The 115343-nt window shown below is 46.8% G+C and carries 87 protein-coding genes and 2 pseudogenes; 42 read left to right on the top strand and 47 right to left on the bottom strand.

Translation table 11 applies throughout. The annotated features are described in order from the left end of the window. The first annotated feature begins 166 nt into the window (after window positions 1-166). On the top strand, window positions 167-2035 hold the full coding sequence (locus QUA62_RS00440; RefSeq protein ID WP_333401908.1) for an AAA-like domain-containing protein: 1869 nt from the start codon (window positions 167-169) through the stop codon (window positions 2033-2035). A 289-nt stretch (window positions 2036-2324) separates the two neighbouring features. Here the strand turns inward: QUA62_RS00440 and QUA62_RS00435 are convergent, their stop codons facing one another. Next, entirely contained in the window at window positions 2325-2834 is a 510-nt protein-coding gene (locus QUA62_RS00435) for an O-acetyl-ADP-ribose deacetylase (RefSeq protein WP_333401907.1), read from the bottom strand. A gap of 50 nt (window positions 2835-2884) precedes the next feature. Then, window positions 2885-3631, bottom strand: a complete 747-nt coding sequence (locus QUA62_RS00430) for a 5-formyltetrahydrofolate cyclo-ligase (RefSeq protein WP_333401906.1) — start codon at window positions 3629-3631, stop codon at window positions 2885-2887. A 246-nt stretch (window positions 3632-3877) separates the two neighbouring features. Here QUA62_RS00430 and QUA62_RS00425 point away from each other — a divergent pair, with 246 nt between their 5' ends. Then, entirely contained in the window at window positions 3878-6685 is a 2808-nt protein-coding gene (locus tag QUA62_RS00425; RefSeq protein ID WP_333401905.1) for an AAA-like domain-containing protein, read from the top strand. 284 nt (window positions 6686-6969) lie between these two features. Here QUA62_RS00425 and QUA62_RS00420 read toward each other — a convergent pair whose 3' ends face one another. Continuing rightward, a complete protein-coding gene (locus tag QUA62_RS00420; protein WP_333218685.1) occupies window positions 6970-7434 on the bottom strand; it encodes a COP23 domain-containing protein in 465 nt (154 codons plus the stop codon). Between the two features lie 334 nt (window positions 7435-7768). Between QUA62_RS00420 and QUA62_RS00415 the strand changes: the two genes are divergently transcribed. The 7 genes from QUA62_RS00415 (at window position 7769) to QUA62_RS00385 (ending at window position 21301) form a co-directional block, all read left to right on the top strand. Continuing rightward, window positions 7769-8266 carry an HNH endonuclease gene (locus QUA62_RS00415; RefSeq protein ID WP_190659271.1) on the top strand — a complete coding sequence of 166 codons (498 nt, stop codon included), beginning with the start codon at window positions 7769-7771 and terminating at the stop codon, window positions 8264-8266. Window positions 8267-8501: 235 nt separating this feature from the next. Next, window positions 8502-9779 (top strand): bifunctional oligoribonuclease/PAP phosphatase NrnA, encoded by a 1278-nt coding sequence (locus tag QUA62_RS00410; protein ID WP_333401904.1) that lies wholly within the window; start codon window positions 8502-8504, stop codon window positions 9777-9779. Window positions 9780-10644: 865 nt separating this feature from the next. Next, a complete protein-coding gene (locus QUA62_RS00405) occupies window positions 10645-14286 on the top strand; it encodes a diguanylate cyclase domain-containing protein (protein WP_333401903.1) in 3642 nt (1213 codons plus the stop codon). A gap of 93 nt (window positions 14287-14379) precedes the next feature. Beyond that, window positions 14380-14874 carry a phosphohistidine phosphatase SixA gene (sixA, locus tag QUA62_RS00400; RefSeq protein WP_333286973.1) on the top strand — a complete coding sequence of 165 codons (495 nt, stop codon included), beginning with the start codon at window positions 14380-14382 and terminating at the stop codon, window positions 14872-14874. A 233-nt stretch (window positions 14875-15107) separates the two neighbouring features. Continuing rightward, a complete protein-coding gene (locus QUA62_RS00395; protein WP_333401902.1) occupies window positions 15108-16253 on the top strand; it encodes a citrate synthase in 1146 nt (381 codons plus the stop codon). Window positions 16254-16629: 376 nt separating this feature from the next. Further along, window positions 16630-20139 (top strand): sacsin N-terminal ATP-binding-like domain-containing protein, encoded by a 3510-nt coding sequence (locus QUA62_RS00390; RefSeq protein WP_333401901.1) that lies wholly within the window; start codon window positions 16630-16632, stop codon window positions 20137-20139. Beyond that, window positions 20129-21301, top strand: a complete 1173-nt coding sequence (locus tag QUA62_RS00385; protein WP_333401900.1) for a hypothetical protein — start codon at window positions 20129-20131, stop codon at window positions 21299-21301. Before QUA62_RS00390 ends, QUA62_RS00385 begins: the two co-directional genes overlap by 11 nt. A 121-nt stretch (window positions 21302-21422) precedes the next feature. Here QUA62_RS00385 and argZ read toward each other — a convergent pair whose 3' ends face one another. The 3 genes from argZ to QUA62_RS00370 form a co-directional block, all read right to left on the bottom strand. Beyond that, entirely contained in the window at window positions 21423-23537 is a 2115-nt protein-coding gene (gene argZ, locus QUA62_RS00380; RefSeq protein ID WP_333401899.1) for a bifunctional arginine dihydrolase/ornithine cyclodeaminase, read from the bottom strand. Window positions 23538-23914: 377 nt separating this feature from the next. After that, on the bottom strand, window positions 23915-27067 hold the full coding sequence (locus QUA62_RS00375) for a PAS domain-containing protein (RefSeq protein WP_333401898.1): 3153 nt from the start codon (window positions 27065-27067) through the stop codon (window positions 23915-23917). A gap of 571 nt (window positions 27068-27638) precedes the next feature. Continuing rightward, window positions 27639-28577 (bottom strand): glycosyltransferase, encoded by a 939-nt coding sequence (locus QUA62_RS00370; RefSeq protein ID WP_333401897.1) that lies wholly within the window; start codon window positions 28575-28577, stop codon window positions 27639-27641. A gap of 308 nt (window positions 28578-28885) precedes the next feature. Here QUA62_RS00370 and QUA62_RS00365 point away from each other — a divergent pair, with 308 nt between their 5' ends. After that, window positions 28886-30094: an argininosuccinate synthase gene (locus QUA62_RS00365; protein ID WP_190659290.1), complete on the top strand. Its 1209-nt coding sequence runs from the start codon at window positions 28886-28888 to the stop codon at window positions 30092-30094. Window positions 30095-30715: 621 nt separating this feature from the next. Here QUA62_RS00365 and QUA62_RS00360 read toward each other — a convergent pair. The 4 genes from QUA62_RS00360 to QUA62_RS00345 form a co-directional block, all read right to left on the bottom strand. Further along, a complete protein-coding gene (locus QUA62_RS00360; RefSeq protein ID WP_333401896.1) occupies window positions 30716-33358 on the bottom strand; it encodes a polynucleotide kinase-phosphatase in 2643 nt (880 codons plus the stop codon). A 228-nt stretch (window positions 33359-33586) separates the two neighbouring features. Next, window positions 33587-33844: an AbrB/MazE/SpoVT family DNA-binding domain-containing protein gene (locus tag QUA62_RS00355; protein ID WP_333401895.1), complete on the bottom strand. Its 258-nt coding sequence runs from the start codon at window positions 33842-33844 to the stop codon at window positions 33587-33589. Window positions 33845-33910: 66 nt separating this feature from the next. Then, the gene (locus tag QUA62_RS00350; RefSeq protein WP_333401894.1) at window positions 33911-35305 is read right to left on the bottom strand and encodes a 3' terminal RNA ribose 2'-O-methyltransferase Hen1; all 1395 of its coding nucleotides are present in this window, start codon (window positions 35303-35305) and stop codon (window positions 33911-33913) included. A gap of 104 nt (window positions 35306-35409) precedes the next feature. After that, the gene (locus QUA62_RS00345; protein WP_333286959.1) at window positions 35410-36858 is read right to left on the bottom strand and encodes a GTP-binding protein; all 1449 of its coding nucleotides are present in this window, start codon (window positions 36856-36858) and stop codon (window positions 35410-35412) included. 179 nt (window positions 36859-37037) lie between these two features. Here QUA62_RS00345 and QUA62_RS00340 point away from each other — a divergent pair, with 179 nt between their 5' ends. Together QUA62_RS00340 and QUA62_RS00335 are read left to right on the top strand one after the other, a co-directional pair. Next, window positions 37038-37868 (top strand): CPBP family intramembrane glutamic endopeptidase, encoded by an 831-nt coding sequence (locus tag QUA62_RS00340; RefSeq protein ID WP_333401893.1) that lies wholly within the window; start codon window positions 37038-37040, stop codon window positions 37866-37868. A gap of 84 nt (window positions 37869-37952) precedes the next feature. Continuing rightward, window positions 37953-38327 carry an S-layer protein gene (locus QUA62_RS00335; protein ID WP_333401892.1) on the top strand — a complete coding sequence of 125 codons (375 nt, stop codon included), beginning with the start codon at window positions 37953-37955 and terminating at the stop codon, window positions 38325-38327. 81 nt (window positions 38328-38408) lie between these two features. Here QUA62_RS00335 and QUA62_RS00330 read toward each other — a convergent pair whose 3' ends face one another. The 4 genes from QUA62_RS00330 to psbH form a co-directional block, all read right to left on the bottom strand. Next, entirely contained in the window at window positions 38409-38675 is a 267-nt protein-coding gene (locus QUA62_RS00330) for a DUF3146 family protein (protein WP_006633689.1), read from the bottom strand. Then, complete coding sequence (gene pth, locus QUA62_RS00325; protein WP_190659303.1) at window positions 38672-39334, bottom strand: aminoacyl-tRNA hydrolase; 663 nt, start codon at window positions 39332-39334, stop codon at window positions 38672-38674. The genes QUA62_RS00330 and pth overlap by 4 nt, the downstream gene beginning before the upstream one ends. Further along, the gene (locus QUA62_RS00320; protein ID WP_333401891.1) at window positions 39335-39595 is read right to left on the bottom strand and encodes a TatA/E family twin arginine-targeting protein translocase; all 261 of its coding nucleotides are present in this window, start codon (window positions 39593-39595) and stop codon (window positions 39335-39337) included. It lies immediately after the preceding gene. Between the two features lie 151 nt (window positions 39596-39746). After that, window positions 39747-39950 carry a photosystem II reaction center phosphoprotein PsbH gene (psbH, locus tag QUA62_RS00315; RefSeq protein ID WP_015176007.1) on the bottom strand — a complete coding sequence of 68 codons (204 nt, stop codon included), beginning with the start codon at window positions 39948-39950 and terminating at the stop codon, window positions 39747-39749. Window positions 39951-40162: 212 nt separating this feature from the next. Between psbH and psbN the strand changes: the two genes are divergently transcribed. The 7 genes from psbN (at window position 40163) to QUA62_RS00280 (ending at window position 47021) form a co-directional block, all read left to right on the top strand. Then, the gene (gene psbN / locus QUA62_RS00310) at window positions 40163-40294 is read left to right on the top strand and encodes a photosystem II reaction center protein PsbN (protein ID WP_006633693.1); all 132 of its coding nucleotides are present in this window, start codon (window positions 40163-40165) and stop codon (window positions 40292-40294) included. Window positions 40295-40538: 244 nt separating this feature from the next. Next, window positions 40539-41639 carry a chorismate synthase gene (aroC, locus tag QUA62_RS00305; protein WP_190659307.1) on the top strand — a complete coding sequence of 367 codons (1101 nt, stop codon included), beginning with the start codon at window positions 40539-40541 and terminating at the stop codon, window positions 41637-41639. A 1-nt stretch (window position 41640) separates the two neighbouring features. Further along, window positions 41641-42552 carry an MBL fold metallo-hydrolase gene (locus tag QUA62_RS00300; RefSeq protein ID WP_006633695.1) on the top strand — a complete coding sequence of 304 codons (912 nt, stop codon included), beginning with the start codon at window positions 41641-41643 and terminating at the stop codon, window positions 42550-42552. 634 nt (window positions 42553-43186) lie between these two features. Continuing rightward, window positions 43187-44110 carry a hypothetical protein gene (locus tag QUA62_RS00295; RefSeq protein WP_333119890.1) on the top strand — a complete coding sequence of 308 codons (924 nt, stop codon included), beginning with the start codon at window positions 43187-43189 and terminating at the stop codon, window positions 44108-44110. A gap of 851 nt (window positions 44111-44961) precedes the next feature. Further along, entirely contained in the window at window positions 44962-45561 is a 600-nt protein-coding gene (locus tag QUA62_RS00290) for a class II aldolase/adducin family protein (RefSeq protein WP_333402031.1), read from the top strand. Window positions 45562-45823: 262 nt separating this feature from the next. Beyond that, the gene (locus QUA62_RS00285; protein WP_190742499.1) at window positions 45824-46378 is read left to right on the top strand and encodes an Npun_F5560 family protein; all 555 of its coding nucleotides are present in this window, start codon (window positions 45824-45826) and stop codon (window positions 46376-46378) included. Next, window positions 46371-47021 (top strand): hypothetical protein, encoded by a 651-nt coding sequence (locus QUA62_RS00280; RefSeq protein WP_333401890.1) that lies wholly within the window; start codon window positions 46371-46373, stop codon window positions 47019-47021. The genes QUA62_RS00285 and QUA62_RS00280 overlap by 8 nt, the downstream gene beginning before the upstream one ends. A 51-nt stretch (window positions 47022-47072) precedes the next feature. Here QUA62_RS00280 and QUA62_RS00275 read toward each other — a convergent pair whose 3' ends face one another. Next, window positions 47073-47417, bottom strand: a complete 345-nt coding sequence (locus QUA62_RS00275) for an STAS domain-containing protein (RefSeq protein WP_190659317.1) — start codon at window positions 47415-47417, stop codon at window positions 47073-47075. 33 nt (window positions 47418-47450) lie between these two features. Here QUA62_RS00275 and QUA62_RS00270 point away from each other — a divergent pair, with 33 nt between their 5' ends. Both QUA62_RS00270 and QUA62_RS00265 read left to right on the top strand, forming a co-directional pair. Next, complete coding sequence (locus QUA62_RS00270; RefSeq protein ID WP_190659319.1) at window positions 47451-47621, top strand: hypothetical protein; 171 nt, start codon at window positions 47451-47453, stop codon at window positions 47619-47621. Window positions 47622-47766: 145 nt separating this feature from the next. Further along, complete coding sequence (locus tag QUA62_RS00265; RefSeq protein WP_333218170.1) at window positions 47767-48390, top strand: DedA family protein; 624 nt, start codon at window positions 47767-47769, stop codon at window positions 48388-48390. 1283 nt (window positions 48391-49673) lie between these two features. On the opposite strand, the gene purM is transcribed toward QUA62_RS00265, so the two are convergent. After that, window positions 49674-50702, bottom strand: a complete 1029-nt coding sequence (gene purM, locus QUA62_RS00260; RefSeq protein WP_333401889.1) for a phosphoribosylformylglycinamidine cyclo-ligase — start codon at window positions 50700-50702, stop codon at window positions 49674-49676. 492 nt (window positions 50703-51194) lie between these two features. Between purM and QUA62_RS00255 the strand changes: the two genes are divergently transcribed. The 3 genes from QUA62_RS00255 (at window position 51195) to QUA62_RS00245 (ending at window position 55492) form a co-directional block, all read left to right on the top strand. Beyond that, complete coding sequence (locus QUA62_RS00255) at window positions 51195-52271, top strand: septal ring lytic transglycosylase RlpA family protein (RefSeq protein WP_333401888.1); 1077 nt, start codon at window positions 51195-51197, stop codon at window positions 52269-52271. Window positions 52272-52468: 197 nt separating this feature from the next. After that, window positions 52469-54058, top strand: coding sequence for a bifunctional pantoate--beta-alanine ligase/(d)CMP kinase (locus QUA62_RS00250; RefSeq protein ID WP_333402030.1), 1590 nt, complete (start codon window positions 52469-52471; stop codon window positions 54056-54058). Window positions 54059-54556: 498 nt separating this feature from the next. Continuing rightward, window positions 54557-55492 (top strand): polysaccharide deacetylase family protein, encoded by a 936-nt coding sequence (locus QUA62_RS00245; RefSeq protein WP_333401887.1) that lies wholly within the window; start codon window positions 54557-54559, stop codon window positions 55490-55492. A 328-nt stretch (window positions 55493-55820) separates the two neighbouring features. Here QUA62_RS00245 and QUA62_RS00240 read toward each other — a convergent pair whose 3' ends face one another. Both QUA62_RS00240 and QUA62_RS00235 read right to left on the bottom strand, forming a co-directional pair. Further along, window positions 55821-56402 carry a Uma2 family endonuclease gene (locus tag QUA62_RS00240; RefSeq protein WP_445301624.1) on the bottom strand — a complete coding sequence of 194 codons (582 nt, stop codon included), beginning with the start codon at window positions 56400-56402 and terminating at the stop codon, window positions 55821-55823. 24 nt (window positions 56403-56426) lie between these two features. Next, complete coding sequence (locus QUA62_RS00235) at window positions 56427-57494, bottom strand: FAD-dependent oxidoreductase (RefSeq protein WP_333401886.1); 1068 nt, start codon at window positions 57492-57494, stop codon at window positions 56427-56429. A 272-nt stretch (window positions 57495-57766) separates the two neighbouring features. On the opposite strand from QUA62_RS00235, the gene QUA62_RS00230 reads away from it, so the two are divergent. Both QUA62_RS00230 and QUA62_RS00225 read left to right on the top strand, forming a co-directional pair. Beyond that, entirely contained in the window at window positions 57767-58612 is an 846-nt protein-coding gene (locus tag QUA62_RS00230) for a YaaW family protein (protein ID WP_190659331.1), read from the top strand. 43 nt (window positions 58613-58655) lie between these two features. Next, window positions 58656-60134, top strand: coding sequence for an O-antigen ligase family protein (locus tag QUA62_RS00225; protein WP_333401885.1), 1479 nt, complete (start codon window positions 58656-58658; stop codon window positions 60132-60134). Between the two features lie 285 nt (window positions 60135-60419). On the opposite strand, the gene glmS is transcribed toward QUA62_RS00225, so the two are convergent. The 4 genes from glmS to QUA62_RS00205 form a co-directional block, all read right to left on the bottom strand. Further along, window positions 60420-62342 carry a glutamine--fructose-6-phosphate transaminase (isomerizing) gene (gene glmS / locus QUA62_RS00220; RefSeq protein WP_333401884.1) on the bottom strand — a complete coding sequence of 641 codons (1923 nt, stop codon included), beginning with the start codon at window positions 62340-62342 and terminating at the stop codon, window positions 60420-60422. A 160-nt stretch (window positions 62343-62502) separates the two neighbouring features. Beyond that, window positions 62503-62748 (bottom strand): photosystem I iron-sulfur center protein PsaC, encoded by a 246-nt coding sequence (gene psaC / locus QUA62_RS00215; protein ID WP_015175986.1) that lies wholly within the window; start codon window positions 62746-62748, stop codon window positions 62503-62505. A gap of 901 nt (window positions 62749-63649) precedes the next feature. Next, on the bottom strand, window positions 63650-64861 hold the full coding sequence (locus tag QUA62_RS00210; RefSeq protein ID WP_333401883.1) for a chloride channel protein: 1212 nt from the start codon (window positions 64859-64861) through the stop codon (window positions 63650-63652). 618 nt (window positions 64862-65479) lie between these two features. Continuing rightward, window positions 65480-66385, bottom strand: coding sequence for a CoB--CoM heterodisulfide reductase iron-sulfur subunit B family protein (locus QUA62_RS00205; protein WP_333401882.1), 906 nt, complete (start codon window positions 66383-66385; stop codon window positions 65480-65482). A gap of 386 nt (window positions 66386-66771) precedes the next feature. On the opposite strand from QUA62_RS00205, the gene acpP reads away from it, so the two are divergent. The 3 genes from acpP to QUA62_RS00190 all read left to right on the top strand — a co-directional run bounded on the left by acpP (window position 66772) and on the right by QUA62_RS00190 (window position 68959). Further along, window positions 66772-67026, top strand: a complete 255-nt coding sequence (gene acpP / locus QUA62_RS00200) for an acyl carrier protein (RefSeq protein ID WP_006633716.1) — start codon at window positions 66772-66774, stop codon at window positions 67024-67026. A 97-nt stretch (window positions 67027-67123) separates the two neighbouring features. Continuing rightward, window positions 67124-68377: a beta-ketoacyl-ACP synthase II gene (gene fabF, locus QUA62_RS00195; protein ID WP_333286919.1), complete on the top strand. Its 1254-nt coding sequence runs from the start codon at window positions 67124-67126 to the stop codon at window positions 68375-68377. A gap of 303 nt (window positions 68378-68680) precedes the next feature. Further along, window positions 68681-68959: a hypothetical protein gene (locus QUA62_RS00190; RefSeq protein WP_333401881.1), complete on the top strand. Its 279-nt coding sequence runs from the start codon at window positions 68681-68683 to the stop codon at window positions 68957-68959. A 1-nt stretch (window position 68960) separates the two neighbouring features. On the opposite strand, the gene QUA62_RS00185 is transcribed toward QUA62_RS00190, so the two are convergent. The 6 genes from QUA62_RS00185 to QUA62_RS00160 all read right to left on the bottom strand — a co-directional run bounded on the left by QUA62_RS00185 (window position 68961) and on the right by QUA62_RS00160 (window position 74102). Next, window positions 68961-69740: a DUF6816 family protein gene (locus tag QUA62_RS00185; protein WP_333401880.1), complete on the bottom strand. Its 780-nt coding sequence runs from the start codon at window positions 69738-69740 to the stop codon at window positions 68961-68963. Between the two features lie 255 nt (window positions 69741-69995). Beyond that, a complete protein-coding gene (locus QUA62_RS00180) occupies window positions 69996-70403 on the bottom strand; it encodes a ChuX/HutX family heme-like substrate-binding protein (RefSeq protein ID WP_333401879.1) in 408 nt (135 codons plus the stop codon). A 180-nt stretch (window positions 70404-70583) separates the two neighbouring features. Next, the gene (locus QUA62_RS00175; RefSeq protein WP_006633722.1) at window positions 70584-71537 is read right to left on the bottom strand and encodes a PhoH family protein; all 954 of its coding nucleotides are present in this window, start codon (window positions 71535-71537) and stop codon (window positions 70584-70586) included. Between the two features lie 374 nt (window positions 71538-71911). Next, window positions 71912-72430 (bottom strand): KH domain-containing protein, encoded by a 519-nt coding sequence (locus QUA62_RS00170; protein WP_333206392.1) that lies wholly within the window; start codon window positions 72428-72430, stop codon window positions 71912-71914. Beyond that, a complete protein-coding gene (rpsP, locus tag QUA62_RS00165; RefSeq protein WP_006633724.1) occupies window positions 72402-72686 on the bottom strand; it encodes a 30S ribosomal protein S16 in 285 nt (94 codons plus the stop codon). Before rpsP ends, QUA62_RS00170 begins: the two co-directional genes overlap by 29 nt. An 81-nt stretch (window positions 72687-72767) precedes the next feature. After that, window positions 72768-74102 (bottom strand): D-alanyl-D-alanine carboxypeptidase, encoded by a 1335-nt coding sequence (locus QUA62_RS00160; protein ID WP_333401878.1) that lies wholly within the window; start codon window positions 74100-74102, stop codon window positions 72768-72770. A 214-nt stretch (window positions 74103-74316) separates the two neighbouring features. On the opposite strand from QUA62_RS00160, the gene plsX reads away from it, so the two are divergent. The 7 genes from plsX to QUA62_RS00125 all read left to right on the top strand — a co-directional run bounded on the left by plsX (window position 74317) and on the right by QUA62_RS00125 (window position 81295). Beyond that, on the top strand, window positions 74317-75366 hold the full coding sequence (plsX, locus tag QUA62_RS00155) for a phosphate acyltransferase PlsX (protein WP_190663641.1): 1050 nt from the start codon (window positions 74317-74319) through the stop codon (window positions 75364-75366). Window positions 75367-75524: 158 nt separating this feature from the next. Further along, entirely contained in the window at window positions 75525-76526 is a 1002-nt protein-coding gene (locus tag QUA62_RS00150; RefSeq protein ID WP_190663635.1) for a beta-ketoacyl-ACP synthase III, read from the top strand. Between the two features lie 405 nt (window positions 76527-76931). Beyond that, window positions 76932-77813: an ACP S-malonyltransferase gene (gene fabD, locus QUA62_RS00145; RefSeq protein WP_190663634.1), complete on the top strand. Its 882-nt coding sequence runs from the start codon at window positions 76932-76934 to the stop codon at window positions 77811-77813. A 244-nt stretch (window positions 77814-78057) separates the two neighbouring features. Then, window positions 78058-78771, top strand: a complete 714-nt coding sequence (locus QUA62_RS00140) for a PspA/IM30 family protein (protein WP_333218137.1) — start codon at window positions 78058-78060, stop codon at window positions 78769-78771. 10 nt (window positions 78772-78781) lie between these two features. Then, window positions 78782-79726 carry a phosphate ABC transporter substrate-binding protein gene (locus QUA62_RS00135; protein ID WP_333401876.1) on the top strand — a complete coding sequence of 315 codons (945 nt, stop codon included), beginning with the start codon at window positions 78782-78784 and terminating at the stop codon, window positions 79724-79726. A 242-nt stretch (window positions 79727-79968) separates the two neighbouring features. Beyond that, entirely contained in the window at window positions 79969-80607 is a 639-nt protein-coding gene (locus tag QUA62_RS00130) for a 1-acylglycerol-3-phosphate O-acyltransferase (protein ID WP_190663631.1), read from the top strand. Window positions 80608-80761: 154 nt separating this feature from the next. After that, window positions 80762-81295, top strand: coding sequence for a hypothetical protein (locus QUA62_RS00125; protein WP_333401874.1), 534 nt, complete (start codon window positions 80762-80764; stop codon window positions 81293-81295). Between the two features lie 272 nt (window positions 81296-81567). On the opposite strand, the gene QUA62_RS00120 is transcribed toward QUA62_RS00125, so the two are convergent. The 9 genes from QUA62_RS00120 to QUA62_RS00080 all read right to left on the bottom strand — a co-directional run bounded on the left by QUA62_RS00120 (window position 81568) and on the right by QUA62_RS00080 (window position 92760). Beyond that, window positions 81568-82113: a GAF domain-containing protein gene (locus QUA62_RS00120; protein ID WP_333401873.1), complete on the bottom strand. Its 546-nt coding sequence runs from the start codon at window positions 82111-82113 to the stop codon at window positions 81568-81570. Window positions 82114-82278: 165 nt separating this feature from the next. Then, on the bottom strand, window positions 82279-82869 hold the full coding sequence (locus QUA62_RS00115; protein ID WP_333401871.1) for a YdcF family protein: 591 nt from the start codon (window positions 82867-82869) through the stop codon (window positions 82279-82281). 704 nt (window positions 82870-83573) lie between these two features. Beyond that, complete coding sequence (locus QUA62_RS00110; RefSeq protein ID WP_333401869.1) at window positions 83574-84404, bottom strand: GUN4 domain-containing protein; 831 nt, start codon at window positions 84402-84404, stop codon at window positions 83574-83576. Between the two features lie 153 nt (window positions 84405-84557). Next, the gene (locus QUA62_RS00105) at window positions 84558-85700 is read right to left on the bottom strand and encodes a hybrid sensor histidine kinase/response regulator (protein ID WP_333401867.1); all 1143 of its coding nucleotides are present in this window, start codon (window positions 85698-85700) and stop codon (window positions 84558-84560) included. A 151-nt stretch (window positions 85701-85851) separates the two neighbouring features. Beyond that, the gene (locus QUA62_RS00100; protein ID WP_333401865.1) at window positions 85852-88500 is read right to left on the bottom strand and encodes a GAF domain-containing protein; all 2649 of its coding nucleotides are present in this window, start codon (window positions 88498-88500) and stop codon (window positions 85852-85854) included. 582 nt (window positions 88501-89082) lie between these two features. After that, a complete protein-coding gene (locus tag QUA62_RS00095) occupies window positions 89083-90216 on the bottom strand; it encodes a glycosyltransferase (protein WP_333218123.1) in 1134 nt (377 codons plus the stop codon). 13 nt (window positions 90217-90229) lie between these two features. Beyond that, entirely contained in the window at window positions 90230-90427 is a 198-nt protein-coding gene (locus QUA62_RS00090; RefSeq protein ID WP_333218121.1) for a hypothetical protein, read from the bottom strand. Between the two features lie 483 nt (window positions 90428-90910). Beyond that, window positions 90911-92059, bottom strand: coding sequence for an NAD-dependent epimerase/dehydratase family protein (locus QUA62_RS00085; RefSeq protein WP_015175194.1), 1149 nt, complete (start codon window positions 92057-92059; stop codon window positions 90911-90913). Between the two features lie 110 nt (window positions 92060-92169). Then, window positions 92170-92760, bottom strand: a complete 591-nt coding sequence (locus QUA62_RS00080) for a chromophore lyase CpcT/CpeT (protein ID WP_190663621.1) — start codon at window positions 92758-92760, stop codon at window positions 92170-92172. A gap of 233 nt (window positions 92761-92993) precedes the next feature. Here QUA62_RS00080 and QUA62_RS29280 point away from each other — a divergent pair, with 233 nt between their 5' ends. Next, complete coding sequence (locus tag QUA62_RS29280) at window positions 92994-93143, top strand: KTSC domain-containing protein (RefSeq protein ID WP_445301625.1); 150 nt, start codon at window positions 92994-92996, stop codon at window positions 93141-93143. Window positions 93144-93486: 343 nt separating this feature from the next. Here QUA62_RS29280 and petL read toward each other — a convergent pair whose 3' ends face one another. After that, window positions 93487-93588, bottom strand: a complete 102-nt coding sequence (petL, locus tag QUA62_RS00075; protein ID WP_006633742.1) for a cytochrome b6-f complex subunit PetL — start codon at window positions 93586-93588, stop codon at window positions 93487-93489. 77 nt (window positions 93589-93665) lie between these two features. On the opposite strand from petL, the gene aroB reads away from it, so the two are divergent. Continuing rightward, the gene (gene aroB, locus QUA62_RS00070; RefSeq protein WP_333401863.1) at window positions 93666-94760 is read left to right on the top strand and encodes a 3-dehydroquinate synthase; all 1095 of its coding nucleotides are present in this window, start codon (window positions 93666-93668) and stop codon (window positions 94758-94760) included. 96 nt (window positions 94761-94856) lie between these two features. Here the strand turns inward: aroB and QUA62_RS00065 are convergent, their stop codons facing one another. Continuing rightward, complete coding sequence (locus tag QUA62_RS00065) at window positions 94857-95612, bottom strand: tetratricopeptide repeat protein (protein WP_333401861.1); 756 nt, start codon at window positions 95610-95612, stop codon at window positions 94857-94859. A 192-nt stretch (window positions 95613-95804) separates the two neighbouring features. Between QUA62_RS00065 and QUA62_RS00060 the strand changes: the two genes are divergently transcribed. Next, window positions 95805-96647, top strand: coding sequence for a stomatin-like protein (locus QUA62_RS00060; RefSeq protein ID WP_333218116.1), 843 nt, complete (start codon window positions 95805-95807; stop codon window positions 96645-96647). On the opposite strand, the gene folP is transcribed toward QUA62_RS00060, so the two are convergent. The 5 genes from folP to QUA62_RS00035 form a co-directional block, all read right to left on the bottom strand. After that, a complete protein-coding gene (gene folP, locus QUA62_RS00055; RefSeq protein ID WP_333401859.1) occupies window positions 96638-97507 on the bottom strand; it encodes a dihydropteroate synthase in 870 nt (289 codons plus the stop codon). The genes QUA62_RS00060 and folP overlap by 10 nt on opposite strands. A 108-nt stretch (window positions 97508-97615) precedes the next feature. Next, on the bottom strand, window positions 97616-98554 hold the full coding sequence (locus QUA62_RS00050) for a formylglycine-generating enzyme family protein (protein WP_333401857.1): 939 nt from the start codon (window positions 98552-98554) through the stop codon (window positions 97616-97618). 190 nt (window positions 98555-98744) lie between these two features. Further along, window positions 98745-99470 (bottom strand): triose-phosphate isomerase, encoded by a 726-nt coding sequence (gene tpiA, locus QUA62_RS00045; protein ID WP_333217570.1) that lies wholly within the window; start codon window positions 99468-99470, stop codon window positions 98745-98747. Between the two features lie 75 nt (window positions 99471-99545). Beyond that, window positions 99546-99731 carry a PCP reductase family protein gene (locus QUA62_RS00040; RefSeq protein ID WP_006633749.1) on the bottom strand — a complete coding sequence of 62 codons (186 nt, stop codon included), beginning with the start codon at window positions 99729-99731 and terminating at the stop codon, window positions 99546-99548. 100 nt (window positions 99732-99831) lie between these two features. Beyond that, entirely contained in the window at window positions 99832-100785 is a 954-nt protein-coding gene (locus tag QUA62_RS00035) for a hypothetical protein (RefSeq protein ID WP_333401855.1), read from the bottom strand. 157 nt (window positions 100786-100942) lie between these two features. Between QUA62_RS00035 and QUA62_RS00030 the strand changes: the two are divergent. The 3 genes and pseudogenes from QUA62_RS00030 to QUA62_RS00020 all read left to right on the top strand — a co-directional run. Further along, window positions 100943-101121 (top strand): annotated as a pseudogene (locus QUA62_RS00030) (IS701 family transposase); the annotation flags it as partial. A gap of 537 nt (window positions 101122-101658) precedes the next feature. Beyond that, window positions 101659-102672 carry a PleD family two-component system response regulator gene (locus QUA62_RS00025; protein ID WP_333401853.1) on the top strand — a complete coding sequence of 338 codons (1014 nt, stop codon included), beginning with the start codon at window positions 101659-101661 and terminating at the stop codon, window positions 102670-102672. A gap of 225 nt (window positions 102673-102897) precedes the next feature. After that, window positions 102898-108936 (top strand): PAS domain S-box protein, encoded by a 6039-nt coding sequence (locus tag QUA62_RS00020; RefSeq protein WP_333401851.1) that lies wholly within the window; start codon window positions 102898-102900, stop codon window positions 108934-108936. Window positions 108937-109254: 318 nt separating this feature from the next. On the opposite strand, the gene QUA62_RS00015 is transcribed toward QUA62_RS00020, so the two are convergent. The 3 genes and pseudogenes from QUA62_RS00015 to QUA62_RS00005 all read right to left on the bottom strand — a co-directional run. Beyond that, window positions 109255-113112: a GAF domain-containing protein gene (locus QUA62_RS00015; protein WP_333401849.1), complete on the bottom strand. Its 3858-nt coding sequence runs from the start codon at window positions 113110-113112 to the stop codon at window positions 109255-109257. Window positions 113113-113665: 553 nt separating this feature from the next. Then, on the bottom strand, window positions 113666-115045 hold the full coding sequence (psbC, locus tag QUA62_RS00010; protein WP_333401847.1) for a photosystem II reaction center protein CP43: 1380 nt from the start codon (window positions 115043-115045) through the stop codon (window positions 113666-113668). A 157-nt stretch (window positions 115046-115202) separates the two neighbouring features. Beyond that, window positions 115203-115343: pseudogene (locus QUA62_RS00005) on the bottom strand (photosystem II D2 protein (photosystem q(a) protein)); the annotation flags it as partial.

Here is a 115343-nt window from a genome sequence, read left to right as displayed (position 1 = left end):
TTGAAGCCGTTATCAGGACAGAGTTTCAGGAGTCGATCGCCCAAAAAACCTCTGACCGTAAAATTTCTTAAATTCCGCCTCGCGGACTATCTCCCTTAAAATCCCCCAAAATAGGAACTTAAGGCGTTAAAATTTCTAGATTCGTTCCCCTTTCACTGCAAGCGAAGTGCTCAAGTCAAAACGCGATCGCGGTCGCATTCTCACTGCCTCTGGCTTAAAGAAACTTAACGAGGCGCTCCAAGAATGGTCTGACCGAAATAACATTAGAGGTACTCTGACTGAAATCGAGGCTGAGTCTGGTGTCGGTGCCGATACAGTCAGCAAAATTAAGCAGGGTAGAGAAGGTGCGGATTTGAGTAAAATTCGACAGTTGTTCGCGGCTTTTGAAATGACTCTGGCTGCTAGCGACCACCGATCGGCTAAACTTGAGGAACCGGAAAATTTAGACGAGCTGGACAATTTGTCACCAGCGGGGGAAACAGGCACCAGCAGCAGAATTGTTAAAGTATTTGTCAGTTATCGCAGCGCCGAACCCGATCGCGAGTTAGGAAAACAGTTAGAAATAGCCTTAAGCGCGATCGGTCATACAGTTTTCACAGCAGAAAATAACATTAGATTGGGAGATAATTGGTTCGATCGCATTAATTTATTCCTCCAAGAATGCGATTATTTGCTGATACTTTTGCCACCAACGGGAAACCAAAGCGAACTACTAACATATCAAGTTCAGCAAGCAAAAGAACTGCAAGACTCCCGCCCTGACAGAAAACCAATAATTCTCCCGATCCGCGTCGGTTTTCCCCTGAACGCGCCTCTAAATCACGACTTGCGGGGCTATCTGTACCGCATCAAACAGAGGGAATGGAAAACCACCGCCGACACTCCAATTATTATCGAAGAAGTGCTGAATTTGCTAGCAGAAAAACCCGCACCAGTCACAGAAAAAACGGAAGATTTAACGCAAAAACAGCTATTAGAAATTAGCAGCGACGAAATACCTCTACCCGCCGCCGAACCGGAATTACCGGGAGGACAAGTCGATGTCGCTTCTCAATTTTATGTAGAACGCCCGCCCATCGAAGAAAACTGCTATCAAACTATTGTGCAGCCCAGCGCGTTAATTAGAATCAAAGCACCGAGACAAATGGGCAAAACTTCCTTGATGGCAAGAATTTTGCATCACGGCGCCCGTCAAGGTTATTGCACCGTGCCGCTAACTTTTCAGTTAGTAGATAAAGGCGTATTTGCCAACTTAGATAAATTTTTAAAATGGTTTTGCGCTTACGTCGGCCGCGAGTTGCACTTACCCAATCAATTAGACGATTATTGGGACGAGATTTTTGGCAGCAAAGTCAACTGCAAAGATTACTTTGAAAAATACATTTTACCGCAAATCGACAGTCCTTTAATTTTAGGATTAGACGAGATAGATCGCGTTTTCCAATATCCCGACATTGCGGAAGACTTTTTAGGACTGCTGCGGGCGTGGCACGAAGAATCGAAGCGGCGCGATATATGGAAAAAACTGCGATTAATTGTAGTTCACTCCACCGAAGTTTACATCCCAATGAACATCAATCAATCGCCTTTCAACGTCGGGCTGCCAGTAGATTTGCCAGAATTCAACCATCAGCAAATACAAGATTTAGCAGCGCGCCACCAGTTGAATTGGTCGGAGGGGAAAGTTGAGGAATTGATGGCCCTTGTCGGCGGACATCCGTATTTAGTGCGAGTTGCATTATATCACATTTCGCGATCGGGTTTGACACTCGATGAATTAAAAGAAACTGCGATCGCAGATGCGGGAATTTACAGCGACCATTTGCGCCGGCAACTATGGAATTTAGAAGAATACCCAGAATTGGCCCAGGGGATGAGAGAGATTGCACAGGCAGAAAATCCCGTGCAATTAAAGCCAATGCAGGCGTTTAAGTTGGAAAGTTTGGGGTTGGTGAAATTGCAGGGGAACGAGTGCGTGCCGAGGTGCGAACTGTATCGACAATATTTTCGATCGCACTTGAGCGCGATCGTGTAAAATTTTGTGCGTAAGTGCGGTAAGTAATAATCAGGTGAATGATACCCATGAACGATATTTTTTTGATAACATCCGATAATTGGCTAGACTGGATAACCGTGTTTGGTTATCTAGCCTTTACAGCTTTCATTGCATGGCGCGTGTTCACCACAAAGTAGATATATTATGAAATTACCTTCTGCCTCTTCTTCTTTTTTCTTACTTCGCGTCCTTCGCGCCTTCGCGGTTCGTTAAATAAATAGTAAAAAATGTAGATATTAAGACTAGGGTAAAACCCTAACTAAATTCACTACCTCAGACTGTAGTTAGATAGAATCCTCTCATAAATTTCATAATTCTCTCGATCGAAGCAGCAAAAAATTACTCTTTGAGAACCACCATTCTTTTGTATTTTTTCTGAGCATATCTTCACTGCAATCTCACCTGCTAGAGCCTTAGGATATCTGTAAATCCCGGTACTAATGCAAGGAAATGCCAAACTCTCTAACTCTTGATCTGCGGCGATTTGCATACACTTGCGGTAACACTCGGCCAGGAGTTCAGGTTCTCCATGATTACCTCCCCGCCATACTGGCCCTACTGTATGGATGATGAAGCGCGCCGGCAAGTTATATCCTTTAGTTAGCTTAGCATCCCCAATCTTACATCCTCCAAGCAATCGGCACTCATGAACAAGTTCTGAACCTGCTGCTTTGTGTATTGCTCCATCTACTCCGCCACCCCCAAGTAAACTGGTATTTGCAGCATTCACGATTGCATCAACTTCCAGTTTTGTGATGTCGCCCAAAATAACTTTCATATTTTTTGTAATAGTAAACTCTAGGCAAGTTTAGCAAAGAAACTCGTTATCTAGTCTTGCGCTCTCAACTTTCGCAAAATCGGAATTTGTTCCAACTGTTCGGGCCGTATACAATCCCAGTTTAACCCTGTCGGACGCGGATAACTTGTATTAGTCTCAATTACATCCTCAGCAGTAATAATCCAATTCAGCGCCCAATCGTGAGCCTGCATTGGTAAACGCGAATCTGCGACTATTTGCAAAGGATGCACTGTTGTCACAATTGGCGTATCCATTTGTACTAACCCGAATTCCTTCAACATAGCCAATTCCAAATCGGCAAATCCTGCACCTTTCCCGGTTCTTCCACCGTTGGGGCCTGCAGCTACACAGCCGACTATTACTAAATCAATCGGCTCCATTTCTGCAAAACTTACCAATTTTCCGCAAGCGAGTGCTTTGCGGGCGATCGCACTTTCGGCAATTGATAGATTTTGCCGCTGCAAATTTTCAGCAGTTAACTCTACAAAACAGCGCTCGTCCGTCAATCGCGGTACTGCCATATACAGGCGTTTTCCATCTTGCAAAGCTCGCATCCGCACCGGAATTTGTGGCGAATCTGGATTGCACTTAATCGTTTTTGCTTGTTGCCATATTCGTAAAGTTGCCAATCTTTCGGCAGCCAACTCAGCACCGACAAAGTTGGGGATATGACCAAACGGATCGCCAATAGATGCGGCTTGCTGCTTCAGCAAAGACCAAATTTCAGCTCTTAACTTGTCTTTGTCGTCGTTATATCCAGTCCAATCAGTTTTCATGCTGTAAGAAGAAGGAAGAAGGAAGAAGGAAGAAGGAAGAAGGAAGAAGGAAGAAGGAAGAAGGAAAAATGCTCATCTAGCAACTTTTTTAGCCATTTGTATCTGAGATTTAATTAAGTATATTCATTTATTGTGGTACAATTAATCATACAAAATTATAATAAGCCCTCGATTATTTAGTCTCTTAGAGAGGGACTTCGTTTGACTCTTGAGGGGTTTAAACCGCCGAATGTTCTTTTTTATTTTATGAATTTTACCACAAAGCCCAGTTACTATCAAGTCGGTGGGAGTTTGACAAATAACGCTCCGAATTATGTCAAGAGGCAAGCCGACGACGACCTTTATAACGGATTGAAAGCCGGGGAATTTTGCTATGTTTTGAATTCCCGGCAAATGGGAAAATCTAGCTTGCAGGTGCGGACAATTCAGCGGCTGAGAAATGAAGGAATTGCTTGTGCTGCGATCGACATTTCGGAAATTGGCAACCGCGGCGTCACTCCCGAACAGTGGTATGCTGGTTTGCTACGCATTCTCGAAAATAACTTTAACCTGTCCGATATTGTCAACGTGCGGACTTGGTGGCGCGATCGCAATTTTTTAACTCCGGTTCAAAGATTGAGCGAATTCATCGAAGCCGTACTGTTACCCAACATTTCCAGCAATATTGTCATTTTTATTGACGAAATCGACAGCATTCTCGCCCTAGATTTTCCCGCCGACGATTTTTTAGCCTTAATTCGCTCGTGCTACAACAAGCGCGCCAACAATTCAGAGTTCGATCGCCTAACTTGGGCCCTCTTAGGCGTAGCATCGCCAACGGATTTGTGCCGCGAGAAAAATGCCAGCAGCAATACCCCTTTTAATATAGGCAAGGCGATCGAATTAACTGGTTTTGACGAAACAGAAGCTCAACCGCTAGCAGCGGGGTTGGCAGAGTTTACAAACTGCCCTAATCAAGTTTTGAGAGAGGTTTTGTATTGGACGGGCGGGCAGCCGTTCCTGACTCAAAAGCTGTGCAAACTATTGTTGGAAAATGCCGAATTAATCCCGAATTTACCCCCCCCAGCCCCCCCTTGGCAAGGGGGGGAGGAAGATGCAGCCCCCCCTTGGCAAGGGGGGGAGGATGATCCAGCCCCCCCTCGCCAAGGTGGGGAGAAAGATAAAATTCACTCTTCTCAAGAGTGGGTTGAAAAGGTAGTGCGCTTGAAAATAGTGGAGAATTGGGAATCTCAGGATGTCCCAGAACATTTGTCCACAATTCGCGATCGGCTTTTCAAAGAAAACCAGCGCATTGTTAGGAGACTGGGATTGTATCAGCAAATTTTAGAACAAACTGAAATTGTCCCCGATGGTAGTGCCGAACAAATGGAGTTGCGATTAAGCGGATTAATTGTTAAGCGCGGGGAAAAATTAACAATTTCTAATCCTATTTATGAAGCTGTATTTAACAAACGATTAATTGAAGAAAAATTAGAAAAACTCTCGCCTTACTCGGAAGCCATCAAAGTCTGGCTAAATTCTAGCTGTGAAGATGATTCCCAACTGTTGCGAGGGAATGATTTGCAGGCAGCATTAGTTTGGGCGGCAGGAAAAAGTTTGAGAAACGAAGATTTTCAGTTTTTGACTGCCAGCCAGAAAGTTATTTTGAGCGACCAAAATCAACTGCTGCATTCAGCTACACTAGAAACCAAAAAAGCTGTCTGGGATGCCGAAAAAGCTTGGAGTGAAGCTGACTCTGCCAAACAAAAAGCCAAACAGTGGATCGGCATAGGTTCTGCGGTACTGGCAGCATCGTTACTGGCGGCGATCGGCTTTTCAACTCTCGCTTACCAGCGGTTTAAACTAGCACAAGCAAGTATTGAAATCGAACAAAATGGCAGCGATGCTTTATTGTTGGCTGTTTCTCAAAAGACAGAAAACAGCGAAGCTTTATCAGAAGCTTTACTGAGGGCGATCGCCTCCGGAAAAAAATTAAAAACCTTGGTTGAAAACAAACATAAGCTAGAACAATACCCGGCAACTAGACCGCTGTTAGCCTTACAAATTATTCTCGATAAAATTAGTGAAACACAGCAGATCAAAGCCTCATTAAGTCCGCCAAGAAAGATAAAGTGGCAAGCTCATAAAGGTGCAGTTACCAGCGTCGCTTTTAGCCCAAAGAGGCACATTTTAGCAACCGCAGGAATAGACGGTCGAGTTAGAATGTGGAACTTTTCCGGGCAAAAAATTGCTGAATGGAAAGCTTTACAGCAGTCAGTTAATATGGTAACTTTTAGCCCGAACGGTAATTTTTTAGCGACCGCCGGAAGGGACAGCAGTGTTAAAATATGGAATTTATCAGGTAAAAATATTTCTACTTTGAAAGGAATTCAAGGCTCTGTTACCAGCATCAGTTTTAGTCCCGACGGAAAGTTATTAGCGGCGGCAGGGATAGACAGCTATGCTGCAATTTGGGATTTGTCTAAACTGCCACAATTAGTATCGTCTAGCCTGAAACTCCCAGGTCACAACGGCTTAGTGAGAAGCGTAAATTTTAGCCCAAGCGGCGATTTCATAACGACTTTAGATGGCAAATCTACAGTGCGACTTTGGAATTTGTCGGGCAAGCTGAAAAAAACACTGCCTATTCAGGCAATTGGGCTCAGTTTCACTCCGGCTCAACACCAGTATCGCTTTGCTACAGTAACATTGAATGGCAAAGTTGGGCTGTGGAATCTGTCAGAAAAAGAATTAGTTAAGGAATTTCAAACCTTGCATTTTGATGCGAAATCAATTAGTTTTAGTCCCGACGGAGAACGGCTTGCTACAGTGGGAATTGACAAGACTGTACGGCTGTGGAATTTAGCGGGGCGGCAGGTTGCTCAATTTGAGTTCGAGGAGAATGTTGTTAGTGTCAGTTGGAGTCGAGACGGAAAGCAAATTGCTGTAGCTGGAAGCAACGGCACTGTCTGGCTGAGGCAGGTTGAAGGGTTAGAAGAATTGCTGAAGCAAAGCTGCAATTTTTTCACCACTCAACCGAAGTATTTTACAAGAGTTTCAACTCTCTGCAAGTAGGGTCATACATGACTTTAGCACGTAGGACACAGCATTGCCCATAGGTGTCAACTTCACGTTAAACCGATAGTCCGACAGGGGTTGAAACCCCTGCCTCAAAGCTAAAGTCCTCTCAAGAGGACTAATGAGTTCTTCAGTCCTCTTTGAGAGGACTTTAGCTATTAGACAGGGAATTCATTCCCTGGCGGACTGCCGGGTGAGCGGGAGGACTGGCAGACGAAAAGCTTAAGTTGACACCAATGGACATTGCCGTGTCTCTACCTGTAGCTAATAACTTATGACTATCAATTTACTTTAACAGGCGAAACACTTACATTAGGATTTGTAACTCTTTTTAAGAGTTCTTGTCGGGCTTGTTCGGGATTTTGACCTTTGGGTACTTGATATAATAATCTACAGGAACCGTCTTGAGGATTAGCTGCACAAATAATTAGTTGACCGGTGGTGGATGCACCTGCTGTGACAATATTGTCCCAGCTTCCTTGCGGTTGCGAGTTGTTGAGAATTCCTGAGACTCTGGTACACCGAGTAATCGCATCTTCTCCTGATTCATTGAAATAGTTATCAGCTAGCCACAAAATGACGGGAATATTTTTGCCTTGTTGGACAGCAATTGTAGCTGGGCGGCCGCCAGCAGCGCCGCAAAAGAATGAAGGCGCTTGGGCAAAGGCTGGACTGTTTGCTAAAATCGGAGCAGCAAGGGCAATAATTGACGCGCTCAAAGCAGACTTTAAGAGCCGAAATTTCATGAGCAGTAATAAGCTTTTTCATTTAAGGTTACTAATAGTCTAAAAAGTTAAACTGTTTGTTGCCGGGAAGATTAGGCATTTAGAGAAAAAAATAAAATTTATTTTGCAAATTTTTGCCGATCGCACACACTGGCCTCATCTAAGCCAAAACTCCGCGAAAAAAGCTCGCTGAGAAACACCAAAGGCAGAAAATAGATGCAGCCACAGGGGGCGCAGGCGCGAAGGAATAGGGTAAAGGTGCGGTTTTTGCTGAGCCTCGCTCTTCCTGAAGCCGTCCCACCTAAAGTGGAACCTGTGTTAATATCGAAAAAAATATTCTCTTTAATAATCAACAATGGGCAATGTTCTGGTGCTGAACGCCTCCTACGAACCCCTTAACATCACCAATTGGCGAAGGGCGGTAGTTTTGTTGCTGAAAGGAAAAGCAGAACAGGTAGAACACAACGGGAAATTTATTGCGCCAAACTTCCCGCTACCAACTGTGATCCGACTGCGGCATTATGTCCGAGTTCCCTATAAAGATATTCCGCTGACCCGCCGGAACATCTTGCATCGGGATGCACACTCTTGTCAATACTGCAGTTATACGGGGGACGATTTAACCCTCGATCATGTAATTCCCCGATCCCGCGGAGGAGGCGACAGTTGGGAAAACCTCGTCACCGCCTGCGTCCGCTGCAATGTCAATAAAGGCAGCCGCACGCCGAAAGAAGCGGGAATGCCGCTGCGCTATCCGCCTAGGAAACCTCACAGCGGTCTTTATTTTGAAGTCACTAAACACGTTAAGAGCGGTATGCACAAAGAATGGCAAAAATATGTAATAGGCCTTTAAAACCCCTGTCAGCGCAAGCGCGGGGGTTTTTTGCAGGAGTTGTTAGTTATGAGATTGCTTCGTTCCTCGCAACAGACACTCTCTGCATGAATTAAAAAATTAAAGAGAGAATTTACGCTCTTAAATCCGGTTTCTCGTCAGAAGTATTGGCTTTGACAACGAGGCATCTACAAAGAAACCGGGTTTAAGATAGAATGTCGCGCACATCCTGAAATAGTTAAATTGTTAATTTTTAATGATGAAAGACCACGCCCTTACCAATTCCGATGGAACATCGGGCAACCGCGAAGGTGAACTTGATACCAGCAGCGAGGTTGTACCCGCAGTGAGTGCGCCTGCGAAACGGCGCAGCAAAGCCGAAGTTGCTTCCGAAGAGAATCGCGGCCGTCTCCGCGAGGAATTGCACGATCGCAAAGTCGAGCAATTGCGCCAAATGTTCGATCGGCACAAAGGCAATCGCCAATTAATATTACTGCAAGATTTTCCCGACCCCGACGCACTTTCAAGCGCTTGGACTTACAAATTAATTGCCGAACAGTACGATATCCAATGCGAAATTATCTACGCCGGCGCCCTCAGCCACCAAGAAAATATTGCCTTAGTTAAATTGACAGGGTTGCCGTTGCAGCGGTGGACGGTGGAAACATTAAAAACTAAGGATTTGTCGGTGTTTCAGGGTTGCGCTTTCATCGACAATCAAGGGACGACTTGTAATTTAACCGAGTATATTTTAGCGGCTGGAGTTCCGATCGCTGCCGTCATCGACCACCACAATTTGCAGGGGGAAATGAACGCAGAATTTATCGATTTGCGCCCTCAAATCCGCGCTACAGCCACGATTTTTGCCGAGTATTTACAGTCTGGACTTTTAGCTCTCGACGGCAGCGTCAGCCTGCACATCAAGTGCGCTACAGCTTTGATGCACGGTTTGCGATCGGATACGATCGCCCTCAGACAAGCTCAGGAGGAGGACTTTTTAGCTGCAGCTTATTTGAGCCGGTTTTACGACCCGCAGTTGCTGAATGCGGTGTTGCAGTCGTCTCGTTCTAAGTGGGTGATGGACGCGATCGAGCGATCGCTCAAACACCGCACTGTCCAGAATAATTTTTCGATCGCCGGCATCGGCTACCTCCGCTATGACGATCGGGATTCTATTCCCCAAGCGGCGGACTTTTTAGTAACAGAAGAGAACGTACATACAGCCGTTGTTTACGCAATTGTTCACGACAAAGATGAGGAGATTGAAGTAGTAATTGGGTCGCTGCGGACTAATAAACTCACTCTCGACCCCGACGAATTCATTAAAGAAGCCTTCGGACAAGATGCTCAAGGACGCTTTTTTGGCGGTGGCAGAAGTCAAGCAGGAGGTTTTGAAATTCCGGTGGGATTTCTTTCGGGCGGGAATGAAAATAGCGATTATGCAAGGCACAAATGGGAAGTATTCGATGCTCAGATCAAGCAAAAGTTGCTTAAATTAATTAGTCCTAAAGACAATCCTGTGTACGATCATTAACTCGGCAGCTTTTAGGTGCGGTCTTGATTCCAACACCAGTCTGGAAATGCGATGCTGGGTTCGACCTCCGGTTGCTACCAGGTTTTGTCGCGTTTTTTTCTCGTTTCGGGCAAAATCTCAATTTGACAATCAGTCCTGCCGGCACTTCAACTCTCATCAACCTCGTTTTTTAACTCTTATTGAGGGTTGGATCTCACGCCCAGCGCACCTCTGTCATGAACAGGCTTTCCGGCCGGTTCCAAAAAAATTAAATTTTCTTGTGGGTAGTAGGGGTCGGGCATGAGAACCCGGGCATAAAAAGTTTATTTAAAATGGTGCAAAATGTCAGTTTGAACGAAGTAACGGGGTTGAAAAATCCGGTTAAGTTCTCAGGGCTAACACTAATAAATTTTATCCCCATCTTCCAAAAATACACACCAAAAAAATCGGGTATTTTAACTATTGTCAAGGGAGGCAACGAAGAATTTTAGTAAACAACCCGGTGTGGGAAAAAATTGAGTGGACTCTAGTTTACTAAAATTCACAACATAATTATTCAATTATAAAACTTCTACAGGGTTATTTTTTTGATATTTAATTATAAATTAGCTAACTCAATCATAATTTGTTATAGTTGGTGCAGGAGATTTCCGATCGCAATTATAAAATAAACGCCGTAGAAAAGGCAAAACACATACAGGAGAGTTTAGATTATTGCCTAACTTCCCAAAAACAACGAGTTGTAGTATTACCAATTTTTTTAAGACAAGTCAAGTATTTTTTTTGATAAACCCAAAAACCGATTCTTATGATTGAAAAAAATATTATATTTATTTGTTGCGGGGTAGAATAGTAACAAATAGCTTAAAAAAAAAGGAACACGGAGATGTCTACAAAACAGACTTTCTCTTGGTCGTTAGAGAAAATCATAGAAAAAAAATCTGAAATTGCACTTCAAATCAACGATTTCGTGGAGCTGGAGACAATTTTGCAATGTGCGCTAGAAGAAACCAGGGTGCAGCTGGAAACCGATCGCCTGATTATTTATCGCTTCCTACCAAAAGGAAATGGCGTAGTATGGGCTGAATCGGTTGATGCCCAGTGGCCGCAAATCCTAGGAAAACAGATTTATGCTCCTTGCTTGGAAGCTACCTGGGTAGAGCGTTACAGCCAGGGACAAACGAGCAGCATTTCTGATATTCCCAGCGCTCATCATCAAGCTTGTTATGTAGAATTGCTCGATCGCCTCCAAGTTCAGGCAAATTTAGTTGCGCCAGTCTTGCTAGATGACAAACAGCAGCAATCTCCGAAGCTTTGGGGACTGTTGATTGCTCATCACTGCCGAAGTCCGCGTCAGTGGGGACCTCTCGACGTTCAGATCCTGCAACAGGTTGCAATGCACATCGGGTTGAGGATGCGGCACTTGGAATCTCACCGCCCGGTGCTGGGGCCAAATCAACCGCCGGAACTCGAAACAGAACCGAATCAAACTGATCCCAATACAGAAAGCGCGCCAAGAGTCCATCATCAAAATTGTCTACAACCAGAGTTTGCCTGTTCCCTGAGCGGGGATATTGTCCACCTCAAAGCCTTTGACTTGTTGCAAAACCCGATCTGGATATTTGATATTGAGGATTGGCAAATGCGGTGGGCAAACCAAGCATCCTTGTATCTGTGGGATGCTTCCACGCGGCAGCAACTCGCGAGCCGCAACTTTAGGGATATGTTGTCAGAGTCTACTCGGATTCGCTTGCAGGCCTATGTGCGACAGTTTGAGCAAGGCCAAACCTTGTCCGACCAGTGGACGTTTTATCCGGGCGGTGAGCCTGTTTCTGTCGGCTGTCGGTGTTCTGGCATCAGGATTGATAATGGGCGTTTGGCAATCTTGGTCGAGGGTACGGTCGAAACCGCTCATCAAATCGAACCAGAAACCCTGCGATCGATCGAGGCACTCCGACACACCACGCTCATGGTTTCGCTTTACACTCTCGAAGGTGTGCCGCTGCTGCAAAACCCGGCGGCCTTGCGCTGTTACGGGGAGGCGCTGCACCCTGGCTCTGCGACAGACAATGCTTTTCTGAGCCGCTTTGTTGACCCTCAGGTAGGAGAGCGAGCAATGGCAGTTCTTAAGTCCGGTGAGGTCTTTAGCACGGAAGCTCAAGTGATGACTCTGGCGGGAATTCGCTGGCACGGGATGGACGTGCGGTGTACCGACGACCCGGTAACAGGCAACCCGATGTTGCTCGTCAACGAAAAGGATATTACCGACCGCCAGCAGACAGAAACAGCCCTGCAAAAGAGTGAAACCCGGTTGTCAGAAGCCCAGCGGGTTGCCCGCATGGGTAGCTGGGAATGGGACGTGATTACGGGTAAAATTACCTGGTCTCCCGAACTATTCGAGATTGTGGGACGATCCCGGGCCCTGGGCGAACCTACTTATGAAGAAAACCTGCTGCTTTACCATCCCGAAAGTGCCGAACAGCTACACCTGGTAGTTCAACGAGCGCTCACTCGCGGAGTGCCTTATCTATTGCAGCTCAAAATCCTGCTCCCGAATGGTTCTATCCGCCATATCGAAGCCAGAGGACAGGCCGAACTCAATGCAGAGGGACAAGTCATTCGGTTGTTTGGTACATCCCAAGACATTACAGATCTTGTTCAGGCGGAAACAGAACTCAGAGAATTGAGTACAGCTCTTGCTAATGCCGTCGAAGGCATCTCGCGGCTGGATATTTTCGGACAGTACATCACCGTTAATCAAGCCTACGCGAATATAGCAGGTTATCAACCTGAAGAAATGGTTGGTATGAATTGGCAGAAAACAGTTCATCCCGACGATTGCCACAGGATGATGGCGGCTTATCAAAAAATGCTAGCCGAGGGCCGAGTGGAGGTTGAGGCCCGGGGTATCAGGAAAGATGGCTCGATCTTTTACAAGCAGGTGGTGCTGTTGGCAGCCTACGACTCGCAGGAGCGATCGATCGGGCATCACTGCTTTATGAAGGATATCAGCGATCGCAAGCAAGCAGAAGCAGCCTTACAACAAGAGTTCCAGCGTCTGGCTGTGGTGATTGCCACCCAACAGGAAATCGCCATCCGCAATCCTAACCTGGATGCAGTGATGGCGGTGATTACCGATCGAACTCAAAAATTGATCGGCGCCGATGGGGCCGTGATTGAAATGCTTGAAGGGGATGAGTTGGTGTATCGGGCAGCGAGCGGTATCGCCAGCGCCTATGTGGGATTACGGATCAAAGTAGCGACAAGTTTATCGGGAAAATGTATTGCGACCGGCCAAATCATGCTTTGCGAGGATTCAGAAACCGATGCACGGGTGGATCGGGCTGCCTGTGAGCGCATTGGTATCCGGTCACTGGTGGTTGTTCCCTTGTTCTATCAGGACGATCGGGTTGGCGTCTTAAAAGTTGTTTCAGCTACACCCTGTGCCTTTACAGAGCCACATATTCATACCTTACAACTGATGGCCGGGTTTCTGGCAAGCAGCCTGCATCTGGCTTCAGAGTTTGATGCCAAAAACATTCTCCTGAGTCAATTACAGGAAAGTGAGGAACGCTACCGTTCTGTGATTACTAGCATGACAGAAGGTGTCGTACTCCAGCTAGCAAACGGACAAATTACTGCGTGTAATGCTAGTGCCGAAAGAATTCTGGGGCTGACCCCCGAGCAAATGATGGGGCGCACATCCGTAGATTTAGACTGGCGAATCGTCCGGGAAGATGGCCAACCGTTCCCGGGCCAACAGCATCCGGCAATCCTCACCCTACGCACGGGACAAGGGCGATCGAATGTGGTGATGGGCATTCACAAATCGGATAAAACGCTGACTTGGATTTCGATTAATTCGCAACCGCTGTTCCATCTCAATCAGTCTCAACCCTATGCAGTAGTGACGACTTTTGCTGATATTACAGAACGCAAGCGGGCAGATGAGATGCTAAGACACCGGGCGGAACGAGAAAGATTAATTGCTACGACAGATGGGTTAACACAAGTAGCAAACCGCCGCTGTTTTGATGAGCGATTGCAGTCGGAATGGCATAGGCTGATGCAGACCAAACAACAGCTTTCGTTGATTATGTTGGATGTAGATTATTTCAAGCGATATAACGATTGCTACGGACATCAAGCTGGGGATACTTGTTTGGTGAAAGTCGCGAAAGCCGGAGCAGCGGCGGTTAAGCGTTCCACCGATTTGTTTGTGCGGTATGGGGGCGAAGAATTTGCTGCTATCCTGCCGAGTACGGATGCTGCAGGGGCGATCGCGGTTGCTGAGTCGATGCGTCAGGCAATCCGAGATTTGGGAATCCCTCACGAGCAATCTGATGTGAGCTCGATCGTGACTGTGAGCATGGGAATTGCGACTGTGATTCCCTGCTGCGAAAAATCGCCGGATGAACTGATAGCCGCATCCGATCGAGCATTGTACGATGCGAAACGACAAGGGCGCGATCGCTACAGAAGCGCCAACCAGATGACGGCGCCAGATTTCAATCCAGTTGTAGAATAGGCAAAATATGTCGATCGCGCCAAACTTCACCCATAAGTTCGTAGGCGTAAGCCGGGGCGTAGCCATCGCACAGCTATCAAAAGGACAGCGACAGTGGATTTATATCTGATCCGTCACGGTATCGCAGCCGAGCCCGAAGAATATGATACAGACTCAGAACGCCCGCTGACTAAAGAGGGCAATCGTAAAACCAGGAAAATTGCCCAACGGCTGTATGAGCTCGAAATTCAGTTTGACTTGATTCTCACCAGCCCCCTACTGCGGGCGCAGCAAACCGCCCAAATCCTGCAAACAGCCGATTTGAGTTCCAAAATAGAAGAATCCGGGGCCCTCGCACCTTCAGGAGAAATCGGAAACTGGCTGGAGTGGTACAAACAGTGGCAGGAAATAGGTAGCCGCAGCTTGGCCCTGGTGGGCCACCAACCAGACTTAGGCCACTGGGCAGAAACTTTGCTGTGGGCTCGATCGCAAGATGCCCTGATTCTCAAAAAAGCAGGTATCATCGGCTTAATCCTCCCGGAGACCGGCTCCCCAGTGGGCCGCAGCCAAATGTTTTGGCTAACTCCGCCCAAGTTTTTGCTGCACTAGAAACAGCGAACCGCCCCGACATTAACAGGACGCGCCAGCCCTCTTAAAACCGCATTCTCGGACGGCGAAACCGGGTTTGAGGGGCGACAATACGCAGCGGTGCGATCGGGCTGTCTGTTGAAAAACCCGGTTTCTGAACCCCAATTAAATGATTATTTGTCAACACTGTGACACTATCTTCGTTTCTGGTAATGTACTTTTAGTAGATTGAACTCACACAAAACGGTATCGCAATGGTCGTCGGCGAATTCAAACCAGGTTTAGAAGGTGTTCCCGCCACCTTGTCCAGCATTAGCTACGTCGATGGACAAAAAGGGTTGCTGGAATATCGCGGGATTAGCATCGAGGAACTGGCACTGAAAAGCTCCTTTCTCGAAACTTCATATTTATTAATCTGGGGGGTACTTCCGACAAAGGAAGAACTCGAAGCTTTCGAGCATGAAATTCGCTATCACCGCCGGATCAAATATCGCATCCGGGACATGATGAAATGCTTTCCAGAAAGAGGACATCCCATGGACGCCCTGCAAGCTTCAGCGGCCGCCTTGGGCTTGTTCTACTCCCGCAGAGCTCTGGCTAACCCAGCATACATTCGAGAAGCTGTAGTGCGGCTGCTAGCTAAGATTCCCACAATGGTAGCAGCGTTCCAGCAAATGCGGCGGGGAAATGACCCGGTGCGACCGAGGGATGACTTGGACTACTCGGCTAACTTTCTTTATATGCTCAACGAGCAAGAACCCGATCCGCTGTTAGCTAGCATTTTTGACACTTGTCTGACTCTCCACGCTGAACATACAATTAATGCCTCTACATTTTCGGCAATGGTAACAGCTTCGACGCTGACAGACCCTTACGGAGTGATTGCTTCAGCAGTTGGCACTTTGGCGGGGCCGCTGCACGGGGGAGCTAATGAAGAAGTGATTGATATGTTGGAGCAAATTGGTTCGGTAGAAAACGTGCGGGCTTTTGTCGAGAAGAGTGTTGCAAATAAGGACAAAATCATGGGCTTCGGTCACCGAGTTTACAAGGTGAAAGATCCGAGAGCAACTATTCTTCAGAGGTTAGCGGAACAGTTGTTTGAGAACTTCGGCCATGACGATTATTACGACATTGCTGTCAAGTTGGAAGAAGTGGTTGAAGAGAAATTGGGTCACAAAGGAATTTATGCAAATGTAGATTTCTATTCTGGTCTGGTTTACCGAAAAATGGGAATTCCGCTGGACTTGTTTACGCCGGTTTTTGCGATCGCCCGTGTTGCTGGCTGGTTGGCCCACTGGAAGGAACAGCTAGAGGCAAACCGCATTTACCGCCCGACTCAAATATATACGGGGACTCACGGTGCTCCTTATATTGCGATGGAAGAAAGGTTGCCGTCCTAAAGCAAAATTATCAACCCAGAGATGAAAAGGGCCAGAAGAATTGTTTTGCTTTTGTGAAGTGGTGAATTAAAAATTGCTTTCGCGTTGCGAGTCAGGAAGCAATCTCTGTCTGTCACGATCTGCCCTGCTGGGTTGTACCCCTCTTGTATGTTGTGGTGTTTGTTGGCGACAATAGTAAGAAGTGACGATTTTCAGGAACTCCGGTCCTCAGGCTTGCGGGTCTGAGGCTTTTTATTGCAATATTACGAATAGCTTTCGGTAGGTTGCTGCGCGCGCACCCTACTTGTATTTACGCTTCGCTTGTATAGTATTAGGTACAAAGTGAAGATGCGCGATCGCATTTAAATTCCTCCCGCTTTTAGTCGTCAGAACATCTATGGCTTACAGCAACAGCGAAATTGAGGGCAAGTCTTTCTACCAATCCGAACCCTTGATCGCCCGCTTGAGAGGGATTATCCGAGATTATCCCGAAGGCGTTGGCATTATCAAAGAGTTGATCCAAAATGCTGACGACGCTAAAGCAACGCGGGTAGAAATTACTCTTGATTGGCGGCACCATCCGGTCAAACAATTGCCTGACGATCGTATGGTACTGCTAATGGGGCCGGCGATGTTAGTCTACAACGATCGCGTGTTTGCAGATAAAGATTTTGAGAGCATTCGCAGTCTGGGACAAAGCGAAAAAGCGCGAGATTTGCAGAAAACGGGTAGATTTGGCGTCGGGTTTAATGCAATATATCACGTTACAGATTATCCGAGTTTCGTATCGCGCGATCGGATCATCTTTTTTGACCCTCACGGTGCAGCTATTCCCGGCACTTCCCGACAAGAACCCGGACGCGAGTGGAATTTAGCAGACGCTAAATGGTACGAACAATATCCCGATTTTATGCAAGTCTACGCAGCGGGAGGATTGCCATTAGGAGATACAAATTTTAAAGGCACTTTGTTTCGCTTGCCCTTGAGAACCGCAGAACACGCTAAAAATAGCGAAATTCGCAAACAAGCTTTTACCGAATCCAACGTCAAGGAACTACTAGACGCACTGATTAATTCAGGTGAAGAACTGCTGCTATTCCTGAAATCTGTTCAGGAAATTAGAGTTTACGAAATACCCGCCAACAGTCAACAAACTCGGCAAGAGATTCTGGCGATTGTTACCCAGAACCAGCAAGAAGTACGAGAAGCGCGGCAACAACTCCTCGATGCAATTCCCAAGACACCAGACAAATTGCTGGAATTGTGCCACAATAATCCAGCCGGTTTAATATCAGTTTCTTACCGCCACGAGATAGAAACGATTAGCGGGAATCGGAATACCAAATCAACTTGGAGAACAGTAAGTTTAATTCGCACAGATGAAGGCGGCGAGTTGGCAAAAGTCATAAAAGCAATGTACGAAAGCCAAGAAAAAGTCTTGCCTTGGGCGGGGGCTGCTGCTAGGATTAATGCTGTTAGTACCGAGGAAAACCCTCAACCTGTGGGCGGGAAAGTTTACTGTTTTTTGCCACTTCCCCTGGAAACGGGGCTACCCGTTCACCTCAACGGTTTTTTTAATTTAAATAGTTCGCGGGACAACCTCAGCAGCGACAGCGGACAAACTGGAAAAGACCGACCGAGATCTATTTGGAACCAACTACTCGCGCAGCACGTTTTGTCCCACGCTTATGCTAACTTAATTGTTGATTTAGTGCAAGATATTGGCAGGTATCAGCCAGAGGAATTTTACAAACTTTGGCCTATTAGCAAAATTACTGTTAGCAAAGCTCTCGAAGAACTGCACCGTTTTGTCATACAGTTATTGTATCAGAGAGCAGTTGTGCGATCGGCTGTAGAACACGCTGTAACTCAACATCAATTCAGCGGGACAGTGGTGTCACAAACAAGATGGGTGACGCCTCCGACAGTCAGAAATCTACCTTCTAAAAAGTTGTGGGACGAATTATTAGCAGCAATGCGCGCCGACAATATCGACATTCCCGAACCGCCATTACCAGAGTCAATTTTGGCAGCTTTTAAAGATGCAGGTTTGCCGTTGCAAACATTCACTGCAGCTAACTTGCGACAGCACTTAACCGAAAACAAACAGCTAGGCGTCCCATTGCAAGATGCACCGAAACCCAGCTTGCAAAATAGACAGTGGATTGCGAATATGCTGCGCTATTGCATCAGCGACAATCACCGGGATTTGCGCGGTTTGCCGCTAGCTTTTCTCGCTAATAATACTCTGCAAGTATTTGGTTACAACCCGATAGGCACTATTTACTTTTCCGAAGAGACATCAAGGCAGATATTTGCCGATCATCTAGAATGGTTTTTGCATCAAGATTTAAGCCAGGTAGTGCCTCCACATAACATGATTGGCGTGTCAGAAATGAAGGCTACAGAAGTAGCGAGAAAATTGGTTTATGTCATTAGTTCAACGCAGTCACAATGCGATTGGCAATCTGATGCACTAAATCCACCAAATGCAGAGTGGTTGACTCTCGTATACAATTATTTTTTTAAGATCTCCCCCAGATATCTGTCGCCAGAAACAGTCGAGGAATTAAAGAAAGTTCCACTGGTTCCGGGAAATGATGGTAAGCTTCACAAAGGAGGAACTGTGGAAACTCCTTTGTTGTGCGCTGATAATATTGCAGCGGAAACGATCGAGGCTGTACAGTATTTTGGGGTGACGCTTGTCAAAGCACCGGCTAAACTTGAAAGTGCGATCGCCCAATTCGCTCAAAGACACAAAAATCTGTTAGTCTATTTTCTGACAGGCCCAGATGTCCTAGACACAGTATCTTCGCGGTGCGATCGAGGTTTGCCGCCCTACCACCAACAGCATTCTACATCTCTTCTCAATTTCCTGGCAGCTTCAGAACCAACAAATTACAACCAAGATAGCCTCAACAAGCTGCGTCAACTACCAATTTACCCCACAACTTCCAACGAAATAGTTTCCCTTAACGATGAAAATGTCTACCTTCCAGGCGGCGGATACGAACCGCCAGAAATTGCGGGTACGTTGAGGCTTTTACGCATAGAAAAAAACAGGCAATGGCTGCGGCTGTTCCAATTTTTGCAAGTTCCGGTACTGAATCGCGCTAGACTAATTCGCGAGTGTTTGTTACCTGAGTATGCCTCATTTGCTCCTGAAGAACAATTAATCGCGCTGGCGTGGATTCGAGAGCATCTGAATGATGCTTGCAAAGAACTAGAAAAAGCAGGAGAGAATGCTTTTTCATTCCAGGAAGAGCTGAAAAAGGCGCGTTTGGTACGCTGTAGCGATCGCAGATTACGCTCTGTCGAACTAATTTACAATCCCGAAAGTCAAGTAATCCGCAACATTCTCGGAAATTTAGCAGCTATTCCAGACATGGAATTTTACTCGCAGGATTATGCACTCTGGCTCGATTTTTTCGATAATTTGGGGATGCGAAAAACCTTGAGTGCAGATGACATTGCAGCTTGTGTTGACAATCTAATTCAAACCGCCAATCGTTCGGGTACAGGCGCAGTAACCGATGCTTGTATTGCGGTTTTTAACTACATAGTTGATAATTGGGAGGCACTAAAATATACCCAAATTGGGAATACCAACAAAACACTGGCTGAAACACTCGCAGATAAACCTTGGCTTCCTGTCGAGCAAAATCCTGAGAAGTTAAGCCAATATCCCGCCGCTGCGATACCTGAACCCAGGCTGTATCGCGCTAAAGATGTCTGTTTCATTCAAGATGTTCGCTTAGTTGCTAGCCAAAAATTTTTATTTGCACGCCCTGAGCGCGACTTGCTGAAGCCCGAAATCAGAACTGCACTTGGTTTTCAGCCTGTAGATACCACTACAGTTATCGACCACTTTGATACACTAATCAAAACTTGGGAAAATGACAGTTGAAATCACGACATCCGACGATCTAAACGCACATTTACAATCAGTAAAGGCAATTTACAAGTATCTCGATGATACTTTCATCAAAGGCAGTATTTCCAGCGAACAACGCCAGCAAATTCAAAAGCGCTTTGCTCACCGTCAATGTCTGTGGGATGAGTCTAGGGGTAAGTTTTGGCGGCCAAAATACGCTTTTTTGGATGACGTGCCTTTTTTCGGCAACCGCCGCACAACTATAGCGGTTTCTAATCCATTTTCCGAAGTCTATCAGCTTTTAGGACAAGGGATATCGCCTGTTGTGCAAGATTACCTAGATTTTCTCGAAGAATTAGCAGCAGAGTACAGCAACACACCTTTAAACGCAGCAGATAAAAACTCTGCGATCGAGGTCATCGGCCGTCTAGAATCTCAACAGTCATTAGAAGGATGCACAGTTAAAAACCCACCGATACTTACTGCTAACATCACACTTGCTCCCGCCTGTGAAGTTCTCATCCCGGACGCACCTTGGCGCAAAGATTACATTGATCCCAACCAGATACTGCACCAGCAAATCTCCCCAAAATTTGCCAAAGCTGCGGGAAGTCTTTCTTTATTAAAAGATGTGATTGAACGTCCGACGACGGTCAAAAATGCCCTAAATGCTAAAAGTAATGATTGGTGTCTAGAATGGCAAAATACGCTAAATTCTCCAGAATTTCTATCGGGTTTAAAGCGGCTGATTTTCCACGAGCGCGACTCTGAACTAATCCTCGATCTCATCTGGATTGCAAAGGCTAAAGTTTCGCCAGCTAGTCAAATTCATGTAGATTTATTCTGGAAGGGTGAAACCAAAATCGCGGCATCTATACCGGGGACTCAATACTTTGATGAGTTGAATAAAATATTTCATATTATCAGTAGCAGTAGCAGATACATGATGCTCTGCTATTTAGCAGAGAGTATTAATGCTCGACTCGGCGAATATGCAGTGCAAAATCTGCTGCCGCTGGCAAGCATTCTGGATGCTGAGCCGAACAATATTAATGCTTTGCTAAATGAGTTGCGAATTAGGTCTTTACCGGGCGATTTGTCTGCCGTCACCGCCCCTAATTTAGAAATTACATCCTCTGCAGGAGAAAAGGGCGATCGAAAGGGAGATAGCTCAATTTATTGGGGCGCATTTTGAGCGAGGATAATGAGCATTATTATCGGCTCTGTAAGGTACGCAATGCGTACCCTACCAGCCTCTATTCTTCAGTCCGCGCAGGCGGACTTCGTTTGTATAGACGCGGTTTCAACCGCCGAATCTAAACAGATTGAGTTACATGATGGCGGCTAGTCAATTTATCCAATTGATTCACCAACAAACTCAGGAACAATCCCACATCGGTAACAACTCCAGTAGATTCGATCGAACCGCGATCGCTCAATTTAGTCACCACCGCCGGATTAATGTCCACACACACCATCTTCACACCAGCCGGGGTCATATTTCCCACACCAATTGAGTGCAGCATAGACGACAGCATTAACACCATATCCGCACCGCGTAACAGCTCAGTATATTCTTCTTGAGCCTTCACTAAATCCATTTGGGTGTCGGGAAGCGGGCCGTCATCGCGGATCGAACCTGCTAGGGAAAACGGTATATTGTTCTTGACGCACTCATACATCACACCGTTAGTAACCAGCCCGGCTTCAACAGCTTTTGCAATACTCCCGTAACGCCGCACAGTGTTAATTATTTTCAAGTGATGTCGGTGTCCGCCGCGCACAGCAACACCGCGTTTCATGTCAACCCCTAAAGAGGTTCCCATATTCGATTGTTCCATGTCGTGAACTGCGATCGCATTTCCACCTAACAACGCTTGTACGTAACCTTCCCGAATCAAATGCGCTAAATGTTCGCCACCGCCGGTATGGATGACAACAGGCCCCGCCGTAACTACAACTTTGCCACCCCGATCGCGAATTTGGCGCAATTCCCACGCTACTTGTTCCACTACCAATTCTACGCGGCGCTCGCTAGAAACGCTGCCGGACATAAAGCTGAATTCTTGAGAATTGCGCTGTTCCCGCGATTCTGTTTTGCGGATGGTGCGGATACCCACTACATCTACAACGACTTTTTCACCTACTTTTAAATCGCGCAATAATTTGCATTTAGCCACTGGGCCCTCAGCAGTTTCCGTAATAGCTACTGCTCCATCCATCCGCTGATTTTGTACCTTCACCCACTGGTTATTTACCCGCACTTCTGTGGGATAAATCGTACTCACATAAAAGTCGTCCGGGGCGACGCCATCTTGCACTACCGGCTCTAAAATAGCGTCGCAAATCTCTTGCGGCGGAGGAACTGCACCCAAGTCAATCAGCATTCCCATGATTTCTTCCATCACATCGTGGGAAGGAGCCGAAACTTTAACGTCTGCAGATGACGTGCTTTGCCGCTGCTCTCCTAAATTGAAATTGAGCACTTGGAAACTGCCGCCGTTTTCGATAATTAAGTCTAAAGCGCGGCTGATTAAACCAGCATCGAGCAAGTGACCTTCCATGCGAATTGTGCGGCTTTCTACCATCACGTTTGGCGATCCATCTTCTTGAATCGGTTCCGTTACCCGCAGCGTCAAACACTTACAGGCGCCGCCCGCTTTCAGGAATTCGGTCATCGGCGTTTCAATTACTTGAAAACCTGCCTGAGTAATGCGCGTTTTCAAGGCTTCGCTAACCTTGTTCATTACCACTACTTTGTCAATATTGACGGCATTGCAGGCAAAATTGGCGGCATCTGCTTCTTCAATGGCAATGCGTTTTTCCGGCGCAACTCGCATTTCAATTAAGCGGTTGGAGTAGGAGTCAAATGCTGCTGGATAGTAGAGCAAATAGCCACCTGTCAGGGGACAAAAACAGGTGTCTAGGTGATAGAAACGTTCGTCAACTAAACGCAGCGAAAGCACTTCTATGTTGAGCCATTTTGCTAGTAACGGGTGCGAGTCGAGTTCGGAACGGAAGCCGTAGCCGGCCCACAACCAGCGTCCTTCGCGATCGAGCAAAGCATCGCCCGCGCCTTCAAACGGCAAGTCTTTCGGGAGTTCGTGCACGGTGAAACCTTTGCTTTCAAACCATGCTTTGAAATAGGGCTCTTCGCCTTGGCGTTCTTTGTGATAGAAACGGCTGAGGACGAATGTATTGCCTAAAAGTAAGCCTGCGTTTGCGGTGAAAACCATATCCGGCCAGCCTTTTGCGGGCGGTACGAGGTCTACCACAGCGTTGTCTTTGAGGACGTGGTAGAGTTTTTCCCACTGTTCGACGGCGCGATCGCGCGATGATTTGTGTACGTTGCCCTCCATCCACGGATTAATCACGTAATCCACATCGTAGTGGTCAGGAGCACACATGAGGAAGCGAATTGAGTCAGTCATAATTCAGTAAAAATGTGGTAGACGCTACAGCAGACGTATGTTGACAGAATTTGTATAAGAGCAACTGTAATATTCACTACTAATTTTAGCAGCGTAACGTCTGGAGGCTTTTAAGGCTAACTTTTTATTATATCAGGCTTAGGATTAAATTATACTAAATCACAGACTGTTAGCAAGAAATACTGGAGAAAATGCCAGGTTATGACGCAACCTAAAATAGGTTCTGATAGACGATTAATATGGTTTCCGTTCAATTGCCCCCAATTGGACGATCGGGACGGGTTTACGGTCGTCTCAGGCTGATATTAGAGATTGTTGGTGGACTCGCCCCTACAATAATTATGGTTAATTGGCCGGACAGGATATAACAGCTTATCCTAGCTGTTAATTTTCAACTTTTGCGAAATCGGAAGTTCGATCGCAAATTCTGTTCCCCGGCCAACTTCTGAATGACACTCCAACTTACCGCCGTGCCTGTGTTTAACAATTTGGTAACTAATCGACAACCCCAAACCAGTGCCGCTGCCGATCGGTTTGGTAGTAAAAAACGGGTCAAATATCCTTGACTGAACTTCGGGACGGATACCGGGCCCGGTGTCAGAAATCCGCACACACACTTGCTTTTCTCGGCTGACTTCAGTAACAATGCGAATCTGCTTAACTTTGCAAGTACAGTTTGCTGAGGACTCTTCCACAGCGTCGATCGCATTCAACAACAAATTCATAAATACCTGATTTAATTGAGCCGGATAACACTCGACTTTTGGCAGTGTGCCGTAATTTTTAATAAGTTGAATTTCCCGACGTTTTGGCTGTGACTGCAATCGGTGCTGCAAAATCACCAAAGTGCTCTCTATCCCTTCATGAATGTCTATTACTTTGCGCTCTGTTTCGTCAAGTCTCGAAAAGTTTCGCAAAGACAGCACTATTTGCTTAATTCGATTAGCACCTTCTTGCATAGAAGCCATGATTTTCGGAAAATCGTCAGCGATAAAATCTACCTCGATTTCTGCCAATTCTTGAGCTATTTCTGGAACTGGTTCGGGATAGTGTTGCTGATAAAGGCTGAGCAATTTTACTAAATCGCCAGCGTACTGTTTGGCCGGAAGAATATTGCCGTAGATGAAGTTGACAGGGTTATTAATTTCGTGGGCAACTCCCGCTACCATTTGCCCGATACTTGACATTTTTTCGGATTGAATGAGCTGGGATTGAGCATTTTTTAAGTATTCCAGAGTTTGTTCTAACTGTTGCGCTTTTTCCCGTTCTCGCAGTTCGCTAAGCAGCAAATCTGCTTCGGCTTGTTTGCGATCGCTAATATCGATATGCGTGCCCGTCATCCGCACAGGATTTCCCGAAGCGTCGCGTTCCATCACCTTCGCTTGACTCAAAATCCACTTCCACTCGCCGGATTTTGTCAGCATCCGAAATTCCTTTTCGTAAGTCGGCTCTTTGCCTTCTAGGTGAGCATCTAGCGCTGCTTTAACCGGACGCCAATCCTCTGGATGTACCAGTTGCTCCCACGATGCGATTTTATTTTCTATTTCCTCTACTTCATATCCTAGCATCGTTTTCCACCGCGAATTAAAATAGACTTCTGCCGTGACAAGATTCCAATCCCACAATCCCATCGCACTGCCTTCAAATGCCAGCTCAAAACGTTCTTCACTAAGAAGCAAAGCAACTTCGGCTTGTTTGCGATCGCTAATATCCATTACTGTTCCCAACAGTTTGATTACTTCCCCGGTTTCGTTAAAAACCGCTTCTCCCCTTCCTTCCACGTATATGATTTGACCGCTAGTATGAAAAAATCGGAACTCTCTTTTGTAGGAAATGCCTTGTGAGATAGTGAGGGTGACAGTTTTTTGAAACAAGTGTCTGTCGCCGGGATGACACATCTTTAAAAGTTGGGCAGATGTCGGTTCAGTTGCAGTTGAGTCAAGACCAAAAATGCGGAATACTTCTTCTGACCAAGTAATTTTATGGGTGACTAAATCAAATTCCCAACTGCCGATATGGGCAATTTTCTGGGCTGCTGCTAGACTAGCTTCGCTCTGTTGAAGTTTAAGTCGCTGTTGTTTATCTTGTTCGAGAAGATTGGCTTGAGCGATCGCAATTCCCATCTGTGCCGCCACAGCGTTCAATAATCTGATCTCATCTTGTGTCCAGTGACGCGGGCTATCGTACTGGTGCAAGCATATCATTCCGTTGGCTTTTCCCTGGTAGGAAGTGCGGATGGATATCAGCGACTTCAAACCTATTTGACAGCACAAATCTCTGACGTTTTCTAGCAGGGGTTCGGAAAAAACATCGTCAGAAACTACAGCTTGATCTTGGGACAATAAAAACTGAACGTGAGGATTGCCCTGTACGGGGATTTCTAACTCTAAAAGTGATTGTGATGGGCCTTTTCTGTACTCAGCGACATTAAAAATTCGGGGAACTGGGTTTTCTGTGTAGGTGTGAATCAAGCAGCAATCGGCATTAAAAATTCTGCCTATTTGGGCCGCCGCGGTTTGAAAAACTTGCTCGGGATTTAAGCTGTAGCGGATTTCGAGAGTAATTGTTTCTAGAAGAAATCTTTGCTTGATTTGCCGTTCCAAAGCAGCTAAAGCTGTTTTAAGTTCGAGTTCTGCTTGTTTACGATCGCTAATTTCAGCAGCAGTTCCCAGAATTTTCCAAGGTTTGCCGTCCGCTGTTCTGGCAAACACGCTCTCCCGGCTCAAAAACCAGCGATATTCACCATTCTTGTGCTGTATCCGGTATTCAAAATCAAAGCTTTCGCCATCTTTGGCTGTCGCAATTTTTTTTCTTTGTTCTAAGAATCCAGGGATATCGTCAGGGTGTATTAACTTAGGAATAAATGTGGCTGCCATCTGCTGTATTTCTTCAAACCTGTAGCCAATATCGCTATAGATTTCGCGGTTGACGTAGAGACTTCTCTCTTCTATCAAATCGTAAACGTACAATAAATTAGGATTAGTTTTAATTACTGCCGACAGCCAGTGCTGGCTTTCTCGTAGTTGTGCTTCGATCCGCTTACGTTCTTCTATTTCAGCTTCTAACAGCACATTTTTTGCTAAAATTTCTTTAGAAAGCCGACTGAGCAGCAGTTGATTTTCGACGCGAGCTACGACTTCTTCTATTTCAAACGGTTTAGTAATATAGTCTACCGCACCCAACGAAAAAGCTTTGACTTTATCAAAAACTTCATTTAAAGAGCTGATAAAGATCACAGGAATATTTTTCGTTTTCGGAGACGCTTTTAGCTGTTCGCAGACTTGATAGCCATCCATACCGGGCATCATGATGTCCAGCAAAATCAAATCCGGTGGACTCGATCCAGCAAAGTTGAGGGCCAATTTGCCATCTCGTGTCGGCCGCACTTTATATCCCCGCTTAGACAAAAGCCGGGATACAAGTCGCAAGCTTTCTGGATTGTCGTCCACCATTAAAATATTTTCTTGTAAAGCAGTGTTTGGAAGTCTAATTGTTTCTCGTCTGGGATTTTTCTCGTCAGTTGTATTCACAGCAGACCCTCAAATTATTCAAATTTTTTATGTAGGAATACTTTTAAGTCATTAACCATTTGTAGCTAACACTTTCAGGTAAACCAGCACAACTCTTGGGTAGATAGCACACTCCTAAATTATCTGTAATTATATCAAAAATAAGAAGAGTGGGAAAATGTGTGGAAATCTAATTGTCGCAGCCCATCAAGAAAACAGCCGAGATTCCTCAAATCACAGGCTCAGCAAGCAACTTGGATTAAAGGTAAAATTTTTACAATGTCTAGAACCGGGTTTCGCCTGCCTTTACCTGGTGGCTCGCTATTGTGTTTTCTAAGCAAATATCCTTAGTCGAAATGACAATTAAAACACCCCCCGATCAGTGGTGTCAACTTAAGACTAAAATCCTTTGTTTCTCTGGTTTGTATCCAAGTCTTGAGTCCGGTAAATCCCCTTTCTTAAGCAAGGCTAGGAGAATTTAGGCATAAGTGTCAACCAGTATACCGTTACTACATTTGAGCTTAAGTTGACACCAATGGGCCCTGAAACACTCCTACAATATCTTATATTTTATTTGCACCGTCCGGCTGATTTATGGTATCTTTCTCTCGACCTGCAATTCCCCACAAGCGGCGTACACGGCTTTCACGTTATACCAATTCAGAAAAATCCGAGCGATTTCTAAAGCTAACTGCGGCTTACCTCGGTCAATCAACCACTGCAAAAAAGGAGTCATCGTCCGCTCGTTCAGCATCCCACCTAATGATAAAACTCCCCACAGTATTTGGTGCAAAACAGTCATTTGAATCATCATCCGCACTTCCCAATTAGGGTGCTTTTGATAAAACACAACTCCCATTCTCCCGCGCTGAATTTCTCGGTCAATCATGCCCGGAATTTGCTCTAAACTAAAAGGTGGATGCCAGTGATAGCCGACAGCCGCCGGACATTTAATCAGTTTCAAACCTAATTTTTTCAACCTAACACCCAATTCTAAGTCTTCCCATCCGTACAGTTGAAAGCGAGTGTCAAAAAGTCCAGCAGCCAGCAGCCAGTGGCGGGCGATAGCCACATTTCCAGTAGCAAAATAAGCAGCCGAAAAATCGGTGATTTTGTAAGGCTCTGAGGTAGGATTCTCGAAATTGCAAGTGTTAATCACACTGCCGTAAGTAAAAACAGCATCAGTATCTTTGTAACCCTGTAGTAAAGCATCTGCGTGTGCTTGCAAAAAATGCTCTGTTACCACCAAATCGCTGTCAATAAAAATAATCGTATCGCCCTTGGCATCTTCAACGCCCAAATTCCGGGCAGCCGCGGGGCCTTGGTGACATTGAGCGATCGATCGCACATGAGGCAACAACTCAGCATTTGTCGCCAACCACTCCAGCGTCCCGTCGGTCGATCCGTCGTCCACCACAATTACTTCATACTCTCTGACAATCTCACCGAACTGCTGATTTTCCAAAGCCAGTAGACATTTTGCCAAAATCGGTTTACGATTGTACGTCGGAATCACAACACTAAAAAACACGGTTTTTCCCCATCTCCACAGTTACCGTATCCCACGGTAGCAGATTTTTCGCAGCAACTCCCCCGCGAAATAGCCAAGTTTAGCAAAAAAAGAATATATAAATCTGTGCTATTTCTGACAAGAATCGATCTCAATTAGGTGCATAATGAAAAGTCGGTTAAACCTCACATTAGGCACCATTCTCAAGAACAGGCAAGATGCCTGTTCCACAAAAATGATATTTTTTTGTGGTGTGGGCATCTAGCCCGCCCTGAAAAGCTTAGTGACAAGGGTGCAAGATGTCAGTTAAATTCAGGATGTAAATAGCAATGAGTCGCGCTAAAAAAGTTGTGCTAGCATATTCCGGCGGAGTCGATACCTCCGTCTGCATTCCTTACCTCAAAAACGAGTGGGGTGTGGAAGAGGTAATTACTCTGGCTGCGGATTTGGGACAGGGAGACGAATTAGAACCGATCCGCAAAAAAGCTTTAGCATCCGGTGCTTCGGAATCTTTAGTTATTGATGCTACCGAAGAATTTGTCAAAGACTATGCGTTTCCAGCGATTCAAGCTAACGCACTTTACGAAAACCGTTATCCCCTTTCGACTGCCCTGGCTCGCCCGCTGATTGCTAAATTGTTAGTAGAAGCTGCGGAAAAATACGGTGCAGATGCGATCGCCCACGGTTGCACAGGTAAAGGAAACGATCAGGTGCGGTTCGATGTGTCGATCGGCGCGCTAAACCCCAAGATTAAGATTTTAGCACCTGCGCGGGAGTGGAAAATGAGCCGCGAGGAAACGATCGCATACGGCGAGAAATGCGGTATTCCGTCCCCGGTGAAAAAGTCTTCTCCTTACAGTATCGATCGCAACTTATTAGGAATGGCTATTGAAGCCGGAATCCTGGAAGATCCTTGGGCGGAACCGCCGGAAGAAGTTTATTTGATGACAAAGGCGATCGAACAAACTCCCGACACACCCGAATACATAGAAATCGATTTCGATTGCGGAAATCCTGTCAGTTTGAACGGCAAAAATTTATCACCAGTCGCCTTAATTTCCCAACTAAACGAAATAGTTGGAAACCACGGAGTCGGCCGGATTGACATGATTGAAAACCGCTTAGTCGGGATTAAATCGCGGGAAATTTACGAAACACCAGCGATTTTAGTTTTGATGCAGGCGCACCGAGACTTAGAAAGTTTGACGCTGACAGCCGATGTGACGCGGTACAAACGCGGCATCGAAGAAACCTACAGCCAAATGATTTACAACGGTCTTTGGTACAATCCTTTGAAAACTGCTTTAGACGCATTTATTCAGGACACGCAAAAGCGAGTAACTGGAACCGTGCGGCTCAAACTATTCAAAGGAAATGCGACAATTGTTGGTCGCAAATCTGAAAATTCTCTCTACAGTTTCGACTTAGCAACCTACGGCGCAGAAGACGAATTCGATCACAAAGCTGCTGAAGGGTTTGTCTATGTTTGGGGACTACCAACCCGCGTTTGGTCGGAGAAGAATAGAGGTTATAAATAGGAGCGAATTAGGGTTAAAAACTCGATGTTAGCCCGCCGAATCGAATTCGGATTAACAATTCGATCTTAATTAAGAGCCGGGTGGGCATTGCCCACCTGTTTCGCGGATTAAAAGTAGGGCGCGCATCGCTCTTTTCTACCTATGCCGGACTCAATTTTTCCCAAAAAACTTGCACGACTAGATCCGGTTGTTCGCTGCATCGGGTAGCGTCGTAATGTTTGACAAGACAGATGCCAGAATCTATCAAAAGCCGATCGCACATTTCATCTTCTGTTGCGTTTTGATAGCAGGATTCGCTGTCTGTTTTCAGTATCCCTAGCTTGTTTTGGTGGAAGATCAGAAAGTCAACTTCTTGGTTTTGTCTCCCTGCGGCTGTTGTCAGTTGGAGTTGGGGGTTGAGGTTTAGGAATCCTCAAACACTAGAGTTTCTCAATACTTACCAGCAATCCGAACCAGCACGGCTGGCGGCCGAATCAGCCTTGCGCGAGCTTGTTTCTCAACTGTTAAATTCGGGCGCATGAATTTAGCGCAAATCGCACAAAGGATGAATTTATCGACATTGGAAGTACAGCGATTAGTAGGAGGAAATGAATGAGCGAGCGCCTGCTTTCTACCTTCAGATTACAGCCTCGGATCGACAGGTTCGCTCTCCATCGCTAAAACTCCGAAAACGCACTCGTGAACTTGTCTCAATGGAGCACCCGCAACAAATCTCTCCAATGCTTCTATACCAAGAGCAAACTCTCGCAACGCCAAAGAACGCTTGCCGGAAAGTCCGCGCGCTCGCAATTTTTCTAAATGTTCCGGCAAAGAATATTCCAGACCGTAAATAATTCGCAAATACTCTTTTCCGCGACATTTTACCGCAGGCTGTACGAGTCCTTTGCTATTTTTCACAATAAAATCCATTGGTTTAACAACCATTCCTTCGCCTCCCGAATCAGTCAGTTTTTCCCACCATTGAATACCCGCTAATTGGCTGTCGAAATCGGCAATTTCAACTATTTTGTATTCAGTAGCTAACAGGAATTCAGGGTCAGCTTTACAAATTTGTGAAATCTGTTCCATGTGCCAACAGTGATTTTTGTCAGTGTGAACTGTTCCCTCGGTTGCCAAGATGTGGAAAGGTGCTAATTTGAGGTCTGAGATGGATTTCACAGGCCAGCAGTAGCGCTGGTAGGCCTTAACATAGCGATCGGCTAGTTCGGCTCGCTCTTGATAGCTGGTTAGCAAAGAATTAATTTCAACTCCCCGCTGGTTTGCCTGTTCTAAGTTCTTAATCGCCTCCGCAAACCCGTGACGAGATGCTGTTCCCACGGCGGCGTATTGCTCTTTCAATAAACCTTGAGCTTTGGCTGACCAAGGCATTAATTCGCAGTCCAAACACACCCAATCGGTTTGAAATTTCTCCCAAAAATTGCTCGCAGTGAGAGCGACATTTACCCGCGCTAAAAATTCTCTTTCTAAGGTAGAATTATCAAAAAAATGCCGTCCCGTGCGGGTGTAGCAAATGCCCATACTCTCGCTGAGAATGCCAAACCGACGTAAAGCTGCCGATGCGTCGCGGCAAACAATCACAACTGCACGGGAACCCATGTGCTTTTCTTCGCACACAACTGTCGATATGCCCTGCTGTTGGTAGTAGCTAAATGCTTCGGCTGGATGTTCTAAAAGTCCTGGTTCGTTGGAGGTAGCAGCGGGAGACATTGTGGGCGGCAAATAAATCAGCCATTTGGGATTGGCTGCAAACCGACTCATTACTTCTAGGGCTGCGATCGCATTTTCTTCTTTAATCGTAATGTTACTTTGCAGGCGAGTTGAAATAAGGCGTTTTCCGAGTACGTCGCTAATGTCCAGTACGTCATCAAACTGCTGTTGGGCGGTGAGATTCACTGCCGCCAAACCGCTATTAATAACGGGTGAATTAATGTCTCTATTGTTAAGTGGAGTTTGGCTGTCTTGAAAGAGGATCGGTTTGGCAGGTTCGCAGTAAATTCTAGCAGCAGGAACGCTGACAAATTCTCTTTCGGGATACCGCAAAGCTGTTAGTTTGCCTCCGAAAACGCAGCCCGTGTCAATATCAACTGTATTGTTCAACCATTCTGTTTCTGGAACGGGGGTGTGTCCGTAAACAACCGCTGCCTGACCTCGATATTCGGCAGCCCAATTGTAGCGGACGGGCAAGCCGAATTCATCGATTTCGCCAGTTGTTTCTCCGTACAAGGCGAAATCTCTAATGCGGCGCGATGCGCGTCCCTGAAATTCAGCTTTCATCCCGGCGTGGGCGACGACTAATTTTCCGCCATCGAGGACGTAATGCCCAATCAAACTATCTAAAAATTGGCGAATTTCTCGTACTGCTGATTCGCGCAATTCATCGGGTAAAGCGGCAATTTCTGCTAAGGTTTGTTCGAGCCCGTGGTTGATTTTGACATTTTTGCCGTTGAGTTTTCGCAGCAGTTTGATGTCGTGATTTCCAGGTACGCACAAAGCTGTTTCTGCGAGTACCATGTTTCGCACGAGTTTGAGGGTGTCGAGAATGCGCGGGCCCCGATCGACCAAATCGCCCAAAAACACGGCTTTACGCCCTTCTGGGTGCGCGTAGGTAGGAAACTTCCCCAAATCGGATTCGCTGGATTTTTCGATAATTTGGTAGCCCAACTGTTGCAGCAATTGTTCCAATTCGTCGCAGCAGCCGTGAACGTCGCCGATGATGTCAAAAGGGCCGCAGTCGCCTTTGCGATTGTTCCACAAAGGTTGTCTTTCGAGTTCCACCGCGTCGATTTCCTCTGGGGAACGGAGGACGTAAACGTAGCGAAATCCTTCGCGATCTAGAGATTTGAGCGATCGCTTTAAATTCTGAACGTGGCGGCGAATTACATGATTTCCAAAATTGCGGTTTGCACGTTGTTGATTGCGATCGCCACACAATTTTTCTGGTAAATCTAGCACAATAGCAACCAAAAAGCAATGGTATTTTCGGGCTAATTCCAACAAAGGTTTGCGGCTTTCCGGCTGAACGTTGGTAGCATCAATCACCGTTAGCTTACCTGCGGCCAGACGTTTAGCAGCGATTAAATGCAATACTTCAAAAGCATCAGCGGTGGCCGCTTGATTGTTTTCGTCGTCGGAAACCAGACCGCGGCAGTAATCCGATGAAATGATTTCTGTAGGTAGGAAATGCTGTCGCGCAAAGGTGGATTTTCCGGAACCGGATGCACCGATGAGAACGACTAGAGATAGTTCTGGAAGCGTAATTTTCATTGTTTAACAATATAGATTTTTTACTCGTTACCAGGCTGTGCCTGGTAACGCAGATCCAGAGGCTCTGCCTCGAATTCTCATCGAACCTCGCGAGGCAGAGCCTCTGGGCATCGGTTCCCAGGCTGTGCCGGGGAACCAGTGAAAATTGTAATTTTCATTTAATAATATTATTTCGCCAACATCTGTACCAAACTATCTAAAACTGCTTTTTGTTCGTCAGCGCTGATTTTATTGCCATTCAAGCTCCTCCCACTCCGTAGTGGTGACATCATCAAGAAGGACATCATCATGTTGCTCTGCCATTTTTGCGAACGCTTCCTCCCAGCCTGCACGCGGTTTTAGGGCTGCACGAATGACAATCCGATCGCCATGAACTTCGATTTCTACTTTTCCGCTAATACCAATTTGCTCTAACAAAAATTTGGGAATGCGAATGCCCTGAGAATTGTCAATTTCAACGATCTGGGTTTGAATAGATTTACTCATAGCGGAAGCCTGCATTTTTCCAATTTTAAGTATATTGTAAGCACAAACAGACTGTCGGTATTATTTTCACTGGGCGAATATTGCCATTTGCGTAGGCGAACCTACTTCTAAATCTTCAGTTCCCACACAACGAAACTCTACCCCACAGCCAAACCGTTCGGCAACCCCTTTCGCCCAAGTTTGAAATTCGGCCCTTGTCCACTCAAAGCGGTGATCCCGGTGGCGAAATTTGCCCGCGGGCAAGTTTTCAAACCTAACGTTATATTCAATATTTGGAGTTGTGACGATCGCACTTTTGGGTCGGATAAATTCAAACAAAACCCGCTCAAAAGCAGCTAACCGTTCTAAATCCAGATGTTCGATCACTTCAATTACGGCCGCTGCATCAAAACCAGTCAAGCGGCTGTCCCGATAAATTAGCGAACTTTGAATTAGTTGAATGCGAGATTGTTTGGCGGGAGACAATCGATCGATTTGCAAACGTTCCCTGGCAATTTCCAAGGCACGAAAGGACACATCGACGCCTGTAATTTGTTCGATCGAGCTTTCTTTCAAAAGCAGTTTCAGCAGTTTTCCCTCACCGCAGCCCAAATCTACCACTCGCTTAGCACCACTTTGCTTTAAAACCTCCGTCACAGCTTCCAAACGCTCTTGATTCAAGCTAATTCGCTGTTCTAAAACTTCCTCTTCTTGCTGATGAGAAACTTCGAGTTCCTCAGGGTCGATATGAGCTTCTTCTGCTAACTGTGCCACAGCAATTCGCGTCAGACGGCGCTGGCGTTTGAGATAGCGGTTGGCAATTTGTTCGCGGGCGGGATGCGCCTTCAACCAACCTTCGCCGTGATGCAATAATTTCTCGATTTCATCATCGCCCACCCAATAATGTTTGTCGTCATCCAACACGGGAATTAGCACGTAAAGATGGCTTAACAAATCCGCCAAACGGAGTGTATTTTGCAGTTCCACAGAAAAGTAAGGACTCGCGCCCCACTCGGGAAATTGCTCGTCAAGAATCAGGGGTTTTGCTGCGACTTGATAGCCAAGCGGCTCAAACATTTGCCGCAGGAACTTCTCGCCACCGCGACAGGGCAAAACCGACAGATTAACTGTCAAAGGAAGGGGGGTTTCTGCGAGTTCTGGGCGGTCTTTGCAGCGACCGGATAGAGCTGTACTAAAGACTTTGGCGAGGGCGACAGACAGAAAAGATGAGGCAACGTAGGGGCGATCGTTCACGTATTGTTCGAGAGGGCGATCGCCCGATTTCGACTTGCCCCGCACCAAAGCAACCGGATCGACATCTAAGAGTAAAGCCGCCGTGCACTTTTCTGAATTTGCCTCTGGATAAAACACGCTGGCTTGCCCGAAAGTCATCGGAAAGGATTGATGGCGATCGGGATGTTTGTGCAGCAAATAACCCAAATCTGTAGCAGGTACGCGAGTTGTAGAGATGGTTAATAACATAATATTAGGAATTGGGCATCGGGCATCGGGCATCGGGCATCGGGCATTGGTGTTTGTTATTGCATAATTGCTTCTACTGACTACTGACTACTGACTACTGACTACTAAGATTTCTGTTTTTCCACACTTCCCAAATCCAACTTAGCCCGCAACTCTTCCTTAATCCGATTTAAAATAGACTCCTCATCCAAAGAAGACAAAATCTTGCTCACAACAGCCTTTGGCCCATCATCTCCCCAAGAAGCACCATTAGCCAAATAAGCCTTAGTAACTTGACCGATACCGTAGGAAGAAACCCCCGCGATCGCAGCTTGCGTCACCGCCACAGACAAATAAGGCGCTAAAGCCAAACCCCCCGTCGCTGGCGTCGCCAAACCCAAGAATCCTTTCAAAGAACTCAAGCCAAAATTAGCCAACAATTCACCGGCTGTAATCCCCCCCATACTAATCGCAATCTTTTGCAGCAATTCCACCGCGCCCGCTTCTGTCATCGCAATGCCGTAAACTTTAGATAAAGTTAATATCATCACCACATCAATTACCGCGCCGCTAAGAATATCAACTACAGTAATTGGATTAAGTGCGATCGCCACCGCTTTAGTCATTACCCCGTTCCAGATAATTCGATTAGCCGCGTCATCTCGAATCTCCATTTTTCGCTGCACCAACTGCTCGTTAATATCCCCCGCACAGAGCATCGTATTCAGGGCGACCAAAGATTTGCCTTCTCGGTCTAAAATCTCCAAAATCTTTAATTTTAAATCTTGGACTTGTGGCAAACTGCGAGTCATTTGCACGCCCATACTTCCGTCGGGACGGCGCACCGCCCTCGCCGTCAAAGGCGAAGCCGCCGCCATCACAATTTCATCGGGAGACAACAATTCTCTTACGCGCTCGTCTCGAATTTTATGATAAATTGCCAGCCTGTCTGCATCAGGATACTGGTCAATTTTATTAAACACTAATAGCATCGGTTTTCCGGCTTCCCGCAACTGCGAAAGTGCTGCGTATTCCACCTTCGTAATGTCGCCAGCAACTACAAACAAAATCAAATCAGCTTGTTGAGCAACGCGGCGGGCTAAAAGTTCGCGAGTTTCGCCGTCAACTTCATCTATTCCCGGAGTGTCGATTAATTCTACTTGCGACAAACGGTAAATAACTGGCGAAAGTCGATCGGGCAAATTCTTATCAATTCCCTCTCCGACATCCCACTGGCCGATAGTGGTGGTGCGAGTCACCCCGTGAGTCGGGCCAGTTTCAAACACATTTTGACCTAGCAGCGCGTTCAAAACCGAAGATTTTCCCCTTCCCACCATCCCAAACACAGCTATTTGCACGCAAGCGCGCTCTAGCTTGTCGAGCATTTTCTCTAACCCGCCAATTTCCGGTTCCAGTCCAGTTCGCTCTTGAACTGTCAAGTCGAGATTTTCTACTATATCTCGCAGAGCATCTTTAGCGTGGCGCAGGTTGAGTTCTGCCTGAATGTCTGCGAAGCTTAAAATTGTGTCATCTAATTCTCGATCGACATTTGAAAAATCCGAGGCTTCAGTCATTGTTACCTGATGTTATAGCTTTGCTTCACTTAAAGTTTCAACCGATACGATGCTATTCTAGCTTTTTCCGTCTGCTTTGTACATTAGGCCTACGGCAATGGCGTGTTTAGAATCGGGGTAGGGAGACAGCATTGCTGTCTCCCTACAGATCTCATGTAAAACCTGTTTAATTTACAACAATGATTAACCGCCTCCAAATAATAGCCAGTTATCCATTTCCTTTACGTGTAATAATTTTCCTATTAATCTTGCTAGCAATTTGGCTGCCGCTAGCAGCACCAATTTATCTCTTAGTTAAGGATAGTAACCTAGCAACTATTCTGACAATGGGATTGTTGTTTACTGAGTTTCTGTTCCTAGTGCCGCGCTGGGGAAAACAGGTTTACGGACAAACCCAATTACTCAAAAGTTACGGTTTAATCAATACGCGAAAAAACGGTTTTGAGCTTTTAATTGGATTGGCGATCGGGCTTTTGCTTACTTTCAGCTTATTTGCGGTGCAAGGGCTGTTCGGCTTAGTCGCGTGGCAAAATTCTGATAATTTGCCTAGAATCATCGCAGAAGGGCTATTAAGCGCCCTTGGAGTCGGTTTTGCGGAGGAGTTGGTATTCCGTGGTTGGTTGCTGGACGAGTTGCAGCGGGATTACAATTATAAAATATCTCTCTGGGTCAATAGCCTGGTGTTTGCCCTATCTCATTTTATCAAACCTGTCGCGGCAATGCTGGGGAGTTGGCCGCAGTTTCCGGGGTTGTTGTTGCTGGGTTTGATTCTGGTTTGGGGAAAAAGATCGCGCCAAAATCGCCTCGGTTTGTCGATCGGGCTTCATGCAGGTTTAGTCTGGGGATATTACATGATTAACATCGGGCAGTTAGTGCGATATTCGGGTTCCGTTCCCGACTGGGTGACAGGAGTTAACGGCAATCCGCTAGCTGGGGCGATCGGGCTATTGTTTTTGAGTGTCTTGGCCTTGGGAATGCGAAAAATGTCTGAACCTTCCAAATGTTTGTAGTCAGGACGAAGACTCCTTATTTCCCACAGCTTTGAGGACTTTAGTCCTCACTACCACCCAACTTATTCAGAAATTTATAAACTTATGAAACTCAGCATCTTTGCCACTACTACAGTGTTAATTTATACAGGTTTGTTAGCTCCTGCAAACGCACAAAATACCGCACAACTCAAGCCAAATAATTCTTTAGTTCAAGTGCAGACAGCGCCCGAACAAATTCTCAATGCTTGCGTGCAGAATCAGGCGGAAACTCTGCCAAATCCTTTTACCGATGTACCTTCCAATCACTGGGCTTACAAAGCTGTTTTGACAATGTATTATTGCGGGGCTTACCGAGAAGGGACGCCACCTGCTTTAATTAAAGAATTACTGGAATCGGGACCTCCTATTAGAGAAAGTTTGCCTTCCCGATCACCGTTTCCCAATTTCCCATCACAGCCATTTCCCATGATTAATTAAAGAATTACTGGAATCGGGATATCCTACTAGAGGAAGTTTTTATTCCCGATTACCTTTGCCGCATTTCCCATTACCAAGATTTTAAAACTGAGCCCGAACCGTAAACGAATAATCGCCACCTGGTTCTAATTGATAATCCCATTTTTCCAGAAAACGGTGCAGCGGTTCCTGAATCAATGCCCTACCCTGAGAAGGCTCAAGTATGAGTGTTTTTTCTGACGTGAAACGCCACTGAAACTGCCACTCAAAATTCCCGGCAGTCACTTCACCCTCAATCGTGCCTTTTTGCCAAGATTGGCCTGTAACCCGGACATATGCAGTTGTTTCAGGCAAACGTCTCGAACTCACCTTTTTGTTTCCGCGTTTGTTTCTGCAATTGTGCGACTATTGTAAAGGCTCATGGCTTTTTCTACTCCTTGGTGCAGACTCAGTTCCACAGCTTCTACAACCAGTTTAAGCACTTTTTCTACTAACTGACTTTCCTCTGAGGAAAACTTTCCTAACACGAAGGAAATCGTATCTTTCTCATTTTTAGCAGCATCGTTTTGAGGTTTGCCGATGCCAATCCGCAACCGGGGAAATTTGTCTGTGCCCAAATGAGAAATTGTGGATTTCATGCCGTTGTGTCCGCCGGCAGAACCCGCAAGCCGCATTCTCAATTTCCCGATCGGCAAATCCATATCATCGTATACTATTAATACCGACTCCGCAGGTATTTTGTACCAATCCGCCGCCGCCCGAATCGCTTGACCGGAGAGATTCATGTAAGTAAGCGGTTTCAGCAAGCGGATTTTCTGTCCCCGCGGCCGGTTTCCCTCGCCAAATATGCCTTGAAATTTGCGATTTTCCGACAGGGAAATCTGCCAAGATTTAGCCAAGGCATCGACAGCATTAAAGCCTATGTTGTGTCGGGTGCGATCGTATTTAGGTTCGGGATTTCCCAACCCAACTATTAGCTGGGGAATCACTAACTCCGCTGGTGTTTCCGACTTCTGAGAGTTGTTCATTTAAATGTTTGTGCTATCTTCCTTGGGAGTAGCTGCCGCGAGTTTTTCAGTTTCCGGTTTGCTGCTAGTTGCTACTGCTTCTTCTAACTGCTTGGCTTCCCGCGTGAACTCCGACTCAAAATCCCGCGAAGCGTCTTGAAAGCCCCGAATTGCCTTCCCCATACTCCTGCCGATTTCAGGTAATTTTTTGGGACCGAATACCAATAGGGCGATCGTAAAAATAACTGCCATTTCCGGCAAACCAATGCCAAAAATATTCATTTTTTTTCTCCTGCAATTTGTTTAGTTACTTCTTGTTTATTTATGGCAAAAGTAATCGGAAAGGGTAAGGAAAAACGGGAAAACTTAGCTTTTGCCCTTTCTCCTCAACCCTCAGCTTTTACTTTTAGCCTTACTGTTTTGCGATCAATTTTTAGCGGCCTAGGCTCGACCAATCCATATCCACACTCTCCAGAATCAGAGAAGAGTTGTAGATTTGCAAAATAATCAACAAGAACACGAAAAACAGTCCAATGAAAACGCTCATCAACAGCGTGGTGCCCCAACCCGGAGCGACCTTGCCGTACTCTGAGTTAAGGGGTTTGAGTATATCTCCTAACCAAGTTCGTTGTGCCATAAGTCACCTACAATGAATCTCTACAGAGAAGTTTGACATATTTTCACCGCTAATTGCGATCGCAATTTCTCAGAAAAGCGGGAACGGGACTCGGACAACGGGGAGTGGGGGTTGGTTGCCATACCGTAGAGCGCCTAAAATCACTAGACTTTCAGACGGATTGTTATTTTTTGTAATATTATAGAGTGGATCACTCATAATCGATCAAAAATATGGAACCTGCAGCAGTTCTCGGCATTTCTCTGGGCGTGTGTCTGGTGGCAATCACCGGTTTCTCGATCTACACCGCTTTCGGTCCCCCGTCTAAGGAATTGAGAGATCCTTTTGAAGAACACGAAGACTAAAGAAGAAGGAAGACACAACACGGATTCGGACACGGAGACACGGATGAATTTAAGTGTGTTTCCAGATATCTCCTATTCTCTGTCTCTCCCTCTCTCCCTGGTAGATATTCTTCTAGGGGTGGGAAGGGAGTGATGCTGTGGGGCGATCGCCTGTCGCCTACTCGTCAATGGTATATTTTTCATAAATACAGTAAATCTCTATTCCATTTAAGCTAAAAATTATTAAGTTTCAGGCAAAAGCATAATGGGCAATACCTTTGGGCATTTATTTCGGATCTCGACATTTGGGGAATCTCACGGCGGCGGTGTGGGAGTAGTAATTGACGGGTGCCCGCCCCTGGTGTCGATCGACGCATCGGAAATTCAAGCCGAACTCGATCGCCGCCGCCCCGGCCAAAGCAAAATTACCACGCCTCGCAAAGAAGCAGATACCTGCGAAATTCTGTCAGGGGTGTTTGAAGGCAAAACTTTGGGAACGCCGATCGCAATTTTAGTCCGCAATCAAGACACTCGCCCCCAAGATTACGGCGAAATGGCGACTACCTACCGCCCTTCCCACGCTGACGCTACCTACGATGCCAAGTACGGAATTCGTAACTGGCAAGGCGGAGGTCGCAGTTCGGCGAGAGAGACAATTGGTAGAGTAGCAGCAGGCGCGATCGCTAAAAAAATTCTCAAACAAGCAGCAGGAGTCGAAATAGTCGGCTACGTCAAACGCATCAAAGACTTAGAATGTGTCGCCGACCCGGACACTGTTACCTTAGAACAAGTAGAAAGCAACATCGTCCGCTGTCCAGATGCCGAATGTGCCGAAAGAATGATTGAACTGATCGAAAAAGTTCGCGACAGTGGAGATTCGATCGGCGGTGTAGTCGAATGCGTCGCCCGCAATGTACCCAAAGGACTGGGAATGCCCGTATTCGACAAACTCGAAGCCGACTTGGCCAAAGCCATCATGTCCTTGCCCGCCAGCAAAGGCTTTGAAATTGGTTCCGGGTTTGCCGGGACTCTGCTCAAGGGCAGCGAACATAATGATGAATACTATACTGATGATAAGGGTGTAATTCGTACAGTGACGAATCGCTCTGGCGGAATTCAGGGTGGCATTGCTAACGGCGAAAATATCATTTTGCGGGCGGCATTCAAGCCAACTGCAACAATTCGCCAGCAGCAGCGCACCGTTACCCGAGAAGGCGAAGAAACGCTGCTGGCTGCCAAGGGACGGCACGACCCTTGCGTTTTGCCAAGAGCTGTGCCAATGGTGGAAGCGATGGTAGCTTTAGTGTTGTGCGACCATCTGCTGCGCCATCACGGACAATGTGGAACCTTAAAGCCTGAATTTTAAAATGGAAATCAGCTTGTCCTCTGTAGCGGCAACTCCCGTTGATTGCCCTCAACCCTCCGAATCAATAAAAGGTATAGATGATTTTGTAGTACAGTTTTGGGGCGTGCGGGGCAGTGTTCCGACACCCGGACAGGAAACTGTTCGCTACGGCGGCAATACTTCTTGTTTGGAAATGCGAGTCGCTGGCAAACGCTTGATTTTTGACGGCGGAACAGGCTTGCGGATGCTGGGAGACCAGTTGGTGCAAGAAATGCCCGTGCAAGCTTATATGTTTTTTACTCACTATCATTGGGATCACATTCAAGGTTTCCCGCTGTTCGCCCCAGCTTTCATCCGCGGCAATAGCTTTGATATTTACGGGGCGACTCCGCCGGATGGAGATTGCATGAAAAGGCACTTTGTCGAACGGGTGTTGCACTCGAATTCGCCGGTGCCGCTGATGGGTTTGCAGGCAGATTTGAATTTCTACGAACTCCATCACAACCAGACGATGATGCTGGACGATATTGAGATTAGGACGGGTTCTCTGAATCACCCGAATACTGCTATGGGCTATCGGGTGACTTGGCAGGGACGATCTGTTGTTTATTGTTCGGATACCGAACATTTTCCCGATCGCCTAGATGAGAATGTCTACAATTTAGCCCTCGACGCTGATGTGCTGATTTACGATGCGATGTACACAGACGAGGAATATCACAACCCCAAGTCTCCCAAGGTGGGTTGGGGACACTCGACTTGGCAGGAAGCGGTGAGAATGGCTAAGGAGGCCCGGGTGAAACGAGTGGTGATTTTTCACCACGATCCGGCTCACACAGACGATTTTCTCGATCGCATCGCCGAAGACGTGCAAATTGCTTTTCCCAAGGCTGTCATGGCACGCGAGGGTCTTATTTTGCCGATCGGCTTCTGAACATTCGCCTAGGTGAGCTCGATCGAACCATCAACCGATCGAACCATAATTGTTATGTGAATATGTGGATCTGGGGGCGAGACCAGCTCCACAATTTTTTTTAATAGGCAGCAAACTCTTAACTGCATGGTATAATTCTTGCTTGTTAAGTTTTTAGGTCGAGTATTTAAGGTTTTTTTTATTCTTCAACCGCGTCCGCAAGACGCCAAGACGTAAGATAATTGGAGAATTGCCAAGGGTGAAAAGGAGACTGTTTTGAATGTCAACAAACACGGGGAGGCGAGGCGATCGCACGCCTGAGTGCTAGTCTGATGCCAGTAGACTTCCAGAAGCCTTGTTACAGATTAATTATTAAGGACAAAAACTGAAGTTATAGCTCGGATCAAATAAAAGCGCAATCGGTTTTTTCGGATCGTGAATATTGACAACTCTCAAAAGCTAATAGCTTTTAGGCAGAAACTGAGAAAATTTTCAGCAGTCAATTTGACTAACCAGAAAGAAACGATGGCTCTTGGGTTTGGCAGGAGCTGCGGCAAGCGAATGTTATGACTTGACTATCAAAATGGGAAATTTACGTTTTAGATCTTCAGCACATCAATACAGATGGATTGCCTTAGGCAGTTTTGCTGTAATTATGGGTATTTCAGGCGCCCTGGCCTACCGCCTCGCCCCGCCCCCCGGATTCATGGCTCAAGGCACTCTCACTTCTAATAATCCGCCAGTCAAATTTTCGAGTACGGGCACGACAATTCTCAAGCAGGGAGAGCAACTCACCCCAGAGGTTCTGCTGGCAGATAATGTTGTCAAAGCAGTGGCAGATGCAGTTAAGCTGTCGCCCCAGCAAGTTCGACAAAATGCTAGTGTCAAGATTTCTAAGCCGGAACAACCCCTAGAGATTGTTGTTGGGTATCGCTCGCTCGATCAGGAGCAAGCAATCCAAACGGTGGATATGTTGATGAAGGGCATGGTGGAAAAAAGCCGCCTGATTAACAGATATCGGTGGCAATCAGTCAATCAGTCGCTCAACCAACGCTTGGCACAAGTCACTCAAGACCTGAAACAAGCTCAGCAAAAACTCGACCAATACGAAAGAGAGCGCGCTCGGCTGTTGCAGCAAATGAAGCTTCAGCAAGACTTTTACAACAAAACTCAGCTTGCAATGGCCGATACGCAAGCGTCGGAAAAAGAAATGGTTAGCAGTTTGGCCGCCGCTACAGTCCCGCAAATTGTGGCGACGCCCACGAGCGATCCGACAGTGCCTCTGATTTTGGGAATTGGCTTGCTGTTGGCGATTTTGGTCAGCCGGGGTTTGATTCCTTCGGTGGCGGATTGGAGGTACAAGGCAGCTTTTCAGCGAGAAGAGAGCGAAAGGCTCCAAAGTGCTTTGTACCGACTGATCAAAGAAGGCCGCGGCGAAATAACTCTGGTGCGGTTTGCAATGGAAACGCGGCTGTCGCCGGATGTCGCTCAGCGTTTTTTGAACCAACAAGCTGAAGTCTTTAATGCCAATTGCGAAATTAAAGACGACGGCAGCATCTTGTATCACTTCCACATTTAAAGGGCTGCGGGCGATCGCGCTCCACAGAAAAATTTAGCCGATCGGGCCCTCACTGCTCGATCGGCTGTTTTTTTTCTTAATAGGACTTATATCAGGTTGGGTCGATCGACTATCCCCCTCTAGGTAGGCGCGGGTTTACGGGATCTATAACTTATACTACTACTTACAGATTTTGGTGAACCCGCCGACGCGAGCTGGCGTTGCGGTGATTTTACCCGACATGATATTACGCTCAACCCGGTTTCTTAGCTTGTAGGATGCCCCGGAGCTAAAAATTGCTCGATCGACACAGGTGTGGACTAACGTAGAGCACCCGAAGATTCTGCCAGTTCCTCCCAGACTGGCTAAAAAATATTTTTTTTGTTCCGCTTGCTTTTTGCTTAAATATATGTATAATGATAAAAAATCAGTAAATGTACGGTTGCTTTTTAGCTAATTTATCTGATTAAAGGGTAATTTATCCTTACATCTTTCTTAAGGTAGAACTACACTCAGTAAAAATGCTGTAGGGTAGAAAAATAACTGATGCAGGGATGTTATGTAGTTTCACATCAGAAACTCGATCGGGCAAAAGCCTGGAATCAAACTCCCCGACTGAAAGCGTACATCTTCATATTGAACTTTTCTAATCACCTAGAGGCTAAACCATGATTTTGGAAATAATTGGTTCTTCATTCCTAGCTTACTTTTTGCTAATGTCGGTCGCTAATTACGGCGACACAGGAATGTAGATTAGTTAAAGCACTGATGCACCGAGACAGAAGGCAGCAGGCAAAAAAAACCAGTTTGACAAGTTCGATTAAGTCTCTGTTGGGATTGTGTCTGTCGTGTCCGCTCTGACCGAAAAATGGATGGATGAAGGAGTCGTTAAGTACCGCTGTGACTGGGAAGAGGCAGGCCCTGTAGCTGCCCGGAACATAGGAGATTTGATGGACTGGCGCGATCGGCTCCACGCTTGGGGATTAATTGGCGTCTACGAAAATGGCATAGGGTTTGGCAACGTCAGCGTCAGGCTCGGCAATTCTTGCCAATTCGTGATTTCGGGAACCCAGACTGCACACTTGAGAACTCTGGGACCAGAATCATACTGTACTGTTACCGAATTTAACTTAGAACAAAATTACCTCGGCTGCCGGGGCCCCGTACAAGCTTCGTCGGAGTCCCTGACTCACGGGGCCCTGTACCTTCAGAGACAGGATGTGGGCGCGATAATTCACGTGCATAATCCTAAGCTATGGCAGCAACTGCTGTTTAAGATTCCTACTACTAGAAAAGAAATACCTTACGGCACTCCCCAGATGGCCTTAGAAATGTTTAGACTTTTTGAGGAGGAGAATTTGGCAGAGCGCAAAATTCTGGCGATGGCCGGTCACGAGGACGGTATTATCTGTTTTGGCAGCACCGTGGACGAAGCTGGCAAAGTGCTTTCGGCTGTGATTGGTTACACATGAGATCTTGCACTATTATCAGAAAAAGCTAAGAAACCGGGTTTATTGACAAAAAACCTAGGATTCTACCTGTGTCTATGGCAAGAAACTAAGGTGATGACGTGGATGCCTGATTTGAGTTAGACTGAGCTTTACCCTTGACATCGGGCCGCTGGCTCGATTTAGCCTAATGGGTTCAAAACTTTTGAAGTGCCTCTTGCCTCTGCGGTAAGGGAAAGATATTTTTAAATAGAAACACATTATATAACAAAAGCTGAGAGTCATCGTGAATCAAACTAAACTTGTAAGCTCAAAAGAACTGCAATCAGAGGTATCTCGTCTCACCGAAGAGCTGCAAATGCGCGACCAATTGGTGCAGCAGTTGTCTCAAGAACTTTTCAGGCTGGTGAAGGGCAATTCGAGTTTTGTGCCGGCGCCGGAAGTTTCCGATCGCCACCAAGCTCAAATGCAGGCAATGCGGGAACAACTCCAAGCTGTTGAAGAACAGGTGGGTTTTTATCAGGAACAAATCGCAGAGCGGGATGCTGAGGTTTACCAACTGCGGCAGTCGGTGCAAGAATTGACGGATCGCTCTCGGATGCTAGAACAGGTGGTTCAGGAATTGCCAGGGGTTTACCGCCAAAAGTTTGCCGAGCGGATCGAGCCGATTAAGGAAAAATTGGATCAACTGCAAAAGGAAAACCGCCAGTTGCACACAGAGTTGCAAAGCGTAACTTACCGTCTCGCTGTGCGGAGCCGCAAGGCTAAGGGCTTGGATCTGCCGAGCGTCGATGCTGAGGACGATCGCGGCATTCAAATGCCGAGCTTTGGCAATGTCTAAGGTTTTGATTGTGGCGGGTGGCGAGAAAGGCCCAGCCGCAAGTCTCAAGGCGGCGATCGCTCAATCTCATCCTTTAACTGAAGTCAATATCTGTGGGGTTTCTCAACTCAATTCGGGCGCGATCGCTCCGGGTGGGGCTATCGTTTGTCCCTTGACGCTGGATGTGCCAGAAAATCTCGTTTTTCCGGCTCAAGATGTGTTTCGATTTTGCCGCAATGTTTCGGCGGCGCGCGATCGAGTGGCCCAGGAGTTGCAAGTTCCCGTCGGGGGTGGCAATTTTTGGCTGCCTGTGGTGTTGACGGCAAAGGGGCCACTGTATGCTGAGGTGATCGGTGCGGAAGCTGACAAGCAGTCTGGCGAGTTGAGTTACTCTCAACCGGTACATTTGTCCGATGTTTGGCGACAGCAGTTGTATGAGTTGGCTTACCGCTTGCTGAATCTTTTAAATGCGCCGCCGGCGACTTATTTGATGCAGTTCGGGTTCGTAGGGGAAAGGATTTGTTTCGATCGACTTTGGCCTTTTCCGGCTGCACCTGCGATCGTTTCTGTCGGCGTTCAAGTGCCGGATTTATTTGTCTGTCATTGGTCTTGCTTGACAAATAAGCCTATTTATGATATACAAATTTGCCCTGGGGTTACTTGAAGTCTATGGGAAATTTGAGATTTGAGATTTGCTCTCGGGAGGTCATTTGAATCAAGCAACTAGAGCCGGAGTTTCAGCGGAGATAATTTGGTCGAAACTGTCGAAGATTTCAAAGAGTTGGTCGAGTTGAGTAATTTCAAAAATTAGCTTGACTGTGGCTGAGAGGTTGCAGATGACGAGGCGGCATCCCCGGTGGCGGGCGGCGTTGAGTCCGCCGACTAAGGCGCAGATCCCGGAACTGTCGATAAAATCTACGGCGGCCATGTCTATTACCCAGAGTTTGTGGCGTTCGGGGACAATCTCGGCTAGCTGTTGCTGGAGGAGGCTTCCGGCTTGGGAGTCGAGGCAGTTGTGAGGTTGAAGGATGATGTGTTGGTTGAAGTTGGGAAATTCCATAGCAGTTATCCTACCATCGTAAAGTATGAATAAGTGAGTTCAGTTGCTGATTCTGTTGAAAGAATCAGGGGATTTCAGCTAAGGTTTGAGGAAGGGCGATCGCCCTTGTGGGAATCGGTGGGGAGAGCCGTTGTGATAAATTTAGTAGGAAAACTGGCTAGCTATCGCGCAGAACGCAACGGCCACAATTATCTATTAGTCTAGTATGCCTGAAAGGCTAATTTTTAGTGGAACCAGCGATCGCCACAAGAGTGTGTTCTTCATCACAGCGAAAGATTGCACTATTGGCTGAATCGAGCCAATATATAAAAGTATTGAGCTTTGCAAAAGTTTACGAAGGCAGCATCCAATGTCTTTTGAGTTTTTATCGCTAGAGACTATTCAGAAATTTGCCCATGATTACGGCTATTGGGCAATATTTCTGGGAATTTTACTGGAAAATCTGGGAATTCCTCTCCCAGGTGAGACTATTACGATTGCTGGCGGGTTTTTAGCTGGTAGCGGGGAACTGAATTACTGGTTTGTGCTCGCGAGTGCGATCGGCGGTGCGACTGTGGGCGGAAATTTCGGTTATGCGATCGGCAGGTACGGTGGCTGGCCACTGCTGCTGAAGCTGGGACAATTTTTCCGCTTTCGAGAAGAACAACTGTTTGACTTAAAAGAACAGTTTAGCAAAAATGCAGCTAAAGCCGTATTTTTGGGCCGTTTCATCGCACTGCTGCGAATTTTTGCTAGCCCCCTAGCGGGTATTGCAGAAATGCCTTTTTGGAAATTTTCGCTGTTCAATGTTCTGGGTGCTGCAAGCTGGGCATCTGTAATGGTGAGTTTATCCTACTTCTTGGGACAAGTTGTGTCTTTGGAGAAATTGGTAGCTTGGGCCGCTCAATTTGCGGTATTTGCTTTGCTGTTAGCAGTTGCTTGGATTGCAATTCCTATTTGGTTGGAGTCGCGGAATTTGGACAAGACTAAATAAGATTGGTGGTTAGACTTTTTGCAAGAGTTCTGGATTTTCTGTTTTTAACTGCGGATGAACGCAAATGAACACAGATATTATCTATTTTTGTAAAAAGTCTAATGATTGCTAATCCCCTCTTAATAAATCAGGATTTCTGTCTCAAAATCAGCTCATTTGGAGCTATAAATTATGCCAGTAAAATAATTAATTGGGTAGTGAGTAATTCTGTCATGAATAGGGAAAATATTAGTCAATAAAGACTAAACTCCTTACTACCAGGCATTTCGATGGGTAATTAACATAACATCATATAAAGTGGAATTATTATCTCCAACAACTCAGGTGTTTGACACAGGAGATAAATTTGCGGATTATCGATCGCTATCAACAATACAAGAATAGGTATTAATCGGTCAACAAGTTATGAATGTGGATTGCTACCGTCGCGATGTGGCAGAAAGTTGGGGTTTTTCTTTCTACGGATAGGGGGAATTTCTGGAGTTGGCTAGGATGAATTTTCAGTGTCCAATCTCTGCTTAGTATGAGGATATTCCTGGGGTGAGTTAAAGAGGATTTCAAAAACTCGATCGCTCTAATTATCATTCACAGAATGCTGCGAACAAGGGAGGAGAAGAAGTGCGATCGCAATAATCATGGTGTTCGCTCAAAGGCGATGTAATACATACTCTAGCTCTTCAATTACTTTAAACAGTCCATTAGCAATATATTGAGGACTTACGTAATCAAGGGCGTTAAATCCAGGATTTGAGATTGCTTCACTAGGCTCTCTTCGGACATAAAATAGTAGTACGTGTCTAGATTCTCTGGATATCCCTGAATCCACCAATGAAACACCTTATTTACGGTGCAACCAAAAAAATCAGCAATTTTAGATTGATTATTTCGGTTATTTAGCAATAATAAAATTATAATTTTTCCTCTAATATCTCCTTTTTGTTCCTATTTTAATGCTTATTGCAGTTGCTCTATTTATTTGGGATTCAGATACTTTTGAGCGGCAATTTTTGCACTCCTTGACGGAAATAATTTTGAATTATACCGTATTTAAAGGCACAACAGCTTACTTCACTTTCATTGAAAATTGTAGCAACGAGTCATCAGTTGTGAATTCCTTTTTCTCTTTCTTCCTCTGTCTCCTCTGCGTCCTCTGCGTTTACTTTCAAAATTATAAATTTAACCGCAGATATACACAGATAAAGGCAGATTCAGATTGTCTGTTATTGCACAAAGCAAAGCGAAGCAATCTTCAGCCCCTGCGATTGCTTCTTACTAATTGCCCATTACCCATTATCCATTATCAATTCTCCTTTGCCCTCAATCACTTCCCCGATCGCGAACGCACCAATTCCCTGAGATTCAAACCATGTAACAGCCCGATCGACTTCTGTGCGATCGAGCAACAGCACAAACCCAATCCCCATATTAAAGGTATTGAACATATCTGCTGTGGCAACTTGGCCAGCTTCAGCAATCCACTGGAAAATTGGTAAATTTGGCCAGCTATTGCTGTCAATTTTCACAGATTGATTAACTCCCAAACAGCGGGGCAAATTTTCCGGCAAACCGCCGCCCGTAATGTGAGCCATGCCGTGAATATCTAAACCACTCTTAATTGCTTCGAGGACAGGTTTAACATAAATCGTAGTCGGAGTTAGCAGCACTTCTCCTAAACTTTTGCCACCTAACTTTTCGGGTTGGGAATTCCAGTCAAAACCCCCATCGCCCGCAATTTTTCTCACCAAACTAAAACCGTTGCTGTGTACGCCCGAACTCGCCAGCCCCACAGCCACATCTCCTACCCGCACCTGCGAACCGTCCAACAATTTGCTCTTTTCGACAATTCCCACGCAAAAACCAGCTAAATCGTACTCTCCCGGTTGGTAAAAACCGGGCATTTCTGCCGTTTCCCCGCCCAACAAAGCACAGCCCGCTTGCTTGCAACCGTCAGCTATCCCGGCCACCACCGCAGCTAATTGTTCGGGATTTAACTTTCCCGTCGCTAAATAATCGAGAAAAAAGAGGGGTTCGGCTCCGGATGTCAGCACGTCGTTGACGCACATCGCCACCAAGTCGATACCTACCGTGTCGTGGCGATCGAGATTGTGGGCCAATTTCAACTTAGTCCCAACGCCGTCAGTACCCGAAACCATAATCGGCTCTTTTAAACCCTCCGGAACGCTGAAAAACCCGCTAAACCCGCCGAATCCGCCCAAAACTCCCGATCTGTGCGTGCTCTTGACCATACTCCCGATGCGCGAGACAAAAGCTCTGCCCGCTTCAACATCCACACCTGCTTCTCGATAATCCATAAGTCCGCCAAATCGATTTCCAGTTTTTAGTTTATTCCCATAACAGTTGACAAACAGCTTTTTTCACACTAGCCATTCGCCAGCCCACAAAAGACAATGAATTTTTGTAAATTTTTGTAAATTTTTAGGGAATAACTGAAACGGCTGTAAGCACTGTAACTAAAGGATTTTATGATAGAGGGTTTGGAGAAAATTTGATGAAGATTTGGTGAAAATCGCGATCGCAGCGATCCCCAACCACAAAAGTTTGTGGTAGTCTGTTGCAGTTCGTGAACAAAACACAAATTGCGGATCGAGCATGAGTTGTCAAGTGTCAGGGAAGTTTCCGCCAATTTTTTTTGGGGCGGAAGCATTAAAGCAAAAACGCACCCCGATACTTTGCTTTGACTCACGGGGGAATGGCGAAGGGCAAGAGAGAAATCCTTGACGCCCGCCGCCAAATGGCCAATCCTCCAATCTCGGTTGGCAATGGCTATTCACAAAAATGGACGTATGAAGGAAAAATTTGTTGGTGGTCTACTCGCTGTCCTGTTAGTTCCTGTGGTAGGAACGGCATCCTCTTGTCACGCACAAGCAACAGGTGCCGACAACCAAAACTCTCCGGTTTCCGAGCAAGTAATTGCCACCCAACCGTCCCGGCAGTTAAACGCGAGTCGGGTCGAAGCGCAAAAAGTCGGACAGTATCAGTATCAAGCAAGAGCTGAAATTGCCCGAGACTCGATCGCCAAAATCCAGCCCCACGAGTTAGACGGGCGACAAGCAGCGACAGTCTACGTGCGAAACATTCCAGTCATCACCTTTCTGAACGCCAATCCGGAAACAAACACGAAAATGGGAGAGGCTGGCAACAGCCAAGCCGGTGCTAGCAGTCGGTCAAAAGTAGCGGGCGCCAGAGAAAATCCCAAAGTCGGAAACATTGCCAGCAACGACCGCAACCAAGAACCCGATTCAGTTTGGCGGGCATCAACCTTAGCAGCAAGACTCAACCAGCTAGCCCGCAACAACATCGATCCGAACAGCATTACCGTTAAGTGGGAAAAAGGCGATCGCTACATTATCCAGGCAAACGGCGAGGATTTGGTAAACATCAACGCCGAAACAATCCTCCCCGACAGCACCACCGACTTTAGCCGAGACGCCCTGCAAGCAACCAATCGCCTCCGCCGGCTTCTGGGCAACGCCCCACCCCTGGAAGAAGTCGCAGGCAAACCCCAACCCGAACCCCCCGTACTGTCTCTGGGCCCTGTTCAAGTGCGCCTCAGCGGCTGGGCTTCCTGGTACGGCCCGGGATTTGACGGCAACCTCAGCGCCAGCGGCGAGCGTTTCAACCAAAATGATTTGACCGCAGCCCACCGCCACTTGCCCTTTGGAACTAGAGTCATGGTGAGAAATCTCGACAACGGCCGCACCGTAGTCGTCCGCATTAACGACCGCGGCCCCTATGTAGGCGATCGGGTCATTGACTTGTCCGCCGGCGCCGCCAGCGTGCTGGGAATGATGAGCAGTGGCGTTGCGAGAGTGGAAATCGAAGTGATCGAACCGCCGCAGCCAACAAAAGTTGAACGCTGAACGTTAGTCTAAGGCAGAATACAAAAGTTATCCGAAGTGTAGAAGGCAGAAAGTAGAATAAAACTGACATCTTCCACCATATCTTTGTGGAAGAGGCCCGAAAGCCTGTTAAGGCAGGATGGTGGAAGATGTCAAGTCGAACAAATTCCGACAAACAAATTCTGCCTTCTGCAGAATGCCTTCAGGAGATTCTACCGGTGCGCCTGTTTACTACCATTGCAGCACTTCGCTGCTACTTAAATTTACAAAAGTCTGCTGCACCTCATTTGACAGTCGGTTTGGTGCCGACGATGGGAGCTTTGCACGCAGGACATCTGAGCTTGATCCAGCGGGCAAGGCAAGAAAATGCGATCGCCCTGGTCAGCATTTTTGTCAACCCGCTGCAATTTGGTCCGACAGAAGATTTTCAAGATTATCCTCGGAATTTCGAGCAAGACCGACTGTTGTGCGAACTAGCTGGGGTTGATGCCATATTTGCTCCCTCAGCAACGGAAATGTTCGGCCATCAAGCAGTCGGCGCAGAAACAGAGCAAACCGCCCAAAAACAGATAGAGATTCACCTTTCATCCTTAACTCAAGTAGTGCCGCCACCGGCGATGACATCGGTTTTGTGCGGCAAAGCAAGGCCCGGTCATTTTCAGGGCGTCGCGGCAATTGTTACTAAACTCTTGAGTTTGGTGCAACCGACAAAAGCTTATTTCGGTCAAAAAGACGCCCAGCAGTTAGCAATTATTCGGAAGCTGGTCTTTGATTTTAACTTGCCTGTAGAGATTGTCGCTTGTCCGATCGTCCGCGAAGAGTCGGGACTGGCAATGAGCTCTCGCAATCTGTATTTAACAGCAGAGCAAAAACAGCAAGCCTCCGTACTCTACCGCGCGCTGCAACAAGCCTCGGAAACTTTTTCTTCAGGGGACCGCACCGCAGCAGCCGCACTCGCTGCAGCCCGCGCAGCAGTCGCAGAAGAACCCGCAGTAAAGCTCGAATACGCCGAAATCGTCGATTCCGATACTCTGACGCCGTTGCAGGTTGTGGAAACAGCGGGACTTTTAGCCGTGGCTGCCAGAGTTGGCTCTACTCGCTTGATAGACAATATAATTCTCAGGAATCGCCGGCCCATTGTGGCGATCGACGGCCCGGCGGGAGCAGGCAAATCTACCGTAACTCGCCTTGCCGCAACTGCTTTGAACTTGTTTTATCTGGATACCGGTGCGATGTATCGGGCGCTGACTTGGCTGGCATTGAAAACAGACACGCCGATTTCCGACGAATGCGCGATCGCCGAATTAATCAGTTCGAGTTATTTGGAATACAACCTCGATCCCGCATCAAAGATGTTGAAGATTAACGGCGAAGACGTAACCGAGGCAATTCGCAGTTTGGAAGTGACATCCCGCGTCTCGGAAATGGCGGCAATTCCCGCCGTGCGGCAGTTTCTGGTGGAGGAACAGCGGCGCTGCGGCACAAAAGGCGGAATTATAGCAGAAGGCCGCGATATCGGCACTAACGTGTTTCCCGATGCGGAACTAAAGATTTTTTTGACGGCTTCGGTACAAGAGCGATCGCGCAGGCGACTGTTAGAACTTAAAGATAGCGATCGGGCTAATATTAGCTTGGCCCAATTGGAACAAGACATCGCCCTACGGGACGAAAAGGACAGCACCCGCGAGGTTGCACCTTTGCGTAAAGCGGCGGATGCTGTGGAAATTCAAACAGACAATCTGACTGTTGCTGAAGTTATCGAGCGGATTGTCGGCTTGTACAAAGAGAGAATCGGCCCTAAAAGTTAATTTTACGACCCTGGGGGCGCGCGATCGCCCTCATATCAAATCCGGTTAAACTCACATCTTGCGCCATTCTGGCTTAATAGGCTTTCCCGTCTATCCCACAAAGACTAAATTTTCTTGTGGCGTGGAATCTTCTAACCCGCCCTTGAAAGGCTTATTAACAATAGTGCAACATCTCAGGTTAAACTCACATCTTGCAGTGTCAGGTAGGGACGCGGGCTGATCCGGGCTGAGTCCCGAAGAATATCGTGTCATGAATCCGACTTGAGCGCCGTCCCCCTGGCTGGGGAAAAAGTTCAACCATCCCACGTTTGTATGGGTTAGGGGATTTCTGGCACACAAATCTTAAATTTTTTTATCCGGATGGACTTCCCCGCGATCGGTTATTTCCAGTAGCATTTTTAAGAACAGTCCAATTTAAGATTATTCTCTTAAGTGGATTAACTTGATATCAACATAAAATCTCAAATTAACTGTGCAAGGTGTGAAGGAGAGAATGACGTGAGAAAATTGAAACTGCTGTGGAGGCGGCGAAAAACTTTCATCGTTGGTTTTATGGCAGCCACAGGAAGTTTTTTGCTGGGTGTGACATGGCCACTTAACTTGCGGGCAAATCCGCCCTTGCAACCGATTCAGGCGCAAGTCTTGGCCGTATCCCAGTCCCAAGAACAACAGCCGATGTCCACTATTAATAAGTTCTCCGAGGCGATCGCCAATCGAGTAGAATTTTCGCAACAGGCTCTAGCCCAAGTGCAGGCAATCCGATTTCAATCAGCCGTACCGGATCAGTTTCAAGGTACAACCATTCGTCACGCGAAACTCGATTCCCAGCACAAGGCGATCGCCCTGACATTTGACGACGGCCCCTGGCCGAAAACCACTACACAAATCCTAGATATTCTCAAGGAAAATAATATTAAGGCTACATTTTTCTGGGTAGGAAAATACCTGAAAAATTCTCCCGAAATTGGCCAACAGGTCGCAGCAGCAGGTCACGCGATCGGCAACCACACTTGGAACCATGAATACCTTCAGTATAACGAAGACGGTGCCGCTCGCGAGATCGATCGCACTTCATCCTTAATTGAGGACTTGACCGGCATCCAAACATCAATGTTCCGCCCGCCAGGAGGCATTTTAAACAATGGATTGACAGCTTACGCTCAAAAGAAAAATTATGCAGTTGTGATGTGGTCTGCTGATTCTTTTGATTGGCGCACTCTTACGGAATCTTTAATCGACAACGTGATGAGGCAGGCAAATTCCGGCGGCATTGTGCTGATGCACGACGGCGGCGGCAATCGAGCAAGAACTGTCAAAGCTTTACCGGATATTATTGCTCGATTGAGAAAAGAAGGGTACAGTTTCGTAACAGTTCCCGAGTTATTGCAGATGCAAGAACAAGACTTAGAACAGCAGGAAACAGCACAAAAATAAAAATTTGGAAAAGTGGGACTTAACACCATTTTTCCATTTTTTTGTAGGTCGTGCGATCGATTTTTTCAGAACGATGGCTATATTCAGATACACAAATCGATCGACAATCGCTAGGCTATAACAGAGCATCAGTTCGATCGCAAGTCGATCGATCGCGTGGAGCAAACACAACGAGATGCCATCCCCCAACTACTAGCAATGGGTTTAACGTGGAACAAGTTGCCCACGCGCTTTCTCATGTCGCTGGAAGAGGTGCAGCGATTGGGATAAAGGGCCACTACTCCAAAATAAAGCGTTAGTGCAATTCAATCGATCGAAGCTGAGGAGTTCAGAGTATGCTCACACCCCGATATAACTCCTCGATCGGCATCTCCAGCCCAATACTCGGCAGCATCACCGGATCGCCTGCTTCATAAACCACCGTTTCCCACCGCAGGGAACTCGCATCTTGCACCCGACGACGACACTCCACCCGCATCTGGTTCTGCGCGATTAAAACATACTCTTCCAACGATTCAAGCTGTTGATAATCCTCAAACTTCTCACCGCGATCAAAGTTTTCCGTCGAAGGGGATAGCACCTCAGCAATCAACTTGGGATAACGCTTCACATAACGATCTTCGCGATCGCGCGGATCGCAGGTGACAAACGCATCTGGATAGTAGAAGAACGCATCCGCATAATTCACCTTGACATCAGCCGAAAAAAACTGACAGTCACCATCGCGCAGGTGAAGGTTAATCGCAGTTATAAAATTAATACAGAGACGGCTGTGGTCATCGCTACCTCCCGCCATCGCGTACACCAAACCGCGCCGATATTCATGCCGGACGGTATTATCGCGTTCGAGGGCAAGGTAATCTTCGGGGCTAAACCCAGACGGGATGGCAATCATAGCGTTAGAGGCCAAATCGATACATTCATTTTAGCCATATTACCAATTTAGGGTTGAATCTAAGGGCAAATCCTGCAACTGAGAATTCACCCAATTAGCCGCCGCCAAACCCGATCGCAAAGCACCCTCTATTTGACCTTCCCCGCACAAATCCCCCGCACAAACCAGCGGCAAATTCCTCCCAGCAGGCAAACAAGAAACCGGCAAAGGATTTCGACAAAAAGCATAGCGCCAGCGGTGAACCTGCAACCATTCCGGCTCTTTGATCCAAGGGATTAAATATTCAGCAGCTCTCGAAAGCAATTCCTGACCGACAGTTTCCAAATCAGCAGCTTCTAAATAGCGTTCTGCAAAATTTGCGCTGCTGTGAACCACAAACACTGGCTGTAGCGGATCGAGCCGTTTGCTGCTGTCCAAACCAACCCAAGCTAAATCAGAATTATCGGGAAAAGAAACAGATTTCCACTGCGGATTTAGATTACTTAAATCTGGCTGTTTTGTCGCAGAATAGCCAGCCATAACGCTAATGCAAGGGTCGTACTCCACAGAACGCAACTTGTCAACAAAATCAGATTTAAAACCAATTTCCGAATTCAAAAACATTAAAGCTTGAGGAGCCGGAATTGCTACTACAACAGCCTTAGCAATCAATTCTTGAGGAGTCTGTAAATTGTCATCAGTAACTTCTAGGGAAAGATGCCACATTTGGTTATCTGTAGTAGAAATAGCTTGTACGCGGCGGCTAAACCAAATCTCTAAATCCTCAGCCAGATACTTACCGATAGCATTCATACCCGCAGGTGCGACATAACAAGAACTAGCAATAGCAGAAAGTTTTCCCTGTCTGAATTCGCAGACAGTATCAGTCCAGAGTTTGAGGATATCCCGATCGACCAAAGCCTCAATTAACCCCTGCACCGCATCCCCCTGCGGTTCCAGATACCGCGCCCCGTGATCGGCCCTAGTACCCTGTACGCGGCGGGTAGCAACACGTCCCCCCGCGCCGCGAGATTTCTCAACAACCACCACAGAATAACCAGCTTGACGCAACCGTTGAGCGCAACTCAGCCCCGCCATACCCGCACCAATCACCGCAACATCGAACATAATCAATCAGTCAGCCTTGTGAATCTAAACATCAGCTTAAAGGCTGCGAGCTGAATTTGTACCTTACCGATGACTCAAAAGAGCCGTAGCTTGCGGGACCCGACGCCATCGTCCTGCACCAAGTAGTAGAATAAAGGACAGCACGAATCCATGATTAAGACCAGATCAAAAAATGCCACTGTAGGTAAATCCTAAATCCTCATGGTTGTCAATCAGCAGCAATCTAAAATCTAAAATCTAAAATCTAAAATCGAATAGGGGAGGGCAAAATTTTGGACGAACTCAGAGCAGCACTCGAATTGACAACAGAAGAAGAATTGCAGCAACTAACCGAACTTCTGTTCAGCCGCAAGTTTAACCCTTTAGATTACGTGCAAACCCCCGCACCGATAGATGTACAAAGTCGCGATCGCCAAGCATGGCTCGACGCGGTAGAACAGCGGTTTCGCTATCTTGCAGCCGACGGGTTGACGGTACTCAGAGGGCGAACCCAACAAGTTACTTACAGACAAGCACTAATTCAAGTTTGTCGCTATCTCAAAATCCCTTATCCCAGACAGTTGTCAACCACCGACTTAGAGGCAGAAGTATTTCTGCACTTAATGGGCCGCGCGTGGAAGCGTTTACCAGCAGATGAGCAGCAAGCGCTGACAGTTCGCGTACAGCGAGCGATCGTTGATTCTAAACTCTCAGAACCCCTGCCAATTTCTGCAGAAAAAGACCCGCTCGGTTTGCTGTTCAAAGGTGGCAGCGCTTTAGCTGTTAGTTCCATCTTAAAACCAATGCTGCTCAAACTAATGGCCAATCAATTTGCGCTGCATTTTGCCACCTATCAAATGGCAAAACAAGGAGTGCTTGCAGGTACTGCAACGGCAGCAACCCAGTTTCAAAATTATGTCGCAATTCAGACGGCGCGGCGCGGTATGGCGGTGAGTGCAGCTCGTTACGGTGCGACGCGGAGCGTATTTTCGTTGGTCGGCCCGGTGATGTGGACTTGGTTTTTAGCGGATTTGGGTTGGCGATCGATTTCCACGAACTACGGCCGCATTATCCCGACCATTTTTGCCTTAGCTCAAATTCGCCTGACGCGATCGGAATGCGTTTGGGAACTAGCTTAACGATGGTAGATTGTAGATTTTAGATTTGAGATTGGGAGTGTGGGTGAATATCAAAAATCGGTTGAAATTAGCTGCCAAACAGACAGCCGAAAATCTCAAGTCTCGCCTCCAAAAACATCCAGATCCCCGCCTGCAAATCCCTTGGAATTTCGCCCAAGTGGGGATGCTGATTTTTCCCTTAATCCCGATTTTGGGAGCTTTAGGTTTATTCCTGGGATTGGCCGGCACTTGCAAGCAAAAGTTCCGTCGAATTACTCGCCGCCCGTTGAATCGAGGATTCGCAATTCTGAGCGCGCTGCTAGTCATCACAGCGGTTTTTGCCCACAACCGCATTGAGGCTTTTGTAGGGTTGTACAATTTCTTGCCGTTCTTTATATTGTTTGCCGCTTTCAGCAGTTTAATTCAAACTTTGCCTCAATTGCGGCAATTGTCTTGGATGATTGTAATTAGTTCAATTCCAGTGATAATTTTAGGCCTGGGACAGCAATTTTTAGGCTGGAGCGGCATCGATCAATTGCAGCCTGTTTTTGGCTGGGTACTCGCACCCCAAGGCAATCCCCCCGGCCGTATGGCTTCTGTATTTATGTACGCTAATATTTTAGCTTGCTATCTGACAATTGCTTTTATTTTAGCACTGGGACTGTGGATGGAAGAAGTCAGTTGTCAGTTGGCAGTTGCCAGTCGTCACCACTTACCCATGCCCAATGCCCAATGCCCAATGCCCAATGCCCAATTCCTATTTTTAAGTTGTGCAGTGATCGGAAATGCTCTTGCTTTGATTTTTACTAATTCTCGCAATGCTTGGGTAATGGCAGTTTTGGCAGTTTTGGCTTTTGCATTTTATGCGGGTTATAAAAAATTATTAGCTGCGGTTTTGAGTGTGGCTAGCACAATTTTTTTGTCTGCCTTTGGCCCGGAACCACTGCGGCAATCTTTACGAAGAATTGTTCCGGCTTTCTTTTGGGCTAGACTCACCGACGAGATGTTCCCAAATCGGCCGGCTGCTACTTTGAGAAAAACTCAGTGGGAATTTGCTTGGTCTATGACTCAGCAGCGTCCTTGGACGGGTTGGGGACTGCGAAATTTTACGCCCCTCTATCAAGCTCAAATGCAAGAATGGCTTGGTCATCCTCACAGTTTGATACTGATGTTGACTGCGGAAACGGGAATACCGGCAACGCTTCTGTTGTGTAGTTTAGTTGGTTGGGTTTTGGCTAGGGGTGTTTTGCTGCTGGCGAATTGGCCCCTTTTTCGTGGGGAGATTAAACACGAGAAAATAGCAACACAGGAAGTAGCGAAAAATGCTTTATTTCTTCATAAAGAATCTATAGTTCCTATCACAAACCAGGTGGCTGATGAAGATGTAAGAGCGGTCGATCGCCTAATTTTTTTCAGTTATTTATTAGCCTTCGCCGCCTGTACGCTTTTTAACACTGTAGATGTGACGCTGTTTGATTTTCGACTCAATACTACAAGCTGGTTGCTGTTAGCGGCAATTTGCGGAGTCAGCCAGAGGAAATAAGCGATCGGGCATCGGGCATCGGGCATCGGGCATCGGGCATCGGTTATCGGTTATTGGTTATTGGTTATTAGAACGAACAACCAACAACCAACAACCCACTAATGACTAATGATGTATTCTGAAAATAATGTTGTACACTACCCTGAACTCCTTGCTGGCTAAAGGTTTCGGCATTTGGTGTACAACATTGGTCGCAAAATTTGCACGAGACATCAATGCTTTCAAGCATTTCTGGTGTACAACTTTATTTCATGTACACCAATGACTAATGACTAATGACTTCCTTTATTCTACCGTCACCGACTTCGCCAAATTTCGTGGCTGATCCACATCCAAACCCCGACGCGCCGCAATGTGATAAGCCAATAATTGCAGCGGAATCACTGTTACAATGGGTGACAACAATTCATCGACCAAAGGCACCGGCAAAATGTGGTCAAAAATATCGGCTTCCGCCACACCTTGCTTCGGCGTAACGCCAATTAAACGGGCGTCGCGCGCCTTCGCTTCTTGAGCGTTGGAAAGCACTTTTTCGTAGACACTTCCTGGCATCGCGATCGCCACTACGGGCACTTTCGCATCCAAAAGGGCGATCGGGCCATGTTTCATCTCTCCCGCCGGATATCCTTCGGCGTGAATGTAGCTAATTTCCTTCAGTTTCAGGGCCCCTTCCAAAGCAATCGGAAAGTTAATTCCCCGCCCCAAAAAAATAAAATCTTGGGTGTCTGTAAACTGGTGGGACAATTCCTCCACATACTGTTCTTGAATCTCCAGAAACTTCTCAATTTCGGCCGGCAACTGGCGCAAACCAGCAATAATTTCTGCCAATCTATCCGTGCTGATTGTTTGCCGCTGGTGCGCCAAATCCAAAGCTAAGAAATAGAATGCCATCAACTGAGTCACAAAAGTTTTAGTCGCAGCAACGCCGACTTCTATACCGGCGTGAGTATTGATTACCTGCGGCATCATGTGGGCGATCGAACTTTCGGTTCTGTTAGTAATGCCTAACATTCTCGCCCGAAATTTATCGGTAAAACCGGCGCGGCGCTGCTGTTCCATCCCCAAAGCAGCCAGTGTGTCCGCCGTTTCTCCCGACTGTGTTACCCCAATAGTTAAAGTATTTGCTGTTAGCGGTGCGGGCGCGTAGCGGTATTCAGAAGCGTACTGCACGGCCGTCGGAATATTAGCTAATTGTTCCAACAAATATTTGCCAATTAGCGAAGCGTGCCAGCTCGTGCCGCAGGCGAGAATTGAAATTTGTTCGACATCGGCGCAAAGTTCCTTGGGCAAGTTGAGATTGATGGGAGAGCGCGGATTTCCGGGCTGCCACTCGCTGTCTAAATAAGCCTCCAAACACGCTCTGACTACGGCGGGCTGTTCGTAAATCTCCTTGTGCATGAAGTGTTTGAAGCCTTGTTTTTCGACTAAAACCGGACTCCAACCAAGGATGCGCGGGCTTTTTTTCAGCCTTTCTCCTGCAAAGCTGTAAACTTCGACTCCCATCGGAGTTAGCCTTGCTAATTCGCCATTTTCCAAGGACAAAACAGTGCGGGTTTGAGATACTAAGGCCGGCGTGTCGGAAGCGCAGAAAAATTCGCCTGCACCAAAGCCAATCACCAAAGGAGCTTGCTGTCTGGCGACAATTATTTCCTCGGGAAAATCTGCACAGATAACGGCGATCGCAAAAGCTCCTTCTAATTTATTTACCGCCTTTAAAACAGTTTCCAAAAACGATAAATCAGCAACTTTTTCGGTTTTTTTATCTTTTCCTTCTTCGTTCTCCCTTCTTGCTTCTTTCAAAAGTTCAGCTATTAAATGAGGAATAACTTCTGTATCCGTATCCGAGACAAATTTATGTCCCTGTGCTTTCAATTCTTTCCGCAACTCGCGATAATTTTCGACAATTCCATTTTGAACTACCGCAATTCGCCCGCTATTATCCATGTGAGGGTGAGCGTTATATTCTTCTGGTTTGCCGTGAGTTGCCCAGCGGGTGTGTCCGATGCCGATGGGAGCGGGAGAGTCTATCTCTGCTAACTTTTCCCGGAGGTTGTGCAATTTGCCCTTTGCTCGGATGCAGGTAATTTCTCCTTCGGAGATGGTAGCGAGGCCCGCTGAATCGTAGCCCCGGTATTCTAGTTTCTCCAATCCTGCTAGCAAAATCTCGCTTGCTGCTTGCGTGCCGATATAGCCAACGATTCCGCACATTTAACGTACTACTCCTGCTTAGCGATCGCAATAAAACTCAAGTTTTATCATTTTTACCTTCTTCCGGTCCCAGAATGCAGATTCCGCGACAAAAAAAGAGGGGGCAATTAAATTGCCCCCTCTTTTGTGCCCCTAATTCGATCGGCGTGTCGATCGATTTTTAGTAAGCTAGACCCATACTGCGAGTGGTTTCGGCTCCCAGGTAAACCCGGATGCTGAGAAAATCGGTAGGGCAAGCAGTTTCGCAACGCTTGCAGCCTACACAGTCTTCGGTGCGGGGAGAAGAGGCAATCTGAGCTGCTTTGCAGCCATCCCAGGGCACCATCTCCAAAACGTCAGTCGGACAAGCGCGGACGCATTGAGTGCAGCCGATGCAAGTATCGTAAATTTTGACTGAATGAGACATTGAATAAAGGCTCCCAACGAGTCACTAAAAATTTGCTTGCTCTGCGAATTAACAGATTTGACGGCGAGATGCCACCGCTATAGCCTGCACAGAGAATTAAAGGTTAGTCTACCGCAGTGCCTGGAAGCACTTCGCGAAAAAGCGACAAAACTTCACAGTTATTCACGCTGGGACTCTGATAGAACCCATTTGGGATCTCAATCATTCGCCAACCGTTTGAGCATCAGCCTTATGAAATACAAATTGAGTTTCGCAGTGACATTGGTGAGAGTCTGCTCAAAGTGCTTGACTAAACTCTTACAGCTTTACATCCAAGGATTTGACCGTTCAATCACGAGCGCGAATTGCCACCACGACAAATCCAGTTTTCCCCTCCAGCGCCATTTTTTCGGCTTTCGTTAGTTTCCGTGCGAGTTTAAACCGGATCTGGGTCATAATCTGGGGATAGAGTTTTTACTTTCTCTGGGATGAGCCGAGCCGGGTGATACCCCTTGCCCTTGCCCTTGCAGAACGATCGTCTTCGGAATATTGACGAGCCCGAGTGTGAAAGTAATCGCAGTGGTGAATCAACATTTCATCAAGCCACAGTCCTCGATCACACTGGTTTTTGTGCAAGGGATCTGAGATATTGCACCATTATCAATAACCCTTCTATGGGCGGGCTCTCATGCCCACCCCACAAGAAAATGCACTTGTTGTGGAACAGGCATCTTGCCTGTTGTTAAGAATGGTGCAAAATGTGCAATGGATAAAAAACAGCAAGCTGACTGGTATCAACGGCTAGATGTTGTTTGATGGCATTGGTGCATTTGTAATGGCAGAAGCCTGGAGACTCGACACTCGCAAATTGCACGTATTTTTCGCCGCTACACGGAGCTATTAGAGGATTTCTAGCCGTTTGTCAATCAATTTTACGCTGTGAGGTAATGAAGGGAGATCGGGGAGCCAAGAAGAAACCCACGAGACTAGCGAAGAGAATCGGTGTAAAAGTGCTAAATCCTGTTAATTTGGCGAGTAGCAGAGTTGTACTAATTGGAGTCCGAGTAACTGTTGAATTCAGAGCAGCCATTACACAAATCATTGCCAAAGTCTCGTTGGACGCGGGATTAATGATAGCGATTGCCTTTCCTAAACAGGCTCCTATAAAAAACAGTGGGATGATAATCCCTCCCCGCCAGCCTCCATTTACGGTCGTACTAATGGCAAACACTTTAGCAATAACTAAAGTTAAGAGAAATCCCAAAGAAAAGTTTCCCTCAACAATTTTTTCAATTTGATGTTCGCCAAAGAAACGAGTGAGCGGAAATAAAGCTGATAAAACACCCAGTGCTAGCCCAGCTAAAGTAGTTCGCACATAGATGGGACTGCGTATTGAATCAAACAAGCGACCAACACTGCGAAATACAGCGATAAAAAACCACCCCATAATTGCCCCTACGATTCCATAAGCCATCGCTGCGGCAAAGTCATAAAGGCTGTCCACATTGTATTGAGGAAAATGCCAGGTAGGGCCAATTCCAAGCTGGGTAATTCCTACAAAGATGGTGTAACTTGCACAACTTGCCACCACCGCCGGCAATATTGCTTCAAAATACTCCACAACATTTTGATGGTGCAGGATTTCTAAAGCAAAAAAAGTACCCCCCAAAGGAGCACCGAACAAAACTGTAAAACCAGATGCCATGCCAGCAATACTCAAAGTTCGTAGTGCCTCTCCAGTCAATTTAAAGCGATCGGCCAACCATGTACCAATTGAACCTGTGACTTGCACCATTGGCGCTTCTGGACCAGCACTGCCTCCACTTGCAATACTAATTAGCGACGACAGAATCATCGAAGGATTTTCGTTCATGGGTAACCGCCCACCATTGAGATGAATATTGTCAATAATCAACCCTATTTCGCCAGGATTTCCCAGCCAATGAATGAGCAAACCGATGAGCAAACCAGCAAGGGGCATAATAATTAGTAGAGAAACTCCACTAAAATATTCAAATCCCTGCATTATGTAAGACAAAAACATCCAATAAGTTGCAGCAAATAAACCACAAATTATTCCTAGCATTGCCCATAGCAATACCGAACGTGTGAGATTTACTGGGTTTCGTTTCATTCCTTATTCCTTGTCAAGAGCTAGCCAGTTAGGAAGTGTTAAAAAAATATTTTGTGTAATGGTATACAACTTCTGTTTCTGTTATCTGCATATTAACCTACTAACCACCACACTTGCTATTGAGTGTAAATCTGGCTATCGAATGCGCTCTAACAATCGCAGTCAAACAAGGGCTGACAACGAACTCAGGCACAGGTTATCAGTGGTGTAGCCCCCTTGCAACGCCGTCCGTTGAAGCCCCCGCCGTTAGACTGCTTCATCTTTTGGTGGTGTCAATAGCTTAAAAAACCAATTTGGGATGTCAGATGAGGAGCTAAGAGCGGAAATAAATGGCATAGTCCAGCAGCTTAACCGACAAAGAGTCAGAACTCCGCAGCGCTATTGTTGCCCCACAAGAAGAAGACTAGACTACCTATCCGCACAAAAGGACAAATTTTGGCTGGCATCTTCTATCAACTCCAGAATGTATGAGCGCGATCGAGCTTCCCGCTAGCATTCGGGTATAATTCCGATCTAACGGGATTGCATCTTAGAAAGAACCAAAATCCTTACTACAAACCTGGATTGGATATTAGAAAGGACTAAAGTCCTTACTACAAAGCGGCGCAAATCGATCGACTAAAAGCCTAATTTTTCTAACACGGGCTTAGTTGAAACAATATGTCGATCGAGCCCTAGTTTTTTTGGCTCCACACCCAAAGCCAAAGCCACCAATTGCGACAAATGCAACACCGGCAAACTCAATTTGTGCCCGATTACTTTTTCCACCTCCGGCTGTCGCGAATCCAAATTCAAGTGACAAAGCGGACAAGGCGTTACCATACAATCAGCGCCATTGTCAAGAGCATCTTGAATATGTTTGCCTGCCATCTGAAAAGATTGGTTAGTGGCATAACTCGCCAACGGCCAGCCGCAGCACTGCGTCCGCCCTCGATAGTAAACCGGAGTTGCCCCGATCGCCCGAAACACATTTTCCATCGATTCGGGTTGGTGCGGGTCATCGTAAAGCAGCTTATCCTGAGCTCGCAGCAGGTAGCATCCGTAAAAAGACGCGCACTTCAAGCCCGAAAGCTTGCGGGTGACTCGCTTCTGCACCTCGTCGAGCCCGTAATCGGCAACGATCGCCCACAACAGATGTTTCACCTCGGTACTGCCTTGATAAGGCGAACAGCCTTGTTTTTTGAGTAAACCGTTGACTTTTTCTATGTAGTTGGGATCGGTTTTTTGGCAATCCTTAAGGCGATCGTCCACATGACCAATTACGCCTTGACAAGTGCTGCAATGCGTCAGCAAAGGCAGATTCAGTTCCTCAGCCAAAGCAATATTGCGAGCGTTGACAGTATCTTCGAGTAACTGCGAATCTTCCTTGAAAGTGCCAGAACCGCAGCAAGAAGCTTTTTTGAGTTCCACCAGTTCAATCCCCAACGCTTGAGTGAGGGCTTGGGTAGACAGGTAAAGTTCGCGGGCAGCCCCTTGGGCTACGCAACCGGGAAAGTAAGCATATCTGAGAGTTTGGGATGGCATAGTCGTTTCTGCTGGGGACACAAGGTTCGGGAAAAGAAACTTGAGCCATCGAAGTCGGGAGGCTTCCTGCTTAGTTTTCCCTCTTTATAATTAACGTAATCACCGCCTAGCTAGGAGCTAATTGTCAGCTTTTCTGAAGCATTTTGAGTTGATGACTGACGCACCATCGACCAAAAATCCGGTTCCTCAACGTTATCAGGTGGCTAAAGGAGATGATTGATTTTGGGCTATTGGGTTTTTTTTTGCCTTAGTCCTAGAGTTGCTGCGATCGTCCGTGTCCCAATTGTCGCTGGCCCGTGTCACTTAGAAAAGCGGCCAGCCTTTCTCCTGCAGATCCCCCTTTCGGATAAGATTAGATACGCAGCAACCAATGAGGACACGATGTTATGAGCCAAGACGACATTTTTGCTAGAGTCCAGAAAATTGTGGCAGAGCAACTGGAAGTCGATAAGAGCGAAGTCAAGCCCGAAGCCAACTTTGCTAACGATTTAGGAGCAGATTCCTTAGATACTGTAGAGCTGGTCATGGCTTTGGAAGAAGAGTTTGATATTGAAATTCCCGACGAAGCAGCCGAAGGAATTACTACGGTTCAAGCTTCTGTAGATTTCATCAGCAGCAAACTTGCAGCTCCAAAAGCATAAAATACCTGTCTTTTCCCCTAAGAGGAGAAAAGTTAGAAAACTGGAAACTCCTCTTTTGTTCTGCGTTCTGGGTGTTTAATTTTTTGAAACTGAAATCATGACAAATTTAGAGCGTAAGCGCGTTGTTATCACGGGTCTCGGCGCGATTACACCGATCGGCAATACCTTGTCCGAATATTGGGACGGGTTGCTTGCCGGGAAGAATGGTATAGGCCCGATCACCTTATTCGACTCGTCGCGGCACGACTGCCGCTTTGCCGCAGAGGTGAAGGGTTTCGACCCACACGACTATTTAGAGCGCAAGGAAGCAAAGCGCATGGATCGCTTTGCTCAATTTGGGGTGTCAGCGAGCAAACAAGCTATTGCTGATGCAAAGTTTGAGATTAACGACCTGAACGCAGAACAGGTGGGTGTCATTCTTGGCACTGGCATTGGTGGCCTGAAGGTTTTGGAAGAGCAGCAAGAGATCTATCTAAATCGCGGCCCCGATCGATGCAGCCCGTTTATGATTCCCATGATGATTGCGAATATGGCCGCGGGGCTGACGGCGATTCACACGGGGGCTAAGGGGCCAAACTCTTGCACGGTGACGGCCTGCGCTGCCGGGTCAAATGCCGTGGGCGATGCGTTTCGCTTAGTTCAGGGGGGTTACGCCCAAGCCATGATTTGCGGCGGTACGGAAGCTGCAGTGACACCTTTGTGCGTCGCTGGTTTTGCTGCGGCGAGGGCGCTTTCGACTCGCAACGATGACCCGACTCATGCTTCTCGTCCGTTCGATCGCGATCGTGATGGTTTTGTCGTCGGCGAAGGTGCTGGCATTCTGATTCTAGAAGAAATGGAACACGCTCTGGCGCGTGGCGCGAAGATTTACGCAGAAATCGTCGGCTACGGTTCAACTTGCGATGCGTATCACATGACTTCTCCGGTACCGGGGGGGGAAGGTGCGTCGCGGGCGATGGCTTTAGCGCTCAAGGATGCGGGTTTGACGCCGGATCAAGTGAGCTATATCAACGCTCACGGCACGAGCACGCTTCCCAACGATTCTACGGAAACGAAAGCGATTAAAAAGACTTTGGGAGACCATGCTTACAAAATAGCAATTAGTTCTACCAAGTCGATGACCGGCCATCTTTTGGGCGGTTCTGGGGGAATTGAGGCGGTGGCGACGGTAATGTCGATCGCCAATGACAAAATCCCGCCGACAATTAATCTGGAAAATCCCGATCCTGAGTGCGATTTGGATTATGTTCCTCATACAAGCCGCGATCTAAAAGTTGATGTGGCGCTGTCGAATTCTTTTGGATTTGGCGGCCACAACGTGACTCTGGCATTCAAGAAGTTTGTTCAGTAACGGCTAATCCGAAAATCGAGAGTTAAAAGGTAAAAAAATATTTTTTTACCTTTGTAGGGTAGGCATCTTGCCTGCCCTAACTTTCTGAAGTATAATCCGAGCGATCGTATGAATCAACCAATTATTCGATTTTTGACAACCAAAGAATTATAAAAATCTACGGTGATATCAAAACTACCAGAATGTGCTGACATCGAAAAATTTTTTGGGTTGGCAGCGCCGGAAATCGAAGCTTGGATTATTATTGCTGATTGCAATAATTCAATAGCTAAACATTCAGATTTTAGAGGCAGACATTAACGGGTGCGTTGGTGGCTAAGTACACAAAGAAAACTTTCTTTTGATCCTCCAGAATCACTTAGTGAATATGATTCTAAAAGAGATGGCTGTCGAGAAAAACTATCAGAAGCTTTAATTGAGTCAAGTGTTCAAGATGAAGTCGATCGCGATAAAGCACGCTTTTCTAAAGGATTACATACTCCTTTGCTCTTGATAGAAATCGATCCGAAGGAAGTTGAAAAAAAATGTCCGTTATTTCGCGAACTCTATAACTATCTCAATAATTTTTGTCGTTCTTCTTAGCTTATTCTCCCGGCAATAACTCCAACCGATATCGGTACAAAGCCACAGGATGCCCTCCAGCAGCAAAATAATCCGGGTCTTGCGGCGACAAATAAATCGCTGTCACCTGATCCGCCTCAATTCTTTTACTCGCAGAATCGCCATTTTTCCCGCCTCCAACAACTTGATAAGCCGTTGTTGTTTCCACCTCGTTTAAATAAATATCAGACTCTCCCCGAAACACTTGCTGAGAAATCTCTGTAGACACAAACTCACGAGGATTCGGCGTCTCAGTTCCCCGACTGGTAACAATCGAAATTAATTGGCGTTCCCCTTTCAAAACAGTAATTTGGCTGTTGGGATTGGTCGGATCGACTTTCACCGAAAGTACGCCACCATCGCCTAAATAAGCCTTGGCAATGTTCAAACCGTTAAAAGTGCGATCGGCTACAATCTTTGTAGCTTTTTTAGATGTATTATTATAAATAAAATCAATATTTTTTTCCGGTTGAAATCGCACTTTAAATAATACTGGCTGCTGCAAATATTGGCGATTGCTTTCAAATCCTGGGGTGACAATATTTGGCGCTAAAGGAGCCGCTAAATCCACCAAAGTGCTAGCAACATTCCAATTCCCCGCCATCCAGTCGGGATATACCAAATCTCCCTTAGCTACAGCGATAGGAGGCTTGCTTTCCCAATTCGGAAAACTTGATATGCGATCGCCCAAAACCCCCGCTCTCGCAACGCCACCCCACAGCAGTACCGCCAAAACCAGACAAAAACCCCAAATTACCTTCATACCACATTACATTCAAACAACTAACCTTCTGTCTCTCTTTCTCTTCTTTATCTCTTCTCTGCGTTCTCTGCGCCCTCTGCGGTTCATTAATTCAAAAATTGGACAACAAATCAGTTAAACATCATATTTTATACCATTTTCATAAACAGGCAAGATGCCTGTTGCACAAAAATAAATGTTCTGCTTGTGGGGAGTAGGGGTTGGACAGGCTCTCCCGCCCCCACTACGCAATTTAAAGGTGGAAAAGCCTATGTTTTAAAGCGTCTCAACAGGTGCGGGTTCCCACACCTCTCCGTATTTCTCCTTCAATTGGTGCCAGTTTTCCACCTGTCCTAGTTCGTATTCCCCGGGCTTTCCCCACTGCAAAAACGCGCTCAAAGCAGCATCATTTTGTTCGTCCAGAAAACGGATTGCATAAGTAGTAAAATTGCCTCTTTTCGCCTCGCCAGTTTCAAACTTCACCTGTTTGATTTTGTCCATATTCAGGTGAAACTCAAATATTTCGGCGTGCATATTGGCATACTTACCCTTCGGCAACTCCGCATAAAACAGCTTGTGAATTGAACCGCGCACTTCCAGCACAGCCGCGCTGCTAGTCACGATTAAACGCAGCGTTCCCAATTGTTCGCAAGCTTCCAAGAATTCTTTCAGAGTCGCAGTCATATCAATTTTGGATTGTGGATTGTGGATTTGGGATTAAATCGATAAGAAGAAAATGGTAGTTGGGAATTAGGAAAAGGAATTAGAGAAAAAAGGATAATTCTTCCTTCTCCCTTCTCTCGTAGATAACTAAAGCCTTCCTTCTCTCGTAGATAACTAAAGCCTTCCTTATTCCTTCTTCCTTCATGTTTCGTGCAGTTCGTAAGCAGCGACAATCCGCTGCACTAGCGGATGTCGTACCACATCCGCCTGAGAAAATTCACAGAAAGCAATGCCCTCAACGTTACGCAGAATATTTTGGGCAACTGACAATCCCGACTGTTGGTTGGGTGGCAAATCGGTTTGAGTAATATCACCCGTTACGACCATTCTCGATCGAAAGCCCAGACGAGTCAACACCATTTTCATCTGAGCTGGCGTCGTATTTTGAGCTTCGTCCAAAATTACGAAAGCATTGCTGAGAGTGCGCCCCCGCATATAAGCTAAAGGAGCTACTTCGATCAAGCCTCTTTCCATTAAATCGGCCATTTTTTCAGGGTCGATCATTTCTTGCAGGGCGTCGTAAAGCGGGCGCAAATATGGATCGACTTTTTGCTGCAAATCTCCCGGCAAAAACCCTAATTTTTCGCCAGCTTCCACGGCTGGCCTGGTTAAAATCAGCCGTTCGTACTGCTTGCTTAACAGCGCTTGCACGGCAAAAATAGCTGCTAGAAATGTTTTGCCAGTACCAGCGGGGCCAATGCAAAATGTCAGGTCGTGCGTGCGTACTGCTTGGACGTATTGCCGCTGCTTGAAGGTTTTGGCTCTAATTTCTTCGCCGCGGCGGGTTCTGGCGAGAACGTCTCGCTGCAAGTCTTGTAAATCGCCTTGGCGGTTGGTATCCAAAGCTTGGCGCGCCGTCTGGATTTCAACTCCGGTAATATTTTTGCCGGATTTCCAATAGTCGGAGAGCGATCGCACTAATTTATGACACAATTCTACTTGACTTTTTGTGCCGGAAATCAGCAGTTCTTGCCCTCGCATTACCAGGGTAGCACCGGTTTGTTTAGAGATCATTTTCAGGTTTTCTTCTTGATTACCGGCCAGCGACATTGCGCTTTGAGCGCTCGGTAACTCTATGGTTAGTTTTTCATTCATGCCAACATAAGCTCCTCCAAATAAGCAATTAAAACTTAACAAATCAACGTTAAACCAGTCACTATTTGCGAACAAAAAGACGCCCGTTACTAGGTAAAACCTAGTATCTAAGGCGTCTTTTAGATTTAGCTCCCAAATGAGTTTGGTGCTTGAGGCACAAATCAAATCTCCCTTCTATTAAGTCAGGCAATTTTAGATTTTAGATTTGAAATTTTAGATTTTAGATTAACCTGATGCCGCTGACATTTGAAATTTTAAATTTTACATTTGTTTCCGATCGCAAAACCGGCAATTTCAAACCAAACAGGGCTTGTAATACAAAGTCTACAACAGGCAATCTAAAATCTAAAATTCTTTCTGGGCTATGCAGTTAGTTAATAACCGGGAGTATTTCTGCTCGTTCTAAACGTAGGTGTGTTAGTACGGCGAGGTTGTTCTCTCGGAGTTCTGCTAGCTAAGGGACTCGGCGACGGAGGAGGCGTCCGGGGTCGGAAGTCGCCTCGCGGCTCCCGCGAGCCACGATCTGGGCGGTCGCGATCCGGGCGATCGCGATCCGGGCGGTCGCGATCCGGGCGATCGCGATCGCCCCTGGGCGGGCCAGATCCGCGATCGCCCGCTTCACCATCGTATATATCTAAGTAGAGGGACTGACCCGCCGTCTGCGCCACCGCTTCGAGGGTAGTTCTAATGGCCTGAATATTGCGTCCGCCCCTACCGTAAACCCGGCCTTTGTCGGGATCTTCAAAAGCAAGCCTAACCCAGACCCGCGATTGGCGCGGGTGCAGTTCGCAATCAACCCGCAAAGAGCCTGGGGTCTCTAAAAAAGGCCCTATTAAAAACTTAACCAGTCCAGCATAGTTGGGACTAGCTGACTGTTGCTGTGCTGGATTCAACGTTGGCTCCGGCTCCGACTTGTTCAAATACATGGGCTTTTCTCAGGATGTCACGCACGGTGTCAGTTGGCTGAGCGCCTTCTTGCAGGCGCTTGACAATCGCTGGAACATCCAGCCTGGTTTCGTTATTTCTGGGGTTGTAATAGCCGAGCTCTTCTAGGGGACGGCCGTCGCGGCGAGTAGAACTGTTCATCGCTACAATCCGGTAGCTTGTCTCGCGTTTTTTCCCGTATCTCTTCAATCGCAGTTTGATCATCTTCTTGCACAATAGTCTTGTTCCAATTCTAAGCTATTTTGTCAATGCTCCTTCCCCGAACCCCAACTCAACCCGTATTTCTTAACCTCCGACCAAAATATCGCTACGATTTGCTGCCCCCAAGGCAGGTCTGGCGCCGTCAATGTGCGGTGTAATTGCTAGTGGCAAAATCGATGCTGTTCCCCACTGCTGCACCAATTTTTGCAAAAATATATCCTGCTGCGCTCTCAAAGAGTCCCAATCGGTGCCGCGATTAATAATTGCAAACCAAACTAAACCCCGATCGCGCGTGGGTATGGCTCCAGCCAAAGCAATCACCGTGTCCAAAGTACCAGTTTTTACCACAGCCGACGGCGGAATGTGTCGGTATTCCAAAGTTCCTTTATCGCGCCCGGACACCGGAAACAAGTCAGCAATCGTCAGCCCAGTAGTCTGAAGGTTGCGCCCGATCGCCTGCATCATCCCACAAGCCGCCCTCGGAGACATCTGATTTTCCACTCCCAATCCCGAACCGTTAACTAATTGAAGTTCCTCCTCCGGCACCCCCGCAGCCCAAGTCGCTTGCTGCTGCACTATTTTTGCCCCGCCCAAATCGTCAGCCAGCATCTGAGCTATTTCATTATCGCTGTGGACGTTCATCTGCTTGAGAATTTCGGCTAAAGGAAGCGATCGGCGTTTCAGCAGCAAATGCCCCGAACTCACAAATTTCTCAGCAATGACGCTGCCGGCAACCGTTACTTGCGGCTTTCTAGTTCCCGGAGCCATCTTAGAATACATTGCCACCACATCCTGTGGCCAACTGCTCCCGTCGAGGGCTTGCCGCAATATGTCCCCCGCCACCAAAGGATCGGACTGGTAATTCATGCGGAAATTGCCTGTCACCACCAAATTCCCCGCCACGCGCTCGATCCCCATTTGATTGAGAGCATTGCCAACGGCGATCGCCTCCTCCCACACAAACAGCGGATCGCCCCCGCCGCTGACCACCAAATCTCCCTGCAATACACCATTGCTAATCGGCCCCGTTGCTCGGAACCGCGTTTCAAACTGATAATCCGGGCCCCAAGTCTCCAGGGACGCCAGAGAAGTAGCAATCTTAGTCAGCGAAGCCCCAGGCATCAGCGTCTTGCCCTGCTGACTTACCAGCGGCACCATTCCCGCTTGCACCCAAATTCCCTGATTTCCATCAATCAGGTTCTTGTCTTTTAACTCTTTTAAATATTCTCGCACCGTCGCTTCTGCGGGCAAGTCTGGATTTGCCACATTTATTCTCCCAAAAGCCAAATCTTCGGCCACCGCTAACCCGGGTATCCCTCCCCGCCAAGCCAGCACTGACGCAGCATTAGGCGCGGCAGTGCCTACCCCAGCCATGTCCAGCCACAGAGACACGATCCCTGAGCTAAATAAATCCAGCATTTTTTACTCCTAAAGTCATGTAAACTATTGCATTGATTTTTTCAATTTGCAGTCAAAAATAGTAAAGTAGTGACAAAACAAGTTCTATCAGAGTAGTCGGAAATGAGAATTGTCCGATCGCCGTTGCGAGCGGATTTTAGTTCTTTATTCAGACTTCTGGATTCACGCTCCTGACTTCCTGGTAGAATTTTTAGTGTTTCTCAAACATTGGTCAATGGGATCGACACGCGCAAGAATTGCAATAGACGCTATGGGCGGGGATCATGCCCCCGCCGAAGTTGTAGCTGGAGCGCTTAAGGCACAAGAAGAATTAGGCGTAGAGATTTTGCTCGTGGGCGACCCGCAGCAAATAGAAGACTCGCTCCGGCAACAAGACGCGATCGGCCGCGTCTCTACAGGTCAGCTAGAAATCGTTCCTTCTGAAGGAGCGGTGGAAATGCACGAAGAACCTTTGAGTGCCCTCAAACGCAAGCCCAACGCTTCGATTAACGTAGCGATGAACTTGGTAAAGCAGCAGCAAGCTGATGCTGTGGTGTCCGCCGGTCACTCCGGCGCGGCAATGGCTGCTGCCCTGCTGAGGTTGGGGCGGCTCCCCGGAATCGATCGCCCTGCGATCGGTGCGGTTTTACCGACAATGGTAGCGGGCACCTCTGTACTCATTCTCGATGTCGGCGCTAATGTGGACTGCCGCCCCAAATTTTTGGAGCAGTTCGCTCTTATGGGAACTATTTACAGCCAGTGCGTGCTGGGCGTCGCCGAACCTAAAATCGGCCTGCTCAACATTGGCGAAGAACCTTCAAAAGGCAACGACGCGGCAGTGCGGACTCACCAGTTATTGGTGGACAATCCGAACATTCCTTTTGTGGGCAATGCCGAAGGCCGCGACGTGCTGTCGGGGAAATTCGACGTGATTGTCTGCGACGGGTTTGTCGGCAACGTGTTGTTGAAGTTTGCCGAAGCGGTGGGCGAAGTCGTCGTGCAAGTGCTGAAGGAAGAATTAGTCAAAGGACTCCAACATCAAATTAACGATCCTCTGCTGCAAAAAAGCTTGCAAGGATTTAAGCAGCGGGTAGACCACGTTGAACACGGCGGCGGTTTGCTATTGGGCGTTGCTGGAGTTTGCATTATCAGCCACGGTTCGTCTCAAGCTGGCTCGATTTTTAATGCCATTCGTTTGGCGAAGGAGGCTATTGACAACCAAGTGCTGGAGCGAATTCGATCGTCCAATCACCAAAGCGCTATGGAACAAGAAGCTGTGAATTAGAGGCAGTAAGTAGGAATTAAAAATTAAAAATGTAAAATTAAAAATGTCAGCTTAAACCCACTGTTTTGCTTAAAAAAAGTAATTCCAGCAGTTTAAAAAATAATTTTAATTGGTAGTTTTTAATTTTTAATTCCTCGATCGATCATAAATGGAGAGGAATGTTGCAGCAATCAGGGTTCGGCATTGCCGTCACGGGTAGCGGTTCTTGTACACCGCAGGTTTCGCTGGATAATAACGGTTTGAGTCAGATAGTAGAAACTTCTGACGAGTGGATTGGGGCGCGGACGGGCATTCGCTCCCGCAGGCTGGCAGACGATCGCACTTCTTTGTGCGATTTAGCCTCGGAGGCATCGCTTCAGGCGATCGCAATGGCAGGAATTTCGCCGACAGATATCGATTTGATTATTTTGGCCACCTCAACTCCTGACGATTTGTTTGGCACTGCCAGTAAAATTCAATATCAGTTGGGCGCGACAAAAGCAGTGGCTTTTGATTTGACAGCAGCTTGTTCGGGCTTTGTTTTTGGTTTAGTTACAGCCTCGCAGTTCATTCGGACAGGGGTTTATCAAAATGTTTTGCTGATCGGAGCCGATATTTTATCTCGGTGGGTGAATTGGTCGGATCGGGGTACTTGCATTCTCTTTGGAGACGGTGCAGGTGCTGTGGTATTACAAGCTTCAGAAGTCGATTCCTTTTTGGGATTTGAAATTCGCAGCGACGGCACGCAAAATTCGTCTCTCAATTTGGCTTACAAAGCCGAGTCAAAAGAATTAATTGAGGGCGTCAGCGTCGCAGTTGGCGGATTTCATCCCATCACAATGAACGGTCAAGAAATCTATCGCTTTGCCGTAAAAAAAGTGCCGGAAGTCATAGAAAAAGCTATGTTTCGGGCTAATATTAACGCTGCAGAAATTGACTGGCTGCTGTTGCACCAAGCCAATCAGCGGATTCTCGATGCAGTTGCCCAAAGGCTAAAGATTCCCCCCGAAAAAGTAATCAGCAATTTGGCAAAGTACGGCAATACCTCAGCGGCTTCAATTCCCATTGCCTTAGACGAAGCCGTGCGTCTGGGTAAAGTTAAACCCGGCGATACTATTGCTGCGGCTGGTTTCGGTGCAGGTTTGACTTGGGGGGCGGCGATTTTTAAATGGGGAAGGTAATATTTGGCGGTCGGCTGTAAACTTGCCCTGCTTATTGTCGGGGCTGTGACACTTGCAAAATACAAATCCTTGAACACGCCATACATAGGGCAAGGTGCACAGCCGCACACCCCCGGGGCAGGTGTTATTGACAAGCGCGCCCTGAAATAGAAAATCCTCTATTCTTCGATCGACTTTCCCCACCTAGAAGGTGGAAAATTTTGTTACTGCTATTAATTTAATTAAAGTAGCAAAAAAAATATAAACTTCGTAAAAACTGCAATTATTATGTTAGAATTGTGAGTCGCGAGTAGATAGTTCGTTAACCGAAAGATAGCGGATACCAGCGAGCGAACTTAGAAGCGGGAAACAAAGAATTTTTGCAATCACCAATTAGCAACCACCAATTAGCAGATTACCGGAAAAATGACTAAAACAGCATGGGTATTTCCCGGGCAAGGTTCCCAGGCGATCGGGATGGGTGCAGACTTATTAAACTTGCCAACAGCCAAAGCCAAATTTGAGCTCGCTAAAGAAATTTTAGGTTGGTCTGTCGCGGAAGTTTGCCAAAAAGAAGAAGCAAAACTATCTCGGACTCTCTACACTCAGCCTTGCTTGTTCGTAGTAGAAAGTATTTTGACCGACTTAATGCGAGAAAAAAGCGATCGACCAGCGGTAGTTGCCGGTCACAGTTTAGGAGAATATGTTGCCCTCTACGCAGCAGGCGTCTTTGACTTTGAAACCGGATTGCGCTTAGTCAAACGGCGCGCCGAACTCATGGACACTGCCTCCGGCGGTCAAATGGTGGCTTTGATCGGGTTCGACAGGCAGGAACTAGAATTGCAAATTCAATACAGCCGAGACGTAGTGCTGGCAAACGACAACAGCGAAGCACAAGTCGTGATTTCTGGAACGCCTGCAGCAGTAGAAGATTTGCTTGCCAAAATCAAAGTCAAACGCGCCGTTAAATTGAATGTTTCTGGTGCGTTTCACTCTCCCCTGATGGCCGGGGTGGCGGCAGAGTTTCAACTAGCCTTAAAGTCTGCAAGGTTTTCCGATGCTAAAATGCTGGTGCTCTCGAACGCAGAACCGTCAGCCACTACCAGCGCAGCCACTTTAAAGCAGCGGTTGACTCAGCAGATGACCAAAGGCGTGCGGTGGCGAGAAATTTCGCTGCAACTGCCGCAACAAGGAATCGATCGCGTAGTGGAAATTGGCCCCGGCAAAGTTCTGACAGGTTTGATAAAACGGACTTGTCCGGATTTAGCGCTGGTAAATGTTAGCAGTTTTGCAGATTTGCCCGCTTAATCTATTTTTAGCCTGTGATGAAATGCCAGGCCGTAAAATTGAGAGTTAACAGGCCTGAAGATTGCCGAAAAACAAATAGCACAACAGGCAAATCCGAATATTGCCTGCTGTGCAAATTGCGGATAGACGATCCAGACAGTTAGAAAATCTTTATCAAAATATGTAGAAATCGATCGACCTGACGGGACGATCGACAAATCCTGATGTAAACTAGGCGTAAAAACCAAGCTTATCTGGTATTTATATGAAAAAAGTTCTTTACTGGTTGATGGGCGACAAGGCAGGCAGAACCATAGTAGGTGCCTGGAATTGGATGTGGGGACTGCCCGTAGAATCCGGCGGCAAAGTGTCGGTGGCGGTAGCCGAAGAGTCGCTGCGATCGATGCAAGAATCCGTGCAAAAGCTAGCAGCAGCAGTCTCGACCCAAGTTGCAGCCTACCAGCGCGCCAAAACGAAATATGAAGAAAAAGTTAGAGAAATGCAAACCGTAGAGCGCCAAGTCATCACAGCCAAGCGCCACGGCAACGAAGAAGCAGCCCGCTTGGCAATGGCGAAGGTAATTCAGACAGAACAAATTCTGCCGCAGTTAGAAGCTCAAGTAAAACAAGCCGAACAGTACGTCAACGCTTCCAAAGACAAGCTAAATCGAGAGCGGATGAAGCTGGAAGCCTACAAAACTGATATGCAAAATATGAAAGATATGGCTGAGATTAACGAAGCTCTCCGATCCATATCCAAAGTCAACAACGACCTCAGTATCGATTCAGCTCGATCGCAATTTGAGCAAGCCAAAAACGCCGTCCACGGCCGGAACCTCCAACAGCAAGCTTTAGCAGAACTATCTGAAAACCCGCAAGAAAGACTTCAGGCAGAATTAGAAAATATGACCTTAGACGATGAAGTTAATCGCAGGCTAAAAATGTTAGACGACCCCAACAACAAAGAACTTCCCAGCTAAGGAGAATTTTATGGCTAAGAGCGGGCCTCCCCCCATAGTTTTTATCCTGTTATTTCTCTTGCTAGCGGGTGGTGGCTGGTTCTTTTTTCTGAACAAACCAGCAGCACAGGATGCTAATAATACACCCAGTGCCACACCCTCAGGCGGTAGTGGAGCCAATCTGCCTCCCGTAGCGCCAGTAGTCGGCGGTGCTTCACCTGTGGCAGCTAGTTCCTTTGCGCTTCCTGCTTCCGTAGCTGCGGGTACGACCGTGAGAATTGACGGTTCTACCAGCATGGTGACAATCAATCAGAACCTCAAGAACGGCTTTCAAGGCAAGTTTTCCGGCACGACAGTCGATACCAAAGCGAACGGTTCTGAAAAAGGAATTCAGGATTTGGCGGGGGGAACAGCCGATATTGCAGCGGTATCGCGACCTTTGACGGCTCAAGAACAAGGTCAGGGTTTAGCAGCGGTGCCTGTTGCCCTAGATACGATCGCCCTTGTAGTCGGCATTAACAACCCGTTTAAAGGAGGTTTAACCTCGGCTCAAGTTCAAGATATCTTCAAGGGAAATGCTCAAGACTGGTCGAAAGTCGGCGGCCCGGCGGGCCCGATTAAAGTAATTAACAGACCGGCAGTTAGCGGCACTCACCAAACGTTTAAAGAACAAGTGCTTGGAGGTGGGGAGTTTGGCACGGCGTCAAATATTACCACGCTCGATCGAGATGCTACAACTCCTCTGCTGCAAGCTTTAGGCAACAACGGCATTGGCTATGCGACTTTCGCTCAAGTAGCCAATCAGAAAACGGTGCGCGTTGTTCCGGTCAACGGTGCGACGCCGGATGCTGGTAACTATCCTTACCAGCGACAGTTGTACTACGCCTACAAAAATCCTCCTAGCCAAACAGTTAAGGATTTCTTGGGCTATGCGACTTCTTCGGAAGGACAGAAAGCGATGCTGGCTGGAAATTGAGCATTTGCAGAGTTTTGACATTCAGGAATTCGCCAGAATTTATTCTGGCGCTACACAAGCAAATAGTCCGCCAGAATTTATTCTGGCGCTACACAAGCAAAGTCCGCCTGCGCGGACTACATTCTTCAGTCCGCGCAGGCGGACTTGGTTTGACAAGAAGCGGTTTAAACCGCCGAATAATCTCAAACGGACTCGATCTGATAGGCTAATATTCGATGTAATTTAAAATCTAAGGTTTTTCTGTGAGCAAAAGTCGCGAACCAGTCGAAAGTTTACTTCTCTACTATTTATTCAAATGGTCAATTGTCAGCCCGATGCTGCACCTGTACTTTCGGGGCCGCATCTACGGCGCAGAAAATGTTCCAGCAGAAGGGCCGGTGGTAGTAGTCAGCAATCACGCCAGCGATTTTGACCCGCCGATTTTGTCGAATTGCATGAGGCGACCTGTCGCATTTATGGCGAAGGAAGAGTTATTTAAAGTTCCTATTTTGAAGCAGGCAATTACGCTTTACGGTGCTTATCCAGTGAAGCGGGAAAGTGCCGATCGCAGTGCAATTCGATCGGCTATCCACTCTTTGGAAAATGGCTGGGCGACGGGTGTATTTTTGCAGGGAACTCGCACGCCTGATGGCAGAATTACTGAACCGAAATTAGGTGCTGCACTGATAGCTGCTAAGGCAAAAGCGCCGCTGTTACCTGTTAGTTTGTGGGGAACTCACGCCATTTCGTCCAAAGGTTCGGCAGTGCCGCGTCCGGTGCCGCTGACGGTGCGAATTGGCAAGCTAATTGAAGCGCCCGGTTCATCGGATCGCGAGGAGTTGCAAGCGCTGACTCAAAGATGTGCGATCGAGATTAATGCGATGCACGATTTGGGGCGCTAATTTTATAACTTTTGTTGCTGTTTTTCAGGTTATATCTACAGATAGATGAATGCTGAAGATAAACATCGAAAAATATCAATATAAGTGATTGAAAACAAGCGCAATAATTAGGCTTGAATTTGAGTTTAATTGGACAGGAGATAAGAAGAAAGATATGGTAACAAGCAATCAAACCCGCGCGTTGGGATTGTTTTCTAACCGCGAAGATGCCGAGCAAGCTCTGACAGAATTGAAATCTTCCGGGTTTCCAATGGATAAAGTTTCGGTTGTTGCTAGGGAGGCAGGCGAGTCTGTAGGCGAGACTGAAACGATCGCTCAGGTGGGCGATAAAAATCTAGACACAGGAGCAGGAGTGGTAGCAGACACTCTGACAAATAGTGCTTTAGCCACCGTGCTAGTGGGTCTCGGAAGTTTAGCTATTCCCGGAATCGGGCCGATAATTGCAGCGGGTACTTTGGGCGCCTCACTGGTGGCTAGCGTAGCAAGCACTGGCCTCTCGGCGGCGGCTTTCGGTGGGGTGGTGAAGGCCTTGACTGACTTGGGAATTCCCGAAGAAACAGCTAGAACTTACACCGATCGCCTGCGGGCGGGAGATTATTTGGTGGTAGTAGATGGCGCTGAGGATGATATTAGTCGGGCTCAAGGGGTTTTCAGCAGTCGGGGCATTCAAAATTGGGGCGTTTTTTAAACAGGAATTGTGCACCAGCTCTATCTGTAGGGCGATGTACACCCCACCCTTGGTGATAACAACCAGCTCAAATTTAGTACCCGACTTTTGTGTGAAAATTAGCGCATAGATCCCCCCTAACTTAAAAAGGGGGGAACCGGAAATGCTCTTTTGTCCCCCGGGAAGGGCATTGAGATTAAGCTAAAACCACGCTCTAGAGGTGGTTTTAGTCTTAAATTTACATTCATTCATTGCCCACCCCCTCCCTACAAGTCAATTATTGATATTGATTTTTATCGCTCATCTTTTGATGCTGAGGCGGTGACATAAGCGACAGCTAAAGGCGAAATTTTTTCTGTAACTGCTGCGATAACTTGGCGATCGAAGTCAGTCCAAACTCTGGGGCGATCGAACATACAAGGCTGCAAAACCCCCCACAATAAGCCGTCAGCACAAAGGTGAGCGTGAATCAAAGCTCGATGTCCGAACTCTTTTGCCTCAAAATTTTTGTTGACAACTTCAGGATTTGCTGTTTCAACATCCTCAACAAAAATCGACGGTTCAGTTCGCAAAGCTGCTGCAAACAAAGGGTCTTCTTCCCCTAAAGATTCTGGTTCTTTTTTCCATTCCGCGTCCCACACCTCGGGATAGTTTGAGTTGCGACGCCAGCAGTAAGGTACTCTGCCCATTTGCGTTTCAGGATTGCGGAGGTAGAGAAAGACGCGATCGCAATTTAATACCTCGCCTAAAGCCGGCACCAAAGCCGAAAAAACAGCATCCGGTGTTTTGGTGTCACTCAAAATTTTATCCAGAACTTGCGGCAGAATTTGGGCGGTCATTAACTTTGGCTCTTGAAGTTCATATACTGATTTTAAACTACTCGTTCTCTTCTGTTACGCATTTATCATCAGCATCTTCCCCGTTCCTTAAATAGCTATAGAAGACAAGTTTTAAAACCTGAGGCAATTGCAAAAAATTAACAATTGCTCAATGCTTCCCTGTGTTTATTCAATTCGGGCTTGGCTGAAGTCAGCACCCGTATAACCGGTTGTCAGCCAAAGAATAGCCCTAGCGCCGTCGCGAACAGCTTTTTCCACCGGTTCGGGGGTTCGCCCAGACGGAACTGCCACAGGCTTAAAGCTAATGCCTCGACTGCCGAGCACGATTTCGCCGATAATCTGAGCTCGCCGCATATGATCGTCAGAAGTGATCAGATACACGCTCTCAATCCCTTGAGCTTTCAATTCATCTACCAGGGTGGTAAAATTTGTTACCGTATCCACCGCTCTGTAGTCTAAGTGCAGGCGATCGGACTCAATTCCCGCTTCTGAAAAGACCCATTCCGCGAACTCCGGATTGCTCCCAGACGACACCCAAATCGGCAACTCAGGATGATCCCGAGCAAATTTGGCGGCAAACACCTCTCGCTCCGTAGCCCCACCTAGAACTAACACAGCTTGGGGTCTCTGAAATTCGCTCTTAACCTGCTGATAGCCAAACCAACACGCCATCAAAAGCCCTACTAGGAACCAAAAACTGCGTGAAGTGTTCAAACGCTTGTAACGCTGCGTGTTTGAATTGATTCTTAACCACATCTAAACCTATAAAAATTTTATGTAACTCACAAAAAAACCATAACAAAAAATACCGCACGTATAGCCCACTAACAGGAATTAAAAATTAAAAATTCAAAAAGGGTCGGGGGATCATAGATTTTAGATTTTAGATTTTAGATTTTAGATTGACTCTACGCTGGTGGTGGGGCTTAAACAGGTGATTTGAGATTTTAGATTTCAGATTTTATAGCAACAGCTTGGCGGTTGCTATAGTTGTCTGGCAGCCAACTCCTTAGCGGATATGCAAAAAAGAGGGGTAAAACTTAGCCTTATCCCTCCTGCTTTTAATTTTTCTTGATTTTTAACGGGACTGGCCGGGTTCGAACCGGCGACCTAGCGCTTCAGATTTGTGTGAGTTTCCCCACTCTCTGGACTATACCTTCACCATATGCTTGCAGCTTTTAGGTGGTGACCGTCTAGTCTCTAAACCTTCCTGATTTCAATATAGGCGATTGTTTAATCGCGCTGAACTCAGGCTTGGCTTGGTATTGCCTTAGAGTCATAGGAACCCACGAACTCTTTAGGTTTCACCAAATTTGACCACATTCACTCCCAGAGTTTCCTCGCAGGGTGCCCGATTCTTCAGGAGGCGCTTGCTCTATCCATCTGAGCCACAGCCCCAGTTGCGGAACCGTTTTGATTATAGCAGTTAATGTCGATTTTGATTTTTTTATTCTGGAGGATTACCGATCGCAGGCTACCAGTTTCGCAGCGATGCGGGCAAAGTTTTCTGCTGCGGTGAGTTTACCAGCACCGTAACAGGCGCGCTGCCTCCACGCGGTGACGGGGAGATGTCCGGGGGGAGCATCTTCGTTGAAGGAGAGCTCGCTGTAATATTTCCAATTTTCCTTGACTCGCCAGCCGACTCGATCGCAAAATTCAGTATAATTTGCCTCGGTACTTTCCCAAATCTGCTGCTGCACGCTCAACCCGAACCGCCCGCTGCTGTATTGTTGCCAAAGTTGGTCGATCGTGCGAAGGTCTGTAGGAGGAAAACTGTCAATATCGGCTGCACTCAGCCAGCCTTCGTCTTCCCTGACAGCGATTTGCAGCAAGATTTCCCAAGTGTGTTCATCAGCTTTGCGCCATTTTCCGGTTTCTAATAGCTTTGTCAGTTGGCGGTAGTCCATCCCCACTTCGGAGATAGCCGGAGTTGACTCAGGTATGGCGCCGATTTTGTCTTCCAGTCGCAGTAGAGTGCTGACTATCAATTCGGGGTTTAGTTGTTCGAGGCGGTACAGAACCCATTCTAACTGAGATTGAATGTATGCGCGGGCGATCGCCCCTTCCTGAAATTCACTCTGCAACTGCTCAAATTTAGCTGACCAATTTTGTTGATTGCGGGTCAATTCCCACATTTGTTTTGCCCACTGCAATCTAACTTGTTCTTTTTTTAAATAAGTTTTGGAAGGCTTAGCACGTTGCGGGTAGGGAGTCAAATCCCAACCGCAAATCGAGCAAAACTCTGCTTTTTCTTCTATGTATTCAGCACCGCACACTGGACAGTTAGACATATTGCCATAAATTCGGTTGCCAAGTAATTATATGACCTCGGGTAGATTAACCATAATTCGATTAGGTACGCACTTTGCCGCCTACAATTACAGTTTATCTGCTGTAGTAATATGCGCTTTTCGCACCCCAAAGTTAGAGTTAATTATACCGCTCTAACAAGGCAAGCGAATAGTAAACAAACTGCCTTTGCCCAAATCTGATTTTACCTCGATCGTGCCGCGGTGAGCTTCGGCAATTTGCCGACAGAGGTGTAGTCCTAAACCTGTACCGGATCTCTTGTGAGTTCCAGGGCCAAACCTTTCAAATAACTTTGCTTTCTCGGTGGGAGAAATGCCGGCGCCGGTGTCTTTGATTTCTATGATTACCCATGCCAGCGGTTGGTTTTTGAAGCTCGTATAAACAGGTGAATTGGCAGCTTTTAAGCTGACATCTATTGAGCCGTTGTCGGTGAATTTAATCGCATTTCCGATTAAATTTGTCAGCAAGCGGTGCAGTTCCAGACGATCGCCCGGATACTTCGCAATCGGTGCACTTTCTGCACTTTCGGTCACGTCTAAATTTATTGACAAACCTTTAGCATCCGCTAGGGGAGCTAGTTCTTCAGCTACCTCAGTAATAAGCTGGCGCAAGTCCACGGGAGCAAAACTTAGGGATTTGGCGCCTGCTTCGTAGCGGTAGACTTCCAGCAACATATTTACCATCGTAATCAGGTTTTTGTTGCTGCGAACCATCGTCCCGAAAGCGTCGCGCATGGGAAGGGAAATTTCTCCCAAAGCTCCCTGCTGCATTAAAGTTAGCATTCGATCGGCTGCTACGAGGGGCGTCCGCAAGTCGTGAGCGAGTCGGGAGACAAAATCTTCGCGCTGGAGGGCGATCGAATTGCGCTCGTCTACGCTGTGTTTAAGCCGCAGGAGCGATCGTACCCTTGCCAGCAGTTCATCCATTTCGACTGGTTTGCGGATAAAATCGTCTGCTCCCATGTCCAATCCCTGCACTACGCTCGCACTGTCGTGAGCCGTGATCAGCAAAATCGGGATAAAGGGCAATTCCTTATTTTGTCGGATTCGTTTAGTGACTTCGTAACCGTCCATTCCCGGCATCATCACGTCTAGCAGTACCAAATCCGGGGCTGACTTGTCAATTTGACTCAAGGCAGAAAAGCCGTTTTCTGCAGTGCTAATTTCGTAACCTTCTTCTTCTAGGATTGTTTGAACCAACAAAACATTATCTGGTGCGTCGTCTACCACCAGAATCCGATCGGCTTTTGTGGCATTCGGAACAGATAAATAACTCATTTAATTGCTAGCCTGGAAATAAATACTAAAGTTTAATATGGCATCCGATTTATGTTTTCACATTTTTACACTTGTTAACTCTGTCATAAGGAAGATCTCACCCCTTTACCAAATCTTTTTACTTTTGATCGCTCGGATGTAATATAATCTACTACTTGGTTGTCATCCTATGCACGCCGTCCCAATCATCGGGCGGGGGTACTTCCAAATAGCTCAGGGATCGGTCGAGGTGAACTTCCACAGGTCGATCGCTGGGTCGCATTGCTAAAGCTGCTTCAAAATAACTAATAGCTTTCTGAAAATTTCTAGCAATATAAGCATCCCTACCGTTACTGTAAAGTTCCAAAAACCGAAGGGTTTCCCCATCGATGGGTTCAGAACTATTTTGCAGCAACTCGTAAATACCCACTGGCTGATTTTGGCCCTTAACCCGCACCTTGTCTAACTCTCGCACCCAAATCCCTTCGCGGCACAAACTGTATGTAAATTCGCTCAAAATTATATCGCAACCGTACTCCTTCGTAAGCTGTTCCAATCGCGAACTCAAATTCACCGCATCCCCGATTACCGTGTAATCCATCCGCTTTTGGGAACCAATATTTCCCGAAACCACCTCTCCGGAACTAATCCCAATTCCGAAGCGAAACGGAACTTCGCCGGGGCGAGAATCATTAAACTCTTTCAAACGCCGGCGCATATCTAAAGCCGACTGAACCGCCATCCAACCGTGACTTTCCGGGGGATTCAGCGGCAGGGGCGCGCCGAACACCGCCATTAAAGCATCGCCGATAAACTTGTCTAAAGTGCCTTCGTAGTGGAAAACCGCCTCCACCATCGTCTCAAAATATTCGTTTAGCAGGGATACCACCTGGGACGCTCCCAGATTTTCCGTCAGCGTGGTGTAGCCGCGAATGTCGGAAAATAAAATAGTCACTTCTTTCCGTTCGCCCACCATCATGGCGCCTTCACCCAAGGCCATCACTTTATCTACAACTCCTGGAGTCAGGTAGCGGTACATCGTATTTTTCATCCGCTTTTCGCGGCTGATGTCTTCGAGTACCACTAAACCGCCGCGCACGCCACCCTCTGGATTGATCAGCGGGTTGACAGTCAAATTCAAACTGCGTTCAATTACTTTAATTTTAGAGGCGGGGATGGGCAGCGGACAATAAGGGTGATACAGGGCAGAATTTCGCAGCGCAAATAGAGATTGGGCATTAGCTAATTCTGCCAGCGCTACTTCCTCAGTCCACGCGCTGTTTTCGCCCCAAGCGTAATATAAATTCGGATCGGCGCGATCGGGCACGGCCAAAATATAACTTTCTTCTTCTTCTTTTTGTTGGGAATTTAACGTTTTTTCTACCAACAGTCCTACAGTTAAACTTTGTTCGGGAACGTAATGTCGGGCAGCATTGTTGAGACTGTCTTCGAGTCGAAATTGCAAATTTTCGATCGGCACAACTTCCCAAACATACCGATTCACCAGTTTATCTTCCCAAATCTGGGGATTGTGTTTGCTTTTAGCTTGATTGACCGGACAGCCCAACAATTCTAAGGCTGCTTCGTTGATCGTCACAACTCGCCCCTTCAAATCCGTGGAAATCACTGCATCAGAAAGACTTTGCAGCATATCTTTTTGATACTGTTTTTCCACCATCACGTTCTGAAACAGTTGAGAATTTTGCAACGCCATTCCCGCTTGGGAATTAAACGCTCGCAAAAACTCTTCGTCGGAAGGGGTGAAAGTACCTTGGTTCTTATTAATTAGCTGAGTCACCCCGATGAGCTCACCTTTAGCGTTATGCACGGGCATACACAAGACAGTGCGAGTGCGGTATCCCGTTTGCTGGTCTGTAGAGGGGTCAAAGCGGGGATCGTCGTAAGCATCTGTAATATTTAGAGGTTGACCAGTCGAAGCCACGTAGCCAGCAATTCCCTTATTAGCAGCAATGCGGAGATCTACCATCGTTTTGCCGTCGGCCTTGGCGACTTTTGTCCAGAGTTCGTTGGTTTCCCGATTTAACAAAAATAGCGTGCTGCGATCGGCTTGCATCAAGTCGCGAGCTTGATCCATGACAGAGCGCAAAGTTGTTTCCAAGTCAAGACTTTGACCCAAAGTGGTAGTGGCTCTCAAAAGTGCAGCAACCCCTCGCTGGTTGCGGGCCACGACGTAGAAAGACTGACAGCTTTCGAGAATAATCCCGATCGAATCTGCAAAAGCCTGGAACTGCTGTTCGTCTTCTTCGCTAAAAGGGACATTGCCAGCTTTATTTAAGAGTCTGACCACCGCTACGGGTTCGTGTTGGCTCTTGCTGCTAAAAATCGGCATACAGAGCATGGTCTCGATCTGGTAGCCCGGTGGTTCGTCTACTTCGGAATTAAAATGCTCGTGCGATCGAGCTTCGGCTACATTGATCGATTTTCCGGTTGTTGCTACGTAGCCTAAAATGCCTGCATCCATCGGCAAGCGCACTTCTAAATCCTCGCCAAGCAGATCGACTGTTTTGTGCCACAGTTGTTTTTTGTTGCAGTCAACCAAAAAAATTGTTGTCCGGTCTGCTTGCAGAATTTGACCAATTTTGACAGTGAAGGCATCTAAAAGTTGCTCTAAGAGACTTTCGAGTGCTTCATTGTTAATCAGGTCCATCGCCCGGATAAATTGCTGAAATTCAGCCGTGATAAAGTCGAGCAGGCACACTAATTCAGGAACTGGCAGGCTCTTAACGCGGGAGGTCAATGCCCCCATAAAATTGACTTGAGTCAGTGTAGCCAGAACGCTACCAGTATTGGAGAATGTCATGATTAACTGCTTGCTCAGAGGGGTAAACTGACTGCAGGTTGAGCGGCGCTAGATTCGGCGGCAGTGCAAACTCTTGAATTTGTTTGCAAGCGCATCGCCACTCGCTTGTCGCTTTAATGAATCGTGAGTTCAAAAGTGTCGCACGCAACTTCAGTTTGCTTGTTATGTATGCTCGATCGATCTTTTTTACAACCTCGATACTGATGAGGGTTCGTCAATTCAAGCTGAACTTGAGTTCGCAAAACTGCTAGCCTGAAAATTAGGTGACAGGCTTTAGTTCGATCGAGAGTGCAGTGTGGATTTGACGCTCTGTGCTCGGCCCCAGCGCGCGGTGTGACTGTTTTAGCGCACTCGGCGACCGTATCCGGTCAGGTAAAGGGCGCTATGAAAGCAGCGCGCAAGGCATTCCTACAGAGCTTACTCATAGTTTAATGGTAAACGCAACAGCAGGATAACGACGGTAATTTATGGATCAAAAAAGTTCGATCAATCTTTGAAAACATCTCTGCTCACTACCAACTGACGATCGAACAGCGAAGCTAAGCTGGCAGTGATGTTTAAAGGTGCTACAGATCCTGACATTTAGGCCGCTCTGGGCATGGACTCGGCAAACACCACTGATTGATAGTACCGCTGGAGTTGTGCGGCGGCGGCGGCCCAACCCCAGCGTTCGGCTTCTCGGCGAGCGTTATGGCGCAGGGTTTCCCGTTCTTCGGGATTGGCAAACAGACGCTTGGTGGCGGCGAGTGCTCCTTCTTCGTCGGCGGGGTCAAATAAATATCCGTTAACGCCGTCGGTGACGATATCGGGAATTCCGCCGCTGCGCGCCGCCACTACGGGCGTCCCCGCAGCCATTGCTTCTAGGAGCACTAAGCCCAGGGTTTCGGTGCGGGAGGGAAAAATGAAGGCGTCGGCCGATGCGTAAGCTGTTGCGAGTTCTTGCCCCTTGAGGTAGCCGACAAAATTGGTGGGGGTACCGGCAAAATATTGTTCCAGGGTTTGCCGGTGCGGGCCGTCTCCCACTAGCGCGAGGCGGGCGTCGGGAATCGCTGCGAGGACTGGTTTGATGCGCTCGATTTCTTTTTCTGCACCCAGGCGGCCGACGTACAGCAGCAGGGGACTGTCTGGGTTATTTTGAGAAAGGCGCGATCGCATTTCTCGACTTGCCAATTCCGGGACAAACATTTCAGTATCTACGCCCCGCTGCCACAAATCTACTCGCTCAATGCCGTGGGTTCTCAATTCCTCCACCATTGCTGTGGAAGTACACAGATTCAATTCTGCTTGGTTGTGCGCTCCTTTGAGCAGTTCCCACAATAAAGGTTCGAGGACTCCGAAACCGTAGTGGTGCAAGTATTTGGGCAGATGCGTGTGGTAAGAAGCCAAAATCGGAATATTGAACTTTTTCCCGTAATATATACCGCCCAATCCCAAAATAGCTGGATTGACAACGTGAATAATATCCGGTTTAAACTGCTCTAATTGGCGACCGACAGCCGGAGAAGGAAGTGCCATTTTCAATTCCGGGTACATCGGCAAAGGCAAACCCTCCACACCGTAAACTCGGGCGCCTTTGTATTCTTTAATCCCGTAATCTGGAGAAAATATCAGAACTTGTTCGCCCGCCCGCTGCAAGTGATCTACAGTGTGAATCAGGCGCGTCACAATACCGTCTATTTTCGGCAGAAATGTTTCAGTGAACAGAGCAATTTTCATAAAAATAAGTTACTTAGGGAGCCGATAATCCTAGCCTGCGGCCAAGGTCATCGGTAACAGGATACACTGTCTCGCGGGGAGCTAAGTCATGGCGTGCGATCGGCTGCTTTTCTACACTTCTTCTTTCTCTTTCACTACCGCTAATTTCGAGCGAGAGGTTTTTTGGATAAGATGCAAATTCCCGGAATGCCAATTGATAAAATTCTCCCACCTAAAAGCCATCTCCCACTTTCGGCAAAGCAATTAATTCTGTGAATTTCCTGTGCTGTTCTGGCAATTTATAATATTGCTGTTTCAGTGGCAGATTGGGCTTCCCTAACTCGCTCGGCGCTAATGTTGATAACTCGCCGTTACTGCAACCCCTTCGGCTATTAAATAATAAGCACAAACTGCACTCGCTGACAATCCAGGCAGAACAACCAAAAGCCACAGAACGATAATTTGACTTTTCACGGCTTTATTCCCAAAAAACCAGCCGTAAAAACCTTATGGCATTTTTCAATTAAGCGCAGAGGACGCAGAGAACACAGAGCAAAAGAGCAAAAAGATAGATATGAAAAAATTAATCTACAAAGAAACCCATTCTGAACTTGCAAACATTTCTCCTCTCTTCCCTTCTTTTCTTTTACTTCGCGCCCTTCGCGCCTTCGCGGTTCGTTAAAAAATCTCTTACCCCGCAGGTAGATACCAGAACTTACTTCCAAGAAACCTTCGGCAAAATCTGGTTTTTATCGACACGGTGCTGATATTTTGTAGCAAAATTCAGCAGAGAATCGAGCAGGGAATCAGAGAGATAGTGCGGTTGTAAACCGAGGTCTAGCAAATTGGTGTTTTTGGCATTGAAATAATGTTCTTCTTTCTCGACTCTGGGATTTTCGATGTTGTTGATTTCTACTTTTAATCCCATTGCCATGCCTGCTTTTTGCACCAAGGAGGCTAAGTCGCCGACGCTGAATTGTTCGGTGAATTGGTTGAAGACGCGGAATTGTCCGGCTTCGGCGGGGTTGGCGATCGCCAATTCCACGCACCGCACGGTATCCCGAATGTCTAAGAAGCTGCGGGTTTGTCCGCCGGTTCCGTAAACTGTCAGAGGATGACCGATCGCAGCTTGGATGCAAAATCTGTTCAACGCTGTCCCGAATACTCCGTCGTAGTCCAAACGGTTGATCAACAGTTCGTCCATGCCAGTTTCATCTGTGAGCACGCCGTAGACTACGCCCTGATTTAAGTCGGTGGCTCTTAAACCCCAGATTTTGCAAGCAAAATGGATGTTGTGGGAGTCGTGGACTTTTGACAGGTGGTAGAAACTGCCTGGTTGTTTGGGATAGGGTAGTGTATCCTTGCGGCCGTTGTGTTCGATCGTGATGTAGCCTTCTTCAATGTCAATATTCGGGGTGCCGTATTCGCCCATTGTCCCCAATTTCACTAGGTGACAGTCGGGGAAGTCTTCGCGGATGGCGTACAGCAGGTTGAGTGTCCCGACGACGTTATTGACTTGAGTGAGGACTGCGTGTTCGCGATCGATCATCGAGAAGGGGGCGGAACGCTGTTCGCCGAAATGGACGATCGCCTCTGGTGCAAATTTTCTCATGCTTTTGCTGAGAAAATCGTAGTTGGTGATGTCACCGACGAACAAGTCGATCGACTTGCCCGTTAAATCTTGCCATCGCTGGAGTCGTTGCTGAATCGGTGCGATGGGAGTGAGGGTGTCGCTGCACAGTTCCAGATCCCAGTGCCGCCGCACGAAGCTGTCGAGGATGCCAACTTCGTAACCTTTGTTAGAAAGGTAGAGTGCGGTTGCCCAACCGCAATAGCCATCGCCACCAATAACCAGGACTTTCATAAATCAACGGTGAATCTTGCTTGCCAATACTGGGTTAATGTACCAGGTAATGGTGCATTCTGAACCTTTAATCAAGCGTGTTCGCCCAGGAGGTACTCTGTTTTTTTAGATTAAACCGGAATTTCGTCGGCGAAACTGGCCCGGCGGGTGAATTCAAAGGGGCCGGCCTGGGCTCCCCAGACGTGGGCGTCGGTTTCTGGGTCGCGTCCGCGATCGTGGCTAATAAATTTGTCTTGGTCAATCTCGAATTCGCTGTCTAGGTAGGTTTTTTTGCCCTTTCTGACCACCATGCAGCCTTTTCCGGGTTCGACAGACCCTTTGAAGCTGTGCCCCGTCCACTGCGTAATAAAGGTGCAGCCGGGAAGCAGTGTCAGTTGTGCTTTTTTGATTTCTTGCAGCCGTTGCGGGTCGCGGGAAGCGCCGTAGAATTGTTCTTCGTTTTCTATGGCATAATTTTCGATCTCGATGCGATCGTCCACCGGGACTAATTTCAAAACTCGGACTCGGTACGGTACATTCAGTTCAATATCGTAAGCTTGTTCTAGGTACAAGCTGATCCCATCCAGAAGTTCGACGGGCAAAGGCCTCATGCAGACGCGGATGTGGGCGAAGAATGGCGGGTTTTCAAAGGCTTGGGCTTGGTTGCTGAAGTCGGCAGCCATCCAGCGGGCGAGGGTGACGATATCGGTGGAATGAGTCATTTCGATTTTAGATTTTAGATTTTAGATTTTGGATTGAGGGAGTAGAAATTATTTTAGGGGAAATTCAGGTGCGATCGCACTTTAGATCGCTGACTTCTTAAATAAGTCGGGAATCTGGGTATTCTGTTTTTTCCAGGTAGCCTTACTTATCAGGAAATCATGAAACTATAAGCAGTCGAATCTAGCACTATCGAAGCTGTAGGTTATGACGAAACCACGTCAACCTTGAGGTTATTTTCAATAGTGGCAAAACCTATCGATACTTTGAAGTTCCCAAGACTGTCTGCTTGGAACTAATGGAATCTGATTCCAAACGTAGTTATATGCTATCTGACGTTATTGATTGTTTTCCCTCTGAACAAGTAAAGAAACGGCGACGATAAGTAAGGCATTAATCTAGGCTTGGGATACTTCTCATTTTTAATGCGAATAAACCTCACATTTAGCGTTCCTCTCAATATATTGCTGATTAGATACCTCTAATTAATTATTTTACTCATCTTCTAGAGCATTGGGGAATCGAGCGATTTTATATTTTATATTTTATCATTCACCAAATTACTTAGGGTCAACTATTAAATTAGCTGTAGCATCAAGTTCTATGAAACAAAGTATTTGCGCCGTCAATCTACAGATAAACCTAGAGATTTTTGGCGCAAATACTTTGTCAAACTGATACTTTTGCCAGAGATTAAATACTCTGGTTCAGACATCTAAATTAGCAAATTAGATGAGTTTGACAGCCCGCAGACCAAACATCAGCACTGTCGCCAAGCCGATCATGCCGCCAAAAATCCCAAAATAAGTTATTGCTCCGCTAAGAGTCATTGCAATTTCTCCAAAACAATCAATAAAAAGACCTATAAGAACTATAATCTAAAATCTAATATCTAAATTAGATAAATATGCAATCCATAATTAAAGTTGACTTGGGGCCACAATCTTACAATGTTTGCGTGCGATCGGGCGGCTTAGACGAACTCGGCAGTCTGATGGGCGATCTAAGTTTGGGCAAAAAAGTTCTGCTGGTGTCGAATCAGTCGATTTTTCGGCAGTACGGCGAAAGAGCAACAGCAGCCCTCGAATCGGCCGGTCTGGAAGTCAGTAGCTGCATTTTACCACCGGGAGAACAGTACAAAACTTTAAATTCAGTGCAGAAAATTTACGGTGCGGCTTTGGCAAACCGTTTAGAACGTTCCTCGACAATGGTGGCTTTGGGCGGCGGGGTTGTGGGCGATATGACGGGTTTTGCTGCGGCGACTTGGCTGCGGGGAATTAATGTGGTGCAGGTTCCGACTTCGCTGCTGGCGATGGTTGATGCTTCTATAGGGGGCAAAACGGGGGTAAATCATCCTTTAGGGAAGAATTTAATCGGGGCTTTTCACCAGCCACGTTTGGTGTTAATTGACCCGGATGTACTCAAAACTCTGCCGGCGAGGGAGTTTCGTTCGGCGATGGCGGAAGTGATTAAGTACGGGGTGATTTGGGATGTTGAATTGTTTGAAAAGTTGGAGAATTGCAAGCGTTTGGATCAAATGCGCTATGTGAAGGCGGATTTGTTGGCAGAAATTTTGAGCAGGTCTTGCCAAGCTAAGGCTGAGGTGGTAAGCAAAGACGAGAAGGAATCGGGTTTGCGGGCGATTTTGAATTACGGACACACCATCGGTCATGCTGTGGAAAGTTTGACCAATTACAAGGTGATCAATCACGGGGAAGGAGTGGCAATCGGCATGGCTGCGTCAAGCCGATTGGCTGTGGAGTTGGGAATGTGGGATGCTGAGTGCGATCGCCGCCAGTCTGCTTTGATTGAAAAAGCGGGTTTACCTGCCAAATTGCCTGCTGGTGTGGATGTTGAGGAAATTTTGCATACTTTGCAACTCGATAAAAAGGTGCAGGATGGCAAGGTGCGGTTTGTGCTGCCGGTGCGCTTGGGTGAGGCCGCTGTGAGCGATCGGGTGGATGGGGATTTGATTTTACAAGTTTTGAAGGAAATGCTTTAGATTCCCGTTTTTGGGGTTGTTTAACCGCCGCTGAACGCTGATTAACGCCGATCGCCAAAGATGTTTTTTCTTTCAATGTGCGATCGGCGGTTGAGTTTAGGAACCGCTCGACCGCGAATTAATTTCGTCCAAAATTTTATCTACTCTGTTAGCGGCTTGAGTTCTGCCTTGCTTGATAAATAACTCCTTAGCTTTTGTGAGGCTGGCTACGGCCTCGGCTTGGTTTTCCTGGCCTCCTTGCTGGTACAAACCGACTCCTAAATTGTTTAAAGCATCGGGATATTGATCGTTAATTTTAACGGCTTGTCTCCACTGAACAATTGCCTCTGGCAACTGCCCCTGACTTGCCATTGCCACGCCTAAATCGTTGTGAGCTTTGGCGTGCTGTGGGTTGACTTCAATTGCTTTTTGGAATTGAACGATCGCATCGCTCATTTTACCTTGCCCCGACAGCATAGTTCCCAACTTGTAATAAGCATCCGCTTGTTTGGGATAGCGAGCGATTAGTTGCCGGTACAAAGCTTCGGCATTGACAAGATTCCCTTGACCGTAAAGGTCGTTAGCAGTTCTCAAGCCCACCGTGTAGCCTTTACCTACAACTTGGCACTTTTTCTCAGCGTTGCCTTCCTGCTTGCAAATCCTGAGTTCGTCTCCCTTCATTTCGTAGGACATTACTTCCCGAACAGCAGGGCCTCGGCGCGGTGGCTGCGAGTTTTGCGAAAGTTGCAGGGCGATTGGCTCAGCTTGTGCCGGTTGGGCCGCTGCGGCATTCCAGATTCCTGCACCTACCAAAATGCTTGGGGCAATCCACCTCAAAGGTTTGAACAAGCGAAACTCTCGATCGTTTTTCATGTCTTTTGTGGAAACGTGTTGTTGATATCCTGGGTTTCACTAGCGCCGTAAGAGTCGGAGCAGATCAGGGCCCACCCGATGAAATAGTTAGTTATTAACAGTCGAGATATTTTAGCACTGTGTGACCGAGTTTGAGTTAAATTAGAGTAGAATTCCGATCGATTCTCAGTCAACCTTAGCAGGAAAATAGAAATGGGGCAGTCTATTCTTACCATGCTCTTTGCGCTCGTCCTCGGCTACGCTGTTAACTCAAGCGTCAAAATAGTCAGTGGTGGCGACGAAGCTTTAGTGGAACGTTTGGGTCAATACAAGCGCACCCTCAAGCCAGGATTCCACTTTATCAGTCCCCTGGTCGAAAAAGTCGTCTGCGTGGACACAAGCCGTGAAAGAGTTTTAGACATTAAACCTCAGTCAGCAATCACGGGAGATAATGTGGCTCTCGAAGTCGATGCCGTTGTGTATTGGCGGGTGGTGAATTTACAGAAAGCTTATTATGGAATCGATCAAATTGAAAATGCGATCGCCAACTTAGTTTTAACGACGTTTCGCGCTGAAATTGGTCGATTGCCAATGCAAGACATCTTGGCTTCCCGAGATGACATGAATAAAAAGTTACTCAAGAAGTTGGACGAAGCTACTGAAACGTGGGGCGTCAAAGTAATTCGGGTGGAAATTCAAAGCATTACACCTCCTAAAAGGGTGCAAGAAGCTATGGAATTGGAGCGCGCTACCAAGAGCGAGTGGCAAGCAATGGTCAATAAGGCGATCGGCACTAAGGAGTACATGAGGCTCTTAGTTGAAGCTTTAGACTCCCATCCGAATAGCACGCAAGTTTTGAATTACTTAGTAACCGAAAAATACTTAGAGGCTCAACAAAAATTGGGCGAAAGCGACAATGCCAAAATTCTGTTTATGGACCCGAGAAATATGTCAGAGGCCCTCAACAATTTGATGGAGTCTATCCCTGATGTCCCTTCGGAAGCTGGCGGCGGCGGGGAAATGAAACTTATGGATACTCCAACTTCTCAAGACTGATATCGGAAGATGGCGTCGGCTACCTGAGAGACATCGCGCATTTCTCTGACATCGTGAACGCGCAAGATATCTGCCGAATTTGCGATCGCACCTGTACAAGCCGCCGCTGTCCCCCACATTCTTTGTTTCGCTTCTGGCTGATTCAAAATGTGACCGATGAAGCTTTTTCGCGATACTCCGACTAAAATCGGACAGTTTAAAACACGGAATTTTCGCAGATATCGCAGGATTTCTAAGTTTTGACTGTAAGTCTTGGCAAAGCCAATACCAGGGTCGAGAATTATTTGAGATTTGTCAATCCCCGCAGCAACTGCCGCCGCAATTCGACTCTCTAAAAATTCCCCGATTTCCCCAATTAAATCCCGATAATCTGTGAGTTTTTGCATCGTCTGGGGAGTTCCCCGAATGTGCATTAAAATTATTGGCACTTTTAACTGAGCAACTGTTGACAGCATTTCTGAGTCAAAAGTGGCTCCCGAAATATCGTTAATTATATCAGCTCCCGCCTCAACCGCAGCTTTGGCAACCTGCGCTCTAGTAGTATCGACAGAAATAGGAACTGAGCCAAAAATCTCGGCTTTTTGTCGCAGTATGTGTACCAGAGGTATAACGCGATCGATCTCCTCGGAAGAGGATATTTCCACTGCACCAGGTCGAGTAGATTGACCGCCAATATCAATAATATCTACCCCCGATTTTACCATACTTTCCGCTTGCGCTAAAGCAGATTCTAGGGTGTTGAAATCACCGCCGTCGCTGAAACTGTCAGGGGTTACATTCAAAACGCCCATTAAATAAGTGCGTTTTCCCCACTCGAAAGATTTATTTCTAATTGTAATTTTTTTGAGGTTATTTGTCATATCAAATCCGTTGGCATAGGAATTATGTAGTGTGAGCGTCCCCCTCGCGATTTGGGTAGCGAGCTCTTAAGCTTGCACTGACATCATCCAAATTATTATTCCGATCAGTTAGAGCATGGGCAGCAGATGTGCCAGACGCACATTGACACCAAGTTCTTCGCCAGCACCAGAGCCAGAGCGAAGGGCAGAAAGCATACTCAGCCATTCGTAGCATCCCTGCCAAGGATAGACAACTGCTGCACCGCCCCGCACAACGCGCTCGCCATTACTACTCTTCCCACTAAGCCAAGGTGAGCCATCTGAGGGAGCGCCTTCATAGTTGTCGTGCCAAATGTCTGCACAGATGTCGCCGTGAAATCCCATGTTCACCAAGCCAAAGCGGTTGCTGGCGGCATCGTTGGCAGCTTTATTGTTGAAATTTTCTACTAAGTAAAGGTTTGACAAATCGTTCCCCCAGAAAAACAGTGTTGTACTTCCTGCACGGCAAGCATATTCCCACTGCGATTCTGAGGGAAGAACGTGTCCAGAGGCTTGTAACAAGGCTTCTACTTCCTCGATAGATAGATATGCTACCTCTGCATTAGGCATGGGCGGCCCGTTCAAATAATCTCTGTATAAGAAGTTGCTCTCGTCAACGGAAATCAACTCATTGGCTTCGCTCCAGCGCAAGGGAAAACGCGCCAAGAGAAAGGGAGCAAGGTGTACCGGATGAACAGGATGCCAAAAGTTACTGTTGATGAAGCTGTCATCAATAATATCTACTACATCTTGTTCATCGTCTTTTATTACTTGTCTGCCAAGCGCGACCAGTGCCTGCTTCTGGGTGTCATCAAATCCCATCATGAAGGTGCCACCAGGAATCAGGAGAAACACAATACCTGTTGCTTTTTCGCGTATAGAGAAGATACGGATGGGCTGCTCTGAAGTATATGTTTTCGCATCAGCCACTTCAAAGCCATTGAGTTGCCAAACAAGGGCATTGACAATCTCGTCTTGTCGAGCCTTGCTTGCCGTAGCCCATTGCGCTGCATTATGAAGCTCTTTCATGGCTGTTGGGTGAGGAGGAAGCACACTTTCTAACTAAATTAAAGGAAGTTGCAATCCCAAAAGGTGGTTAGTTGCCCCATCATCAACTGGTACAGAAAGATTTTCGGGTAACTGGTAGAGATTGTTATTTCTCAACATCAAAACTCCCGGTACAACCACCAATTAGCAATTACCAATTAGCAATTACCTATTACTGATAATTGACAATGCGCGAGAAACTCGCAGCTTCCAAACTCGCACCGCCTACCAGAACCCCGTCAATCTCCGGCATCGCCATAACTTCATCAATATTCTCCGGTTTAACAGAGCCGCCGTACTGAATTGGCACGTCAGGATTAGTCAATTTACTGCGAATCAAACCAATAACTCGGTTAGCTTCCTTTGTTTCGCAAGTATCGCCAGTGCCGATCGCCCAAATCGGCTCGTAAGCAATGACTAACTTATTTTGGTCAACACCAACCAAATCTTTTTCCAATTGAGAAAAAATGTGAGCTTCTGTTTCGCCTGCATCTCGCTGCTGCTTGGTTTCCCCAACGCACAGAATCGGAATTAAATCGTATTTCTGAGCAGCTTTCAGCCGCAAATTCACCGTTTCGTCAGTTTCCCCAAAATATTGGCGCCGCTCACTGTGGCCGATGATGACATAACGCACACCAAGTTCACTGAGCATTGGCCCGGAAATTTCCCCAGTAAAAGCTCCTGACTCTTGCCAGTGGACGTTCTGAGCACCGAGTCTGATCCGGCTGCCGTGCAAATTTTTCGAGAGGACAGCCAAGGAGGTAAAGGGAACGCAAAGCACGACTTCCCGTTCCTCTGGGGTTTCGGTCAGGCAGGACATGAATCCTTGAAGAAACTCTAGGGATTCAGCCCTAGTTTTGTACATTTTCCAGTTGCCAGCAATAACTATTTTCCGCACGGGTGACTCAGTAGCTCTGTGAACATCAAAATCAGGCAACTTATAGTTTAAAGCTTTAGCGTACATTTCGAGCCCTTATTGCCCAAACTCAATGCGAGCTTGCTCAACTAAGTCAACGGTGACGACTTCGGTTTCCGCTTCGCGGGCCAACTGCTCGATGCGGACGCGAGCTTGTCCCCGGACAAAATAGGGAATATTTTTCAGCTTCGCCTTGGCTTCTGGCGTCCATTTTAAATCGTCGGAAAATTCTGAATCGGGCATGGCGTATTGAGCGATCGACTACAAGCCTTCATGGCTCTGGCTTTGATGGAAAGCCTGGATGTATTAAATTTACCACGAATTGCGATCGGGTCACACCTTCTCACTCTGCCTTAATTTTGTTGCTTAAAATAGCCGAGGCTTCTTGTAAAAGCTGATTCTGCTCTTGTCGAATTGCCTCCAACCTTATCAAAATATTAGCAATTCGTTCCTGAGACTCCAAACTGTTTGATTCAACTCCCCTCAATTGTAAAGCTGAATTATTTTTGTCTTTGGGATTCTTTGAAACCAATGAGTTTACAACCACTCCACCCAGATTACTTACAGATTTAGAGCCGAGACTCAAAACCCCTTGCATCAATTTTAAAGGGATTTGCAGAATAAATAACCATCCTTTTGCAAAAAAGTTACCTAAAGCCTGTAAGAAACCCAAGATAATGAATATAAATAGTAGCAACATTGCTAAAGATATCAGCGGGTGACTCACCAACCAGAAGACTACAGGGTGCGAATCCATCCAATTTTTAAACATACCATCGATAGCACTTTGAAGGGCATTGGAAGTGGCATCGCTGATAATTCCTGCCTTTTGAAGGCTATCTTCTAATGAAGCCTTAGCCTTTTCTGTAGCTTGAGTTACACTCTCTAAAGCTTGGCTAGTGCTTGGATTCAGAGGATTGACGGCCGAGTTAGTAGTTTGATTAATAGTTTCTTTAGCAGTTGCCGCAGAGTGAGAAACAGCATCAACAGCTTTGTTGGTAGTTTCACTGACGCGACTAACGGCTTGATTCGCGAGTTCAGATAGAGAAATCCTCGCTTTTTCGGTTTTATCCGCTACAGTACCTAAAGCATTATTCGTAGCTTGATTAACAGTATTAACGGCAGAATTCGTAGTTTGAGTGAGAGCTTCTTTTGCCTGATTCGCAGATTCGGAGAGAGAAGATTTAGCTTCGGCGGTTGCTTGTAAAACCGAATTAACTGCTTTTCCGACTTTTTCTGTCAAAAATTCTTTCGTTTTTTGAAAGCTTTGAGAAACATCCGACAGTGCTACTCCCATAGTAAGTGACCTCCATCAACTTAACTTATTGTTTCCAAGTGATTATAGTATAGCTTCTGTTTTTGATAGCGGGACTTTAGCCAAAAAATGAGCGATAAATAGAGCTAATATATATAGGGTAAGGTTTTTAGGCTAGTCTCTTTCCTGATGGAATCTGATGAGAGAAACAGTTTGGACATCCATGCCCCCATGCTTTGAAAGATGGTGCCAACGCTTTGACGATGTGTTCCCCACTCAAGCCCAAAGACAGGAGTTTAGACACTATCTGGGGGGATTATTGGGAGAAAAAAGAGAAAAAACCTATCCCAGCTCGCGCAGAACGCTGTAGATGTTTCTTAACAAAGCTTACGCCATTTTGCAGTCAGAGCTTCCTAGTGCGAACAAACGTTCAACTAAGGGCGAAGCTATACGCGATCGTGTGACCATCAGATGTATTCCCCAAAAATAAAGCTGGCGATCGCTCAAAGATGAGGCAGGAATTTGATGTACCTGAAAAAGCCTGAATTAAGTTGAGAAATATAGCATATTATCCGATCGGCGATCGCGGGAGAATGGGCGATCGTTCGAGGGATAACTGGCGATCGTCCGTTAAAGCTCGATCGGCGTTGTAAAAACTGTTTAACTCCCCCAAAAATAATTACATACCTACACAAATTAGCGCGGCTTACCAGACTTTATATCTCCGAAAAAAAGCGAGAAATTTTAAGTAGACTGTGGCTGTTGGTTTAACAAACCCGACGCTGCCTAGGATGTTGTTGCGGAAGCTTAGCTGGTGTATTATTTCTGATATATTTGCCACAATTTCACTTTCCCTCCCAAGATCAAAATATGCTAGGCTAGAATGTTTCCACAGCTTAAGATACACCATGACGTATGTATCAATCATTAGAAGAGTCAGCCATTTCGACTAGCCCATCTACGGAACCGTCCTCTCTAATTCTCATAGTGGATGACGATGCCTTGATTCGTTTGCAACTTCGACTGTATTTACAGAAGGAAAAATACCGAGTGGTGGAAGCTAGTGATGGGTTGACAGGGCTAGCAGCTTATGAGGAAGTACATCCAGACCTGATCCTGCTAGATGCAGTGATGCCTACTATGGATGGTTTTGCTTGTTGTCAAAAATTATCTGAAGTGCCTGAGAGCGATCGCCCACCTATTTTGATGATTACTAGCTTGGAAGACAAAGAATCTGTCGATCGAGCGTTTGCAGCAGGAGCGGCTGACTATATCACTAAGCCGATTCACTGGGCTGTTCTGGGACAGAGAGTGCGGCGGTTGATTCAGCAATTCCACTTGCAACAGCAACAAACCCTAATTTACAAGCAGCTAGAGGCCGCCAATCGACAATTAAAATACCTAGCCTCAATAGACGGTTTGACTCAGATTGCCAATCGCCGTCAGTTTGACGAACAGCTAGAGCACGAGTGGCGACGCATGACGAGGCAGCAAACTCCTTTGTCACTAATTTTGTGTGATATCGATTTCTTCAAGCCTTACAACGATACTTATGGACACCAAGCAGGGGATGTATGTTTACAGCAAGTTGCCACAGCTCTCAATCGCAGTATTAATCGAGCTGGAGATTTAGTCGCACGTTATGGAGGTGAAGAATTTGTAGTGATTTTGCCCGACACAGAGCTTGAGGGAGCCGTACACATCGTTAAAAAAATGCAGGCTCGCATCCAAGATTTAGCAATAGTCCATAAGAGTTCTCCGAATCATTGCATTACGCTCAGCTTCGGTATTACCACTGTGATTCCCACCCAAGAGAGCCTGCCAGAAACTTTAATTACTGCTGCCGATGCAGCACTTTATCAAGCCAAAGACCAAGGTCGTAATACTTTTTGTACCAACACTCATACAGTTAATGAGTTTACTCATTAAATCATAAGAGTATAAACTATGCCTCTCGTAATTGGGAATAATTTTTTTTTTAAAGTTGAGCGAAATATCAAGTCCTGCATGAGTAAGCCTTGCTTTTAGTATTAAAGCTTAAATAATCGGTGGTGCGATCTTCATGGAAACTGTCAGGTAAATAACAGATCGGCTCTATAGCGCTTTTTTTATCGGAATCAGGTCATATTCAGCAACTAGCGATTATAAAAGTTTATGGGAGAGTCTACCTCAGTGCGGGATAAAAGATGGTTTGGTGCGATCGCCCTTCTCACTGGTGCGGGTTTTCTGGGCAACTATTTCAGTTTCTCTCTTTTATTTGGGGTTGATTTCCTCTTTGGCAGTATTGCAATACTGATTATTACTTACTACTTTGGCTGGGGCTGGGGAGCCTTGGCCAGTCTAATAGCAGGCAGCTATACTTATGTTCTTTGGAATCATCCATACGCCACAATTATTTTGGTAATTGAGGCTCTGTTTGTAGGGTTTCGTTGCAAGAAGCGCAAAGATCCGAACCTCCTTTTAGTTGATGGGATTTACTGGTTCTTAATTGGGATGCCTCTCGTTTGGCTTTTCTACGGTCAAATGCTGCACATGGAAGCGGCTCAAGTCCTGCTAGTTATGTGCAAACAAGCAGTTAACGGCATTTTTAATGCCTTAGTTGCCAGCTTTATCATTGTTTATGCACCCGTTGATAAACAGGTTGATCGTTCAAAGAATATCCATGCCCTCTCATTAAAACAAACTATTTTTCATCTGTTGGTTGCTTTTGTCTTTATTCCAGGACTGCTCCTATTAGTTATTGATGGTAGATACTGGCTCGCTCAAATTCAGACGACCGTGCAAACTGAGTTACAAACAAACGGAACAAATCTCAGTAGCGGTGTATCTAGATGGTATCAGCAACATCTCTTAGCCTTGAATACATTAGCTGAAAAAGCGCTCATCCCTGAAACCGCCACTGCTGCTAATCAAGCGATTCAATCATCCGATCGACTGCAACAAGACATTAGCCTGATCGAGCAGTGGTTTCCAGATTTCGAGAACATTTATGTGGCTGATTCATCTGGAACAGTTTTAGCAGCCTCTTCTCCTTTAAATCAAACCCGTCGGCGGTTGATTGAACAAAGCACCCAACATAAATCTCTAATTACCCTGGCTCAACAGGGGTTGAAACCTTGGATGACTCCTATCCACAACGATTTATTAATTGACGAACCTCATGTAGCATTGAATGTTCCCCTGCAAGTTCAAGGTCATTTCCTTGGGCTGATCCACGGTTCATTAGCATTGAGCCAGATCCAATCTCTATACATTTTCCAGAAAAACAATCAGCAACTACGCATTACATTGCTAGATCCAAACAACCGACTGATTGCCAGTAATCAATCCGACCAAAAGCTTTTGAACTCTGTTCAGGAGTCAAAAGATGGCAGCACTCGCACCTTAGAGGGAACCTTGCAGCAGTGGGTTCCTAGCAAGGGCAACTATCCAATGATCCGTTGGAAAAACTCTCTATATATACAGGAATTTACGATTAACCCTGCTGAGCTGAACTGGAGATTACGCTTAGAAATTCCAGCAGAGTCCTATGTAGAAAATTTACAAAGTCGCTACAGGATAGATCTGATTATTCTTCTGGTCATCACAATGTTGGCATTTTTGTTGGCAACGGTGGTTAGCGAACGACTGGTCAAGCCATTATCCTTTTTAGCTCTGGCGACTACTGACTTACCCAACCAGCTTTCAGAAAAAACATTTGAATGGAAACATAGTTTTGTTACTGAAATCAATGAGCTTGCTAGCAATTTTCAATTGATGGCGATCGCGCTAAATCAAAAATTTAGGGAGCTTAAACACGTCAACGCTACATTAGAACAGCGGGTTCAAGAACGAACGCAAAGATTATCCAAAATCAATCGATCTCTGAAAGCTGAAATTAAGAGACGTAAACAAGCCGAAGCTGAACTAATAACAAGAGAGGCGGCAATACGAGCTTTATATCAAGTCACTGCTAGCCAAAATCTCAACTTTGAGCAGCGCATCCAAGCGTTGATTGACATGGGATGTCAGACCTTTCGGCTTGAAAGTGGTATCTTGGCTCGTGTGCAAAATAACCGTTATGAGGTGATGGTGGCACGATCGCCCGATGGAGTCCTGAAACCAGGTGATGTCTTTGATGTTAACCAAACTTTGTGCTGTGAAGCTTTAGACACAAATGAACCCCTAACCATCCAACATACAGAGACCTCAAAATGGCGTTACCATCCTGCCTATCTTGCCCTTGGCATAGAAGCTTATATTGGAACACGAGTGTTAGTTGCAGGCAAAGTCTACAGTACCCTCAGCTTTTCTAGTAAATCTCCCCGTGCAGACAGCTTTAAATCTGCCCATGTGGAATTACTGAAGCTGATGGCTCAATGGATTGGTAGTGAAATTGAACGGCATGAGGCAGAAGTCGCTCTGCAAGCGAGTGAAGAGCGGTGGGAACTCGCCCTACGCGGTAGTAATGATGGGGTATGGGATTGGAACGTCAACACCAATGAAGTATTCTTCTCGGCTCGCTGGAAAGAAATGTTGGGCTACGAGGACCATGAAATTCCCCATCACCTGGACGAATGGAGCAAGCGAGTGCATCCCGATGATCTCAATTGGGTGACGCAAGTAATTCAAGATCACTTTGAGGGCAAAACTCCCTTTTATAGTACAGAATTTCAAATGCGTTGTAAGGATGGGAGCTACAAGTGGATTTTGACTCGAGGGCAAGCGCTTTCGGATGAAGCGGGCAGAGTTGTCCGTATGACTGGTTCTCACAGCGATATTACCGAGCGCAAAAACTTAGAGCAGGAAATTCAAGCCAGAGAGCAATTATTGAATGCTTTCTTTAAAGGAGCTTCCCTGGCAGGAGTGGGGCTATGTATCCACGATCGGCAGTTTCGATTTTTACAAATCAATGAGGCACTAGCTGAAATTAATGGCCACTCTGTGGAGGCTCACTTAGGTAAGACAACTGATGAGATGTTGGGGGAATTTGCTCCTGGTATAAATGCACTGTTACAACAGGTTTTAACGACAGGACAACCTTCCATCAGCTTGGAAATGAGCTCAGAAGTATCCAGCCAAACGGGTGCCAAGCGCTACTGGCTCGTTTCTCACTTTCCCATTTTCAAAAATGCAGAGCAGCCTATAGCAGTGGGTTGCATTCTAATTGAAATTAGCGCTCGCAAGCGCGCCGAAGCGGAACTGCAACAAATGAGTGCAGCGCTAGAAAATGCCGTGGCAGGCATTTCTCGGCTCGACCCTCAAGGAGGCTATATCTTCGTTAACGAAACTTATGCAGCCATCTGCGGATATCAGCCAGAGGAAATGCTAGGGATGGAATGCCAAAAAACTGTTCATCCTGAAGATGTTGGAAGGATGGTGGCTGCTTATGAGCAAATGTTGAGAGACGGCAGAGTCGAAGTGGAAGCTAGGGGGATGCGAAAAAATGGCACGATCTTCTATAAACAAGTGGTGATGGTCTCTGCTTATGACGAGCAAAATGTGTTTGTGGGGCATCACTGCTTCATGAAGGATATTAGCGATCGCAAGCAGGCAGAAGAAGCACTACAGCGACAGTTGCAAAAAGCCCTACTGCTGAAGCAAATTACCCAAGAAATTCGTCAAAGCCTCAATGCTCAGCAGATATTTGAAACGGCTGCTATTCAGATTGGGCAAACTTTTGGGGTCAGTCGCTGCTTAATTCGCACATACTTGAACAATCCACAGCCTCAGTTTCCTGTCGTTGCAGAGTATCTAGCACCCGGATATGCCCCCAGCGGGGAGCATGACATTCTGGCGGCGAGTCCTGCTTATACAAAACAGTTGATGGCTGGGGATGAAGCGATCGCCTCCCCGGATGTCTATTGCGAATTATTGCTCACCTGTGCTCATTCTATTTGTACCAGTCTCAAATTGAGAGCGATATTAGCAGTGCGAACCTCTTACCAAGGAGAACCGAATGGTGCCATTTGTTTGCACCAGTGCGATCGCTACCGTCATTGGACCGCCGATCAAGTGGAGTTGCTAGAATCAGTCGCGGCTCAAGTAGGAATTGCCCTAGCTCAAGCCAAATTACTAGAGCAAGAAACTCGACAACGAGAAGAATTAACTCTGAAAAACTTTGCCCTGGAGCAAACTAGACGGGAAGCAGAAGCAGCGAGCCGAGCCAAAAGTGAGTTTCTGGCGATGATGAGCCATGAAATTCGCACTCCCATGAATGCGGTTATTGGTATGACGGGACTACTGCTCGATACAGAACTCAAGGCTCAACAGCGAGACTTTATCGAGACGATTCGCAATAGTGGGGATACCCTTCTGAGTATCATCAACGACATCCTCGACTTCTCCAAAATTGAGTCGGGCAAGCTGGAGCTAGAAATGTATCCCTTGAGCTTGAGAGATTGCATAGAAGGTGCGATCGACCAACTTGCAGTTAAAGCAGATGAGAAGGATATTGAGTTGGGCTACCTGATCCAGCCTCAGACTCCTAAGTTCATTTTGGGTGATGTCACCCGTCTGCGTCAGATTCTAGTTAACTTGCTCAACAATGGGATTAAGTTTACCGAAACAGGGGAAGTGACCATTTCGGTGCAAGCCTCTCTAGTTGATTCTGACAAAACGATTTCTGAGCCTGGGAACTTGTCAGAAAGCTTGTATGAAATTCAGTTTGCCATTCAAGACACAGGGATTGGCATTCCAGCCAACCGCCTCGATCGACTGTTCAAGTCTTTTAGTCAAGTAGATGCTTCGACGACTCGGCAGTATGGAGGGACTGGTTTAGGTCTGGCGATTAGTAAGCGACTTTGTGAAACGATGAACGGCATGATTTGGGTCGAGAGCCGAGGCCACGTCGGAGGAACCCCTTCCCCAAAATGGCAAGCCGCTCAGCCTCATCGAATCACAATGGGTTCTACCTTCTACTTCACGATTGTCGCACCCGCTGTTGCTACTGAGTTAGAGGAACCAATGGAAATAGTACCAGAACTATCTGGCAAGCGTTTATTAATCGTGGATGACCAGCCCACTAACCGACAAATTCTGACGCTGCAAGCCCAGAGTTGGGGGATGCAGAGTCTGGCTGCCCAATCGGCTGTGGAAGCGCTCAACTGGCTTGAGAGTGGAGAAACGTTTGATGTCGCTATTTTAGATATGCAAATGCCACAAATGGACGGCCTCACACTCGCCTCAGCCATCCACCAGCATCCTAAGTCCCACCGTTTACCTCTGGTGCTGCTGACTTCAATGGGCAAACCAGAAGCGACTTCTTCAGCGCTCTCCACCCACTTTGCGGCTTGTATAAGCAAACCCATCAAACAATCCCAGCTCTATGAAGTGCTGACTCAGGCACTACAAGCTCAACCGACAAAAGTTCAACAGCGGCCCCCTAGCTCTGTTGAGGATGATATTAAATTGGCTCAAAAACTCCCGCTGCGAATTCTGTTAGCAGAGGATCATCTGGTGAATCACAAGGTGGCACTGCTGCTGTTAGAGCGTTTGGGATACCGGGCTGATGTTGCTGCCAATGGATTAGAAGTCTTGGAAGCCCTGCACCGCCAGCCTTATGATGTAGTGCTGATGGATGTACAAATGCCAGAGATGGATGGACTAGAAGCCAGCCGTCGTATTGGTGAGGAGTGGCCTGCTCATGCTCGTCCCTGGATTATTGCAGTGACGGCGAATGCCATGCAGGGCGATCGCGAGCTTTGTCTGGATGCTGGCATGAATGACTATATCAGTAAACCGATTCGAGTAGAGGCTCTCATCCAAGCGCTGAGTCAGTGTCCACCCAACCAGGAACAGCAGCAGGCCCAAAAGCAGGAATCAGATAGCAACAAGCCAGAAATTGATGTGCCAGCGGTTAACCTTACAGAACTGCAAGCCTTCTGTAGCAGCATCGATGAAGATTCAACCCAGATTTTGAGCTTGCTGGCGACCTGCTACTTTGAGGAATCTCTCAAGTTGCTACAAGCTATGAAATTAGCGATCGCCCAAGCGGATACTCAAAGCCTAAACCGAGCCGCTCATACCCTCAAAGGCAGCAGTGCGAACCTAAGCGCGGCTCCTCTGGCCCAGCTTTGTGCCGCGCTAGAAGTTATGAGTACCTCGGGTGAACTCGATCGAGCCTCAACCCTTTTGGCTCAAATCGAGGTTGAGTACGATCGTGTCAAGAATACTCTCCAACAAGAACTAAAAAAGAGCGAAACTAATCTATGAAAGTCAATTCAATAGGCATCTTTTGGCATCAGGACTTAGGCAACTGTCACACGCGATGCCGCAAGGTGGCTATGCGATCGCATACGCACGATCAAGCCTGATTCCAAATCTGTTAGCATCGGAATTTTTCCTATTTCTCTTCTTTTCATCTGCGTCAATCAGCGTCAATCCCTTGTCATCTGCGGTTAATACATTCTCTTTTTTTAAGCGCAGATGAGGGCAGAATAACACAGATTAACGCAGATTAATTATATCAATTCTGGTGGCAGCGTCCGTGATTGTTGATTGTTGACTCTTGGCTGGATTTTACAATAATGACTAATGAGTAATGACTGCTGGCTGCTGTCGAAGCGGAATCTCGATCGCAAACTCAGTACCTTTCCCCAATTCCGAATTGCATTTTAAAACGCCACCGTGTTTTTCTACCACAATTTGGTAACTAATTGACAGTCCCAATCCTGTACCTTTCCCCACCGACTTAGTGGTGAAAAAAGGGTCAAATATGCGTTTTCTCATAGATTCCGAAATTCCCGTGCCGTTGTCAGAAATCCGAATCACCGCGCTAGGAATAGTGCCATTAAGTTGACCGACAGAAGTAGAGATTTTAATTTGAGGAGCCACCGATTGGTCAGCGAGCAACTTGTGCGAATCTAAAGCATCGATCGCATTCCCAATTACATTCATAAACACCTGATTCAACTGTCCAACATAACACTCAACCAAAGGCAAAGTGCCGTATTCTTTCACTAGCACAATGTTTGCACTGTCCCCATTAGATTTCAGCCTGTGCTGTAAAATTAACAGCGTGCTGTCAATCCCTTCGTGAATATCAACCGCCTTCATTTGACTTTCGTCAAGACGAGAGAAATTCCTTAAAGACAGAACTATTTGACGGATGCGATCTGCTCCCACCTTCATTGACGATAGCAATTTTGGCAAATCTTCTAGCAGAAACTCCACGTCAATATCTTCACTCAATTTGTCTATTTCAGGACTAGAATCGGGATATTGCTGCTGGTAAAGTTCCAGCAAACTCAGTAAGCTAGCAGTATATTCACTAGCGTGATTGAGATTGCCGTAAATAAAATTAACCGGATTGTTAATTTCGTGAGCAATCCCAGCTACCAGTTGCCCCAAACCAGACATTTTTTCAGTTTGAATCAATTGAGCTTGAGTGTGCTGCAAATCTTTTAAACTTTGAGCGATTTGTTCTGCTTGGCGTCTGGTTTGAGCTAGCAAATCGGCTTGTTGGATAGCTACGCCTAACTGATTGGCAATCTGAGCTAAAAAGTTAACTTCTGAACTTTCCCAACAGCGGGGCCCAGAATGTTGATAGGCTGTGAGCAAACCCCAAAGTTGTTGTCCTACAAAAATCGGCGCGATCGCATAAGCCTTCACTTGAAATTGCTCTAAAATACCGACAACACACTCCGAGTGGGAAGCTTGATATATATCGTCAACGGCTAGAGTTTCATTATTGGCATACCTGCCACCTCGGTTTTCCTGCAAATAAGTATCTTGCCAAACCGTACTGATACCTTCCCCGATCAATTTTATCCAGCCATCTTTCACAAACTCTGCCACATATTGGCCACCCCAATCAGGATTAAAGCGATAAACAGCAATTCTATCGACTTGCATAAACTGACAAACTTCTTGGGTTGCAGTCTTAAAAATTGCGTTAATATCGAGAGATTCTCGAATCTTTGCCACCACTTCAAACAGTATCCGCTGTTGCTCGGCTGCCGCCTGCAAATCGACCGTTTGCTGGCGCGTTTTAGCGAGCAAATCTGCTTGTTCTAATGCTACGCTCAACTGAGATCCTACTTGCGTAGCAAACTGGATTTCCGAAGTTTTCCAATTGCGCGAACTGTCGCACTGGTGCAGGCACAGCAAGCCCCAAAGCTCGCTGCCATTCATCAGCGGCATAATCACTTGAGATCTAACTTGAAATTGAGCTAAAATAGCAGCGTGGCAGTCTGAGAGTCCCGCACTTTCGATATCTGGCAACACTTGAATGTGTCCCTGGCTGTATTTATTTGCATAGTTCTCTCCAAAACACTGATCGCGAATTTTCACATCCATTGCTGAAGGAAAATCTGGCAAAACATCTTCGGTAATAAATTGGCCTTCATTAAAATTTGAGTCCGTATCGAAGCGATAAACGCCCACTCTATCGGCCTTTAAAATCCGGCGCAATTCTGTAGTTGTCGTGCTAAAAATTGTATTTAAATCTAGAGATTGTCGAATCTTAGCAACTACCTCAAACAGTATTCGCTCCTGCTCTGCTGCTCGCTGCAACTCAACTGCTTGCTGCTGAGTTTGAGCGAGTAAATCTGCTTGTTCTAAGGCGATGCTGAGCTGAGCGGAAATTTGGGTAGCAAACTTAATTTCGGAAGATTCCCAGTTGCGGGGAGCCGAACATTGGTGTACGCACAGCAACCCCCAAAGATCCTTGCCTTTCATAATCGGTGCAACTAAAGTAGCTTTGACCTGAAATTGCTGCAATACTTGCTCATAACAATCTTGCAGTCCGGCCTGTCTGATGTCGGACATTGCGTGAACTCGCCCCTGAGAGTAGAGATTGGCGTAGTTTTCTCCAAAGCAGCGATCGTGCACTTTGACTGCCATGGCTGACACAAAATCTGGCAAAACATCTTCGGCAACGAATTCGCCGTCGTTAAATTCCGACGCGGGATCGAAGCGGTAAACCGCAACTCGATCGGCATTTAAAGCCCGCCGCACTTCCTGGGACATCGTGCTAAAAATCTTGTTCAAGTCGAGGGATTGCCGCATTTTTGCCACCACTTCAAACAGCACTCGCTGCTGTTGGGTCAACTGCTGCAGTTGAGCGGTGCGCTTTTGAACTTGATTTTCTAAATTTGTGTTAAGTTCCTCTATTTGTTGATCGAGTTGGGAGTGGTTAATAGCATTAGAAAAGTGGCTGCCAAAAATTTGGAACAACTCAATTTCTTCAGCCTTCCATTCGCGAATTTGGGCATTTTTTGACTCTTTCCACGCTTCAAAAGATATCCGAGATTGGGCGAGCCGCCCGTCGCTATCAAACTGTCTGGCCCAGAGAGTTTCGGTGTCAAATTCTTCTCGAAAAATGGTCAAGTAACCGAATATTTGCTGGCGGGTTCTGAGCGGTACGATTAAAATGCTCCGAATTTTGGTCGATCGAAATGCAGGTTGCAGGCTTCTCAAATGGCTAATTTGGTACAAGTCGGGAATTGCCCAAACCTGTTGCTCGCCGGATTTAAAATATTCGTGCCAAACGCTGTATTGCTCCACCTGCGGGTATTTTGCCGAAATTCCCATCTTCGGCCCTGAGCCGCAAGTGTAGACTGTGAGTTCCCGATTCGAGTTATCCGAATCGGAAACTAGATTCGTAACCTTGGTGCTGTCGAAAATGAATGGTGTGGCGAAAATGCACAGCCTGCCGCCGGCGGCGTCTAGTGCTGCTACCGATTCTACCAAAGCTGTTTGGAGTTCAATCGCTGGCTGGGAGTTAAGGGCTGCGGCGACGCGGTTGACTGCAGCTTCCCGTTGAGCTTTCGCCCTCGCTTGGGCGAGGAGGGTTGATTGGGCTATGGCGACGCCGAGCTGATCTGCCACCATCTGAACGCCTTGCAGTTCGTGTTCTGCGACACTCCGGGACTCGGAGTGGTGAGATACCAACAACCCCCAGAATTCTTCGCCGTGAAAAATTGGTACTACCAAGCAAGCCTTGACGCCGAGTGCAGTCAAGTATTCAGCATGGCAGGGGTCAACCGCGCGAAAGCGCACTTCGTCGGGCAGCAGTTGACCGGAAACCGCGTCGCGGTGGGGACTGTGGCCTAGCAGCCCGGAATCTATATCGACGATCGATCGCACCTGTACTTGCGCGAACAGTTCGCGGGCGTGAGGGGGAATATCGTCGGCTGGAAAATGCAGTCCCAATAGGGAGGGCAAGCGGTTGCCGTTAATTGATTCGGCAATCACTTCACCGCTGCCGTCGCTATGAAACTTGTATATTTTTACTCTGTCTGTTCCCAAGAACGATTGAACTTCCGCTGCTGTTGCGCTCAGAATTTCTGGCAGTTCTAGAGAGTGGCGAATGCGGTTTGCGATGCGATCGAGTAAATTTGCTCGATCGAACATCACCTTGACATTTTCGATCTTTAATGAGTCCATTATTAATCTTTTGCTTTCCTAGCAATAACAGTAAGCCGCCCAAAAGTTTTGTGCCTGTTAAAAAATTCGGCAAGCACAGCCATTTAATAAAATATAAATATCCTGATGGCGATCGTCGATTAGTTTTTCACCTGTAGCGATCGGCCTTAAAATTGCAACTTTCCATTGTGTGGAATTAAAACTTTTGTACTTTAAATATAAACTTTGTAGAGCCTGCCTTGCAAGCTCTCTACCCCAACGGATTAAAATTGTCAAGTTTCAAGACTTGCAGAGTCATTCACAGCCACCGATGAAGGTCGCACCGAAATATTTCAGTCCTGGATGCAAAAGCTCGCTGAGGAAAGAGCTGACGGAAAGAAACACCATGGAATTCAAAAGGTTAACTCAGAAACCGGATTTCTACGTCTAGGATTTTATCTGCTGCTAGCGGGCTCGGAGAACAGTCGATCGACAATCCGCAGCTTTTTCCAGATATGGGTTCAAAAAAAAGCTCCTGCCGTTAAGCAGGAGCCTTTTTCAACTAGACCATCAAATCAGAAATAAATTCGATCGATTAGTCCAAATTAGGCATAGACAGCACTGGTTCATTTTCGCGATCGATACCCTTCTCAAAGCCAGCGACAGCCGCGCGAGCGCGACCAGCGTGCCACAAGTGGCCGACCAAGAAGAAGAAACCCATCACAAAGTGGAAACAGGACAGCCAAGAACGAGGAGAAGTGAAGTTAAACGAGTTAACTTCAGTCGCCACACCGCCCACAGAGTTCAAAGAACCCAGAGGAGCGTGAGTCATGTATTCAGCCGCGCGGCGAGCTTGCCAAGGCTGAATGTCATTCTTGATTTTGTTCAAGTCCAAACCGTTAGTACCGCGCAAGGGTTCCAACCAAGGGCCTTGGAAATCCCAGAAACGCATCGTTTCACCGCCGAAAATGATTTCGCCAGTAGGAGAGCGCATCAGGTATTTACCCAGACCGGTGGGGCCTTGTGCAGAACCGACGTTAGCACCCAAGCGTTGGTCGCGGATCAGGAAGGTCAAAGCTTGCGCTTGAGAAGCTTCCGGGCCCGTCGGGCCGTAGAATTCGCTGGGGTAAGCAGTGTTGTTGAACCAGACAAAGCAGCAAGCAATGAATCCCATCAGGGACAAAGCGCCCAAGCTGTAAGACAGGTAAGCTTCGCCAGACCAGATTAAGGCGCGGCGAGCCCAGCCGAAAGGCTTGGTCAAAATGTGCCAAACACCGCCAGCGATACAAATCAGGCCCACCCAGATGTGACCGCCGATGATATCTTCCATGTTGTTGACGCTGACAATCCAGCCTTCGCCACCAAAAGGAGAGCGAGTCAAGTAGCCAAAAATCACAGCCGGATTCAGAGTGGGGTTAGTAATGACCCGCACGTCGCCGCCGCCCGGAGCCCAAGTGTCATAGACACCGCCGAAGAACATGGCTTTAGCTACGAGCAGCAGAGCGCCGCATCCCAACAGAATCAGGTGGTAGCCAATGATATTGGTCATCTGGTTCTTGTCTTTCCAGTCGTAGCCGAAGAACGAAGAGTATTCTTCGAGAATTTCCGGGCCGCGAACGGCGTGATAAATGCCGCCCAAACCGAGAACAGCAGATGAAATCAAGTGAAGAACGCCGACTACGAAGAACGGGAAGATATCCGTAACTTCACCACCGGGGCCGACGCCCCAACCCAAAGTAGCGACGTGGGGCATCAAAATTAAGCCCTGTTCGTACATGGGCTTTTCTGGGATAAAGTGAGCGACTTCAAACAAAGTCATTGCTCCGGCCCAGAAAACGATCAAACCAGAGTGAGCGACGTGTGCGCCCAGCAGTTTGCCAGAGAGATTGATTAAACGAGCGTTGCCAGACCACCAAGCGAACCCGGAGGATTCTTGGTCGCGACCGCTTGCGTAGGAATTAGAGAGCGTTACCACGCGGTAGAACCTCCAACGATTTTAGATTTTGGATTTTGGGTTTTTTTGTTTCCCTAGTAGGGCACGGGAGTACCGCACCTGCCCCAGGGAATAGGGATGTGGATTTCATATTAGTTTAAAAAACTTAAATTAATCTGAAATCCAAATCCTGATTTTTTTAAAGTGCGTTACCGCGAGGCAGAACTTCTTCAGGGAAGATGTAGTTTTCATGAGGTTGGTCCGTAGGAGCCATCCAAGCACGAATGCCTTCGTTAAGCAGAATGTTCTTAGTGTAGAACGTTTCAAACTCAGGATCTTC

Origin of the sequence: Microcoleus sp. MON1_C1, assembly GCF_036701945.1 — a bacterium.
Lineage (GTDB): Bacteria > Cyanobacteriota > Cyanobacteriia > Cyanobacteriales > Microcoleaceae > Microcoleus.
The sequence above is the reverse complement of the archived record's forward strand: the minus strand, read 5'-3'. Positions and strand labels throughout refer to the sequence as shown.

What these genes read in the sequence shown, in the direction of transcription:
- QUA62_RS00015 (WP_333401849.1), bottom strand. Translation starts at nt 113,112, where the DNA reads ATGGACTCATTAAAGATCGAAAATGTCAAGGTGATGTTCGATCGAGCA.
- QUA62_RS00035 (WP_333401855.1), bottom strand. Translation starts at nt 100,785, where the DNA reads ATGGGAGTAGCACTGTCGGATGTTTCTCAAAGCTTTCAAAAAACGAAA.
- QUA62_RS00025 (WP_333401853.1), top strand. Translation starts at nt 101,659, where the DNA reads ATGTATCAATCATTAGAAGAGTCAGCCATTTCGACTAGCCCATCTACG.
- QUA62_RS00385 (WP_333401900.1), top strand. Translation starts at nt 20,129, where the DNA reads ATGACAGTTGAAATCACGACATCCGACGATCTAAACGCACATTTACAA.
- aroC (WP_190659307.1), top strand. Translation starts at nt 40,539, where the DNA reads ATGGGCAATACCTTTGGGCATTTATTTCGGATCTCGACATTTGGGGAA.
- QUA62_RS00350 (WP_333401894.1), bottom strand. Translation starts at nt 35,305, where the DNA reads ATGTTATTAACCATCTCTACAACTCGCGTACCTGCTACAGATTTGGGT.
- QUA62_RS00065 (WP_333401861.1), bottom strand. Translation starts at nt 95,612, where the DNA reads ATGAAAAACGATCGAGAGTTTCGCTTGTTCAAACCTTTGAGGTGGATT.
- acpP (WP_006633716.1), top strand. Translation starts at nt 66,772, where the DNA reads ATGAGCCAAGACGACATTTTTGCTAGAGTCCAGAAAATTGTGGCAGAG.
- QUA62_RS00235 (WP_333401886.1), bottom strand. Translation starts at nt 57,494, where the DNA reads ATGTTCGATGTTGCGGTGATTGGTGCGGGTATGGCGGGGCTGAGTTGC.
- QUA62_RS00395 (WP_333401902.1), top strand. Translation starts at nt 15,108, where the DNA reads ATGGTCGTCGGCGAATTCAAACCAGGTTTAGAAGGTGTTCCCGCCACC.
- QUA62_RS00125 (WP_333401874.1), top strand. Translation starts at nt 80,762, where the DNA reads ATGGTAACAAGCAATCAAACCCGCGCGTTGGGATTGTTTTCTAACCGC.
- QUA62_RS00425 (WP_333401905.1), top strand. Translation starts at nt 3,878, where the DNA reads ATGAATTTTACCACAAAGCCCAGTTACTATCAAGTCGGTGGGAGTTTG.
- QUA62_RS00210 (WP_333401883.1), bottom strand. Translation starts at nt 64,861, where the DNA reads ATGAAACGAAACCCAGTAAATCTCACACGTTCGGTATTGCTATGGGCA.
- QUA62_RS00420 (WP_333218685.1), bottom strand. Translation starts at nt 7,434, where the DNA reads ATGAAATTTCGGCTCTTAAAGTCTGCTTTGAGCGCGTCAATTATTGCC.
- QUA62_RS00365 (WP_190659290.1), top strand. Translation starts at nt 28,886, where the DNA reads ATGAGTCGCGCTAAAAAAGTTGTGCTAGCATATTCCGGCGGAGTCGAT.
- QUA62_RS00390 (WP_333401901.1), top strand. Translation starts at nt 16,630, where the DNA reads ATGGCTTACAGCAACAGCGAAATTGAGGGCAAGTCTTTCTACCAATCC.
- QUA62_RS00040 (WP_006633749.1), bottom strand. Translation starts at nt 99,731, where the DNA reads ATGCCCGATTCAGAATTTTCCGACGATTTAAAATGGACGCCAGAAGCC.
- QUA62_RS00335 (WP_333401892.1), top strand. Translation starts at nt 37,953, where the DNA reads ATGAAACTCAGCATCTTTGCCACTACTACAGTGTTAATTTATACAGGT.
- QUA62_RS00085 (WP_015175194.1), bottom strand. Translation starts at nt 92,059, where the DNA reads ATGAAAGTCCTGGTTATTGGTGGCGATGGCTATTGCGGTTGGGCAACC.
- plsX (WP_190663641.1), top strand. Translation starts at nt 74,317, where the DNA reads ATGGGATCGACACGCGCAAGAATTGCAATAGACGCTATGGGCGGGGAT.
- fabF (WP_333286919.1), top strand. Translation starts at nt 67,124, where the DNA reads ATGACAAATTTAGAGCGTAAGCGCGTTGTTATCACGGGTCTCGGCGCG.
- psbH (WP_015176007.1), bottom strand. Translation starts at nt 39,950, where the DNA reads ATGGCACAACGAACTTGGTTAGGAGATATACTCAAACCCCTTAACTCA.
- QUA62_RS00300 (WP_006633695.1), top strand. Translation starts at nt 41,641, where the DNA reads ATGGAAATCAGCTTGTCCTCTGTAGCGGCAACTCCCGTTGATTGCCCT.
- QUA62_RS00140 (WP_333218137.1), top strand. Translation starts at nt 78,058, where the DNA reads ATGAAAAAAGTTCTTTACTGGTTGATGGGCGACAAGGCAGGCAGAACC.
- QUA62_RS00280 (WP_333401890.1), top strand. Translation starts at nt 46,371, where the DNA reads ATGTCTAAGGTTTTGATTGTGGCGGGTGGCGAGAAAGGCCCAGCCGCA.
- QUA62_RS00275 (WP_190659317.1), bottom strand. Translation starts at nt 47,417, where the DNA reads ATGGAATTTCCCAACTTCAACCAACACATCATCCTTCAACCTCACAAC.
- psbN (WP_006633693.1), top strand. Translation starts at nt 40,163, where the DNA reads ATGGAACCTGCAGCAGTTCTCGGCATTTCTCTGGGCGTGTGTCTGGTG.
- aroB (WP_333401863.1), top strand. Translation starts at nt 93,666, where the DNA reads ATGCAATCCATAATTAAAGTTGACTTGGGGCCACAATCTTACAATGTT.
- QUA62_RS00105 (WP_333401867.1), bottom strand. Translation starts at nt 85,700, where the DNA reads ATGAGTTATTTATCTGTTCCGAATGCCACAAAAGCCGATCGGATTCTG.
- QUA62_RS00180 (WP_333401879.1), bottom strand. Translation starts at nt 70,403, where the DNA reads ATGACTGCGACTCTGAAAGAATTCTTGGAAGCTTGCGAACAATTGGGA.
- QUA62_RS00295 (WP_333119890.1), top strand. Translation starts at nt 43,187, where the DNA reads ATGGGTATTTCAGGCGCCCTGGCCTACCGCCTCGCCCCGCCCCCCGGA.
- QUA62_RS00430 (WP_333401906.1), bottom strand. Translation starts at nt 3,631, where the DNA reads ATGAAAACTGATTGGACTGGATATAACGACGACAAAGACAAGTTAAGA.
- folP (WP_333401859.1), bottom strand. Translation starts at nt 97,507, where the DNA reads ATGACAAATAACCTCAAAAAAATTACAATTAGAAATAAATCTTTCGAG.
- rpsP (WP_006633724.1), bottom strand. Translation starts at nt 72,686, where the DNA reads ATGATCAAACTGCGATTGAAGAGATACGGGAAAAAACGCGAGACAAGC.
- QUA62_RS00060 (WP_333218116.1), top strand. Translation starts at nt 95,805, where the DNA reads ATGGGGCAGTCTATTCTTACCATGCTCTTTGCGCTCGTCCTCGGCTAC.
- pth (WP_190659303.1), bottom strand. Translation starts at nt 39,334, where the DNA reads ATGAACAACTCTCAGAAGTCGGAAACACCAGCGGAGTTAGTGATTCCC.
- QUA62_RS00340 (WP_333401893.1), top strand. Translation starts at nt 37,038, where the DNA reads ATGATTAACCGCCTCCAAATAATAGCCAGTTATCCATTTCCTTTACGT.
- QUA62_RS00345 (WP_333286959.1), bottom strand. Translation starts at nt 36,858, where the DNA reads ATGACTGAAGCCTCGGATTTTTCAAATGTCGATCGAGAATTAGATGAC.
- QUA62_RS00110 (WP_333401869.1), bottom strand. Translation starts at nt 84,404, where the DNA reads ATGTCTAACTGTCCAGTGTGCGGTGCTGAATACATAGAAGAAAAAGCA.
- QUA62_RS00020 (WP_333401851.1), top strand. Translation starts at nt 102,898, where the DNA reads ATGGGAGAGTCTACCTCAGTGCGGGATAAAAGATGGTTTGGTGCGATC.
- argZ (WP_333401899.1), bottom strand. Translation starts at nt 23,537, where the DNA reads ATGACTGACTCAATTCGCTTCCTCATGTGTGCTCCTGACCACTACGAT.
- psaC (WP_015175986.1), bottom strand. Translation starts at nt 62,748, where the DNA reads ATGTCTCATTCAGTCAAAATTTACGATACTTGCATCGGCTGCACTCAA.
- QUA62_RS00415 (WP_190659271.1), top strand. Translation starts at nt 7,769, where the DNA reads ATGGGCAATGTTCTGGTGCTGAACGCCTCCTACGAACCCCTTAACATC.
- QUA62_RS00355 (WP_333401895.1), bottom strand. Translation starts at nt 33,844, where the DNA reads ATGAGTAAATCTATTCAAACCCAGATCGTTGAAATTGACAATTCTCAG.
- QUA62_RS00290 (WP_333402031.1), top strand. Translation starts at nt 44,962, where the DNA reads ATGGATGAAGGAGTCGTTAAGTACCGCTGTGACTGGGAAGAGGCAGGC.
- QUA62_RS00175 (WP_006633722.1), bottom strand. Translation starts at nt 71,537, where the DNA reads ATGAATGAAAAACTAACCATAGAGTTACCGAGCGCTCAAAGCGCAATG.
- QUA62_RS00050 (WP_333401857.1), bottom strand. Translation starts at nt 98,554, where the DNA reads ATGAAAGAGCTTCATAATGCAGCGCAATGGGCTACGGCAAGCAAGGCT.
- QUA62_RS00185 (WP_333401880.1), bottom strand. Translation starts at nt 69,740, where the DNA reads ATGAAGGTAATTTGGGGTTTTTGTCTGGTTTTGGCGGTACTGCTGTGG.
- QUA62_RS00160 (WP_333401878.1), bottom strand. Translation starts at nt 74,102, where the DNA reads ATGCTGGATTTATTTAGCTCAGGGATCGTGTCTCTGTGGCTGGACATG.
- fabD (WP_190663634.1), top strand. Translation starts at nt 76,932, where the DNA reads ATGACTAAAACAGCATGGGTATTTCCCGGGCAAGGTTCCCAGGCGATC.
- QUA62_RS00115 (WP_333401871.1), bottom strand. Translation starts at nt 82,869, where the DNA reads ATGTGGTTAAGAATCAATTCAAACACGCAGCGTTACAAGCGTTTGAAC.
- QUA62_RS00360 (WP_333401896.1), bottom strand. Translation starts at nt 33,358, where the DNA reads ATGAAAATTACGCTTCCAGAACTATCTCTAGTCGTTCTCATCGGTGCA.
- QUA62_RS00265 (WP_333218170.1), top strand. Translation starts at nt 47,767, where the DNA reads ATGTCTTTTGAGTTTTTATCGCTAGAGACTATTCAGAAATTTGCCCAT.
- QUA62_RS00405 (WP_333401903.1), top strand. Translation starts at nt 10,645, where the DNA reads ATGTCTACAAAACAGACTTTCTCTTGGTCGTTAGAGAAAATCATAGAA.
- QUA62_RS00410 (WP_333401904.1), top strand. Translation starts at nt 8,502, where the DNA reads ATGATGAAAGACCACGCCCTTACCAATTCCGATGGAACATCGGGCAAC.
- QUA62_RS00100 (WP_333401865.1), bottom strand. Translation starts at nt 88,500, where the DNA reads ATGACATTCTCCAATACTGGTAGCGTTCTGGCTACACTGACTCAAGTC.
- QUA62_RS00320 (WP_333401891.1), bottom strand. Translation starts at nt 39,595, where the DNA reads ATGAATATTTTTGGCATTGGTTTGCCGGAAATGGCAGTTATTTTTACG.
- purM (WP_333401889.1), bottom strand. Translation starts at nt 50,702, where the DNA reads ATGGATTATCGAGAAGCAGGTGTGGATGTTGAAGCGGGCAGAGCTTTT.
- QUA62_RS00095 (WP_333218123.1), bottom strand. Translation starts at nt 90,216, where the DNA reads ATGAAAATTGCTCTGTTCACTGAAACATTTCTGCCGAAAATAGACGGT.
- QUA62_RS00135 (WP_333401876.1), top strand. Translation starts at nt 78,782, where the DNA reads ATGGCTAAGAGCGGGCCTCCCCCCATAGTTTTTATCCTGTTATTTCTC.
- QUA62_RS00205 (WP_333401882.1), bottom strand. Translation starts at nt 66,385, where the DNA reads ATGCCATCCCAAACTCTCAGATATGCTTACTTTCCCGGTTGCGTAGCC.
- petL (WP_006633742.1), bottom strand. Translation starts at nt 93,588, where the DNA reads ATGACTCTTAGCGGAGCAATAACTTATTTTGGGATTTTTGGCGGCATG.
- QUA62_RS00080 (WP_190663621.1), bottom strand. Translation starts at nt 92,760, where the DNA reads ATGACTCATTCCACCGATATCGTCACCCTCGCCCGCTGGATGGCTGCC.
- QUA62_RS00150 (WP_190663635.1), top strand. Translation starts at nt 75,525, where the DNA reads ATGTTGCAGCAATCAGGGTTCGGCATTGCCGTCACGGGTAGCGGTTCT.
- QUA62_RS00255 (WP_333401888.1), top strand. Translation starts at nt 51,195, where the DNA reads ATGAAGGAAAAATTTGTTGGTGGTCTACTCGCTGTCCTGTTAGTTCCT.
- QUA62_RS00435 (WP_333401907.1), bottom strand. Translation starts at nt 2,834, where the DNA reads ATGAAAGTTATTTTGGGCGACATCACAAAACTGGAAGTTGATGCAATC.
- glmS (WP_333401884.1), bottom strand. Translation starts at nt 62,342, where the DNA reads ATGTGCGGAATCGTTGGCTATATCGGCACGCAAGCAGCAAGCGAGATT.
- QUA62_RS00120 (WP_333401873.1), bottom strand. Translation starts at nt 82,113, where the DNA reads ATGACCGCCCAAATTCTGCCGCAAGTTCTGGATAAAATTTTGAGTGAC.